This is a genomic window from Gimesia sp., assembly GCF_048262075.1.
Lineage (GTDB): Bacteria > Planctomycetota > Planctomycetia > Planctomycetales > Planctomycetaceae > Gimesia.
Genome location: NZ_JBLXFK010000002.1, coordinates 1 through 115,343, shown reverse-complemented (window position 1 = coordinate 115,343; position 115,343 = coordinate 1). Strand labels below are relative to the sequence as shown.

Sequence of the window (115,343 nt, the reverse complement as noted above, 5' to 3'; positions counted from 1 at the left end):
CAGCGGCACCGATATTCTTCCCTGCCTGCAACACTGTTTTGACTCTGCAGGTCAATGGCAGAATACCCGATTGCCGACACGTTATCCTGGCACTATCAAACTGGCAGGCAGTCGGTCCCGGTTACCGGGGGCGCTCTATTACTGGCCGACTGCTCGTAGTTTCACCGGGCAGCCTCTGGCAGAATTTCATACCATCAGTTCGCCTCCACTGCTGGAGTCAGCCATCGAAAATCTGGCAGCGCACGGTGCCCGGATGGCGCGACCCGGCGAGTTTACGCTGCGTGCATTTCTGGCGGGACGAGTGGACCTGGTTCAGGCAGAGGCCGTGCTGGGAGTGATCGATGCGTACGATCATGAAGAACTGGATCTGGCACTCAGTCAACTGGCAGGAGGCGTCTCCACCAGGATCGGCGCCGCACGGGTGGAACTGCTGGAATTGCTGTCCGAGCTGGAAGCGGGGCTGGATTTTGTGGAAGAAGATATTGAATTTATTGATCGTGAAACGCTGGTCAACCGATTGCATAAGATTCGCGAGTTCTGTGAGCAACTGTATCTTGACTCCTCGGAACGGATGGAATCAACGGGCAGTCTGTCAATCGTACTGGCTGGTCTGCCGAATGCGGGCAAGAGCACTCTGTATAACGCGCTGGTCGGAGACAAACAGGCGGCGCTTGTATCCGACGTGGAAGGGACCACCCGTGATTATCTGGTGACCTCCCTCAACTGGAGTGGACAGCCGGTTCAACTGATCGATACCGCGGGACTGGAAGCGGGCGTGCATGAAATTTCAGTCTCGGCCCAACAGTTTCGCCAGCAGAAGATGGCACAGGCAGACCTGGTCATCTGGTGCACCGCTGCTGACTTGCGTCCCGAATTAAGAAGTGTTGATCAGTCGCAGCGCGCGCAACTTGCGGAATCACAGAATGTAATCACCGTACTGACGAAAAGCGATCTCTCCCCTGCTCTGAATGAAGACCATATATATGATGTGGCGTTGAGCGTGGCGGAAGAAACAGGACTGGATGATCTCAAGAATGCGGTACTCTCACGGTTGAATGAATCCCGACGAGGCAGTCGCCAGTTGATCGGTTCAACGGCCTCCCGCTGTCGGGATAGTCTGCGTCAGGCGGGACTGGCATTGCAGGCGGCTGAAGAAGCAGCGCAGTTACAGGTGGGTGAAGAACTGGTCGCCATCGAGATTCGCGAAGCCCTGCAGCATCTGGGGCAGATCGTCGGTCAGGTTTATACGGATGATATTCTGGATCGCATCTTCAGCAAATTCTGCATCGGCAAATAATCAATTGCTTCAGGGTTAATCCTGATGAACCCATTCGGGAACGGTGCCAAACTCGATCCCCAGTTGGGGCACAAAATAGAACCACATGAATGCGGTCAGCAGAAAGACCCCTATCAGGTTGAGGATGATACCGTATTTGAGCATGTCCGACATTTTGATTTTTCCCGACGCGAACACAATGGCATTGGGAGGCGTGGCAATCGGCATTGTGAAAGCGCAACTCGCTGAAATCGCAGCGGGAATCATGATCAGTCGCGGGTCGATGCCAAGACTGACTGCCGTTGCCGCCATAATGGGCAGTACCGTATTCACGGTGGCAATATTGGATGTGAATTCGGTCAGAAATGTCAGCATCAGGCATGCGGCAAATATGAGTGCCCAGGGAGGCCAGCCTGCGATGAATTGTGAAAATACCTGTCCAACCCAGTCGGAAAGTTCGGTGCTGCTAAACGCACTGGCGATCGCGAATCCGCCCCCAATCAGCAGCAGCACTCCCCAGGGAAGCCGTTCTGCAGTCTCCCAGTCCATCAGGTATTGGGTTTCCCCCTGCTCCGATCTCTGAGCCGGGATCGCAAACATAAGTAAGGCCATTCCCATTGCCACTGTGGAGTCGTGTACCCAGCCTGATGCGGAATCTACGGAAACACCCCACTTGGTCAGGAAATGAATTGGCAGTGTTTCCCAGCCAGACAGCAGAACGAAATCTTCTCCAAAAGTGAGTGGTTTCCGAGTAATCCATAACACGGCTGTGATAACAAAAACCAGCAACATCAGGATTTCCGGTCGGGTCGGCTTTCCCAGTTTTCTGACATGATCGTTGATAATCGCCTTGGATGATTCTTTTGAACTCGCCAACTTTGGCATATTCCAGCAGAGTACAATCCAGGTCAACAGCAGAAAGGTAATCCCAAACGGGACGACCATGATCATCCATTCCCCGGCTGACAATTGAGGGCCAGCAGGGAACTGGGAAGTCCAGATCGACTGAAACGCGATATTCGTTGGCGTTCCGATGAGTGTTGTCACTCCGCCAATACTTGCGGAATAAGCAATGCCCAGCAGCAAGGCGACGGAGAAGTGACGAATCGCTTTTGAGGAGTCTTCCTCGGATTCAAACATGGCCAACTCGGAAATTGAACCGATAATCGCCATGCCGATTGGCAGCATCAGTAGTGTGGATGCGGTATTGCTGATCCACATCGAAAGAAAAGCGGTTGCAAATAAGAAGCCGAGCACGACACGACGTGGACTACTGCCGATAACACGAATCGTATTTAACGCGATACGCCGATGCACACCCCATTTTTCAATTCCCAGCGCAATGATGAATCCCCCCATATACAGGAAGATGTTTTCATTAATATAGGACTGACTGACTGTTTTCGGATCCTGAATGCCGAAAATGGGAAACGCGACCAGGGGAATCAGGCTGGTCGCGGCGATGGGAATGGCTTGTGTCATCCAAAGAATCGCCATCAAGGCAGTCACCGCGGCCAGACGTTGCGCTGAAGATGTCATGTCTGCAGGCGTAGGCAGATTCAGTATGATCACAAATGCGATCAGGCTGAACAGCTTCCCATAGAATGGAATGCGGCTTTCTGCCGAATGTGATGAGTCGCCAATCACGAATAGAATTATCCCGTTTTATCGCCTACCCCATTGGTAGAGAGCTGAGTCAGAGATCAGGATGCAGACAGATGCGAATGGTTATTCATCTTCAGATATCGGATGAATAAACTGGTGACCTTTGGGGCGAACTGTCAAAACCGGGCAGGATGCCTTGCGAACTACTTTCTCTGCGACACTGCCCAGCAGCAGATGCGCGGTGAAAGAACGGCCGTGTGTGCCCACTACAATGAGATCGATCTCTTCCCGCTTGGAGTATTTCAGGATATCAACGAATGGATTTCCGTGTATCCAGTGAGTTGAGATTTCCAGCCCTGCTTTGTCCTCATCCAGGATCCAGTTATCCAGTCGAGTTTTGGCGAAGTTTTCAAAGTCTTCTTTGGGGGGCAGTGCATAGCTTTCAAACATAGGCATATAGACCACAGGGTCTTCAATGACGTGCAGCAGATGCAACTGGGCACCGAACTTTTTCGCAAGTTCCACTGCATATTGAGTCGCAGCCTGAGAGGTCTCACTGAAGTCTGTTGGAATCAGGATTTTTTTGATGTCGATCATGAGCGTTTCCCTTATGTTTTCCGAGCTGGCATTCTTTGCGTGCTTTGCAAGAAGAGTTCATTATAAGAGGTGTTTGTCTGGAAACAATAGCCGGGGAAACCGCAATCACGGATTCGTGCAACTGTTTCTTTAATTTGTAAAGAAATCAGAGTCCTCGTTTGTGAATCTGCTGGTATCTCCTTATGATGAAAGTGCCTCTGCCCGACCGACGGGGTGGTTACGTCATTGAAAAATGGAACAACAAAAGAATCATAAACGTTCAAATTGTGGAGTCAGAAAATGGAAAAATGGCCTATTGGTGTATTCGCTTCGGTTGATGCAGGATTAGGAGTGCATTTTGACGTGGTTCAGGAATTGGGAATTCCCACCATTCAGATCCATGCACCTCACAAACAGACGAGAACCCCCGAGGTGGCTCAGGAATTCCTGGAACGCTGCAATGCCGCCGGGATCAAGCTGACCTGCGTCTTTGGCGGATTCGATGGCGAAAGCTATGCCGATATCCCCACCACAAAACAGACGGTTGGACTCGTTCCCGCAGAAACACGGGCCGCCCGTGTTGAGGAAATGAAAGAGATCTCCGATTTTACCAGATTACTCGGATGCGATACCGTCGCGCTGCATATTGGCTTTGTCCCAGAAGATCGTGAGTCAGAAGATTATAAAGAGCTGGTCAAGGTCACACAGGGTCTGCTGGATCATGTGAAAGTGAATGGACAGAACCTGAATCTGGAAACGGGACAGGAATCAGCAGACCACCTGCTCGATTTTATCAGTGATGTAGGTCGAGATAATCTGAAGATCAATTTCGACCCGGCTAACATGATCCTGTATGGAACAGGTGATCCAATCGCTGCCCTGAAACGAGTTGGACATCTGGTGGGCAGTGTCCATTGTAAAGATGCGACCTGGGCAGCCGAGGGCAAACGCGGAATTGACTGGGGAGCGGAAGTACCTCTTGGAGAAGGCGATGTCGGCATGGGAACCTACCTGCGGACTCTGGATGACATTGGATATACCGGGCCGCTGACAATTGAACGAGAAATCCCCGAAGATCGCGAACAGCAGAAAGCAGATATTGGTAAAGCTGTTTCGTTGTTAACAGAACTGAAAGAGCAACTCAGCTAATCTGAGGAGACAGCACTTTGAATTCAGCAAAGTGAACGTTGCGGAGACCGTTTGTGAATACACTGATTAAAGATGTGACTTGTGCCGGATGTTATTGCGCATGCGATGATATTCAGGTGACGAGTGACGGTCAGCAGATTCAGGAAGTTCAAACCACCTGCTCTCAGGGGCGGGGCTGGTTTGAACGCGCAGCGACTACAGATCAACTGACTCCACAGATTCATGGAATGCCTGTTTCTCAAAACGAGGCCATCGGACGGGCTGTCGAACTGATTCAACAGGCACAGGCACCACTTGTCACCGGTTTATCTCAGTCCTCTACCGATGCCCAGCGCGCTGCTGTTGCCTTGGCAGATCAAATCGGAGCCACCATTGATACTGGTGCATCGGCGGTGACGAGAGCTCTGCAACAGGTGGGAGAGGCTACCTGCACTCTCGGCGAAGTGCGCAGCCGGGCTGATCTGATTATTTACTGGGGAGCTGCAGATCTCCTGTCCAATACGCATCACAGACAGAGCCTGGTTGCAAATTCCCCGGATATCCCTCGTAAAATCATCGTGATGGGGGAAGAATGCTCGCGCGAAGCTGAGTTGGCAGATGAGTATGTCAAAATCGAACCACAACGGGAGATCGAAGTCATCTGGCAACTGCGTGCGCTAATGCAAGGTACGGACCTTGCCGGAAAAGAAGCAGTGGGGATTACGGAGTCGAAACTGAAATCATTGGTTTCACAACTAACACGAAGTAAGTACATCGTTTTTTTTACCGGGCCGGAATTTAAACAGGGCCCCTTGGCGCATCGTAAACTGGAGGCGCTTTCGCTGCTGATCAAAGAAATTCAGAGCGAACGTCGCTGTCATGCTCTCACCGTACCCGATGCCAACGAGACCAAGGGGGCAGAGCATGTTCTGGCCTGGCAGACCGGGTACGCGGCTGCTGTTAATTTTTCCACCGGATTTCCCCGCTATTCACCCGGCGAGTATCTCGCCAGCCGCTTGCTGGAGCAGTCGGAAGTGGATTTGTGCATTCTAGCGGGAGGGAACCCACTGGCAGGATTATCAGAGCAGGCAATCAAGTGTCTGGATGATCTCCCTGCGATCCAGATCGGTCCCGCTTTGATTCAGGACTTTCAGCCTGAGGTATTCCTTCCAACAGGTATCACCGGGATCCATTTTCCCGGTTCGATGTACCGCTACGATGGAACGCCACTCCCCTTGCGTGGCTTTCTGCCCACTGTTCAAAATAGTGAAGCAGAAGTGCTGAAACAGCTCAGTAAAACACGCTAGTTTCTTAGATACTATTCTGCGTCAGAGAAACCCCTCCTTTAGATATTACCTGATCGGTATATTGGAAGTAACCGGCACATTCCGTATCAGAATTTTGTATCGCAAATCCCTCCTCAACGATGTTTTCGTGTTTTTCAAACTAGGCTTACAGTGAGTAATATCTTTACAAGAGATTAAGTGTTCTATTGATAATCCGCTGTTTTGAATCGGCAATTGTGTTAGTTCCGATCGCCTCATCAGGTTGTGAAAATGACTACAGAAATAAAAGAACAAACAGATCTGTCCGATGAATCTCAGATCGATCTTCAGGATACCGTATCCATACGCGTCGAAGATCTGATCGTGGGTCGTAGAATTAATCATCCGATCTATGATCAGAACGGCGTGTTGCTGCTGGCTGCTGATTCAGTGGTAAATTCACGGTTCAAGCAGTTATTGCGTGAGCGGAAAATGCCTCAGGTTGAGATTCACAGTGACGATGCCGCCTCTGTCAGCCTGGGAGGACTGGCTGCAGATTCCATGCTGGAGGAAGGAAACCAGGGAATCTTTTCAACGGAATTGACCCAGAAACTGGACCGGTTAATTGAATCGGGTTCAATGTTCGTCGCCAACACTGGGCCGGCAGTCCGGGATTCAATGGTGATGCATGGATGTAAGGGGTACGATGCCGCTCACCGCGAAAAGTTATTTGAACAGCAGCAGCAATTTGGTGAGTCCCTGGATGGAATGATGCGTGGTGCCCTCACTGGTAAACCTCCCAGTGGAGCAGAAATTACCGGGATGGCGGCCAGCTATCTGACACAGCTGACTTCTGATGCAGACAGTGTGATCTCGGCCGCGGCCGAAGCTGGTAAAGACGAATCACTCTCGCAGCATTGTCTGCAGATGTCATTACTGGGAATGGCCATTGGCACCGAACTCAATCTTGATGAGAACAATGTTCGCAACATTGGTTTATGTGGTCTGGTCCATGACTGGGGGATGGTTCGAGTTCAGGAGAAAATCGGCAAAGGACGTCGCCAACTGAGTCCCCTGGAGCGTATGGAGATGCAGAAACATCCGATTTTCTCACTGGAAATGCTGGAAAATGTCGCAGGAATTCCCAGTATTGTGCCGGTCGTCTGTTACCAGGTGCACGAGCAGCCTAATGGTCTGGGTTATCCACGACAGCGATCAAATAAAATGATTCACATGTTTGCCCGCATTCTGAATGTCGCGCATTCCTATGTTTCTCTTACGAGCTCAAGGGAAGACCGCCCTGCCCTGATGCCTTATGCGGCTATGGAATATCTGTTGCGACTGACAAATGATAAAACGATTGACCAGGCCCCCATGCGAGCGCTGTTGAATTTACTCTCACTGTTCCCCGTTGGTAGTTTTGTGATTCTCACCGATAGAAGTGCCGCCCGTGTCATTCGCCGAAATAAAGACTTTTATACCAGCCCGATTGTTCAAGTGATTCAGACTTCCGATGGAAAAAAAGTAGATCCCATGAATCCGGACAGTATTATCGATCTGAATGAAAGTGACTTGGAAATCGATCAGGCCTTGCCCACCCCCGGAAAAGATGAGATCGATTTGTCATCAGATGTGTTTGATGGTCAGATCTAAGCGGTTTTGATCGTTATAACAGACAGATTCCGCACAGCTTAAACAGTGGATTTACCAGTATTTGCAGCAGAACAGAGCAGGAAACAGGAAAACTCATGAATCCTGACGAGGAAGTGGTGGTTTTGCTTGAAACTCAGAGGGGAATGGCTTATATTTCCATCTCGCTTCCATTAAGCAATGATTGCATAGGGGGTTAACGCCTTATCTCTCATACGGAAACGAAGGGCATGTAGCTCAGTTGGTAGAGCACAGGACTGAAAATCCTGGTGTCGGCGGTTCGATCCCGCCCGTGCCCACTTTTAACTCATAAAACTATGTCAGGCGGGAATATCAGTTGATGTTCCCGCCTGTCTCTTTTAAAGGGGTTTTCTTTTTGCGTAGACCCATATTCCCTGGGAATTCCCGCGGAACGCCTTTGCTTCAGGTCGCATCTGCCGTTCCGTATCCCTAATAGTCAACGATTCAAAATCGTTTAGGGTATGTAGTCTTCAATCTCGTCACCATAATCAGGATCATCTGGGACAATTTCGATAAAGTGGGGACGTCGTGTCAGTGCCGCTGATCGTATCCCGTTTCGACCAGGCCTGGGAATCAACTGATAATCGATGACTCTACCAGAGTGATCGGTATGGGCGTCAGCATAGCCGTACTGGTAGCAGTGCTGTTTCCAGTGCCTCAATTCCTGACTGGATAGTGTAGATTGGATCGCCTGAATAATAATCACGGCGATGAATGCAACGGTGGTGACTTTCATTAGAAATTCCCCTATTGCGTGCCCGCTCTGCTTAAAGTAACAACATCAGTGCGGTGATTCCAGACGAATTTCATTTTACCTGTAATATCCTGTTTTCTGTGCTATTCCTTTGGCCAGATATTGAGTCATCCACTTTATCTGATTGACAGTCAGGGATGGTTGAGTATTCTGCATAATGATTGAGGTTTCCAGGACGTGTATTCTGAGTTATAGCCAGGGGGAAAATTGTTATGAGAATTTGGTTAGCTGTCTTAATTCTGTTAAGTTGTTCAATCGTGGAAGCTGCTGAGCAACCATCGATTACCGTATCGGCGAAGAGCGAGATTCAAGTGGTACCCGATGAAGTTGTTCTCTATCTGTCAGCCCATACGCGTGACAAACATCTTTCAATTGCCAAACGCGATAATGACGAGATCACCACAGCCGTAATGCAGGTGTTTCCCCGCTATATGATTCCGGCTGAGGATGTAAAACTCACTGATCTGAAAGTCGATCCGGATTACGGCCAGTATGATAATCGATCAGAAACCCCTCTCGCTTATGAATTTGTCCGTTCGATCCGAGTGCGTTTGACCAACTTCAAATACATCGAACCATTGATATCAGATGTCATTGAAGCGGGCTTGAATGATGTAAGCCGTTTACATTTTCGCGTGAGTAATCAGCGGAAGTATCAGTTCGAAGCACGCAAACTGGCGATGACCTATGCCCGCGAAAAGGCAGTCCATCTGACCGAATTAACGAATATGAAACTGGGATCCCCCTTGCGAATCGAAGAGGGCATTGAATCAAACTGGAACGCCGTCGGGTTTGGTGGCGCAATGGTCAAAATGGAGCAGTTGCAACCTCAGCCCGATCAGAAACCTGCTCAGCCGGTTGAACCAAAGTTAATGCTGGTCAAGCTGCAGAAAGAAAAAGGAAAGAATAAAAAAACGCTCCAGATTCTCTCGTCACCCGGTCAAATTACGATTTCTGCAGAGGTGACGGTGGAGTTCGCAATGTCACCTGAGTAACAGTGGCCATTCCGGAAAACCGAGATCCATTCAACAGATTGACAGTCCGGTATTGTCTGCTACTATCAGGTGTACTCAAGGTCCCAACTGCTGAATTTCAAAGTAGTGCCCTGCTCTGCTTTGTGAATTCAATAAACTCAGAAAGGTTTCCCATGATCAGTACCGCTGAAATCAGTATGTATCCGTTTCTGGAAAATTATAAGGAACTGATCAAAGCCTTTATTGCCAAATTGAGCTATTACCCGGATCTACAGGTGATTCCGGGACCGACTTCGACAGTGGTGATCGGCGAGTACGAGCAGCTGATGTCGTGTCTGACCGAAATGTTTCGCTGGAGTCACGAAGAACATGGCAAAGCGGTCTTCGTTGTCAAAATCATGCCCGGGTATGAACCCTCATGATTCGCGATGCGCAGCCGATGCGAGTCTTATCCCTGATACTTTTATTACTTTTGATGGGGTGCACTTCTGACCGGCCACCGCTGGAGCCATCGGGTGCCAAACTGCCGAAAGAAGCAGCGGCTGTATTACAGGAAGCACCTGAGTGGGAACTGTTTTCACTCGATCCCGGTATAGAAGAGAATCTCGATAACACAAGCAGATTTCATGGCTGGAAGATTCTGGGGTCCACACAGATCACTGATGTAACGACCAGGGAAAATCTGCTGCAGTCACTTGAAGCCAGTATAGCGGCCAATCCGGGTATGGCTGCTCTCTGTTTTGCACCACGTCATGGCATTCGGGTCAAATATAAAGAACAGCAACATGATTTCGTGATCTGCTTTGAATGTTACCGGGCAATCAGGTACTCGGACAACGAACAACGAGAGGGATTCAACCCGACCGATGCACCGGTTGCTGCATTCAATCGCGTATTGACTGAAGCGAAGGTCCCTCTGCCTGAGCCACCTGCTTCTTAATTTGTGAACATGTTTCGCTGATGCATTAACACAGTTCAAACATCATTAAATTATCGAATAGGTGGGGCAATCATGGAACAACTGGAAACCATCGAACTGAAAGCCTTTGTGCCTGCGAAAGACTTTGCACTTTCCCAGCGTTTCTACCAAGATCTCGGCTTTCAGATCCCCTGGACGTCGGAGGAACTGGCCTATCTCCATTTTGGGGACTGCACATTTCTGTTACAGAATTTCTATGAAAAATCGCTGGCGGAAAATTTCATGATGCACCTCTCAGCCAAAAGTGTGGGTCCCTGGTGGGAACACGTGCAGAAACAAAAGATCGCAGAGAAGTACAACGTGAAAGTGACCGAACCGGAGCAGCGCCCCTGGAAAATGCGGGATTTCATTCTGATCGATCCATCAGGCGTCTTGTGGCGGATTTCTGAAAATACCGATTGAGTCTGACGCGAAACTGATGATTTCCACTTACGATTCTCGCAGCAGCAACCAGAGAAGGAGCGAGAACAGGCCGAGCAGCCCCAGCCCGATATGCAGGGCCGAAACACTGACGATGCCTGCCAGTGTATTGCCGGTAACGAATGGCCAGAACGGATGCATGTCGTCATGCATCAGACTGTCGAGAAAAACATGAGAGACTCCCCCAAGGAATCCCGCCAGCAGCGACTGATTGAGCAGCCGGGTCTTTGGTGTCTGCTCCAATCGTGCTTTCCAGCGTGAACCCGCGGGTATCAGTCGGGCGACGATCAGTACAATGCACCACATGATCAGGCCAGCACTGAGCCCGGCCATGCTGCCGCCCAGATAAGTATGCAGGTATCGATGGAGCGGCGGTTCATCCCTGCTCAGATAATACAACACTTCCACGTCGATCAGGACGTTCGCGGCCATGAAGGACGTTAGCCAGAACGAACGAGGTCCAAAGACTTTGGTCAGCAGTCCGGGGCTGAAATGAAAAGGGGTGAGTGGAATGGGTTGTTCTCCTTGAGCAAAACGATGCGCTGTGGATCATAGCCTGATGTAACAGTGAATGTCTATTTTAACTGGGAAGCACACCGTCATTGCAGATCTCAACAAATGCTTGATTTCAAATATCGGGGACTTATGATGGCTTGTAATCTATTATTTTAAGTTAGGACTCTCATGATCGCTGCTTTTTTACGATCCAGTTATTTCGGCTGCATCAGTCTGCTGATCTTGTTTCCCGTTCTGAATATCGGACTGTTGTTCTTTCTGGCATTCGCGGAGTGGCCGGCTCTGCAAGAGAGATCAAATCAGGATACCGCTTAATTGTTACACTGTTCACGGTTACTGTCTGATTTGGAAGCATGATGGTTGTATTAAACGCCCTTTTTCTGCTTGTGTTATTCATGGGGACATTTGCCGTGATCGCGGCAATTGTGTTTGGGGGCTTGTACCTGGCAGGAGTTCGACACAAACGGCGATGGCTGATCGGCTCATTTGCCATGTATTGCCTTTGTCTGGTCATGTTTCATTTTATACTGTCACGTCCTGTGGCTGTTTTTGAACGCACTTTCGGCTTTGATCCGGCTGCAGAGGTCATGGAACTGGAGTCATCGGTCTGGATTTTGGGGGATGGAGGCAAAATTACCATTGCTTTTATAGGCGATCGCGAAACTGTTGACCGGATATTGCAACGCGGTCTGCAGAGACAAGCGGATGTGGGGAGGTCCGAGCACTATCGGCGCCTTTTTTCCATGTCCTTTGGGTGGGAGTCGGAAGATCTCTATTTCAATCCAGAGACGGGCCGCGTGAGATATTACTGGAGTGGTATTGATTAGCGAAGCATTCGAGTTTCCTACTTCAAGATCGATGACTGCATAGAGCAAACTGATTCACGAGTGGGGGGAATCCTGTCATTGAACTGCAAAATTGTGATGCGTTTTAGAACGTATCATAATTTAAGGATAGCGTCTCTCAATCTAATATCCTCGGGCCAGACTGCCCTGGAGCCGCTAAAGTAAAGCTGAAGATAGTTTAGCTGCTTTGTATGGCGTCGGTAAACAGTTCATCCATCAGCTTCTGCAGGGTATTTTGATCGAATGGTTTGGTAATAAACCGATAGCCTTCTGCCGCGAGGTTGACGTGTTTAAGCTCTGGAGTGCTGTCTCCTGTGCAAAACAGAACAGGAGGCGGCGTTCCCATTTTACAGATAATGTCGTATGCTTCGGAACCCGTCATCGTAGGCATCGAAATATCAAAAACCAACCCCTGGATGTTATGTCGTTCCCGCCGGTACATTTCTACAGCTTCACGCCCATTGTGCACTGAGATCACCTGGTATCCCAGATTTTGCAGCATGCGAACTGTGACCAGCATCACGATGGAATCGTCTTCGGCAACCAGAATTGTTTTGCTGTTTTCAGACTTATCTTTTTCAAGTGATAAATCAGTGTCATTCGTATTCTGATCCTGGTTCGAATCGGTTTTCTGAAAAAACTGGGGAATCACTATTTCGAACCGGGTTCCATTGCCAATCGTTGTTTCGAATTCAACCTGACCATCATGTTCATCAGCGGCAGAGTACACCATGGAAAGTCCCAACCCGGTTCCCTGCCCGACTTCTTTTGTCGTAAAAAAAGGATCGAAAACACGGTCTTGAATATCTTCTGGTATTCCGGTCCCCGTATCGATGACATAAAAGCCGATTTTACAACTGTCATTATCTGAAGTGATCAATCGTGTTCCGACCGTAATAGTGCCCCCTGCCGGCATGGCATCACGAGCATTCATACACAAATTCAACAATGCCTGCCCCAGGATTACCGGATTGGCCAAGATCGGTGGTAAAGAGCTGGCTAACTCAAATTTCAGTTTGATATGATCCGGCAATAATGGTCGGAGTAAAATCTGTAAGTCTTCAATCACATTTTGAGGTTCGCATTTTTCTTTCGTGATATCATCGATACGACTGAAGCGTAATAATTGCTGAGTTAGCTGTACTGCTCGATCGATGGCAATGAGACTCTCTGAAAGATCGGAATACGCGGCTGATTGAGGTGTTACCTCATCTTGTGCGAAACAGACATAACCGCGAATTGCTTGCAATAAATTGTTGAATTCATGAGCCCCTCCCCCTGCCAGTTCTCCAACCGCCTGCATCCGTCCACGACGACGCAGTTCCAGTTCTTTCAGACGCAGGGATTCACGTGCCATTTCCAGTTCTGTGATGTCAATGGAGACTTCGAGTATACCAGTCTCATCATCATGCAGCTGAAGTGGCACCTTGTTCGTGTCCAGGATTTTCTGATCACCACTAGCCGAGTCCCGGGTTTCGATCTGGTGCATCAATGGGTTTCCGGTCGCTATGACTTTGAGTTCATCTTTAAGTTGTTGTTCACCGTGATGGGTGGAAGGTTTCAGCTCAGCGTCCGTTTTTCCCAAAATGAGTTTGGGATGGTTATATCCAGAAAACTCCAGGAAATTATCATTACAACCAAGAAAGCGTAAGTCAGAGTCTTTCCAGGAAACAGAAAAGGGAATGACATTTAAAATCGTACGCAAGAGGGTGTTTTGAGAATCGAGAAGTTGCTGGGTTCGCTTCTGCCGGGAGATATCAAGGTGTACTCCTACCACCCGTGTCGGGTTACCAACTCCATCCCGCGCAACAACCTGCCCCCGCGCCATCGTCCAGCGATACTGATCGTGGTCGCATAAAATACGATGCTCCGAAATAAAATAATCCAGCTTGTCAATTGTGACCGCTGCCAGTTGCTGTGTAAACTGATTGACATCTTCAGGATGTATACGTTTTACCCAGGACTCCAGATTATGCTCGAGGGTTTCAAATTCTGCTCCTACCAGATTTCCCCAGCTTTTATCGAAAACAAGCTTATCTTCGGCAGGACTCCAGTCCCAACTTCCAACCTGACCACCCGCAAATGCGAGTAAGAGACGCTCCGAGTTTTCGATGGCCCGGTTATTGGCTTCAATCAATTTGTTCTGAAATTCCACACTTGATGTCACATCAGTCAGAATCGCCATATAGCCGGTCAGGATTTCGTTCTCGTAGAGCGGCTGACATTCAATATAGTTCCAATACTTCTGGCCGGTTTTTGTATAATTTAATACGGCTTTTGAGAATGGTTCATTGCTGGCAATGGCCTTTCTCATACTGTCTACGTCTTCCTGGTCTGTTTCCGGACCTTGTAGCAAACGACCAGGATGTTTACCTTGAACCTCGGCAAAACTGTAACCAGTCGTTCGCTCAAAGCTTTGATTTACCCAGGTGATCTGACAGTTGACGTCAGTAATGACAACCGCATTGACCGTTTTTTCAATCACCTGGGTGAGGGTGTTGATATTAATCGAATTATTTGTGAATGTACTCATACCGGTTGTTGATCACTCTGCTGGAGTTGATTAACGATTGCTTCCAGTTCGCTGGGTTCCAGGGGAGGCGTTCGTAGAATATCAGTCATCTGGTTTGTTTTTTCGATGGCAGTCAGAAATACGTCTTGCGCTTCCATTCTGCTTTTCTGATAATATTCTGCCAGCAGATTATTCAATTTAAGAATCCGCTGTGGGACAGGTTGGTCACACATCTCGGCAAATGCTTCCGCAAGGCGCATACAGCGTACCAGGCCCTGCGACATAATCGGCAACTTAATATCATCATCCTGAAGATGATGAGCATAGACGGGTTGTACGATCGAAAAGGGAAATCCCCAGGATTGCAAGACAGCCGCAGATACCATTCCATGGTCTGTGTTTGTGACCAGATTTTCCGAAGTCGTAAATTGCAAAGTCGGTATTTTTCGCACTCGTTTAATGACTCTCTCAAAGTAGACTTCTCCATAATGTTCAGCCTGCACGAGAATCCCAATGTCCTGTATAATTCCCAGTAAATATGCCGTTTCGGGCGGGACATTTTCGTAAAAGCGTGCAATCGACTCTGCAGTTGCTGCGATGAGTGAAGTCCTTTTCAAATACCAGTTTCGAAAGTCGTCTGCCCAAGGCATCATCAGTTTTGAACGCACTGTTCTTAATCCTAACGAGAGGCAGATGGAAATTGCCTGTCGAGGCCCCAGTAGAGTAATGATCCCTTTGAGATCTTTCTGTTTGGAGGTTGACGCGACTTGAGATGAGTTAGCGACCTTAATAAGTTCGGAAGTGAGACGCGGATCAGTCTCAATCTCACTCACAAGCTGGGGGATCGAAATGTCAAGCGTCGATTGTGTCGCGTGTTCTGCAAGCCTGGTAAGAACGTGTGGAATAGGAGGTACATCACTAAACTCAGTCACCAGCCTGCGGGCTGCAGGATCGATTACCAGGCAATGTTGAGATAAGCGAGATAGATAGGCGTACGCCATATTCAGGAGATCTTTTTCATCAGTATCGAGCTCCATTAATTTCTCAACTCCCTCACACTCTTCGATATTCAGTCGGTTGAGTGCTGCTTTATCTCCTCGTAAGAATGCGGGTATATTAATTAAATCTGAGTGAAGCCGTTCTACGATTTGATTCCCTCGCAGAAAACCGGATATTTCCTGATCGACAATCAGCAGATCGATTCTTTTTTCGTTTACAATTTCCAGCAAGTGGTCTGTACTGAGGGCAATGATGACATTGAGTGGGCTACCGGCGGCTGCCAGTGATACGTTGCGGCAGAAGGTCGTATCCGGACTGAGAATCACGACGTTATTTTTGGAACTGGATGAGGCTGTTGAAGGGGGTGAGGACGGAGTCTCTACAGCCGTTTCCTGTGGAGCGGCATCTGATTTTTCTTTCAGGAAACGCAGCATGTCCTGAGAAAACGTTTTGTAATCAATTGGTTTATGGTAGAGATGCGTAATCCCCCGTTTCTTCAGGTCTTGTTCAATGCGGGGTTCTGCGATACCAGTCAGCACACAAATCAGTGGTGTTTTCTTCTGATTGCCCAGTAGTTGAATACAGAAGGCATGCCCATTCGTTTCTGGCATTTTTAGATCTGTGATGACCAGGTCGTAATCATGTTGTTCACAGAAAAGCAGCGCTGACGCACCATCTTCAGCGGTATCACAGTGAAAGCCAACTTGCGTTAAAGCACGCGCCAGGAGTTGTCTTAAAGACGGTTCATCATCTACGATGAGCGCATGGTGTATAAATGACTTAATGTGAACATTCTCCTTGAATGTCTGTGGTGAAGATAACAATTATCGCACTAAAAAACTTCATCGTCATTCGTTAAGGGGACGGCACATTTCAAGACAAATTCAATACGAATAAGTCAAAAATAGGAGACACTAAATCTAATTATGATGATTTAAACTTCTTCTCGATTACCTCTAGAATGAAGTTTTGGAGGCGATGCAGAATGGACGCGGGAAACACCTGTAATTGTTTAATCTGAAATGAGGGAATTGCCTTGTTGAAGTGTAGGGTTTTTCTCCTACGACATGTTGTCTGGTATCATCCATATCCTGTTTTAAATGTTAACTGTTTCTCTTTCCAAACCATGATTCACTTCAGGCGGAAACTTTCTGAGATGCCAACTATTCGAAATTACGTTGCGAGATTAACCATCGACACTTGTGAGATCGAGGCACATCAAGTTTTGATAGGTTTTTTTATACCATGCATGGTATTTCGATCAGACTGAGAACAACCTGTTTCAGAACTGATCTTACTGAAGGCATTGATCACTTTAGAAGTAACAGGGAATGCGGCTGTCCCGAGTCATTCTCATTATTTAATTGACAGGTTGAATGAGTCTGGTATCTTGATGATATGTTCAGGTTTCGGGTCTGGCGGGCATCACGTTTAACCATAACGTCTCTCAAATATGTGATACTTGGTCGAAAAAAAACTCCAGGAGACGCGACAGTCAAACTGAACACAGTCTGGTGTTGATATTCTTGATAATTCCAGCTTGTAATGAGAGTGATTTCATGAAAATGAAGATCAATAAAAGCCAGGGGAAGTGGGAAAACGGGAAAACCGTTCCCCTGATTCTGATCGGAATCGTTGTGGTTCAAAGCACTCTGGCATTTCTCATTTCGTATATTTTTCAGATCCGCTTTGGTGATGGAATTATCTATTCAGGAATCATAATTGGCTATCCCTGTTTTTTCTGGTTTCTGATCTCCTGGATCAGGTCACTCAGGGACTGTGGATCGACACTGCTTGATTTTGGGCGACCACGAGTCGAGCCTGCTTCGATCTTGCTGGCGATACTGTTGTTACCAGCTGCTGTGCTGAGTCTCTTTGACATGTCTGAAAATGGTCGGGGAACAATCATGGGAGTATTCCTCCTCTTCATTCCCGTGACGACTTTCATCATTTCATCAGGCCGGTTGCAAATCGTTGAAAACGGAATCTGGCATCATGCCACTCTGTTGAAGTGGAAAGATATTACCGGTTACTGCTGGACGGGTACTGAGAATACACAATTGATGCTGCAGTCCGGGAAAACGTTTTTCAAGGGGGCGGGGATTCCCCTGCCCGTACCACCGGAGCAGAAAGCAGTGGTCAACGAATTGCTGCAGAAACATCTCCCTGCTGGAAGCTGAATTCTTTTTCGAAGGATCAATGCGATGAATCGAACACGTGCTTTAAAGTTCTCACTTATTTTGTGGATCGGATTAAGTCTTTCGCTTTCTTCCACAACTGCACAAGCGGAAACAAAAGCGGCTGGTAAAAAAAGTCTTGGTGGCTCCGGTGAAATGATTCAACTGAATCTGCCTGCCGAACAGCGGGAGCTAAGTGGGATTCGCATTCATGGCTCGCGTTATGGCACGGCAAAACCCCCGCAGGAACGTTTTCTGATCTACGTTCTGAATCAGGACCTGACCGAGGTCGTCGCCACAGAGATGGCTCCGTATGCGCTGTTTGAACGGGGAGCCGAGCAATGGGTGGAGATCAAATTCCCGAAACCGGTTACCGTGCCCGCAGATGCCTGGATCGCCGTCGATTTTCGCGCGGGACGAACGAAAGGCGTCTATGTCAGCTATGATGACAGCACCGAGGGAAGTCGTTCCCGTATTGGTCTGCCCGGGATCAGACCCAAGCCAACCGGCTTTTCCGGAAACTGGATGATTGAACCAATCCTCGTACCCTAATATGATAACGACTTCGAAGTTGTCGTTGTTTAAAGGTCGAAGGATTTACCGCGCTCATGGAAGCTGTTCCGGATGTCGTGCGGCATCTGATTCATTACTCGTGTCACCTGCTCATCCCCTTTCTGATTGCGCGCCTGTTCTGGAAGGAACACTGGGTGCAGGCGGGGTTGATTATGCTGGCGACGATGCTGATCGACGTCGATCACCTGCTGGCTGATCCGATCTTCGATCCGCACCGCTGCAGCCTGGGGTTTCATCCGCTGCATACCTGGTGGGCGGCGGCCGTCTATGCGGCACTACTCTGTATTCCCTCCTGGCGCTGGCGGGCGGTCGCGGTGGGCTGTCTGTGGCATCTGGCGACGGACGGGATCGACTGTCTGCTGGGCGGGCATTGTCTGTTTTGTTGATCGGATTTGTTCCAGATACTCTCTACGGAGGACTGACTATGTATGAGCAGATCGCGCGTGAGAGTTCTTCAACGGAAGCGGCTCTCGAGAAGCTGCAACGCGCGGGAGCGGGGCCAATTGAGGCGATCAAGGCTCTGCGCGCCGGGCGGGGACTCTCGCTGGCAGAAGCCAAGGAGCGACTGCATCAGTCCCCTGCCTGGAGCACAGAGGCCCGGAATGCCGAGTTATTGCATGAGGCTTTATGGAAGGCTCTGGGGGATCAGGACCAGCAGGATACAGGGGGAGATGAGGATTGAACCAGGTTTCGATTTCTCAAGAACCTTAAGCATGGTGTTGCTTCGTTCGGCGTCCGACGGTAAACCATAAGGATTGTTTACTCCTGCTCAAACTGATCCTGCAAATCTGGTCTGCCATCATGAATATTTTCTGCCAGCGACAATGTATTATTCTGTCGATCCTGAGTCTGGTCGCCTTTTCCGGAACAAATACTGCTGTTGCACAGCCTGAAACAGTGGAAGCGGATGTCTGTATTTACGGGGCGACTCCCTCGGGGATTCTGGCGGCGGTCGCGGTGCAGCGTGCGGGGCGGTCGGCTGTGATTGTGGAGCCGAGCCGCTGGGTGGGGGGCATTCTGGGATCGGGGCTCAAGCCGATGCAGGACTGTCCCAACTATGCGGCGACCGGGGGGATGACCCGGGGGCTGTTGAAAAGCCTGGGGCAGCCGAACTGGACTGGAGATCGAACTGAGAACCGCCGCGTGCTGGCGGAGATCAGCCCGAAGAGAATTCGCGAAGATTTTCAGAAACTGCTCGCGGAGCACAAAATCAGGGTGATCTTCAATCATCGTATAGCCGGTTGTACGCAGCAGGCGGGAGACAAAACAGCGATTCAAGCGGCTCTGTTTGACCGAGCTCCCTTTGACGAACTGGGGACGCCTGTCGTGGAACCCGAAGCCCGCGAGGCGTTACGTGTCGCAGCGAGGGTCTATATTGATGCCAGTTACGAAGGGGATCTGCTGGCGAAAGCGGGCGTCTCGTATCGCGTCGGACGGGAATCGGTGGAAGAGTTTGGCGAGGAATTCGCCGGTGTGCAGCCCCCAGTGGGGTTGACTCCCGTGGATCCGTTTCAGACGCCCGGCGATCCGAATAGCGGCCTGCTCTGTGGCGTGGAAAAAGATCATGGGAAGCCGTTGGGGGCGGCGGACGATTACACGCAGGCGTACAATTTTCGGTATTACACGACCAGCGATCCCGCACATCGGGCTCCGTTTGGTGTGCCTAAGGATTACCGGGCGGAAGATTATGAACTCGTCGGCCGATATGTGGAATATCTGAAACAGCAGCATCCCCGGGAGAAGGACCTGCGGCAACGGCTGATCGGGATCTTTCCGGGCTGGAAGAATTCGGGCGAGTGGAATTATCAGCGGAGCTCGCTGATTTCGATGTCGCCGGTGGGCATCAGCCGGTTTTATGCCGACGGTGATGTCGCGGCACACGTAAAGATCTGGCAGGCGCACCGGGACTATTTGAGCGGCTTGCATCATTTCATGAGTTCCGATGCCCGTGTGCCTGAGTTTTATCGTCAGGAAGTGGCCGAACTTGGACTGGATAAACGCCCTCACCCAGAGACGGCCGGCTGGCCGCATCAGTTGTATGTGCGTGTGTCAAGACGCCTGGCGGGGCGATACACTGTGACGGCACACGATGTCTATAACAAGACAGAGATCGAGGACCCGATCTGTCTGGCACAGTATGGGATTGACGTGTACCCGGTTCGGCGGATCTGGTTGCAGGAGAAGGGGCAAACCATGGTCGGACTGGAAGGCAAGATGTTTGTCGGCGGTTCCAAGGGGCCGACGAATCAGCCCTACCCGATTGCTTATCGGGCGATCACGCCGAAGCAGGAAGAATGCACGAACCTGCTGGTACCGGTCTGTTTTTCGGCGACGCACCTGGGGTACGCTTCGGCCAGGATGGAGCCGGTATTTATGATCTGCGGCGAGTCGGCGGGGATCGCGGCTTGCCAGGCTCTGGCGGAAAACTGTGCCGTGCAGGACATCGATGCGAAAGCCTATCGACAGGCCCTGGAGCGGGCCGGGCAGAAACTGGTATGGGATCCCGCGATGGATCGGCCTGATTCGGGGATGGGGAAGGCAGCAGATCGCTATTCGATGGCGGGGCTGCTCCGGGAATGTGATACGGATAACAACGGTACGGTATCCCAGACTGAATGGAGTGAGAAAAAATCGCCTTATGAGTGGCTGTTCGAGATCATTGATACCAGCAAGGATGGCCAGATTGTTGCCAGCGAATACCAGGCGTTTCAGGAGTATAAAGCGAAGCATTCGGACTGGCAGAAACGGATTAAAACCGCAGGCCTGAAGTGATTTCACGGGAGGCCTGCGGATCGCGTTCAGGTTTTGTCTTGAATGTGTGTGTGGATGACTTAATTTGTTTTTTGATTGTTCAACCACTCAAAAAACAGCAAGGTCATCACGAGTCCTAACACAGTAAAGTTATCAGACCAGTCTTTGCCGTCGTTTATCTGAATCAGATATTTTCCCCATGGGGTGTCCTCAGCAGAGAATAAAATCTCTGAGAAGGATATAAAAGCCCAAGGTGTGATAACTCCGGCAACCATCGTGCGATAGTAGAACCTTGGGTTTTTGAAGAATACAGTGAGAAAAACGACAACCAATACTAATAATGCAATTTTAAAAACCGGATGTGGAACATAGAAGATGGCGAACGTAGCGGCAGCGCCCAAAATGCTGATGCCGAAACTGATGATTCCCCATTTTATTGTGGGGTCGATTTCTGCTTTTTTCTTTTGGGGTCTCAGTCCGATGGTAACTGCACTGACAAAGAAAAAGAAAACCATGCCCGCGCAGATGCTGATCGTACTGTTTAAGATCAACGGTTGAAGCATAAGGAATTCTCTCAGTGAAGTGAAAGAAGGGAAGCTGATTACAAAAGCAGGTTTCAGGGCTGAAGTCAGAAAAATAAAAGCAAAGATCGAGATCGCACAAAAAAAGACATACCATTTCCGGCTTTTCTTTTTTTCTTCGACTTTTAAATTCTTCCCCTTTGAATCGACATAGACATAACCGGTTAAAGCACCGATGGCTCCCGCGGCCTGGATGAATGATTGCAGACGCGATGAATCTGTAACGGCAGGAATCAGAAAAACAACCGTCGCAAAGGCAACAAGATAAAGGATAAAATGCATCTATTGCTTCTCGAACTATTCTTGCAATAAAAATCAGCTAGTAAGATTTAATTCTTTAACTCGACATAGGCAGGCGCACTTGTGGAGACAAGTTTTTTTTCTCCTTCAACAATTGAAAGAAGAAGAGACCTTTGGATTTTATATCTATTAAAATCCGAGTTGACGGAATACTTAGTTTCCCTGGAAACTTTAACTGGCTCGATATTTAGTTTCTGATTCAATGACTTATCCGCTGGTATCTCCCAGAGAATTCCAAGTCCGTTCTTCTCTTTATTCTCTGTACCAGAAACTTGTATCTGATATTGGTTGAAATCTTTTCCCAATACTTCAAACGTGTATTTCACGCCGTTTCCTTTTATATCTCCAATTTCGGATTTCACACCAATGTTGAATGAAAGTGGTTCATTGTTTTGGCGCATTACGGTACCGCGTAGAATTGTAATTAAAGGACGAGGTCTTTCTGCAACTTCCGTTTCTGGTGGTTTGGATCGATAGGCAGTGATCTTTTCTTTAAATTCATCTTTGTTTACACCATAGGACAGCTGGGAATTCATTCGATGTATTTTGTCTTCGGAGAGTTTGATACTTTCCACCCAGGTACACGACTTGTTTGCTTGGTTACAGGCGGAGAGGTCAACATTCAAAAATATTTCATTGTCATCTTCCCACTTAACCGGTGATAAAACTCCCCCCGGAGAGTTCCGCACTCGGTAGATTCGACAGCCATTTCCTACTCCAGACTGGTATTGAATCTGGTAACCACCCTGGTTCGTTTTACCAATCTGCGTTAAATCCTGCAGTTTGCATTCACTGTCTGAGGGGACACCCATCAATACGAGGGTTGCCAGGGTTGTGAGAATCGGAGACATGAAAATTTCCTCCCATAAAGTCATGGCAAAAAGAGATGGCATGAATTTGCTAACAGTGTTAGTTTTCTGGTGGTGGACATTATGTACCATTCTAGTCAGAATAAATTTTGGTAGACAAGTAGTAACGTAAACAAATAGTGTTTTTATCACGAAATGAATCATAAGCCTGGAATGCTATGATTAGGGAACCTAGCCAGTGTCCAGGTTTTCTTTAGCGACTCCAAGGCCATTTGGTCCGAGTATATTAGATTGAAACACGCTATTGTAAAATGTGACGCGCTTTAGTTGTGATCTATTTCAACAGGGCATCGATATCGGCAAGTTTCACGCGGAAGACTTCGGTCTGCAGCTTGTTGCGTGAGAAGGCAATATAAAGGTAACCGTCATGCTCGATGACGTGCGGGTATTGCAGACTGGCGATGCCGGCACTGAATTTCTTCTTCAGCGAGGCAATTTCTGCGGGGAGTTCGGCCGGTGAGGGAATCTCCAGCTTCGCCAGGCGGGTGAAGGTTTTGTTGTCGGGACTGACTGCGAGGTGGAGTTCGCGGCGGTTGACCTGGGGATTTGCATTGAGGACGAGTACGCGATAGCCGTGGCTGGTGGCCAGCGAAAACAGTTTGCTTTTGGCGTTGGGGAAATTGGAGATGACCGGGGTGTCCCAGGTGCGACCTTCGTCTTTGGAAGTCGAGAAGAAGAGCCGCTGCGATTTGCCGTTATCGCGGAAGAGTGCATACAGACTATTGTCGGGCAGGACCCAGAAGATCGGTTCGTCGGGACGGAAACCAGAGACCTGTTTGACACCCACGACGGGAAAGGACTGCCAGTCGTTGAGGGCTTTGACGCCGCCGATCAGCACGCTGACATTGAACCGCGAATCGCGGCGGGTCAGAATCCAGTTGTCGGAAGGCAGCTTCTGCGGGGGGAAGTTGTTGATGGCATTGTCGTAGAGCTGGCCCTCATAGACCCACTTGTCCTGCTGGGGGGCCCAGCGGTAGGCAACCAGTTCCAGGTGCTTTTTGTCCGGGGGGCCGAAGGCACCGTGTCCCTGGTATTTTGCTGCTAATGTCAGCAGCTGACCATCGCGGAGCCAGAGTCCGCGGGCGATGAAGGCGTGGGGCTTTTCGGGAGTGCCGGTGACTGATTTTGCTTTGCTCCAGTGCAGTCCATCGACACTGGTGGCATATTTGATTTCCTGAGTCGGTTCGTCTTCGATGCGGGGGCCGTCGCTCCAGATGCACCAGAACTTGCCGTCATGATAGATAAGGTAGTTATGCAGGTTCAGCCGCAGGTCGCGGAGGTCGATTTTGTCTGATTTCCGGGGATAAGGCCCTGGGGCCGCCGGGTTAATGATGGCGTGTTCGCCTTTCAGTCTCGGGAGACTTTGATAATCAATAGCCGCGGGATCGGTGCCGGAACCGGGGAGATTCAATACCGGGACCGGTGTATCTGGTTGCTCTTCTGCAGCGGCAGGAACGAGAGCAGCGGTGGTCGAGGCCAGAAGGGTGAGCGTATAAATCAGTTGTTTCATGACTGGGGTTCCCTGGTGGAAGCGTGGTTGAGTTCAGTTTGATGTTTCAGGATCTGACCATCGCTGGCCAGTTGCTGTTGCAGTTCGTGAATCGGAATATTACGGGGCGTACACTGTTGCTGAATCGCCAGATGGGCGGCAACGCCGGCGGCCTGACCGAGGGCCATCCAGGTTGGTTCCATTCGAATCGAAGAAAAGGCGACGTGCGTGGTTGAGGCTGCCACCGGGACGAGGAGTCCGTCGATGGTCCTCGGTACCATGATCCGATAGGGGATCTCATAGGGGCGGGTAATCTGGTCCAGCATACCCAGGTAACCTTCGAGGACGATGGTATCGTCTGGTTGTCTGGGCTGGCAGGGGAAACTGTCGATAGGGAATTCGCCGACAGCGATGGTATCGGCGAAGGTTTCGATTTCTGCCTGGTCGATCCCCTGCTCCGGCTGATGAGTGATGTGCCGTTCTGTGAGGGTGAATTCTCCCTGGAGGCGACGGCCCTCGCGGATGTAGAGCTGCCAGGGGAAATGTCGGTTGTCGGTGAATTCATCTAGCGGGAGATGATATTGTCGGGCAATCTCGCGCTGTTCTGCCGGTATCTGTTTGTCGTGTTGCAGGAACCAAAGCAGACCGAGGGTGTGATTGCGGATGCGGGTGGAGATAGCGGTGCGGGTGGCGGAATCTCCGGTGATATAACCGCGGTTCAGTTCCGGAAAGGGGAAGCCGAGCGGACGCGGGTTGATGTTGACGTCGGTTTTGTGATTGGGGAGTGGTGTGACGCTGAGGGCGCGGACCAGCGTGTTAAAGTGTGCCGGTTCGTAACCCCGGCCCGGTTTGAGCTGCCGCGGACCGGCCAGACGTCCTGCGGCCAGATCGTCGAAGTAGCCGAGGTAGTGGCGGCGGTCGTAGTCAGCAGGCGGCTCTGTCAGAGGGACTGCGTTCGCGGGATCGGTGGTCAGGCAGAGACGGTACGTGTAGGCGGGGAGTCGGTCGTCGCCCTCTCCGGTGCTGCCGGGAAGAAACTGTTGTCGCTGGTAGTCGAAGTAAATCTGACCGGCGTGGGGTTCGTCGAATTCGTCGCGGGCTTCGCGTCCCAGTCGAAAGTCGGCACCAGCGGCGGCGAAGAGATCGCCTTCATACGTGGCGTCGAGGAAGACCTGCGCGCGGACGGTGATGCGTTCTCCCATCGGGCTGAGAATGTCGATTGCCGTCAGTCGATTTTCGCTGGTGGTGGCGGAGTCGAGAGAGTGAGTGGTGAGGATGGTGATCTGCGGTTGTGCTTTGAGCATGTCGTGGAAAACGGTTTCGGCGACGGAGGGCTCAAAGTAGTAACCGTTCTGACAGAGTGTGATGTCTTCGGAATCGGGGGCGTAGCGATTGAGGTAGTACTGGTGGATGCGCTGTGTGAACTCCTGAAACAGGCCGCCGATCAGGTGGCGGCGTTCGACGTCGCTTTTGCCCAGGCCGCTGGTGGACATGCCGCCGAGGTGGGCCTTGGGTTCGATCAATAGAACACTTCGTCCGAGTCGGGCAGCAGCGATGGCGGCGGCAATGCCGCCGGGGGTGCCTCCCAGGATGGCGATCTCGGTCTGCAGGGGTGTGCTCATGGCTGTTGCTCCTGCGTCCAGACGGTCAGGCCGGTGAGATCACGGGGGTTGGGACCGCGGAAGAGGCTGATCAGCAGGGCCAGCGAAATGAAGGCCAGATTGACGAACAGGCCGACCCAGTAGGTGTGCATGTGAAGCGACCACTGCTCGGGCAGCCAGCCGCCGGTGCTCAGGCCGAGATAGAGGTTGACCAGAATCGCTCCGAGCAGACCAATGACGGCGGCAGTATTATCAACGCGGCGGGTGAAAAAGCCGAGCATGAACAGGCCGAGCAGACAGCCGCCAAAGACGGAAGCGATGATCCAACTGAGGTCATTCATACTTTCTTTCTCGACGGAACTGAAGAAGACGGCACCGCCGATCATGGCGGCTGAGGCCAGGACGGCGATCAGGCGAGCGAACTGCAGGTAAAAGCGGTCATCTTTGCCCGGGGCGAGCCAGGGTTTGAGCAGATCAACCGTGGTGACGGTGGCGATGGAGTTGATCGAGGAGTCGAGGCTGGACATGGCAGCCGCGAGCACTCCCGATATAACGAGCCCGGCCAGACCCGCGGGGACCTGCGTGAGGATGAACCAGGGAAAGACTTCATCGGCCTGGAGGTTGGCGACTGCGGATTCTGGAAAGATGCGATAGAAAACGAAAACGCAGGTGCCGACGAGGAAGAAGAAGGACCAGGTCAACACGGCCAGGACAGAGTAAATAGTGGTCGCTTTGCGGGCTTCGCGGAGGCTACGGGAGGCGATGAAACGCTGGACGACGTTCTGATCGCTGGAGTAAATCGTCAGCCAGTTGAGCAGACCCAGCAGAGAGACGGTCCAGAAGGTGCGTTCGGTCAGGTTGAAGTCAAACGACCCGATGCCGAACTTGCCTTGAGCGGAGCCGACTTCGAAGACCTGGGCCAGTCCGCCGGGCAGACGCGTGACGATGATCGTGAAACAGAGGATGCCCCCCAGCCAGAGGACGATGGTCTGAATGACGTCGGTCCAGATGACGGCTTCGATCCCGCCGGCGATGGTGTAGAAGGAGATGAAAATGCCGACGCCAACGATCACGAGACGGATATCCCAGCCGGTGAGCAGGCTGACCGGAATCGATACCAGGAAGAGGACTTTTCCGAGTCGGATCAGCTGAAGCAGAATGAAACTGAGGGTGCCGTAGAGACGGGGGATGGTACCGTAACGGTCGCCGAGGTATTCGAAAGCACTGGTGGTGTTCCCACGACGAAAGAAGGGAATGAAGACGATAATGGCCAGTACCGCGACGAAAGGTAAGGTGAGGTTCGAGATCAACTGTCGCCAGTCGAGTGCGAAGGCGGCCGCCGGGAAGGCGAGGAACGTGACCGAGCTGATCGAAGTACCCAGCATGGAGAGGCCGATGGCCCAGCCAGGAAAATTGCGATCGCCGAGGAAGTAGTGTTCGGTCGACTGATTCCGCCGGGAAAACCAGATCCCCATCCCCGCCATGAGCGTGAGATAGACGACAATCACCGCCAGATCGAGCGGGCGAAAGTGAACCGAATTGGCGAGGGGCACTGATAACATAATCGGCCATCCTACTGTTGACGATCCCGCTGCGGAATAGGAGAATCGGTTATTTATATGTCAAAAATGATCATGGGGACGTGGCTGTGATGGGAAGTTCTTTTCAGTATATTGCGAGCAGCCGGGTACGGTTTCACCAGGAACTGCATCTGCGGCCCCGACGGGTTTCGCATTACCGGTTTCTGTATGTGGAGGCGGGCTGCGGTGAATTTACCATTGCCGATGAGTCGTTTGAAGTCTCCTCAGGCTGGCTGGGGTTGTTGGCACCTGGAGTACGGGAGAACCGGTATTCCGGGCGGGAGCCGGTCTCGTATCTGTTCGTCGAATTTCAGGCGGCGGCACGGCTGACTGAAGAACGAGCGGTCCCCTTCCCTGGCCAGGAGCCACAGCGGTCGGCGCTGATTGGTTTGTTGAAAACGATCCAGGCGGAGCAGGCAGATGCGGGGGGCTGTCTGCTGGCGGCAGCGGTACGGCTGATGTTTCCACAGGCCGACAGAGAGACGCAACGACGGTTGGATGATCGGCTGCGGAAGGTGGTGCGGCTGATTGAAGCGGCTCCGGATCAGAATCATCGGATCAGCGATCTGGCGGAGACCGCCGGTCTTTCGGAGCCGCATCTGAGGCGGTTGTTTCGCGAGCAAATGGAAGAGAGTCCCAAACAGTTTTTGAGACGAACTCGCATGGAATTCGCCCGGCGGCTGATGCAGCAGGAGGGGCTGCGCGTGGGAGAAGTCGCGCACCTGCTGGGATTTGCGAGTGTCTTTCAGTTCTCGGCCCAATATCGACAGGTGCTGGGGCATCCGCCTTCGGCGGATCGGGGGATGTGAAAAGTACATTGTACAGAAAATGCTTGCAGTCATAGGTCTTGAGTGCTACTTTGAAGCTGGCACTATTCTCGATCGATGCATGACAATTTCGCAGTTTTTATGACTGTGTTACAAGGGGAATCTGTCTGATCCGTAATCACGGTTCTCATTTTGTTTGCTGGCACACTCGCTGTGATTTCGTGTCGTCTTTTCTCATGTATGCAAATGGAATCTACAGGAGTCGCGAAATGATCGTTCCTGATACAGACTATGAAGTCTTAAGTCAGTCCCAGACGGTGCGCGAGTTGTTAAGTCGCCTGTCGCACTTTGTCGAGGCACCGTGATCCTGACTAAGTTTCTGAAAACAATGTAGTTTCTAATATCACACTGAAGGGGAAATCATGATAGGCCGTTTGGAAGATAAAACGGATCCGTTCATTGAGGCGGTCACAGCTGACCCGCGGTGGGTACTGGAAGACGAACTGATGGTGCAGGTGCTGGGTTTTACACTATATGGTTATGCGTTCGGTCTGGGCCGGATCGTCAATTTAATGGATGTGGAAGACATCAATGCCAGTGTGGCGGGACAACTGGCGGCACTGGGAGTGGGACCCCAATATGCCCAGGGGCTGGCCGAGGCTGCATTCGAATGTTTCACCAACGAAGCAGATCAGTCGGTGCATTCACAGCTGGTGAATATCGGGCATTCGCATATTGCTTCCGAAGATTTAAGCGAGTGCGTGGAATCAATTTTTCAGAACACGGAAACCCTGCGAGAGCAGGTACAATAGTCCTGCTGGTTCGGAACAGACACGGAATCTCTGTTTTTCGTAGATTAATTCTGAATGCTTCTGAAATTGTTTTTGGACCGATGATCAGTGTGGTATAAGTGTCAGAATCTGTGCTGGTGTGAGAATAGTTCATACGGCGAGACTTCAGTGCAATCTTAATGGTCTAGACCGTGAGCAAAGCCTGTGCAGAACGATTTACCGAAGATGACTTTGCAGAGGCTTCCCTGGAATGGGAATAGGTGGTGTTGATCTTATCTGATTGTGTTTCAGGAGCAATTAATGAAATCTTCTCAGACCATCATCGAAGTCCCGGCGACGCCGGAATATGTGCTGTTGGTGCTGCTGGATCAGTCGCGTCAGTATTGGAGCAAAAGCTCACTTTTTTCCGAGGAAGAAGAAATCCCGGTGACGCTCGATTCTCCACTGGAAACGCTCTGGGACGCCTGCCAGCTCTATGACTCAGGGTTTATATGTTTTTTTACAAAAGACTGGCTGGGGTTGAGTGAGTCAGACTGGACGCAGGCGGTAGCTGGTCCTCAAATGAACACAGTCCGCGATTTTTGTGAACGGATCGCCGCGCGAATGACAATGCCGGTTATTTCCCTGGAGTCTTTTATAGGACGTACCTGTCGACCTGCGTCTGCTTTTCTGGCGGTTCGTTCGCTGTTGCAGGAGGCAGGTGTTGATGTTACGGAAGTTGCTCCCTCGACGTCCATATCGAAAATGACACGGCGGCATCTGGATCTGTTTCTGGGGCCGATCACCAAACTGGCACCCGGGGTTTTGCCTGCAGTGCAGGTGAAAAGACCGGTGTGGGATACGAACTGGATTGGAACAGCGGCTATATTATATTTTCTCATCCTCTGCCCTCTGAGTGTAGGATATGGGACTGCAGCTTATCTGTTGTGTATGTTTGTGTTGGCATGCCTGGTGATTGCTGCCTATGGTACTAAGGAACGTGACCCGGTACTGGTAGAATTCGGGAACCTGCGAACCTTCAGGGATTTGTCAGAACTGATTGCGCAACGTGCTGCGTTTCAAGCGTGAAATCCTGCAGGAATGGGCTAAAAGGGATTCAAAACATTTCGGGAACTGTCAGCTTGATTCGGCTCTGATTTTGTTGCTGATTCTGTTAAGGTTGTAACAGTATCGATGGGGATGGCAGAACGCTGTCTAAAAACTGGCTTGAGAGGATCTGATGAAAAAAGAAGAAGTCGCTTATATTGGCTGTCGGCTGGTCGGGTTGTTTTATGCAATCAAGGCGCTGGAGACTGTGGCATCCTTTGTCATGACGTTTGTGGCGTGGAAGACGGCTTCGGCCCAGTTTTCTACATCGGTGTCCGGCATGTTTTATCTGCAGCTGATGCCTCTGACTTTTTATACGATTACCGCCTGCCTGCTCTGGTTCGGATCGGCGACGATTGTGAAATACCTAATCCCTGACAGTGAAATAAAGCACGCTTCGAAAAGTGTCACCGCGGAACAGGTGCAGTCTGTGGCGTTTTCCGCAGTGGGACTGCTGGTCCTGACGTGGGGGATTGTTGATTTGAGCAACGTGCTGTTTCAACTGTTTCAGTTAAAGAAATCGAGCAATTTTGCCCACATTCCTTTAACTCTGCAGGCAGCGGGGGTGGCGGTTGCCTGTCGTCTCCTGCTGGGATTTTGCCTGGTCTTCGGTTCTCGTGGGCTGAGTGGCTTTTTTTCAAGGTTGCGTCAACCTGAATTACGATGACGACGCGCCCTGTTACTTCGGTGCAGAATGAAACTGAAATACCTGTTACTGATGCTATCTCTTTTTCTTGCCGGCGAAACTGCCGCCATCGCTCAGGTTCCCACGGAATTCAAAGACTGGAAGATGAATTCCGAACAGATGCCTCATCTGCATGAAATCGAGCCAAATACTACTTCGGAGTTGATGTTTCGACTGGGGCATGTGATTTTTGCTTATGAACCCAATGACTGGAAACGCAGAGGCCTGGGTCAGAAACCCGTGAAACTGGAGTCCATGGTACGGGTTGGTAAAGCAGTCACTGCATCGGAACCAGATGCCGCCTTTCAGGCACTGGTCAATCAGCAGTCAGGTCAGAAACAGACCTTTCAGTTTCAAAAGGCATGGCTGGCGCAGTGGGGTGACTCGGGAGATGAGGATCAAGGGGCTTTGTATCAGTGGGTGGTGATCTGGAAAATGTTCCCGGTCTATGGAGGTCTGGCGGAAGGCCCGGAACAGATCTCGGTGCTGGTCGATGCGCAAGGTGCTCTGATTCCGCATGATCGTTATCTGATTGACACGGTTCCGTTACTCTTACCGAAACCTGAGTTTGATCCCGAACAGAATCCCCGCTACCGGAAAACCGAGAGGCCCCGGATCTGGCCCTGTGCGAAACTGAAACTGGAGGCAGCAGACGTAAAGCCAGCGAAGAAGCTGAGTCCATCCGAAATCGAGAAACGTGCGCGGCAGGCCTTTGATAAAATGGTCGAAAGGCTGCATGGGATCTACAAAGCCGAATCGTTTGAGTTTCGGTTTGTGAAGCTGCAGAGAGCGCACTTTAAAGTGATTACCTCCCTGCTGCTGGGGCTATGCTTTATTCATTCTCACGGTTTTGGGCAGTCTGATCGTCTGGCTCCGCGAGCGTACGCTGATTTGATAATCCTGTGAGGAAAAAACCTCGTTTAGCAGGAGTGATGGGGCTCAGCTCAATTGCTAAATAAAACACAGAAAATACTGCTCTCGTAATTTGTTTAAAACAATTTAGACTGTGTCCAGTTTTATTGTAGCGTTTTCAAAGCTGTTTGGCCTGAGTAGATCAGATTGAGAGACGCTCTAGTTAAATGGAATGCGCTCTAGAATTGCTATGATGAGTCTGATATTTTACTATTGAGCATCCGTTAATCAGGGATAATCTAAACAGGCCAGACTGAACACGAAAATGCTTTTTTGTTCGTAGATTTTCTATTAATAAGTAATGGGAAACATCCAGATGAATGATGACGGTATCGAGGTTCTTGCAGAACAAAAGACCTTAAAAGTATTACCTGACATCAAAATTATTCTGGAACTGATCAGCAAAGGGGTATCTCTCAAAGATACCCTGAATACCCTGGTTGACTATATCGAAACAAACAGCAAGGAAATGATTTGTTCCATTCTATTGCTGGATGACGAAAATCAGCTCAGGCATGGTGCCGCCCCAAATTTGCCAGAAGACTATATACGTAATATCGATGGTACAAAAATCGGACCGAACCAGGGGTCATGTGGGGCAGCCGCCTTTAGAAATCAACAGATTGTCGTTGCGGATATCGAAAATGATCCTTTGTGGGAAGAGTTTAAGGAACTGGCGTTAATCTATGATCTGCGCGCCTGCTGGTCCTCCCCGATCCGCTCCTCAACGGGAGCCGTTCTGGGTACCTTCGCCATTTACTACCATAAACCCTGTAAACCAAGTCAATTTCATCTGCAGCTCATTGAGCAGGCTGTGTATCTGGCAGCGATTGCAATTGAACATGCAAAGGTTGAAGAGAACCTGTTGAAAAGCGAACAGGAATCGCATCGACTGCGTGTCCAGTTAACAGAAGCGATTGAATCTCTGACGGAAGGATTCGCGTTGTATGATGCCGATGACCGGCTGGTCATGTGTAATACCAAGTACCGCGAATTCTATCAGGAAAGCGCAGACCTTTTGACTCCCGGTCAACGATTTGAGGATCATATCCGAATCTCGGCTCATCGAGGCCAGATTGCAGATGCGGTGGGGAGAGAAGAAGAGTGGGTTCAGGAACGAGTAAAACAGCATCAGAATCCAAAGGGAAGCCATCGGCAAAAATTAGGAGACGGACGCTGGTTACTGATCTCGGAACAAAAAACAGCAGGAGGAGGGATTGCCGGTGTTCGAACTGATATTACCCGGCAGGTTTTATACGAAGAGGAATTGCGCAGCTCATTTCATTTGATTGAATCCATTCGAAACCTGCTTGAGCATTACATTGTCGATTCAGAGTCCGACCAGGTATTTGAAGACCTGTTACTGACGTTATTGAGTACTTCAGAGAGCGAGTTCGGATTCATTGCTGAAGTCCAGAAATCAGAATCCGGTTCCCCCTGTTTGAATATCCGGGCCAACAAGCGACTGTCTCCCCACATCGAATTGTCGGAACATCACACCATCACACTTTCAACTAAGCAGGAATCCGAATCTCTGAAAGCGTTATTTGACCAGATTATGCGAACTAGAGAAGCGGTGATTTTCAGTCAGCCCACTGAAGAATCGCAACTCGGCAGCCTGGCGCATGAACTGTTTGAAGAGAGGGTGAGTTCTTGTCTCAGCCTGCCGATTTACTCACAGGGAGATTTGACGGGAGTGGTGGTTATTGCAAACCGACCGTCCGGGTACAATGATGAATTTATCGAATTTATTAAACCTCTGTTAGTTACCGGTGGGACTTTATTAAGAGCGCATCGGAATGAGATCATTCGTAAAAAAAACGAAAACGCTTTACAAATATCTGAAGAACGGTTTTCAAAAATATTTCATCTGAATCCGCTGGGAAAGGTGATCATTAATTTCGATACAGAACAATTGAGTGATGTAAATGAGTCTTTTTTAAAGACGTCACAGTATGCACGTGAGGAAGTTATTGGAAAAACAATTCATGAACTCAATTTATTTTCTGACAAAGCACACTGGGAGGAAATTGTCAGGATTGCGCGACAGGAAGGGATGGGGTATGATCAGGAATCAATACTTCAGATCAAAAGCGGTGAAAAACGATCTATCCAATGCTATGCCTGTTTGATTCAGACTGCCGGGGAACCCTTACTGTTAGTCATGTTTAAAGACCTTACCGAGCAGAAAAACGCCGGGGAATTAAACAGGCAACTGCAGATTCAACTGCAGCATGGCCAGAAAATGAAAGCCATCGGTCAATTAGCGGCTGAAGTGGCCCACGAGTTCAATAATATTCTCGTGGGGATTAATATGAATGCAGAGCTGCTGTTGCTGACACCAGAAAATGAATTACCTGCAGAGTATCGAGGACCCTTGCAGGAAATTAAAAATTCCGGTGAGCGAGCTACCGACCTGATAAAGCAGATGCTGGCTTTTGGCCGAAAGAAAGAGCCGAATATCTCGTGGATTAATCTAAACACGATGATCACCGGTAATCAGAATATGTTCCAGCGGATTCTGGGTGAAGCAATTGTTCTCAAGTTGAACCTGGACCCGAATACGAAGCCTGCCTGGGCAGACGAAGCAGAAATCGAACAGGCCTTGATGAATCTGGTTGTGAATGCGCGTGATGCGATGCCTGCAGGGGGAACTCTGATCATCAGTACTAAGAATGTTCTCTTTACTGAAGATCAGATTTCTCGTGAATATGGCACACTTCCCGGATCTTATTCACGGTTTTCAGTGATTGATAATGGTTGCGGGATGTCCGCAGAAACAGTAGAGCAGGTTTTTGAACCATTCTTCACCACCAAACCTGCAGAGATGGGGACCGGACTCGGTCTTTCCACAGTATTCAGAGATATTTCTAACAACGGTGGATTTATTTCGGTGGAGAGTCAACTGGGAGCAGGAACAGAATTCAGAATCTATCTCCCACAGGATCAAGGAAAAACAATAGACGCGCAAAGTGTCGCTCCCCCTGCTTCCCAGGATCCGATTACAGGCGGTACCGAAACGCTCCTGGTCTGTGACGATGAGGAACCAGTGCTGACTGTTGTTTCTGCGTTACTGGAAAAATTAGGATACTCCGTCATCAAGGCGTTGGGGCCCCGTAAGGCAATCCAGGCTGCCAGATCCCATATGGGCAAAATCTCACTGTTATTGACTGACTTTAACATGCCGGATATGAATGGGCAGCAACTGGCAAAACAGTTAACGCAGCAGGATCCTGAATTGAAAGTCCTCTATTTGTCCGGGATGACGGGAAAAGTTCTACAAGATATCGACGATTATGAATTGATCCAAAAACCGGCCAAGATCGGTCTATTGGCTCAGAAAATTCGAAATGTTCTGGGGGATATCAAATGAACCGGTATCTGAATTCAGCATGGTGACCAGTCCGTGATGAAACGGTGGGAATTGGAATTTTATATTATTAAAGGTATTTCCTTCCGCATTCGACTCCGGCTGTAAGCGAACCTGCCATCCATAATCGTTGTCCTGTTGATGTTACGGGAAATAACAAACTGAGGGATCAGAGTTTGTATATATCAACGGCGGCTGAAGGGACCAGGGAATGCCTGTCTGGGATGCGGATCAGTATTTGAAATTTCAGCGGGAGCGTACTCAACCTGCGATTGATCTGGCGGCACGGGTGCGGTTGGAGACCCCAGAACGGATTGTGGATGTGGGCTGTGGTCCGGGGAACAGTACAGCAGTGCTGGCCAACCGTTTTCCGCAGGCGGAACTCAGCGGGCTCGACAGTTCGATAGAGATGCTGAAGACTGCGCGGCAGTCCCATCCCGAGATTCACTGGTTCCAGGCGGATCTCGCCAGCTGGAAACCGGAGGAGAAGTATGATCTGCTCTTTTCGAACGCTGTGCTGCAGTGGGTGCCTGACCATAAGGCAATCTTTCCCCGTCTGATGAGCTTTCTGAAGCCTCATGGCGCGCTGGCAGTGCAGTTGCCCGCGCATTATGACTCTCCCCTGCACCGCTGTGTGGTCGAGGTCTCTCAGCTTCCAGGCTGGCACGATCAGACTGCAGAGGCCCGACAGGCGCTGGGCTGTGAATCGTGTTCTTTTTATTATGACTTACTTTCACCACTGTCTGAGGAAATCGATCTCTGGGAAACCAAATACATCCACATCATGGAGAGTGTAGAATCGATTCTGGAATGGTTCCGCGGGACGGGGCTCAGACCTTATCTGGAAGCGTTACCCGATGATCGTGAGCGCGCCCGTTTTGAAGCAGAGTTACTGGAACGCTACCAGGCCGCCTATCCGATTCAGGAAAATGGCAAGGTACTGTTTCCGTTTCGGCGGTTATTTATTGTGGCGTATCAGACTGCTTAACTCAATTTCATGAAGATGGTGAATCCGATGTCTTATTTGATACTGTTCTTTCTGTGCCTGCTCTGGGCTATTGGTAATCAGTGTTTCAGTCGCCTGGGAATGAAACGGGGAATTATTAGTTTGACGGGAGTGACGTATCTGAGTTTTCTGACCAGTTATCTCGCAGGCCTGTTATATAATTATAGCCTGGATCATACGAATCGATTTTCCATGACGATTCTGATATCGTATCTACTCGTAGCGACCATGATCAGCTTTTTCATGGTGACGTTATCGTTAATCACGGTTTACCTGATTCCACAAGAAGCTTCACGGACCGAATTTGTAAATGAATGCCAGACTGGATGCGGACGGCTTTGAATTGCTGCACCGGGCGATGAGTTCCGAACCGTTGGTGGAGTTACAGTCGGTTCTGGAAGCAGCCCCGCAAACTGCATTTCGCCAGCGAAGAAACGGCTCTACGTATGCAATCCGGAATGTGCACCTGGAGTTGCCTGATCTGCGTCCCCTGCTGGAACGGGGCTTTCTTATTTCATTGGCGAATGAAATCCTTAAGTCGCCAACCACTCTGGTGAGTGCGACGCTGTTCGATAAACAGCCGGGAGCGAACTGGTTTGTGCCGCCGCATCAGGATCTGTTCGTGCCGATTGCCGGTACAACAGATGATCCCCGCTGGACCAACTGGTCAACCAAAGCGGGAGTACGATATGTCGAGCCGCCAGTCGAAGTGCAACGGGAACTGCTGGCGGTTCGATTACATCTGGATGCCTGCCCGGGCGTGAATGGGGCACTGGAAGTGGTGCCCGGCAGCCATCGTAAACGCTTGAGTGAAGATGCGGTGGCAGAGTTCAATGAAGAGGCGTTTGAAGTCTGCCCTGCTGGTCCCGGGGAGGTACTGCTGATGCGGCCTCTACTGGTGCACCGTTCCCATGCAGCGAAACTTCCAGAGCGCCGCCGGGTGCTGCACGTGGTTTATTCTGCAGCGGTGCTGCCCAAAGGGCTGGAGTGGACTTAAGTCTTTAGGACGCACCTGGTTTTTAGTGAAGTCTGTTGAATAACACTAAATCAACTCTTGTGCTGTTCATATGATTCTATTCAAATGTTGTGATGACAGGTGACGCGATTTGCAGCAAATTGATTCATTGAAAACAGTCAGGGAAACAGAGTGAAAGCCCAATACAATCTGGATGATGCAACTCATGATGCGAAGCAGGCTTCCATCGCTGCCTTTATCTCAGCGGCTATGAGTGTATTAGTCATCGTAGCTGCGATGGCCTCTTCTGCTGAAGGCGCATTCGGACCATTTGCTGATCCGGTTAACTTCATCGATGTTGCCCTGGTGGTGGCGTGCGGGGTGGGTCTCCGATTCTATTCCAGAACTGCCGCAGTCACCCTCGTTATTTATTTTATTTTGGCAAAAATCTTTATAATGCTGGAGAACGGGCGACCTTCGGGGCTTCTGTTTACCATGATCTGGCTCTACTTCTACTGGAAGGGCATCCGAGGCACCTTTGCCTACCACCGTTTAAGAAAAGAGGCGGATTCCAGTTATCGGTCCACACCTGTCTCGTTTTACTATTTTGTGATTCCTGTCGGGGGGATTGTTCTGAGTTTAATCATACTGGGAGTAAGCTTGTTCGGACTTGGAATGCTGGCTGAAAGTGGAGCCTTCGTCTCTTCTGAAGTGACAGCAGGAGACAAGCTGTCAAAAAGCGACTTACAGTTGCTTCTGGATGAAGGAATCATCAGGCCGGATGAAACCGTGCTTTATTTTTATTCGACGGGGCTGACTTCCATTTCAGACGACGGGAATCTGCTGACTGATAAACGTGTCATTTCGTATGAGAGAATCGAGGGAGTATTAGAGGTCTACGCAGCGAAGTATGAAGATGTGGCAGAGATCGTTATTGTTGAAGCAGGAAATTTTATTGATGATACGATCGTCGAAATCAATACGACGGATGACGATGTATTTCTCCTGTTCCTTTCTCCCCTGGAAGAAGGTGATCAAACCTTTATTAATGAACTCCGCCGCAGAGTTCAGTCGAAGCCGGTCAAGGCGAAACTGCCAACACTGTAAAGAACACAACAAATCTGAAGCATTGATTCTCATTAAGATTCTGGCTTTATTTCAGGTTAATTATGACAGATGACGAGCGACAACTGGAAACAAAAACAAAACGGGAACCTGGCTTAGAAGTACCGGTGAGCTGGCGACGCTGATGCCGAGCCTTTCCTATATATTGATCATTTTTGGGTTTCATCTGGTCTGTGCAGCGGTGGCCGGTCATTTGTGCAAGGGAATCGGTTGGGGGGGGGCCGAAAAAACACGAGCAGCCCTGCTGGAAACTCTAAGTTTGCTCATATAAGAAAGTAACAGACATGGGAAGTTGGGGAGCCGGGCTCTACTCGAATGATATTGCACTCGATCTCAAAAGTGCTGTTGCTGCAATTGTGAAACTCCCCTTCGAGTCAGAGCAATTAATCAAAATGCTGGCGGAAGCGTTTCCTGAAGAAGCCGGCCGGGAAACGAATGAAGAGTATACTACGTTCTGGCTGGTTCTCGCGGACCAGTTTCATAAGCGGGGCATTGACTGTCCGGATGTGGTTTCTCGATCGCTTAAAATTATCGATTCCCATTCAGATTTGCAGATGCAGGAATCGCTGGGGATGGATGCGAAAGAGCTAAAGAAGCGAGAGAAATATCTACAGAAATTACGAAGTAAACTGTGTCAGCCGGTCATTGAAAAGCCCCGTAAAACTCTGAAAAAGCCACAACCGCTACTCATGAAGCAGGGAGATGTGATCCTGTTTCCCGTGTCCTCAGATGGGAAATCGATTAATAGTTATTATACGGAGAGTGAGTTTCAGAAACTTAACTGGAATCAATCTAACTGGGGGGCTGCAGTAATTGTCGATTGTGGGCATGTGTTTGAGTATCTCGCTTATTATTGTCCCATAATCCAGATGCGGTGTCTGGAAGATAACAGGAAACCGACTCTGGATATGTTAGAGGGAGCAGTGGGATGGCGCCTCGCCCCGGCAGTGACATGTAACAAAATCCATTTTCGACGGATGAAGATCGATATTCTCGCGAACATCAAGTTGGATGAGAAAAAATTACAGAAACAGTTTCCGACGATCCCCAACGGTATTTATGCCGCAGTTAATGATATTTCAATTTGTAATGAACTCAATATCTATGCGGGACCCTGGTGGAAAGATCCTGCTCAGATCGAGTTTTTGAAAGAGATCGTTGCCAACTGATAAGATCCCAATTGGTTAAGCGTTCTTAAACCAACTAAAAATAATGTGGACGGGATGGTGTGATTTTAAACCGTCGCCTCCACTTCCAGTGTGACCCGTGTGGATTTGAAACCGGGGGTTTTGGAGAGCGGATCGACGGTGTGTGGAACCAGGATATTCGCTTCAGGATAATACATCAGGGCGTTGCCCGCGCGGACGTCGAATTCGCGGACCAGGATGTAAGGCATCTCCCCTGCTTCGCTCTTTACCTTGACCCGCTGATCGGGTTTGAGCCCCAGGCGCTCGATGTCGGCCCGGTTCATCAGGATCACGTCGCGGCGTTCCTGGCCACGGTAGATGTCTTCGTCATCATAGACGACGCTGTTGAACTGGCCTTCCGAGCGGACCGTCATCAGCCTTAACTGATTGTCATCCACGGGGATCTCGGGCAGCGGGATGGCGTGGAACTTTGCTTTGCCGCTTTCCGTGGGGAATTGGTATTCTGTGACCGCACGGCCGGTGACGTGGAATTCCTTGTTGGATTCAATCGTCTGATGCATGTTTTCGTAGCCGGGAATCAGGTCGGCAATCAGTTCGCGGATGGCGGAATGGCTTTCCAGTTTCTTCCAGTCGATGCGGTTATCGCCGGCAAACAGTTTCTGGCCGATGGCAGCGAGGATGGAGACTTCGCTGCGGGGGCCTTCATACCGGGATTTCCCGCCGTCACTCATGCGGACGTAGCTGAACATCGACTCCTGCGTGGTCGACTGCGGCTCTTCATCGCGCGGCAGGACGGGGAGAATCAGTGTCTCTTCGCCGGTGCCCCAGACATGACCCGTATTGAGTGTTGTCGAAAGATACAGGATCGTTTTAATGCGGCTCATTGCTTCGAGTGCGTATTTCGTATCGGGGTTACTGCCGAAGAGGTTCCCTCCCAGGCAGAATGCAAAGTCGATCTCGCCGCGATGGGAGGCTTCCATACAGGCCATCGTGTCATAGCCGGGTGTCGTGGGAACCTGAATGCCGAGTCGACTCTCCAGGCGCTCGAGCATGGCCTGTTTCAGACCTGGTGTCACGCCGACCGACCCGAGACCCTGCACGTTGCTATGCCCGCGGATCGGCATCAGACCCGCCTGGCGGCGACCGACCATGCCTCGCAGCAGAGAGACATTCGCAATCGTCTGCACACTATTTGTGCCATGCAGATGATGCGTAATGCCCATACACCAGCCGATGACGACGTTTTTGGCGGAGATATACTGGTCGGCGATCTGTTGAATGGTTTCGCGGTCGACGCCGCTCTGGGCGATGATGTCGTCCCAGCTGGTCTGGATCACCTGTTCCTGAAAGGCTTCAAAGTTCTCGGTATGAGCAGCGATGAAGCTGCTGTCGTGAGCGTTTTGTTCGAGAACGATTTTGGCGATACCGGTGAGTAAAGCCAGGTCCCCGCCGACATGCGGCTGCACGTACATGGAAGCGATGCTGGAACCGAACAGCAGACTGCGGACATCACTGGGAACTTTGAAGTTGACCAGCCCCAGTTCTTTAACCGGATTGATGACGATGACTTTACCACCCCGCCGCCGGATTTCCATGAAGGCTTTCATCAGTCGCGGATGATTGGAGGACGGGTTGGCGCCGATCAGGATATACAGATCGGTGTGTTCCAGGTCTTCAAGTTTGATCGTACCCGCTCCAGTGCCGATGCTGGAGCCTAAGCCGACACCGCTGGCCTGATGACAATAGTAGGAGCAGTTGTTGACATAATTCGTGCCCATCAGGCGTGACATCATCTGGAACAGGAAGCCGGCCTCATTGGAGGAACGACCACTGGCGTAGTAAAACGCCCGCTCGGGGCCAGCTGCTTTCAGGCGGTCGACAACCAGGTCCAGGGCCGCATCCCAGGAAATGGGTTTGTAATGTTTTTCTCCGGGAGAAAGCAGCAGTGGTTCGGTCAGTCGGCCGCTGTATTCGAGTTTGCGGGAGTTGAAGGAACGTAACTGGTCGAGATTGTGTTTGGCGAAGAAGTCGGATGCGACTGCGGGCTGCATGTCGGAAGCCATTGCCTGAAATGATTTCTTGCAGACTTCGGGGAACAGTCCTGCTTCGTTAACCATGCCCCCTTTTTGTCCGCCCATCCCAACAGCGCAGGTTTTGCAGGCATTTTTGGAACGCATGGACTTCCAGAGTTTCCACCAGCCCACCCGGTTTGCCAGAGTCAGACTGTATTTAATCGCTTTCCAGCCGCCGCCGCTTCGTGGAGCTTTCACTTTACGCCTTCCTTTGTCGTTTTTCAGGAGCACACTGCAGTGAACCGTTTCAAATTCAGCTGAACTCAATTTTCACACTTTTGTCAAAATCTGAAACCAATTCAAGTTAGGTCGAGTATATCCAAATGAATTTATGCAATCAACGAGACGGGCTTCATTTCCGTACAGTGGGTCTTGCGGGGGTTTCCTGCCTGTTGATACAATACAACTCCTGTCTATATCCACTACAGGAGGAAGGATCGCTCTATGTTACATCGCTGTTTTAGCTTTTCCGTTATTCTGTTTCTGGTTTGCGGAAGTTCTCTCTGGGGGGATAAACCATCTACCACTGCTTCCTCCGCTGATTTGACATTTCGTCTGCCCACTACTTCCGGTGAGACTGTTGAACTCAAGAAACAGCCCGATCAAAAAGTGACGGTGGTCTGTTTTCTGGGAGCGGAATGTCCGCTGGCACGGCTGTATGGACCCAGGTTAAATGAACTGCAGGAGTCCTATCGATCTCGAGGCGTACGCTTGATTGGTGTGAATAGTAACCAGCAGGACTCGCTGGAAGACGTGCAGGCATACGTCAAAAAATACCAGATCCAGTTTCCGATGGCGAAGGATTATGGGAATGAAATTGCCGATCGCTATCAGGCGGTGCGGACTCCGGAAGTCTTTGTACTGGATGAAAATCTGGCGATTCAATATCGAGGACGGATCGACAACCAGTATCTACCAGGGATTTCCCGCGCCGAAACGACTTCGAATGATCTGAAGAACGCGTTGGATCAGGTCCTGTCGGGAAAACCAGTCAAACTGGCGGTGACAGAACCGAACGGCTGTTTCATCGGACGCGTCAAAAAAACGGAAGTGACGACCAGTTTGACGTTCTGTAACGAAGTGGTGCGGGTTTTGAATCAACATTGTGTGGAATGCCATCGCAAAGGTGAGATCGCGCCCTTCAGTCTCACCGACTATGATGAAGTGAGAGGCTGGGCAGATACGATGCTGGAAACCATTGATGACGGACGCATGCCTCCCTGGCACGCGAGTCCGAAATATGGTCATTATGCCAATGCCCGTTTCATGTCGGATCAAGAGAAACAGGTATTGCGCGACTGGGTTGCTGGTGGCATGCCATATGGTGATGTGAAAAACATGCCGCAACTCCCCGAGTTCCGTGAAGGCTGGCATCTGCCGGAAATTCCGGAAGTCGTCCTGGAAATGCGGAAGCGGCCTTTTCAGGTTCCCGCAGAAGGTGTGGTCGAATATCAGTACTTTGTCGTCGATCCCGGGTTTAAAGAAGATAAATGGGTGACCGGGGCGCAGGTACTGCCGGGCAATCGCTCTATCGTGCATCACGCGATTGTTTTTATTCGTCCGCCGGATGGCGCAGATTTTCGAGGTATCGGCTGGTTGACCGCGTATGTGCCGGGTCAGCGGATCAAAAAACTGCCTGAAGGGCGGGCCCGCCGGGTTCCCGCTGGTTCGAAGCTGGTATTCCAGATGCATTACACGCCGAACGGGTCAGAGGCGGAAGATATTTCCAAAGTGGGTCTCCTGTTTGGCAAAGAGGAAGAGATCACGCACGAAGTCTTCACGCTGATTGGCATTGATCAGGAGTTTGAAATTCCGCCGCACGCCAATGATTTTCCCGTGACTGCAAAAGTGCGACGTATTCCCGCGGAAGCAGAGTTGCTGGCGATTGCGCCACATATGCATTTGCGGGGGAAATCGTTTCGGCTGTTTATGAAGCAGAAGGACGAATCGGAAATTCTGCTGGATGTGCCAAACTACGATTTCAACTGGCAGCATATTTACGAGCTGAGTCAGCCCATGAAACTGGATGATGTGGACTCGCTGGAATTTACTGTGAAATTTGATAATTCCAAAGAGAATCCGTTCAATCCCGATCCGAGTGAATATGTGACCTGGGGAGATCAGACCTGGGAAGAAATGGCGATTGCCTTTTTTGAAGTTGCTGAACCCCGGAAAAAGAAGAAGGTTGAAAAGCCGAAGCCTCAGAAGAAAATAAGTGACGCGGAATTAAAAAAGAGGAAAGCTGAAATGAAACGTGACTTCGACAGACAGGCCGCTGAATTTTTCCAGCGTTATGATAAAAACGGTGACGGTCACGTCATGCTGGATGAAGTACCTCTGGCCGTTCAGCGATATGGTCACATCCGAGATCATGATGATGATGGGGAGATTCAACTCGATGAACTGGAATTTCCTGTCCGAAAAAACAGATGAGCCTTGTCGGAACGATTGTGTTCGCTCTGTTCTATTTTCTACATTATTTGATTACCACAACTGATAGAAAGAGAATCGAGAGTGTTTCGCGCGTTTAATCGATGTTCTGTCTGGATGGCCGACCATCCTGTCATGGTCACGCTGTTTATTCTGCTGCTGAGTGGAATTGCGCTGCTGGGCTATACGATGCCCGAAGAGGTGCGCGACTGGTTTAAGCCGGCTCCGGTACAACAGGTACAGCAGCAGAAACCGGAAAAACCGCGAAAAGTACGGGAAGCGCCGCCAGATGTTGATCCGATCAGTCTGACCGATGCCGATACCATTCTGGTGATTGATTCGGATGACTTTTTCACCCCGGAGCGAATTAAAGCACTCCGTGAAATTGTGGAGCAGATAGAATCACTGGACTATGTGCGTAGCGTCTTCTGGCTGGAAGATATTCCGAATCTGAATATCTTCGGCTTGCGGGAACCCTTGATTCCCAACGAACGGGCTTCACAGAAACGACTGGATGCTGCTAAAGAAAAAACGGTCGCCCATCCACTGGTGGGCGGGCAACTGCTGTCAGTGGATGGTAAGACGCTGTTGCTGATGATCAAGTTCGACTGGCTTCGCGTGACGGATGATGACGCCTGTACGATCGGATTAAAGGATGTGGCGCGCGAGGTTGCTGCCAAATATCCGGGAGCCGATTTCTCTTTCCTGACGACCGGACGCGTGCCGATTTACCTGACCGCAGTGCGAACTCACAACGCAAACAAGGTGAAATATCAGGTCATCGGTTACGGCATGATCCTGTTCATGGCGATTATTCTGTTTCGAGGAATCTCTGCCGTGATCATCGTTGCGCTGGCACCGATGTTCGGCGTGTTTCTGACGATGGGGTTCATTCAGTTTCTGGATTTTCAGGACAATCCGTTTAATGACGTTGTGCTGCCGGTTTTGTTGAGTCTGGTGGGACTGACGGATGGCGTACATCTGATGGTGCAGATCAGAAAACACCGGGCCGCCGGGTTGAGTGGTCGAGATGCGGCCCGGCGAGGCGTGCAGGAAGTCGGACTGGCCTGCCTGTTGACCTCGGTGACGACGGCCATTGGCTTTGGTTCGCTGTCATTGGCCCATCATGAAACCGTGCGCGAATTTGGTTACAGTTGTGTGGTCGGGGTGCTGCTGACTTTCATCGCGGTGATCACCGTAATCCCCCTGGCCTGTCGTACCTGGCTGGGACGCTCCATTCATGTCGGTTATGGGAAAGGAATCATCGACCGACATCTGGGTCGCATCAGTGTGATTATTGAGATGGTTCTCAAGCGGACGCGACTGATCAGTTCGCTGGGGATCGGTGTGACTGCTGTTCTGATTTTGATCTCACTCACACTGCGTCCGGATGAACGACGGGCAAATATGCTGCCTGATGGCTCGGAGGCGGCGGTGGCGCTGAATCATATGGACCGGGCGATGGGAGGGCTGGAGCATTCTCGGGTGCATGTCACCTGGGACGATGATGTGCCCTCCGATTCTCCGGAAGTGCTGGTTGCCATCAGTGAAGTCGATGATTTACTGCTACAGGAAGATCTGATCGGCCATCCGATTTCGATTCGCAATATCCTGGGAGCGTTGCCCGGAGAAGGCAAACCGGAAGAGCGGATGTCGATGATGGACCTGCTGCCTCCTCCGCTGAAACGTGCCTTTTATACACCGGAACGGAATCAGGCCGAAGTCAGTTTTCACGTGCAGGACCTGGGCATCGCCCGTTATGGACCCACCTTCACGCGGATTGAAGAGGGATTGAAAACGATTAGTGCCGCACATCCCCATTTTCAATTTGAACTGACAGGTTCTGCGGTCTGGCGCTGGCGGAACCTGTACCAGATTGTCGTGGATCTCGCCGCGAGCCTGGGGAGTGCCGCAATTATCATTCTGGTTGTTCTGGCGTTTGCCTTCCGTTCGCTGCGACTGGGCTTGATTTCGATTATCCCGAATATGTTTCCGCTGGCTGTCACCGGAACGTTTCTGGTATTTACAGGACAGTCCCTGGAGATTGTCAGCGTGTGTGCCTTCACGGTCTGTCTGGGGATAGCCGTTGATGATACGATTCACTTTCTGACCCGGTTCCGGGAAGAACAGCTGCTGGTCGACAGCGATGAAGAGGCGATCCGCCGCGCTTTTACCGGCGTAGGGACGGCATTAATTATGACGACGGTGATTCTGGTGGCCGGCTTTTCGACGGTGATCTTCAGCGATATGCGCGATCAGCGGATCTTCGCGATCATGAGCGGTTTGACGATTTCGTCTGCTCTGTTTGGAGATCTGGTCTTTTTACCCGCATTGCTGGCACGGTATGCAAAACGTTCCCAGGTCCCTGCGATGGAAGAGCCGGAAGAATTGCCTGACCCGGTGGTGGAACAGACCCTGGTGCGAGAATAATCAGATTCTGTTTGCTGTAACTCATGTGAGTTTCAGTGATTTTGCCCCCTTCTCGTCTGCAGCTCATAATTTCGTCTTTCGTGGCTGATTTCGGAAAGCGGTAAGTAAAGTTAAATAATTTGACTTTACAGCCGATAAACGTTATAAAAGATTCCCACCACTGTAGTTATATTCGTTGAGTTCAGCGAAATGACTCCCGCCCAAAAGATGTTCCCCGACATGAAGGAACAACGCTTTGTTTTACCGAGTGAATGCACTATTGCTGCCCGGCTTGATCTCTCTGTTTGCGTGGAGCCCCTCTGCTGGCGCTTCGGATGACCAACTGACATTTGAAAAAGATATCCGCCCCATTTTCAAGGCCTATTGCTTTCACTGTCACGGGGAAGAAAAAGAGCTTTCCGGCGCACTTGACCTGCGGTTAAAGCGTTTGATTTTGAAAGGCGGGGATTCGGGAGAGTCGATTACTCCCGGCAATCATGCTGACAGCCTGCTGTTTCAATATGTGGAATCAGGCGACATGCCTCCTGATGAGAAACTGCGTTTGAAACCCGAAGAGGTGTCCGTGATTGCCAGATGGATCGACCAGGGAGCCGCTGCGGGACCGGAGCCAGCAGGCGAAGTGAAACCCGGTGATTTTCTGATGACAGAAGCCGAACGTTCTCACTGGGCATTTCAACCCATTCAAAAAACGAAGCAGCCAGAAGTGGCACGTCTTTCCAAAGAAGTAAAAACGTCGACCGTAAATCCGGTTGATGCTTTCGTCGCCCGTAAGCTCTCGGAAAATGGGCTCTGGTTTTCTGAGGAAGCAGATCGACTGACGTTGATCCGGCGGGCCGCCTTTGATTTAACGGGCCTCCCCCCTGCTCCGGAAGATGTGAAAACATACCTGGCAGACAAGTCGCCCGAAGCGTATGAGAAAATGGTGGATCGTCTGCTGGCGTCTCCGCATTATGGCGAGCGCTGGGCGCGGCACTGGCTGGATGTGGCTGGCTATGCTGATTCGGAAGGCTACAACGATAAAGATGTGATTCGCCCGGATGCCTGGCATTATCGCGATTATGTGATTCGCGCTTTGAATGCAGATAAGCCGTGGGATGAGTTTATTCAAGAGCAACTGGCAGGTGATGAACTGGTCAAAGCCACGCATGCCACAGCGCAGAAACTGGTAGACCAGGATCCGGCTGTGTGTGACAAGCTGACAGCGACCGGGTTTTTACGATTGGCTCCGGATGGAACGGGATCGAGTCCGATGGACCCCGCTCTGGCGCAGAATCAGGTGATTACGGAAACCGTGAAGATTATGTCTTCCTCATTATTGGGGATGACCGTCGGTTGTGCGGAATGTCACCATCACCGGTTTGATCCAATTCCCCAGGAAGACTTTTATCGGTTGCGCGCTGTAATTGCCCCCGTGTATGATGCCGACAAGTGGCGGAAACCAGCCAGTCGCCGTGCGGCTTTGATGTCAAAGGAAGAAAAAACGAAAGCGGCAGAACTGTCTGCGCAAGTGAAAAAACTGGACGTGCAGCATAATCAGATCAAGGCAGAAGTGACGCAGTTAATCGCGGACCGGGTTTTGAAGGAAGTTCCTGAAGCAGATCGTGAACGAGCCAAAACCGCTTATGAAACCACAGTTAAGGAACGAACTACCGAACAGGTGGATTTCCTTAAGAAAAAATATCCGATGCTGGATCTGCTGGTCCCCGGGCGTCTGCATTTGTTTCTGGCACGCTATAAAGATGGCAAGGAACTGGCAAAACGTTATGAAGATGTAAAAGCGGAGGCGGACAAACTAAGAAAGCAGATTCCTCAACCTGAATATATCAGGGTTGCGACCGAAGACACTCAGCATCTGCCTGAAACGTTTGTCTTTTATCGAGGGGACATGTCCTCACCCGAAGCAGAAAAGATTGCGCCGGGCGGACTGACAGTTGTTGGCTCCAAAACCGAAAATACTTTTCCCGTCAATGATCCTGCAGTGCCAACGTCGGGGCGCCGACTGGCGTTTGCCCGTTATCTGACCACTGGCCAGCATCCGTTGGTGGCCCGCGTGTTAATGAATCGGTTCTGGATGCATCATTTCGGGCAGGCGATTGTTGATTCCACGGGAGATTTTGGCTCACGCTCCGCAACTCCCACGCATCCCGAACTGCTCGACTGGCTGGCAGCCGACTTCATGGAACATGGCTGGGAATTGAAACGGATTCATCGTTTGATCATGACATCGCGGACGTATCGTCAGACCTCGACTTCTCATTCCGAGAAAGCAATGGCGGTTGACGCGGATAACAGACTGCTCTGGCGGATGAATCTGAGGCGGCTGGAAGCGGAATCGATTCGCGATGCGATTCTGACCGTCAGTGGCGAACTGAATCGAGACCAGTTTGGCGCACCGATCCCGGTCTCCCTGGCTGACAGTGGAATCATTACTGTGGGTGCGGGCAAGGTTTCTCCCGATCGACGTGAATTAAAGCGTTCTATTTATATCCAGGTGAGGCGGACTCAACCGGTCACGATGCTGAATGCCTTTGATGCGCCGAGTATGGAGCCGAACTGCGAGCGGCGGGTCTCTTCCACCGTGGCGACGCAATCATTGGCGTTGTTGAACAGCGAGTTCATGCGGGAGCAGTCTGTCGCGTTCGCAAAACGGGTGCTGGCAGCAGCGGGAAAATCTGCTGAGGCAACAAAACTGGTGCAGACCGCCTGGGAACTGGCGTTGAGTCATGAACCGTCTGCAGCAGAAATGCAGGCGTTGGAGAAGCATTATCAGTTGCAGTTACAGGAATACCAGGCGAAAAAAGTCAAAAATCCAGAACAGGAAGCTTTGACTTCACTGTGCCATGTCCTGTTTGGTACCAATCAGTTTTTGTATGTCGAATAAATGGTTTAAGTTCAGACGTCAATCAGATGTCTGTCTAATGAGAACCTCTCCGAAGGGTGTGCATTGTGTTTCAGAACAGTCATGATTATTCAAACGGTTCCCGCCGCCATTTTCTGGCGCAGAGTGCATTTGGTGTTTCTTCGCTGGCATTGGCGACATTGTTAAAAGACGACCAGTTGCTGGGGGCACCGGAAAAACCGGCGCTGGAAGAGATTACGTATGATCTGAAACCGAAAAAAACGAGTCATCCTGCCCGGGCCAAATCGATGATTTCGATTTTCTGCGGGGGCGGTCCCAGTCATCTGGATCTGTTTGACCGGAAACCGACGCTGGATGAATATGCGGGCAAACGCTTCCCCGGCGATGGCATTAAATATGACAATGCCGGCCAGGCGACTTCCATTATCATGCCGGCCCCTGACACATTTGAAAAATGCGGCGAATCGGGAATGGAAATCAACACGGCCCTGCTGCCTCACTTCGGCGAGATTGTCGATGATGTAACGCTGATTCGCTCTATGCAACTGCCTAACATCCGGAACCATGTGGCGGGGATGCGGGCAATGACAACGGGCCGCGGGCGTGAAGGCTGGCCTTCCCTGGGGAGTTGGGTGACCTATGGTCTGGGAGCCGAGACACAGAATCTGCCGGCATTCGTGGCGATTACGATTCCCCGCAATCCGGTTGGTTCTCCTTACTGGGACAGCCGCCAGTTACCATCACTTTACCAGGGAACCGTCGTCAGTAAATCAGAACCACGGATCGCCAATCTGAATCCGATTTCACAACTCCGCGGAAAGCCGCAGAGTAATCAGTTGGATCTGCTCAAGGAGCTGAACCAGATTCATTTGGACCGACATCCCGGAGAAGACGATCTCTCCGCTCGAATTGCGAGTTACGAGTTGGCAGCCCGGATGCAGACCGCTGCGACCGAAGCGTTGGATCTGACCAAAGAGACGCAAGCAACCCACCAGATGTATGGAGCCGATGATCCGGTAACCAAAGAGTTCGCGGATGCCTGTATGCTGGCCCGTCGATTTGTGGAACGTGGTGTACGATTTGTGCAGATCTGGAATTATGCCTGGGACATGCACGAGAATATTTTTGCGGCACTGGAAGCCCGTTGTAAAACCTGTGATAAACCATGTGCAGCCCTGGTGACTGACCTGAAACAGCGTGGTTTGCTGGATTCGACAATGGTACAATGGGGCGGTGAAATGGGGCGTCTGCCCGTCGTGCAGGATCGTGGGGCGGGCAAAAAACCGGGCCGCGATCACAATACGGAAGGCTTCAGTATCTGGATGGCCGGTGGGGGAGTCAAAGAGGGACACATTCATGGAGCGACGGATGATTTTGGTCACCGGGCTGTCGAAGATGTTGTCACTCAACATGATTTTCATGCGACATTGCTGCACCAGTTTGGTCTGAAGGCGGACGAATTACATTTTGAGCATAATGCACAGCCGGTGGCTCTAGTGGAACCGGGACAAGGTAAAGTTGCTGAGGGAATTCTGAAATAATCCAGCCGGGGAGAAACGATGACGAGACTGTGCTGCTTCATTCTGTTGTCGATGTTTCTTATCGTTTCTGAAGCCTCAGCTGAGGATCTGGCGGTCTCCTCTGATTTTCCGGGAGGCTCTGCGGAAGTCATAGAAATCGACCAGAAGCAGCGCACGATTCTGGTTCGTCCCGCCGGTGATCCTCAATTTGGCTGGCCCTGCTGGTGGTACTTCCAGGTAACGGGGGTGATGCCAGGAGAAGAGCTCACGGTGACCGTCGATGCCAGTCAACTGAAACAGGCGAACGGTCAGAAGTTGTCTGCATCATGGGCGCTACCTGAGCGAGCAGCATTCAGTACTGATCAACGTCGCTGGTCACAGACTTCACCGGGTAAAAAGCAGGGAGAGTCCTGCAAGTGGAAAGTGAAACCGGATGCAAAAGTCGCCTGGTTTGCCTGGGGGCCACCTTTCGTTCCCACTGATGCAGAACAACTGGTCAAAAGACTGAGCCAGAAATATGCAAATGTGACGGAATTTGAGTTGTGTAAGACTCGCGCGGGGCGCCGTGTGCCTGCTTTAGTTGTTTCTCCGTCTGGTGAGAAAGATGAATCGCGGATGGTTGTCTGGGTTCAGGCGCGGCAGCATGCCTGGGAATCCGGTGGTAGTTGGGTAGGCCGCGGTTTTATCGAATGGGCCGTCAGCGATCATCCACAGGCGGTTGCTCTCAGAAAACAGGCTGATATTTACTTTGTGCCGATCATGGACATCGATAATGTAGCGACCGGCAATGGTGGTAAAAATCAGGTGCCGCACGATCATAACCGAGACTGGTCGGAGCATCCGCGCTGGAATGCGGTTCAGGCCGCGATAAAATCACTAAAGCAGCTCGATCAGCAGAACCGGCTGGTGATGTTTGTGGACCTGCATAATCCAGGAGCGAACTCGAAGCAGCCTTACTTTTATATTGCTCCGCCGGAGCTCGATACGGAGCGCCGTATGGCTCTTCAGGATGCGTTTATATCTGTTTGCCGCGAGGAGATGCGAGAGCCCTTGAAACTGGATCGGAGTACGCCCTCGACCGGTCCCAAATATGACAAACGCTGGAAGGAGATTTCCAGTAACTGGGTACGGAGTGAGACGCGTGAGCATGTGGTAGGTATTACGCTGGAAACCTGCTGGAATACGCCGCACAGCAACCCACAGGGATATATGACAGTGGGACGTCAGTTGGGCCGGGGAATCGCCCGTTATCTGCAAGAGGATCCGCGTCTGTCCCCCGCTTCGAAATGAGATCGCTCTGCTGATTCCCATTTAATTTCGATGAAGAATCAGTAAATAAAGTTAGTCAAAATGAGACAGGCACCGGCCATTGATCCACTGATTGATCCACAGATACTACATATACAGTCCCAGAGGAGACTTGTTCCCGCAGCAGTTACTGACGTGCGGTCCAGACATCACTGCGCCGGTTGGATTGAAACCGTGTGGAAGGTCCTGTTACTTTCTCCTGGAACGAAACTGTTTTGGTTCATTATTGGAGAGGGGCATGACGCGATCTATTTTAACTGGTGTGATGTGTTGTCTTTCAATCTTTCTACTGACGGAAAGCGCAAATGCATCGCCCGTCGAATATTTGCAAAAGACCAGTGATCAGCCCGGACCGGTAGTAGCTGTGATGGGGGTCTCTGCTGATGTCGGTGATGCCGGGGTGCGGGCGGCGCAACAGGTTGCGCACTGGAAGATTACCCGCGGCTCTCTGGTAGTGATCCTGGATGTGAATGCAAGACCCGGGCTGCTTCAGCAGAAGCAAGATCGACTGGGGCAGCAGAGCCAGTGGGGAGAGAGTGTCGAACAGGTGCTGCAGCAGGTCAAACCGGACTGGGTGGTGGAGTTGACGGAGTCATTTGATGCGCATTCCCTGATTCCCGAGGCAGAGGGATCGCGGGTTCTCGGCGCCGGGGATACGAAAAGAATGCCTCCACTGCTGGTCTCGATGGCGGCAGCAGCCCAAACAGCGGCAACCGACGAGGAGCCCCACTGGGAATCTCTGCTGGTAGCGAAACAGGCAGCCGATGAACCTTCGAGACTCGTGGTCGTCACGTCAGCCAAGGATCCTGGTGAGCGACGGGTATGGTATCGTACCCGGCAGCAGCGTGCTGCGGTGCATGCCTTGCTGACTGAATTACAGATGCGTCCTGTGGCTAGTTCTCTGGATGAGATGATGCCTGCTGAGCGTGAGGCAGGACGGATTCGGGTGGCCATCTACCAGGGGCCAGGAGCGGTGAGCAGCAGTGGTCATGATCCGGTGTGGATTCAAAGGACACTGGAGGCATTACCCGATTTTCAGACGGCGTTGATTGGCCCGACTGAGATCCAGGCCGGTGCGCTGTCCCGCTATGATGTCCTGCTGGTGGGGGGCGGACTTTCGAATCGTCAGTCGCGGGGACTGGGACAGAATGGCCGAGCGGCGATTGTCCGGTTTGTGGAATCCGGTGGAGGCTATGTGGGAATCTGTGCGGGAATGTTTCTGGCCAGTTCGGACAGCGATTCAAAATTGCATCTGTTGCCAATTGATGTGGCGGGGTCATCTGGTGTCGGGAAGGTTAAACTGGACTTTCAGGCGCACGATGAAATCAGGGTGAAAGGGCTGTATCCTGCGAAATTCTCAGGAGGACCGGTCAAAGTTCGCAAACAGAAAGAAGCTGATGAGAACATCAAGATACTGGCGTGGTTCCGATCAGAGCCCAAAGAAAAGAAGACAAGCAGCACCCTGACGGACACGCCGGCAATTGTATCAGGCCGACATGGTCAGGGGCGCGTGTTTCTGTTCAGCCCGCATTGTGAGCGTTATCCCGGTCCACGGTCCGCATTCCAGAATGCACTCCGCTGGGCTGTGTGGGATGAAATCAGTAGTGATTAAGCGGTTTCGTCCAGTTTTTCGAAAACGGCTTTCATCAGTAGAGGCAGGACCACGGTCGCATCGGAATAAACTTCCGCGAAGCGTCCTCCCTCTTGTGGAGAGATGAATTTCCCCCAGCTGACCCCTTCCGAGTAGGTACAGCCTGACAGGCCTCCCCAATGAACCGGTTCCGGGCAGATGCGAATGCCGTATTTGAACCGGGGTTCCTTCCATTCCGTGCCCAGACGGTAGTTGGCAATTTCGTAGTAGGGAGCCACCTGTTGCGCCCAGTTGCGGGGGACACCGCCACCTACAGTGAAGATGCCCAGTGTCACCGCGTCTCGCATCAGGCCGGCATATTCCTGGAGATCGATGAATGGATTGAAGCTGGGAAGTGCCGTCAGAATTTCCGCCTGGTCGAGTTGCTCTGCCGATTTACCCGACTGTGTGATGTGTTCTGACATCGCCCAGGTGGCAACATCGAGTCCAATTTCGCTGTCAGTGAAGGCGGGGATGAAAACGGGCACTTTCTGTTCATAGGCGCTGCGGAGAATGCCTCGGCCTTCGTCAACTTCGGAGAGTCGCTGTCCAAGAGCGCGACACAGGCGAGCGGATGACCAGACCCCGTCTTCCGGTTTGGATTCCCTGAGTACGGACCGGACGAGCCGTTCAACGTTATTCAGATTGGATTCCATCTCGAGCGTATCATAGATACGGTTGTAACCTTTTTTGTAGAGTGTTTCGTCTGAATCGTTGGGGTTGTACTGGTAATGGACCAGTCCGATCGATTCCGTCAGTCCGTGTGCAATCAGAGCACCGGTGGCGACAACCGCATGGACCAGGCCACGATCGATCATGTCGCAGATGATACTACCCTGCTTGGCAACGGTCATGGCGCCAGAAAGGGTCAGGACGACTTTGCAATTTGTATCTTTGGACATTTCCAGCAGGATGTCATAAGCCACGCCCAGCTTTCGACCCGAAAAGGCGGTTTCGGACATTGCCTGCAACAACTCGGCGAACGAGTTGACGCTGGAAAGATCCAGGCTTTTTAAAGGTTTTAATCCGTCACCTCGACCGTCGTGGAACTCACGTTCTCCACTCATGTTCTGCTTTCCCTGATAGAACTTAATAGTATGGACGTACTCTCCCCGTCATAACGCAAGGCAAGTGCGCTCGTTGATTGTAATTGGAGCACACTTGCCTGAATGCAGTACTTATGACAAGAATTCAACAACAGTTTTAATCTACCACGTCCTGTCTGAGAACTGTAGGCAGTTCCAGTGGTTTCCCGGTAGAGCGTAGAAATGTTGAGAATTTATAGAGCGACGACCTGGTCAGCTTCACAAGGGTAGCTGGCCGCTTCCTGTAAGGCAGGTTTCCCATTGGGGATGGGGAAGCGGGGCATCTCCAGAATGCTGACATCACCGAGGTCGATTTCTTCCCGAATATAACGTAATACGTCATTTGGGTCGGTCTCGCCACAGGTGAAGACGTCCAGAGCGATTAAGCCGAGGTCGGCATAGCAGTGTGCTGAGCAGTGGCTTTCATCAAGAAGGCACATAGCGGTGAAGCCCGGTGCTGAATTATGACCGAAGTGATATCTAACCTGTGAAATCACAGTTGCACCAGCGCGGGTAGCACCACGCGCCATGGCTTCAAGAACCAGTTGGTCGTTTAGACAAATGTCCCGCGAGACATTACGACAATCAATGAGAAGATGTCTTCCTTTATGCAACTCATAAACCCTCCACTAGAGGTGCCTGAAAAAAACAGGCATCCGATTTTGATGAAATGTTCGAGACTATTTCGAATCGTAATGCCTATATCGGTACGCAATTTTTAAAGTGCGAGATTATTATGTCATTAAGGAATAAAATACAAGAAATAAACTGACGAAATTGCGCGGAATTTACAAAAATCGAAAAACAGTTTCCCGGCCCCGGGGTCGAAGTAGCAACTACTGGCAGGCTTTTGGGTTCCGCAGGAAGCTCGCTACCCTGGATTCGAGTGCTTAGAGTGACTGGGAACGTACCCGTCATGCGCAGGAACTACCCGAAGAAATGGGTCGGATTCCGTGCTGGTTTCAACAGGTCAGTGGGGAGGCAGGAAAGCGATAAGTGTTTTCTTCAGGGCCTTTTAAGAAATCGCCCCGCAGCCGAAGAACGGTTGCGAGGCTGATTTCCTGTTGCTGACCAGAGATTTCGTCTCCCTGTAGATCGCATCTTGAGTACGATGATACCTGGTCCCAATAGCACTGGAGACGCTACAGTAAAACGGAACACATTCTAGAATTCACCGATGACATTTCCATCATTGATCGTTCCCAGATACCGGAAGGTGTCATAGTTCATGTTCTCACTCAGAAAACGGACGGCGCCGTCCCCCAGCAGGAAATGAGCTCCCCCTACGTGCTTGCTGGAGAAGTTGGCGATATGGTTAGTGGTGTTGGGCGGGTGGTGCATCGTCATCATTCCCCCCTGCCCGACGTGTCCCAGAATGAGGGATGCAGGGCCTTCGGTCATGGAGGCCATGGACATGCCTGCGGGGCGCGTGGCATTGGGAATAGCTGCATACCAGGTCGTATCGGCCTGGATAACCGATGTCGCTCCGACGAACTGGTGCTGATGTGACCGCTCGCCGACGACAATGGTATTCGAGGAGCCGTCAGTGATATCACGCATTTTCACATTACTGTTACGAAACAGGATCCCTTTATCATCCGGATTTCCCGGGGAAGATGTCAAATTCCCATAACCAAAGATTCCGGCATAGTTTGCAGAAGAAAGGTCGTACGTATTGGAACCATCGGAAACCGTAAACACTCCCTGGTTGGTATCACTGGGACAGCGAAAGATCGGGATTGCTGACGTGGCAAGACCAATATTCGGGCTGACGGTGCAATCCAGATTGAGGTTAAGTTGATTATAAAGTGGAGACTGATCCAGAAAGGGGAGCAACATTACTCCCCAGGCAAAACCAGTGCCGGTCTCAGTGGTGCTGTCAACAGTACTTGTGACATTTCTGGCAATGTAACCAGGGGGAAAGGACTGGTGCGAGTCGTGGTAATTATGTAAGGCGACCCCAATCTGTTTCAGGCTGTTTTTGCAGGTCGATCGCCTGGCTGCTTCGCGGGCCTGCTGGACAGCGGGGAGCAGGAGCGCAATCAGGATTGCGATAATGGCAATGACAACCAGGAGTTCGATCAGGGTAAAGCCGTGAGGCGCGCGACGAGAGGGGGATGTTTGATGTTTCATTTCAAGAATACCTGTTCTGTATCAGGGGTGGTGGCCGGGAAATTCGGGCGGCACCGATAGTCTGGACGAGAAAGTTTGCAGGCACGGCGATTCAGGATTAATGAAAATCGACTTCGCGCTGCCAACATGCAAGAGGTGGAACAGGTTCAGACGCGAGGAGGTGGAGTATCCGGGGTGAATACCCTTGAAACAGCAGGAACATCACTGAAAGTCAGAATGGTCTGTAAGCCATTTGAGTTCAAAAGTGTGGGACGAGAATTCAGGTTTCGGGGGAATGTTACGGAAAGTGCGTTATCGGATGAATCGCCACAACCACAGGACCGTGAAAGCTGCAGGTGTTTCGACTCCTGCTGGTTTCTGGGCGCTGTTTTCTTTTTCACTCCACAGCAACTGCCGGGTTTCTGCCTGCGGGTCGTACAACAAGCACCCTCTGATTGGGAATCTCTGGAGGAAGATTTGTTGATGCAGCAACAGTCATTACTGGATTTTTTCTGTTCAGCACAGCGACAGCCTTTACCCTGCTGTAATCCCGGCAGCATCCCCGTGTTGGTGACCAGGTACAGGAGGCAGAACAAAGTAACACCGGCAGTACGACGGAGAGCGTCGAATTGCCTGATACCTTTGATGCCAGTCTGTGAGGAGACACGGTGGGAAGACACGGGGATGACTCAATTCATTAAGTATTTGTTTTGCTTCTGTTTATGATGTTTGCGTGCTTTATTCTATTGTTTCCGATCCAGAGAGCAAAGAAAAGCATCCAATTCGTTTTTTTGGATGATCCTGTTAAATTAATTGGAAGGACGATTCGCGTCTTTCTGCAGCGTATGTTGACTGATAAAGTTAACGACCTGCTCGGGATGCGGATGCGTGAAGTGGTGCCCTTTTGATTTTTCGGTCCCTGTTTTTACCGAAATGATTTTGAAATTATCCTTTCGAAATTGTTCCGGAACACGGCTGAACATCAAACGTGTATTTTCGGCGGGCGGGACAACCTGATCATTTTCCGAAATGATGTGCAGTACAGGAATCCCGGCTTCGGCGATGACCTGGATGCGATCAACCGGATTGAGTTTATAGTCGAGGGCTTCCGCTTCTGTCATACCGTAGGCTTTCAAACAGGCTTGCCAGCGAGATTTGGAGCCAGCACTGGCTCCTTTACCGCCCGGCCAGCTTTTGAAATCGCAAACAGGAGTATCCGCGTAGATACAACTGACCTTTTGCGGATTCGCGAGAGCCCAGTTATAAATGAACAACCCGCCCCGACTCACTCCTTCCAGAGCGACCTTGGCCTGAAATCCATGTTTATGCGTCAGGTCGTCATAGAATTTGTTCCCGTATGAGATTGCCTGGGGCGATCCAAACAGATCGGCGACATCGAGGTAAGCGATGTGAAATCCCTGTTTGAGCAGTTCAACATCCATTTCATAGTGGAAGTCAGGAAATCGAGCGCGCCAGACCCAGGGCTTACCAGGAGCGACCTTTTGAGGAATGACTACATAACACTTGCGGCCTTCAATCTGAAAATGGTTTCGCTGAAATCCATGCCATGTATCCTGTCTGCCTGACCACTCGGATTTCCCTGCCGGATTTGTGGAGGCAAATGCTTCAAAGGTTGGTTGACATAAAAGCAGTCCAATAAAGGAGATGAAAAAAATACAAAAAAAAGAAAATCGAGGTTTCATAGATGATTCTTTCGTCGCCTGAAGGCAGGTATTGGGGAAGTTTGCTTTCGCTGCTAATATAAAGGGCAATTGATGAGATCAGTTGCTGATCCGGGTCTGCTCAGTCAGCGTGGACCAAAGCCGATCGTATTGATTTTAACAACTGTGAGAGCTAGTGCCTAATGAGAGCCCTGTTTCAGAAATAATCGCTTCCAGCGGGCTGGTAATTCTGACATATAGTTTAAGAACTCAATATCAAATTTGAATATGTTCTGGAGTTTAGAAACGGGGCTGAGGGTCAGTTCCTGCTTCTGAGAAGAGCTTTCTTCAGATACAACTGTTTGTAAAAGACGGGTTCAGTTATGTCATTTATTCCTGCAACACATACGACAGAGACATTGACCAGGCGGTTTTCAGATCCGGTCATAAATTCTGTGATTGATGTATTTAAATATTTTGTCGGCACAACAGCCGAGCTGGAAAAGATTGTTGAAGTCGATGAAGCGCCGCGCTTTGATAAGAGCTCAGCGATCGAAGTCAATGGTCCCGGGAAAGGGATCGTGGTGGTGAATGTCCCCCGTGGACTGGTTTCGCAGGCAGTCTCTCTCTTGATTGACGAGGAACTGGCTGACGATGAGCACGTCCTGACCGATTTTGCCTGCGAGTTATCCAACATGATTGCAGGCCAGGCAAAAAAAGCCGTAGATCATATGGGATTCCAACTCGGGCACCCCACCGTGATTGAAACAGACCAGATTGATACACTTTATCCCCCGGAAGCGGGTTCCCGCTGCGGGATCTTTCAGACTGGTATCGGGCGTCTGGCGGTCTATTTTGGCTTTGTAGGCCAGTTGGGGGAGATTATTGATTTTGAACACGAAACTGGTGACAGGAAACGTGTGATTGTCATTGATCAGGACGAAATGAATCGTGCATTGTTTAAAGGGCTGTTACACGAACGATATTGCGTACAAACAGCAGCTTCGATTGAAGAAGCATTTATTGACGCCGCCTTGAATACGCCTGATCTGATTTTACTCGATCTGGATGGGGCTGATGGAAATCATGCGGAATCTGTCAAATTCATCAAGGAATCGCCTCTCACACGAGGTGTAGAAGTGCTGGTGATGACCTCGAATCGTTCCACCACATCAATCATTCAGGCGTTTAACCATGGAGCGAGTGATTATATTCTGAAATCTGACTTCACAAAGCAGATCCTGGTTGGCAAAATTGAACGGGCGTTCGGAAGAACCCCGGTTGTCAAGGAAGTTGTTTCAGCTATAGATTAACGAACCCTCGTCAATAGAGCTCGTTTAAGCCCTGGTTTGATGACTGGGGCTTTTTTTTATTCCTGTTTCCCTGGGAGGGAGTTGACGTTGAATCTGGAAGGCAAAGTCGCAGTGATTACAGGATCTGCGGTACGAATCGGTCGGGCAATGGCACTGGCTTTAGCGGACGCCGGGGTAGATGTCTGTATTCATTATCACCGTTCGCGAGAGGAAGCCGAGCTGACATGCAAGGAGGTTCGTGAGCGGGGACGTAATGCGACTCGTGTCTCAGCGAATCTCTCGGACCCCGGGACAGCAGCGGCAGTCATCTTCGAAGCGGCGATTGCCGAGTTCGGAAAAGTCGACATTCTGATTAACAGTGCATCCGTCTTCGAAAATAAAAGTCTTACAGATTCCACCGAGTCAGACTGGGATTCCCATCTGAACATTAATCTGAAGTCTCCTTTTTTTCTCTGCCAGCGGTTTGCGAAACTACTCCCGCCCAGGCAGGCCGGTCAGATTGTGAATATTGTGGACTGGCGCGCCCAACGGGCCGGGAAAGGACATCTGGCCTACCGGATCTCTAAAGCGGGATTGGTCACGCTTACGGAATGTCTGGCATTGGAGTTGGCACCTGCGATTCAGGTCAATGCCATCGCCCCGGGTGCCATCCTGCCTCCGCCGGGAGAAGACCAGTCTTATCTGGACAAGCGGGCGCAGAAAGTGCCTCTGAAACGGGCAGGAAGTACCGATGAAATCTGTAATGCCCTGCTCTACCTCTTGCGGTCTGATTTCGTGACAGGTGAAGTGCTGACGGTCGCCGGTGGAGAGCAACTCACGGCCGGGCTGGAATAATTTCACACTGCTGATATCAGATCAGGATGAATGCGCTTTCAGGACGGCCTGCTTCAGAGTCTGCATGGTTTTCTGCTGTCGTTTGTGAATCGACTGCATGACTGCTTTCAACTTGTCGTCTGTCTGGGCATTTTGTTTATAAATCTGAATGACACGCTCGGCAATCTGCTGTTGGTTGACCTCGTCGATTTCAAAAGTCCAGTCTTTTAATCCGATGTCGTACCACATCTGACCTTTGATCGTATCAGTAGGCTGTCTGACATAGAGCCCGGGAGTACCAAACGCACAGGCAATGATGGGAGAGTGGCATTCCATACTCACGACAGCGGCAGCATCGCGATACAATGAACCGGCTTCATCAGGCAGCCAGTATTCATCGTGGGCTACGACTTTCGATTTGACATCCGCTGGCAGCGGATCAATGACCAGGGGTTGAATAATTTCTGTCTGATAAGTCATTTCGGGACAGACGACAGCTTTCTGTCCGCTGGTGCGAACCCACTCGATAATCGCAGCCCGCAGCTTGGCGTGATCCTGCTCCTGATACTGTTTATTAATCGATTCCACTTCCTCGATCTTTTCTTTGGACCAGCGACTGGATTTATGGATTTTGTGGTAGGGGGTATAGCGTAAACGCGGGACAGCACACAGGTAGTTACCCGGTTCCAGTTGATGTTTCTGTTGAAAAGCGGATGCTTTGGTGTCATCCGTCAGGTCAATGGCAAAGGTTGCATCGGGGGCAAAGTCCTGATGCGCTGAAGTCACTTTCGCCTCTTTGAGGTTTTTGAGCGAATGTGTTTCACGGGTGAAAATGAAATCGGCGCCCGAGAGCAGTTCATGTAGTTCCGGATTGATCTCGGAAACGGTGACGCCGTAGATGCCGTACGGTTTACCGGTCTGTTTTTTCCAGAATGCCAGTTCCCGGCGTGAAACCACACTGGGGCCGGAGCCGTGCAGAAAGAAATCAGCTTGATCAAACGCCTGCTGTAACTCTTGGGAGTCCAGTTTTCCGTTACGGTTTAACCGACCTTTGACAATTTTCAGTTTGGGAAAACGTTTTTGCAGCATCGGTTCCACGCCGCGATCGACACTGTTGGGCCAGAGAATGATTTCAAACTCGGGGGCATATATTTCCAGAAGTTTTAAGATGCCGGGGGAATGTCCGATATCGCCGATATTGACGGTTTGCCAGCCTGACCTGAGTAAGATTACCGGCGGATGCTCCGGTGATTTTGTGGGGGCTGCGATCGCGGAAGGCATCTGCAACTGGCCGAGGGCAGCGAGCCCCATTGATTGAATCAGGGTCTGTTTCAGCCAGTGTCGTCTTGATACGGGAGCATGGTTGATTTCGTTACTCATTGTATTGGCAATCCCACGGTGGAGGTTCGTGCTGTCAATCGATGTGTTCCTGCCAGTAGTCAGGAATTCTTCGCTGTGCAATCGGGTGGATAGTGACTATAGTATTTTAAACATTGTAGCCGGTCTGCATCATAAGTCTGCCCTATTTTAAACTACTCTCAATAAAATGCCCGATCAAATTCATATTTCCGACTTACTGTTACGTACGATTATCGGTATCAACGATGAAGAGAGAGAAAAAAAACAGGATGTGCTGATCAATATCACCATGCAGGTGGACTTGAAAACAGCAGGTCGGTCAGATGATATCAACGATGCCGTGAATTATCGAACGATCACTAAAGAGATCATTGAACTGGTTGAAAATTCACATTATCAACTGGTGGAGAAAATGGCGGACGAAGTGGCGCGGATCTGCTTGCAGGACCACAAGGTTCAGTCAGCAAGGGTACAGATTGAGAAACCAGGTGCGCTGCGATTTGCCCGGTCGGTTGGAGTGACCGTCTTCAGAACACGTGAGGATGTTTCAGGAGTCTGAAATGAATCAGGTGTATCTCGCTTTAGGCAGTAATATTCGTGCTGAGTCCAATCTTCCCCAGGCGGTGAGGCTGCTGGAAAGCTGTGGTAAAATCATCCAGAAATCTTCCGTCTGGCAGAGTCGGCCGGTGGGTGATGAAAATCAGGCAGATTTTTTAAATGCAGCTGTGCTGTTAGAGACCGAATGTGATGCGCAGCGAATCTGGGATGAAGTCATTCCGGGAATTGAGGCCCGGTTGTTTCGTGTGCGTGACCCCCTGAATAAAAATGGTCCACGTACGATTGATATCGACCTGGTGCTCTTTAACGAAGCGCAGTTGCAGATTGCCCATCGTATCGTCCCAGATCCAGAGATCAGCAGTCGGATCTTTCTGGCAGTGCCGCTGGCTGAAGTGGCTCCGGAGTATTGTGTGCCTGGTCTGGGAAGAGCAATATCAGATATTGCAGCTGAACTCCAGGCGAACAATGTTTCTGAATTCTTCCGGCGGGACGATGTGCCGCTTTAATTTTCCAGCAGAGTTAATGCATCACCGGGCAGGCAGGCCATCTTGAAAAAGAGCCCTTGCTCTTCACATTGGGACTTATAGGTTTCAGGCATTTTCTGTTCTGTTTCAGCATCCCATTCAAGAATATAGGTTCGTTCAGAAACCTTCTTACCACGCACTTCGACGACCATACCCGTCCAGCCTTCGCAGCAGATTTCCGGAAACTCGGGGACACAGATCCCTTCTTTCACCTGGATGTTTGAGCCTGCCTTGATCGTTGACGATGCCTTTTTACCCATAATTTATTTCTGCCAAAACATATCTTGTTTTATTGATTTCATGTAACCAGCTGGCACGACTGCAGACAGTGTATCGCTAATGCAACATGAATTTCAATTGAAGGGCCTTGATATCAGTCTCTCAGACACAAGAAATTAACAAATAACACGATTACAGCCCAATTAATGATGTTTTTTTTCTGCAGGGCTCGAAGGGCTGCTGCTGCATTATGGGAACCTGTTGATATTTATCAACACCAAAAGTATTCCGGGATTTTGTGAAAAAAGACCTGCAGCAGACAAATTCTGAGCTATTGTTTTAATGGACGATACCAGCCCCTCTTGAAGATAGTTCTCCCGGCACACTGCACGTCAGCAGATTTAGACAGATATGACCATGGAGGGACATACATAACTTTTTCAAGAGCAGAAATATGTTAAAGCGGCACCGCCGAATGGCATTCAATCAAAAATCGGAAAAAGCACGTTCCGGTGCCACATTAGTGGAACTGGCATTCGTGACCCCGGTTTTTCTTGTATTCGTGTACGCCATTTTTGAATTTGGCTATGCCTACATGATTTCCAATATTATCCAGGAAGCGACACAGGAAGGCGCGAAACTGGGGCGTTGTGAAGCAGTGACGACCGCGCAAGTCGAAACCAAAGTGAAAAATCTGCTGAATACCGTCTTCGATGCCAGCCTGGCTGACGTAATGGTCAAAGATGCCAGTCAGTTTGATACCCCCGGCGTCGATGTATCGCAAATTAATTACAAGACGCTGCCTGATCTCGAATTATCCAACGCGAATAAAGCCCAGTTATTCCTGGTTCGCGTTGAAGTACCCTATAAAGATGTACGATTACTGAGCTCGTTTTTTGTTGATCCGGTCAAAGCCGCAGAGGCTGCCGAAAAAGAAAAGAGCATGGTCTTATCCGGACATTCCGTCAGACGGCACGAGTAATCAGAGAGAAATTAATATTACTTATTTCGGCAAGCAACCGCCTGCAGGAGCAAACTTATGCAAGTCATGCAAAAACAGAGAAGTCAGTCAGTCATTTCCAGGCAAAACCGTCGCGGAGTCGCAGCGGTTGAATTTGCATTAATTGCGCCGGTATTTCTGGCGTTACTACTGGGTATGGTAGCGGTGCGAAAGGCCGTTCACACCACGACCGTTATGGACGCTGCCCTGGCCCAGGCAGGCCGCCTGGCGTCGATGGATGCCGGCTTAAAACTTCCTGCTGGCAAGACTCTGAATGATAAAATCATTCTGGATGTCCGCAATTTCCTGCGTGCCTCCGGAATCGAAAATGATGAAACCAATCTGGTGGTCACAATTACCCATGCGGATGATGAAAATGGAGTTCCTCTAGACCCCATGCCAAATCCCCCCAGCTCTGGAAATAATTTTGATTTAAGCAATTCCAGCAACCGAAACCGGTTATTTCGAATAGGGATCGAGATTCCTGAGGGGGCCTCCAATTCCAAGTTATCAGATATCATGGACCTGGAAGGTTCGATGGCCGAACCAATGAGTGGTAATCCTGTATGGGATCTGATTTTGAATAATGGTACGACCAAGATTGTCAACTAGAAATGCACAATTTACTTAAGTGTCTATGACTCTATTTCAGAGTACAAGAGGGGGAAACATGAGACAACTGCAACAATTGAAAGGTGAGGAAACCAGTTCCCCGCACGACCAGAGTCGTCGCGGTGCGTTCATGGTAATGGCAGCGCCATTCCTCGTCGCAACCATGGGGTTCATGGCGTTCGGTATCGACATCGCTGTGATAACAATGACCAAGACAAGAATGAGAAATGCGGTCGAAGCGGCAGCATTGGCAGCGGCTCAGCAGATTACCGATGCCGTCCAGACGACGGCTGATGGTATCGGTGGCAGCGACAATGTCAGTGGCGATGTGCAGGATGCGAATTCGATTGCCGTCGAAACTGCCAGAGCTGTTGCTGAAAAGGTGGCGCGGCTGAACGGGGTCTATATTGATCCTCAGACCGATGTCGAATTCGGTAAACGATACCAGGACAGCGCGGGAACCTTTCATATGGTCTGGGGTGAAAGCGCCAAACCTTATAACGTGGTGAAAGTCACTGCCCGTAAAGATAATGCCACTGAGGGACAGCCCGACTCGCGTCTACCGCTGTTCTTTGCTGGATTCATGAGTGAAAAAACAGCCGCTGTGACGACTTCCGCAATCGCATTTATTGAAGCCCGCGATATCGTACTCGTACTCGACTATTCAGGTTCGATGAGTTACGACAGTGAATTTGATGCGATGTCCTCTTATCGTCTGGGGAAATCGGCTGTCGAAGCCAACCTGGATGAAATCTGGGATACCCTGGTCGCTTCCGGGGCGACTTACTCCGACACAGGAAAACTGAAATTTCCGGCATCGGGTTATGGAAAAATCGATTCCGCAAATGGAAAATATATCAGTTCTACAAACGATGACTATATCTTCAAGTCATTGGATCTCGATGAAGTGGACTCCAGTGGTAATTTGAAATACCCCTTCCCTCAGGAAGGTAAGAATTACTATGGAAGTCTGAATGGCGAGCCTTCTGGCAATACGAATAAGAACCTCTGGAAAAAATATATCAAATGGGTTCGTTCAGACGGCACTGTCAAGAGTTATGGGTACCGCAAAAAATATGGGTACCGTACTTTGATGGGGTTCCTGATTGAGCAACGCAAGCTGAACAGCCAGTCTGAAGATCTGTGGCGGGCTCCCATTTATCCGTTCCATGCGATGAAAGAGGGGGTGACGCTGTTTACCCAGTTCCTCAGCGGTCTGGAGTTTGGCGATCACATTGGACTGGTTACTTATGATGATACATCACGTGTTCAGTCTGTTTTAAATGAAGAGGGTCTTTCTGAGTCTGTAGATCTGGGAGATGAACTCATCACGAATCGATATTCGGATGTTGATATGATCCAGAGACACAAGCAGGCTTCTCACTATGCTCCTTACACTGGTATGGGTTATGGGATTAAAGATGCAAGAGAATTACTGCAGTCCCATGGCCGTGCTGGTGCTCGTCCTACCATCCTGGTAATGACCGACGGTAATGCGAACCGCTCGCCATCGGGCTGGTCACTGCCGGGAAGTTGGAACTGGGATGAAGTGACCGATTTCGATGATGATGGTCAGTCTGACTATTCCACAAATGATCGGGATAAACAGTATGCATTCTGGCAGGCTGTGGAAGCAGCTAACCTGGGGTATACGGTTCACACCATGACTGTAGGACAAGGAGCGGATCGCAATTTAATGCAGGCCATGGCTAAAGCGTGCAATGGGATCTGTATTGATGCCCCTGGTGGCGCTACGATTGAAGACATGAAGTCACAGTTACTGACTGCCTTCGGTAAGATTGCCGCCAACGTTCCACCAGCAAAATTACTGGCGGACCCGGAAAGCGATTACTAGGAGAACGAATTCGTTAAGATTCGTGCCTGCTTGGGTTGATTTTCTACCTGAGTGAGGGGGTGGCTGGAAACAGCCACCCCTTTTTTTATGTGGGGAATCAGTTCATAAACAATCTTATGAAAAGTCACAGAAGGCGGAAGGCTGGTTGGAAATCTTCTAAAAAATTATGAAAAACATGAAATTCTCATCGACGAGGAATTAGGATGTATTCATAATGGTAGATATCAAAGCAGTCGAATATTAAGTTACTGACTGAGGAACAGTCAGAGTAAAACTTATCCTTCCACTACTCTCACCCTGGTTGATTTTCGCTCTGAAATAATGAGCCCTCTCAAAATCAATAAGGGGCAATGAGAAGAAATTGTCTTCTCATCACCAGAGTTATTTTAACTTAGGTTTGCCACAAGGGGGTTGAGGTTCATGTCCTGCGACAAGATCCGTACCGTTATTTTTTTCACGGCCGCATTCTGCGCCAGTACTGTTTCCAGCTTGATGACTGCGAATGTTTCTGCTGCTGATAAAGGAATCAGTTTTTATCAGCAGATCAGGCCTATCCTGCAGTCACAGTGTGCTGGTTGCCACCATCCGCGAAATCCTGAAGGGGAATATGTCGTTACCGAGTTCTCCCATTTTCTTAAAGGAGGAGAAAGCGAGACCAAAGCGATCGTACCGGGGAAGCCAGACGAAAGTTATCTGGTCAAACTGATCACGCCGGCCGGCAATGAAGCAGAAATGCCGAAAGCAAAAACGCCTTTGTCCCAGGATCAGATCAATCTGGTGCGTTTATGGATTCAGCAGGGGGCTAAAAATGATTCACCGGCAAAAGTGGAATATCGTTTTAACCAGGAGCACCCTCCCACCTATTCCTCACCCCCGGTCATTTCTGCACTGGATTATTCACCCGATGGCAAAATTCTGGCGGTTGCCGGGTTTCATGAAGTGATCTTACACGCTGCTGAAGGTGATCAGATTCTGGCCCGTTTGATTGGAAAGTCACAACGCATCGAATCAGTCCAGTTTTCACCGGATGGGAAATTACTGGCAGTGACAGGCGGAACTCCTGCGGAACGGGGAGAGATTCAGATCTGGGACGTGGCGACCAAAACGCTCAAGCAATCCATTCCCCTCACGTACGATACCTTGTACGGCGCTAGTTGGTCTCCCGATGGAAAACTTCTGGCTTTTGGCTGTAGTGACAATACCGTCCGTGTGATCGAGGTGGAAACAGGAAAAGAAGTCCTGTACCAGAATGCCCACTACGACTGGGTTCTGGATACTGTATTTTCCAACGATGGCAGCCATCTGATTTCTGTCAGTCGCGATCGTACAACAAAACTGACAGAACTGAAAACACAGCGTTTCATAGATAACATTACTTCGATTACCCCTAAAGCGCTTACGGGGGGATTAGCCACCATTGATCGTCATCCAACCCAGGATACTGTAGTGGTTGGTGGAGCGGATGGTGTGCCGAAACTGTATCACGTTTTTCGGCAGTCAAAACGGGTGATTGGAGATGATGCAAACCTGGTACGCCAGTTCCCTGCTCTGAAGGGACGGATCTTCGGTGTCGATATTCATCCGGGTGGAAAGCAGCTGGTCGCTGTCAGCAGTCTGAACCATACCGGTGAACTGAAAGTGTTTGATTTTGATATCGCGTCCAAATTCCCGGATGATCTGGTCAAAATTCTTTCTGAGCGCGTGGCATCACGCTCTGCAGAACAGAAAAAGCGGGTCGAGGAGAATCGCAATAAAGGGGTCAAGGTTGTCAGTGAGGTCAAAGTACCGGAATCTGGTTTGTATACAGTCTGTTACCATCCGAAAGGCGAAGTGATTGCCACCGCCGGGCAGGATGGCCAGGTACGCCTGTATGAAGCAAAAACCGGACATTTGAAGAAATCCTTTGTACCTGTTCCTTTGCAGCAGACCGGCCCCCTGGTTGCGGCTAAACCAGCAGAAAAACAGGACGCTACCGGGAAACAGAAGAGACAGCTTGTTGTCGTTGATATCAATCAGAAGAAACTTCCAGAAGAATCGTTCAGCAATGCTGATCCCCTGGTGAAACTGGAAGTCCAGCCTGCAGCAACCACAATCGCACAGAAATACGATACCGTTCAGTTTCTGGTGACCGGCTATACCAAATCCGGTGCTAAAACTGATTTGACTCGTTTAGCTCAGATGTCACTCAAGGGAAAAGAGATTATTAATGTCTCACCCCGTGGACTGGTTAGAGCGTTGAAACCAGGAACTGCAGAAGTTCAGTTCAGTCTGCATGGTCAGCAGGCAACCGCGAAAATTAAAGTGGCAAACTTTCCCGCCAGTTACAGCCCTGACTATTGGCGGGACGTGGCACCGGCGTTCACAAAAATGGGATGCAATTCCGGATTATGTCATGGTGCCAACAAAGGGAAGGATGGCTTTAAGCTCTCTCTAAGGGGAACCGATGATCTGTTTGACCTGCGTGCCTTTACAGACGATCTCAAATCACGACGCGTGAATTTAGCCGCCCCTGAGCAGAGTCTGATCCTGCTGAAAGCAATTGCGGAAGTTCCTCATAAGGGAGGCCAGGTGGCGCTCGCCGGAGATGCACATTACGAAATTGTATCCTCCTGGATTCAAGATGGCACGCCACTCAAACAGGATGCGTCTCGCGTCGCCAGTATCAAAGTTGTACCAGAAAATCCGGTTGTGCCTCGTGCAGGACTGCTCCAGCAGTTTCGGGTTCTGGCAACATACGATAATGGCGAAGTCCGCGATGTAACCTCCGATGCCTTTATTGACTGCAGCAACATTGAAATCGCAAAAATGCATCATGGCGGGATCGCTGAAGTGCTTCGCCGAGGTGAAGCTCCCCTGCTCGCCCGCTATCAGGGGAAGTACGCAGCGACAACGGTCACTGTCATGGGAGATCGCTCTGAGTTTGCCTGGAAACAGCTACCTGTTTTTAACTACATTGACGAGCTGGTAGATCAGAAACTTAAAAAGACGAAGACTCTGCCTTCTGATTTGTGTTCAGATACTGAGTTTATCCGTCGAATCTACATTGATCTGACAGGATTGCCACCCACGATTGAAGATGTGAAAGCGTTTCTTGCCGACAAACGTGAGTCCCGTACTAAACGCAACGAGCTGATTGATCGTTTACTGGGCAGTCCAGAATATGTGGAGCACTGGACGAATAAATGGGCGGACCTGTTACAGGTCAATCGCAAGTATCTGGGGACAGAGGGTTCTCAACTGTTCCACGACTGGATCCGCAAATCAGTAGATGATAATGTGCCTTACGACAAATTTGTCTATAACATTCTGTCCGCTTCGGGTTCCAATAAAGAAGTGCCGGCTGCTTCGTATTTCAAAATACATCGTACTCCTGAAGATACGATGGAAAACACGACACACCTGTTTCTGTCGATTCGCTTTAACTGCAATAAGTGCCACGATCATCCCTTTGAACGCTGGACCCAGGATCAATATTACGAAACGTCCGCTTTCTTTGCCCAGTATGATTTAAAGAATGCACCGGAAAGCAAAGGCCGTACGATTGGCGGAACCGCTGTCGAAGGTCGTAAGCCTTTGTTTGAAGTTGTATATGATAAAAAAGAGGGGGAAATGATTCACGAACGAACCGGGGCTAAAACACCTCCGGAATTCCCCTATCCTGCCGAGTTCCAGGCAGCTGGTAAAGAAAAAGAGGAGCTGACACGTCGTGAAAAACTGGCGCGCTGGATTACGTCACGGGACAATCAGTATTTTGCCAAAGCTTATGCCAACCGCATCTGGGGGTATCTGACGGGAACTGGTCTGATCGAACCGATTGATGATATCCGGGCGGGCAATCCGCCTTCGAATCCGGAACTGCTGGATCGATTAACGGCTGATTTTCTTAAGCATGACTTTGATATTCGACACATGATGCGGGTCATCTGTCAGTCGCGGACTTATCAGTTATCTATCGAATCCAACCAGTGGAATGAAGATGACAGTATCAATTTCTCCCACGCAAAAGCTCGGCGTCTGCCTGCAGAAGTTTTGTATGATGCCTTGTGCCGAGTGACAGGTTCGCAGTCAAATATCCCCGGTGTTCCTGCCGGGACCCGTGCTGCCGAACTGCCCGATGTCGGTTTCGAGTTGAAAAGTGACTTTCTGGCAAAGTTCGGACGTGCACAACGCGAGAGCCCCTGCGAGTGTGAGCGGTCTTCCAGTGTGGAACTCGGTCCGGTAATGGCTTTGATCAGTGGTCCCACCGTTGGCAATGCCATCAGTGATCCCAAAAACGCCATCAATCAACTGGTGCAGACCGAAAAAGACGACCAGGTCCTGGTTAACTCTATCTTTTTACGGGTGTTGAATCGCCCTGCATCTCCCGAGGAAACGCAGGCTGGAGTTAACCTGATTCAGCAACAGATTGAGAGTGAACATGTCGCTCTCAAAAAACAACTGGCTGCCTATGAAAAAGATCTGAAGCCGGAAGTCATTCAGCAGGAAAACCAGCGTGTGCAGAACATCCAGGCGGCCCAACAGAAAGTGTCCACATTTGAGAAAGCGATTGCTCCCCGGGAGGCGTTCCTCAACAAAGAGCAACATGAACGCATTGCGAAGCTGCAGAAAGCATTGACCGCCTATCAGAGTTCGATTCAGGGTAAGGTTGCGGCCTGGGAAAAACAGGAAGCGAAAGGGACTAACTGGAATCCCGTTAAGCCGACAACAGCTAAAGCGACGAATGAAGCAACTCTGGAGCTACAGAAAGATCTGTCTCTGCTGGCGAAGGGGAAAAATGGGAAAGGTAATTATGAAATCGTTACAGAAACCAGTCTGAAAAATCTTTCGGCAGTCCGGCTGGAAGTGCTGACGGATGATTCGTTTCCCAGGAAAGGTCCCGGTCGTTCGGCTGATGGGAATTTTGTATTGACGGAATTCGAAGTCTATGCAGCTCCGAAATTAAAACCGGATCAGAAAACAAAACTCACATTGTTTAATGCTCAGGCTGATTTCAGTCAGAATGGCTATGCGATTGCCACGGCCATTGATGGAAAACTTGCTCCGCAGGGAAATGGCTGGGCGGTTTCACCACAGATTGGAAAACGACATGTGGCCAGCTTCGATATTCAGTCGAAGGTCCCCGCAGATGCAGAGGGGACCATTTTGACGTTTGTCATGAAACAGGAATTCAATAGCAATACGCATTCGATTGGCCGTTTCCGTCTGTCTGTGGCGGACAGCATTGGACCGACAACCCTCGATCAGCATCCCAAGGATATTCAGAATATCCTGGCGAAGGCGGTAGATAAACGAAATGCTGCCGAGAAAAAGAAACTGCAGGAATATTACAGCAAAGCCGACAGCCAGTTGCAGTCGATGTTAAAAGCAGTTGCCGATAGTAAACAGCCGCGCGCGACTGACCCGGTTCTGGTACAATATCGTAAGGATCTGCAGGCAATGCTGGAAGTGCGACCGGTCGATCGAAAACTGACACGCCTGCGCAGCGATGTGAAATTAAGTGCCGAACAGCTCAAACATCATCGGCTGATTGCCGCTCAGGACCTGACATGGGCTTTGATTAACAGTCCTGCGTTTTTGTTTAATCATTAAGTACGATTCGAAAGATCATATTTATATATAGAATACAAAACTGAAACTGCTCTCAAACCGAAGTGAGGAGATACTGAAATGCTGATCATTCCCGGTCAACCAGGCAAGGAAGTATGTGAGTCTCGAAATCAAATTTCACGGCGCGATCTGTTACGGGTTGGTAGTTCCGGCATGATGGGGATGGGACTGGGTTCCATGCTGCAACTGCAGGAAGCGGCTGCCAACAACAATGAGGGAGGCGGTCCGGGTTGGGCCAAAGCCAAAAGTGTGATTCTGATCTTTCTGCAAGGGGGCCCCAGCCACATTGATTTGTGGGACCCTAAAGAAAATGTGCCTGACAACGTACGCAGCGTGTTCAACCCCATCTCCACAAAACTGCCTGGGGTGCAGTTTACCGAGTTGCTTCCGAATCTGGCTCAGAATAATGACAAGTTTACGATGATCCGCTCGATGAGCTACACACCGAAAGGGCTCTTCAATCACACGGCAGCCATCTACCAGATGCTGACTGGTTACACCACCGATAAAGTCAGTCCGTCAGGCCAGCTGGAACCACCCACACCCAAGGACTTCCCGAACTTCGGTTCCAATATTATCCGACTGCAGCCTCCCCAGGTTTCCATGTTGCCATTCGTGATGCTGCCTCGTCCTCTGCAGGAAAGTAATGTGATCGGCAAAGCGGGTACCGCAGGTTTTCTGGGTCGCGCTTACGATCCTTACTATCTGTATCCACCCGGAGACGATATGGATATGAATAAGATGGATAAGATCAGTGTGGATGACCTGAAACTGCGTCCGGACGTCTATACATCCCGTCTGCAGCGTCGTGCAAGCCTGCGTGATACGATCAACAAGGGCATGCCTCAGCTCAACAAAGCGGTCGAAGACTACAAACTCGATAAGTATTATACACGTGCCCTGGATCTGGTCATTTCCGGGCGTGCCCGTGATGCATTTTCACTGGATCAGGAATCCGATGCTGTCCGTGATCAATATGGTCGCAATACGTTCGGGCAGAGTCTGTTGCTCGCAAGACGTCTGGTGGAAGCGGGAACCCGCGTGGTGGAAGTGGTCTGGCCAAAAGTTGCCAATTCCAACAACCATTCCTGGGACGTCCATAGCGGTCTGACCAATCGTCTGAAAAACCAGTCGGCTCCGATGTTTGACCAGGGACTGGCCAGTCTGATTTCTGATTTATACGATCGTGGAACTCTGGATGAGACTCTGGTCGTGGCTGTAGGTGAATTTGGTCGTAGCCCGCAACGCGGTGTCAGTACTTCAGGAAATTCCAACAGTGATGATGGCCGTGATCACTGGCCTTACTGTTACACTTCCCTGCTCGCTGGAGCAGGGATTAAACGAGGCTACGTGCATGGCGAATCGGACAAAACCGGTTCCAGCCCGCGGAAAGATCCCGTTCATCCCCGCGAACTGCTGGCCACAATTTACCATTCGTTCGGTATTAATCCGGAAACGATTGTGTATAACCATCTGAATCAGCCACGCGAACTGGTAAAAGCCCAGGCAGTCACAAAACTGATGGGATAACCAGACCCGCAACACCATTTCTCTCAGGCCCACCTGCCCTCTGCGACAGGTGGGCCTGTTTTGTTTGTAGAGAGGCATCGAAAAGAGTACGATAGGCGGCGACTTTTCTGTCCGTAAGTATGCCTGTTATGTATAACCAGAACTGAAATACAATATTCATGCCTGAACCGCTTAAAGACCGCTATGATGCAGTCTATCTCAATCGTCTGATTGAGGAACTGGCCCGCCACTCGTCCCGCTTTCCCCGAAAGCGTATGCTGCAGTTTGTGTTTGACGATGAATGGGAGCAGCGCGAACTCAAGCAGCGGATGCGCCACATTACGCATGCATTACACGAGTTTCTACCACAAGATTACGGAGCGGCACTTACAGTATTAGAACGGGCAGCTCCCGCTTTCGGCGGTTTTGAAGCGATGTTCTTCCCCGATTTTGTCGAAGTCTATGGTTTGGGAAACTGGGATCGTTCCCTCAAGGCACTGGAGCATTTTACAAAATATTCCAGTAGTGAATTTGCCGTCCGGCCGTTTATTGTGCAGGATCAGCAACGTATGGTCCGCCAGTTGAAACTCTGGGCAGCATCACCGAATCATCATGTCCGCAGACTGGCTTCTGAAGGGAGTCGCCCCCGTTTGCCCTGGGCGATGGCTTTACCTGCCTTTAAACAGAATCCCACACCCGTGCTGCCGATCTTAAAACAGTTGAAAGCAGATTCCAGTGAATATGTCAGGCGGAGTGTCGCCAATCATCTGAATGACATTTCCAAAGATCATCCCGATGTCGTGCTCTCGCTGGCTGAGCAGTGGCTCGCGGGAAAACCGGAAATACGCTGGATTGTGAAACACGGCTGTCGGACATTATTAAAACTGGGTGATCCGCAGACGCTGGCTCTGTTCGGGTATCGCAAGCCGGAGGGCCTGAAAATCAGGAACTTTCAACTCCGACCCTCAGTCATCAGGATGGGAGAACAGGTGGTGTTTGAGTTTGAACTGGTCTCGCGTAAAACGGAACTGGGGCAAATCCGTATGGAATATGCGATTGAGTTTGTGAGGCAGAATGGAAAGACAACCCGTAAAGTATTCAAGATATCGGAAGGCGTGTATTCAGAGCACTTCAGGCTGTATCGATCCCGGCATTCATTCAAACCCATTTCCACTCGTAATTATTACCCCGGCACCCATCGTCTGGCGATTATCGTCAATGGTCAACAGTTGGATCAGAGGGATTTTGAATTGCAGGATGACTGAGCAGGCAGATGATTCTGAAATCGAAAAGTTGTTAAAAAAACGAAAAGCATCAAAATAGTCCTTGAAAAACTGAATAGTCTTTAGTGTACAATGATGACATGGTTTGTTGCTCGCTGAGACGAGGGAGAGAGAAACCAGAAATACAACGAATAATTTAAAAACCGGGAACTCCTGTCACCCCACAACCATCCTGGTTATGTTCTTACAGATCGCGCCAATACAATTAATATCAACAAGCAAGCAGGCCATTCGTCGGCTAAGGATGGGTAATGTTATCTATGGGTGCGCACTTGAAACACTTCAATCTGAAATCAGCCTGGACTCAATGCATTGTCTGGTCGGGAGTGTGTTTTCTCTTCTGCCAGCAAGATCAGGCTGAAGCACAACAGGTCATTATGTTGAATGGTGCAGTGGTCGTTCAGGATGCGATGGCGGCTAACAGTACTTCTCCCCACAAAATGCCGGGGTTCAGTATCTCGGTTGATGAGAAAAAGTTAAATCTGCTGGAAGACTACGAACGTTATATCCGCCATCGGATGTGGGAAAAAGCGCTGGCATCGTTAAAGGAACTCTCCGAAACCAAATCCACCTCGCGATTACTGCCTACGAAAGACGGTTTTCTTGTGGATGCAGAAGATCGGGTATTCCAGGCGTTAACTGCTTTGCCTCCCGAAGGACGTGAAGCGTTTCGGCTGTTCTTTGACGGCAAAGCTCAAAAACAGTTTGAAGAACTCACTGTGTCGGGAAGACTGGCAACTCCCCAGGCGGTTGCCGAAGCCAGAAAAATATTCTCCCAGTATTTTTTAACTTCCATCGGCGATGATGTCGCTGACCTGCTGGGAAATGATGCTTTTGAGCAAGGCGAATTTCAGCAGGCGGCTCGCTACTGGCGTGCTGTGCTGGATCATCATCCTGATTCCAATCTTTCCGAAATTGACCTGAATGTCAAATACGCGCTCGCTCTGATACGTAACAGGCAAACCGATCAGGCGGCAGCGACGATTCAACTGATATCGCAGCAGTATTCAGATCAGAAAGTGACATTAGGAGGCAATTCTGTTGATCCTGTTTTGTATCTCAAAAATCTGCTGCCTGCTGAATCCGAAAAAAGTATCAACAACTCTGATGCGACAACCGTGTTTTCGAATCGAATTTCTGAGCCACTTAAGATGTCAGCCAAACAGATTCAACCCCGCTGGCAGGTCACCTATCTGGATCAGACGGCGGAACAGGCGATTGTTAATTCCCAATCAGACTACTATGGGCGAGCGAAATCGTATCAGACATTTGTGCCTCCGATGACCGTGGATGATCAACGGGCGTATTTTAATTTTTACGGGATCTGTTTCGCAGTCGATCTGCAGACCGGGAAACTCGTGTGGCGGAACGCGAAATTCAAGGACCTCGGCACAAATTTCAATAATTACAGCTTTCATCAGTCATCGAATCTGAAGCAGTACCATATTTCGGTGGAGGGTGATTATGTTCTGGCAACGTTAATTCCACAGAAGGAGATGAACCGCTATCGTGCCGCCTATCGACTGATTGCCTATCAGCGTGATTCAGGGAAGCAGCTTTGGATATACAGTCAGGCAACTGAGAGCTTTATTTCGAAACCGCTCGTCGACGGCGAACATATTTATGTTGTCTCACATAAGCAGAATAATAAATTGCTGACCTTGAATTGCCTGCAGTTAAAAACCGGGAAGAAAGAATGGTCGATTCCCCTGGGCAGTGTGGTCGCCGGAAACTCATCGAACGGAATGACCATCATGCCGATCCCGATTCTACAAAAGACGGGAGACAGCCTGTTAATATTAACGAATAACGGCGCCCTGTTTGAAATCAGCATACCAGCCAAAACGATCACCTGGGCATTTCGATATCCTTACAAAGTAGATCAGTCCAATACCAATTATTACTACGCAGCGCTTGATGAAGCGGTGCAGTTACATTCCGAAGGCCAGATGCTGCGGGATCAGAATCAGGTTTATTTCAAGGAAGCGGGTATGGATGAAGTCTATGCTCTGGATCTGGCTGCTAAAAAATTACTCTGGAAACGACCGATCAAAAAATCAGCTCAGCTGGTGGGCATTGATCAGCAGAATGTCTATCTCCTGTCTCGGGAACTGGAAGCAATCGACCGCAAATCGCATGAATTGAACTGGGCAGTCAAGTTACCGGTTGCTGCAGGAGGCATGAGTGCCCTGGTTGACCCGGATCAGCTCTGGGTTTTTACCAGTCGGGGAATTTTCGAAATTTCGAAGACAAATGGGGACATTCTCGAGATCTATCGAGGGCATGATCTGACTTCTCTGGGTGGTTCGATTGATTTCAGGCAGGGACTGGTACTGTGTGTCTCGAATCAGGCAGTGACTGCCTACCCGGTGACTGACCCCGGTTCACCAGTCGACTCAACGGATCAGAAATCAAAACCAAAAAAACAATAAGAAACTTTTAACGCTAAAAATACGGAATCTAATATGAGTGGTCTGTCCCGATTAATACAACGAAGTTCCCTGTTTTCACTGACGCTACTTTTCTGCTGGGGAGTCATGAACAGCCCGGCTTTCGCGGGCGAAAGCGAAGGGATCACGGTGATTGGACTGGGCAGTGTTGATGCGAAGCCCGACGTTGTAGAGTTAACAGGCGTCATCATCGGACAGGGACAACTGGCGGGTGATGCGGTCACCAAATTTCATGGGAATCGCAGACGAGCGGAAGCGGCCTTCAAAAATCTGAAGGTCCCCGGACTGGAAGTCATGGCAGAAGGCATGTCCCTTTACTCTTCTTTGAATGCGAGCCAGATTCAGGCGATGATGCGGGGTATGGCAGTCAATAATGCCGGCTCCCAGGAGTTGTCTGTCTCCGAAACACTCAAACTCCGTGTGACGGGGATTGATAAACTAAGCTCCCAGGAACTGCTGGAAACCATCGTGAGAATTGTAGATTCCGGCAAAGATGCGGGAGTGATTATCGGCAATGACACTACACCTGCAGTACCGGGTTCCTATAACGCATCCAAAGCCCGCAACACCATGGCGACATTCAAAGTGACGAAGGTGAAAGAACTGAAAGAAGCCGCCTTCGAAGCGGCGATTAAGAATGCACGTGAACAGGCCGAGAAACTCGCAAAACTGACAGGGGTCAAGCTGGGGAAGGTAACTTCAATTGATGGAGCGGGTCATGCCCAGGTAGGTACCGCTGCGATTTACAGGCAACTCGTTACCCGAAATGTGTCTGCATCCGGGTTTAATCATAGTGAAGAACAGGGGTCAGACTTGATGAAAGAAATCCCGATTGCCGTAACGGTTCGAGTGACATATTCCATCGAATAACAGACAGTGAATTTCAGGACGGGCGTCTCATGAAAAATAATCAACTGTTAACAGGCTGTATGCTGTGTCTGATGTTAATCATCAGGCCAGCCGTCATGCGGGGTGAAGAAATTCTGCCTAAGCATATGACACCTGCTGCGGTCAAGTCGATTGAACGCGGCTTAGCCTACCTGGCGAAACAGCAGACCGCTGGAGGCAGTTTTCAAACGACCCAGGATGGCAGCACGTATCCGGTTTCCATGACCTCACTGGCGGGCATTGCCTTTCTGGCCAATGGGAATACATCCAGTCGTGGTCCTTATGCCGATCAGGTTCGTAAAGCGACTGAATATGTTTTGAGCCAGGCGCAGGAAAGTGGATTGATTGCCGCGGGGGCAGAAAATGGTCGCCCGATGTATGGACATGGTTTCTCACTCCTGTTCCTATCCAGCGTGTATGGCATGGAAACGGACGCGAAAGTGCGTGACCGGATTGCCAAAGTAGTCAAAGACGGGATTCAGCTGACGGCTTCCGGTCAGAGTGTCAGGGGAGGCTGGATTTATACACCCGGTGGTGGTGATGAAGGAAGTGTTACAGTCACCCAGATGCAGGGACTGCGTGCGGCACATAATGCCGGGTTTACCGTGCCCAAAAGTACCATCCAGAATGCAGTTCGCTACCTGGAACTCTGTCAGACTCCCGAAGGGGGGATTCGTTACTCTTATAGTTCAGGCAACGATACCCGACTGCCTATCTCTGCTGCTGCGATTACCTGCCTGTATTCCGCCGGGGAATATGAGTCCCCGCTGGCAGAAGAATGCATGGAATACGTCTATGGCCAGTTTAAGAACCGGAAAAACGGTTTTCAGTCGGGACATTATTTTTATTTGAACCTTTACGCCGCCCAGGCGTTTTATCAGGCAGGCGATGAGTTCTGGAATTCCTACTTTCCCGGACAACGGGACAGTCTGATCAAGTCACAGACCTCCAATGGCAGCTGGAATGGAGACGGAGTCGGTCCTGTTTTCGGTACCAGTGTGGCTCTGATTGTCCTGCAGTTGCCTTACAAATACTTACCGATTTATCAACGATGATTTTCTAGATCGTATCACATTTAACCATAGCGTCGTTCAATCTAATATACTCGTCTCAAATGGCCTTGAAGACGCTACAGTAAAACTGGACACAGTCTAACGAATATAACCGGTCGTTTCCGACTGGTAGAACAGGGAGTGAATCTTGTCAGAGATTAAAACAGCACCAGACATGGTCGCATTGGAAAAACTGAGACTGGCCCAGGAACGAATCCGCGAACAGATTCGTACGGTCGTGATCGGTCAGGACGATGTGGTAGAACAATTACTGGTCAGTATTCTGGCTGGCGGACATTGTATTCTGGAAGGTGTTCCCGGCCTGGCAAAAACGCTGCTGGTCTCAACCCTTGCCAAAAGCCTGTCGCTGGATTTCGGACGGATTCAGTTTACTCCCGACCTGATGCCCGCCGATATTACCGGAACTGATGTGATCTATGAAGATCGTGAAAGCGGAACCCGGGAATTCAAATTCATTGAAGGCCCGATCTTCACGAATCTGCTGCTGGCGGACGAAATCAACCGTACCCCGCCCAAAACGCAGGCAGCCTTGCTCCAGGGGATGCAGGAAAAGAACATTTCCGCGGGAACCAAGCATTACCAGCTCCCCCGCCCGTTTTTTGTACTGGCGACGCAGAACCCGATTGAACAGGAAGGGACGTATCCCCTGCCTGAAGCGCAGTTGGACCGCTTCCTGATGAAAATCATAGTCAAGTATCCGACGCGTGACGAAGAACGGCAGATTTATAAAGCGGTGACAGGCGATGATCAGGTGGAACCGGAATCCACGTTGACCGGGGAAGAAGTACTGGAACTGCAGCACCTGGTGCGCCGTGTGCCGATCAGTGATTTTCTGGTCGATTACACAATGGACCTGATCCGGGCCACGCGTCGAGACGGTGATGATGCACCAGAGTTTATCAATCGCTGGGTCCTGTGGGGCGCCGGACCGCGAGGCGGCCAGTCGCTGATCCTGGCGGCGAAAGCGCGTGCGGCCCTTTATGGTCGCCCTGAAGTTACAGTGGAAGACCTGCAGGCTGTCGCTAAGGCAGTGTTAAGGCATCGTATTGTGTTGTCTTACAATGCCGAGTCCGAAGGACAGTCTCCAGATACCGTAATCGAAAAACTGATTGCAGAAACGCCGTTACAACAGAACGCAGCCGGAAAGGATGGACAGTATGAAAGAATACTTAAATCCTGAGGTTATCGGTCGGATCGCGGGAATTGGATTCAAGACAAAGCAACCCGTTGAAGGTTCGATTGCCGGCCTGCATCGCAGTCCTCTACATGGGCTGTCACCTGAGTTTGCCGACTACCGCAGTTACACCCCCGGCGATGATCTGAAAAATCTGGACTGGAAAGCCTACGCGCGTTCAGACCGTTTCTATATCAAACGGTTCGAAGAAGAATCAAACCTGCGTGCGGTGTTCATCGTCGATTCGTCTTCTTCGATGGCTTACGGCGGACCTGAATATTCCAAATACGATTGTGCTGCCACGATTGCTGTATCCGTGTCGGCAGTATTGTTGAAACAGCGGGATGCGGTCGGCCTGGCGATTCTGAATGATCATGTACAGGAAGATCTGCGAACCGGAAGTACGCCTTCCCATCTCTCGAAGTTCATGGATGTGCTGCAACAGGTCGAACTGGCGGGAGAAACCGACATCGGTCCTGCGGTCTCCCAGGTCGCCGACCAGATTCACCGCCGCGGCGTGGTATTTGTACTCTCAGATCTGTTGACACCTCTGGATCGGTTTTATGAATCGCTGGGGAAACTCCAGCACGCCGGGCATGAAGTGATTGTGGTGCACATCCTGCATCGAGATGAAGTAGAGATGCCGTTTAAGGATTCCGTGATTTTTAAAGACATCGAAGGTGAAGAAGAGATCTTTGCCGAACCCTGGGCGTTTCACAAAGCCTACCAGTCCGCCATGGAACAGTTCATTCAGGAAACCCGTCAGCGCTGTCAATATTGTGGCATTGATTATCTGCAGGTGTTGACGGATGAAAATCTGGGAATTGTGTTGAGCAGTTATTTGCACAATCGTCAGTTTGCGGGGGCTAAAACACATCGTGGCAGAATGTCGGCATCAGGTGGATCGTCGCGCGATGAATCACAGGCAGAATCCGGTTCGAACTCCCCTGCCCCTGATGTAGAGCAACGTTCCTGACAGAAAGAGAAATTCGAAAGACACTATGCAGTTTCTGGCACCCTTATTACTAGCGGGAACGGTTCTGGCAACCGCCCCCATTATTATCCACCTGTTAAACCGGCGACGGTTTATTCGCGTGGACTGGGCGCCCATGGAATATCTCAAACTGACACTCAAGACCAACAAGCGTCGCTTAAAACTGGAACAGTGGCTGCTGCTGGCGATCCGCACGTTAGCAGTGCTGGCCCTGTTTCTGGCGGTCGCTCGTCCCATCAGTTCCGGAACGAATCTGGCAGGTTTTCTGTCTGTTGAGGGGCGTGCCAGTCGTGTGATCGTCATTGATGACTCGTTGAGCATGGCCTATCAGAAAACGGATCAAAGCGCCTTTGAACGGGCCCAGAATGCCACGCGTCAGGTGCTGAACCAGTTGGGACCACAGGATTCCGTATCCGTCGTGCTGGCCTCGAATCCGGCCGCGCCGCTGGTGCGAATGTCACACCTGGATGAGAGTGAACGGAAAAAACTGGTCAGTCGCGTGAATGAACTGCCTCACACGCAAATGGGCAGCCATTGGATGTCGACCCTGGAAGACATTGACCGTCAACTGCAGGAAGCAACATTTCCGGTTAAGGAAGTTATTATTATCACGGATCTCTGGCAGGCAGGCTGGACGGATGAAGTGCGTGATCTGTTTGATCGCTGGTCTCAGGAACAGGTGACGGTCCGCTTTATCGATATTGGTGACGAGCCGGCCGGCAATCGCGTATTACGTTCTCTGGAACTGGATAGTCGGATCGCGCTGGTTGACCAGGAAGTGAAGCTGACTGCAGTGATTGAAAATGCCGGCGAGGAGCCTTTGAAATCGGGACAGGCTTTGTTGACCGTAGATGGAAATGTCACACCGGTGACGTTGCCTGAAATTCCGGCTGAGAAAACAGTGAGTGTGCCGGTCAGTGTGCGTTTTGACCAGGCAGGCCAGCATACTGTAACCTTAAGTATTCCCGCAGACAAATTACTGGATGACAACGTTCAGCGGAAGATTATTAATGTTCGCCAGATGGTAGACGTCGTACTCGTCGATGGGGAGCCGGGACTGAATCCGTTTGAAAGTGAGACTGATTTTCTGGCGCTGGCACTCTCGGCCGGGAATTCCAACTGGCAGGTGACCCAGGCGGAAAGCTCGACCTGGAAAACGCAGCTGTTGACGGCTCCCGATTTGATTGTGCTGGCAAATGTCGATCAATTATCCAAGGAGCGAATCAAAGAGCTGGAAGAGCTGGTCTCACTGGGAACCGGCCTGATGATCTTTGCCGGCGATCAGTGTGATTTGCAGCTTTACAATGAGGGATTGTACAAAGGGGGGAACGGACTACTGCCGGCACGACTGCAGCAGGTACGCGATCTCTCCTCCCAGGGACTGGTGATCGAACCGATTGCAGATTCTCCCATCGAATTACTGAAAGGATTAACTCCCGAACTGTTAAGCCGTATCCGACCGCGGCGTTTCGTCGATGTGACTCTGGATGAAGGAGCCGATTCACAGCAGACGCGTGTGCTGGCACGCTGGAACGATGCGCAGCAGTCGCCCGCGGTTCTGGAAAAGCGGTTTGGTGAAGGACGCGTTCTGTTATGGACCATCACTGCGGATAAGAAGTGGAGTGACTGGCCGGCAGAACCGAGTTTTGTACTGGCGATGCGTGTGGCGGCACAGCAGATCGCCGCTGAAATTCAACGGGGAGAGAATCTGACAGCAGGTGAGCCCATCCATTTTGAGCTGGAAACGGTCACCGCTCCACAGTCGGGCGAGTTGATCTGGCTGGATCAGGAACAGAACCCCCTGGAACTCGTATTTGCCAGCAACGCCGAGGGCAAAACCACACTCAGTTCTCCCCCGGTTCGCTTTGCTGGAGTCGTGGAGGCGGAGTGGCAGGATACACAGCTCGGAAAACAGACACAAAACTTTGCGATCAATCCCGACGTGGATGACTCATTACAAAAGAAACTGGATGAACCGGCGTTGCAGCAGTTTTTGGGGAAAATGCCTTTAAAACTGATCCGGTACCAGGGAAAAGAAATGGACCTTGCCACCGAAGGGACCGAGTTATGGCGTTATCTGGCAGTCCTGCTACTGGGCTGTCTGATCTCGGAAAGTATGCTGGCGACCTATATTGGTCGTCGGCGGTAAACAGAAAGAAGTGACTTTGAACGGTTTTCTGGAATTCCTGTTTGGCATCAAAGCTTCGGCCTGGACCGAAGGAGGCCACTGGTCTGCGCAGTGGGTGGGACTGCCGGGGGGAGACTGGCGACTGGTGCTGATTGTGGGCATTGTCGTTTTGATCGGCGGCGGCTGGTGGCTCTACAAACGTGATGCACAGCAGGTCCCTTTCATACGTCGCTGTCTGCTGTATACGATCCGGATCTCCATCGTGCTCCTGGTGATTGCCATGCTGCTGGAGCCGATTCTGGTGCTCAGTAAAGAAGAGAAAATACCCTCGCATCTGCTGGTTCTTATGGACAATTCCCTTTCGATGTCGTTAAAAGATGCCTGGAAGGATGAAGACAAAGCGAACAAGGTTTCCCGTCAGTTGGGTATGTCGGCTGATACGGCTGCTTTACGACAGATGAATCGGATGCAGCTGGCTCAGAAACTGGTGAATGAATCGTTTCTGAAAAAACTGTCCGCAGACGGAGCACGCACTGTCCATCTTCATAGTTTCTCTGACAAATTTAATCCCGAGGCGCTGTCGCTTGCGGAAGCATGGCAGCCTGGTGGAACAGGAACCGCGATTGCCAGTTCGCTGAGACAGGCATTACTGTCCTATTCGGGAATGCCTTTATCCGGCGTGTTACTTATCAGTGATGGTCAGTCGACGGCGGGAGAAGCCCCGGAAGAAGTTCTGCAGATGCTCTCAGATGAGGGCGTGCCCCTGGTGACAGTCGGAGTGGGAACAACTGATGGGCCGCGGAATGTCGCAATCACTCAACTGGAAGCCAGCCCGGTTGTCTTTGTGCAGGATCCGAATCAGATCACCGTGCATATTGAATCGCGGGGTATGCAAGCCGAATCGGCAACTCTTGTGATTGAACAGCGCAGAAATGGCGGACCCTGGCAGGAATTTATCCGTGAAGATATCGTACTCAATCTGGAAGGAGCTTTGCAGCCCAAGACCTATGAATTCAGCGAGACCAAGACCGGGAAGCTGGAGTTCCGGGCCAAAATTGTCGATGCGGGACCGGAAATCTCACAGGATGATAATCTGGCGTCAGCAGAAGTCCGAGTGATTCGCCAGCGGCTGAATGTGTTGTTCATCGCCGGTTCGACCTTCCCTGAAGTGCAGTTTCTACGGAACACGTTTCTGCGGGATCGACAGATTAATCTCTCCTCGTGGCTGATGGCGGCTGATAAAACATACGAACATCCGGGGGATCTGCCGATTCGCCGTTTGCCTGTGACGCAGGAGGAGATGAATGACTATGACTGCGTGATCCTGTATGACCCCGATCCGACACAGTGGCCGATCAACTTTCCGGAGCTGCTGACGTCTTTCGTCACCAAAGCGGGGGGTGGCCTTGTCTATATTGCCGGTGAAATGCAGACCGCACGGATGTTTGATCGCCAGTCAGATCCTTCGCTCGGTTGGCTGAATCTGCTACCCGTGATTCGGGAACCAGGCCTGTTTCGATCGCAGGTACAGATCCGCCTGAGTGCCCGTTCTCCCTGGAAACTGGATGTGACGGATCCGGGATACCAGGACCCGATCTTCACATTTTCCACGGATCGCCAGGCCAACGAGCAGATTTTAGATAATCTGCCCGGGATGTTCTGGCATTTCCCTGTCACCAAAGCCAAGCCAGGTGCGACAGTTCTGGCGGTGCACGCCGATCCCCGGATGCGTAACGAATATGGTCAGGAAGTCCTGATTGCATCACAACGTGTGGGACCCGGCTGGTCGATCTTTATCGGCTTTGACAGTACTTATCGCTGGCGTTATCTGGATGAGCAGTTCTTCGATGGCTTCTGGGCGCGTGTTGTGGATCGCGCGGGGCGCAGTAAACAGTTGGGGGGGAATTATCCATTTCGCCTGTCGACACCCCAGGCCACTTATCAGCCTGGAAGTCAGGCAAAAATCATAGCCCGCTTTCTGGATGAGTCGCAGATGGAGCCAGGATTACAACGTCTGTACGGTGATGTCGAACGCGGCGATGATCAACCGATTCCTTTGACATTGACAGCTGGCAATAAAGCGGGCGAGTTTTCCACGTCATTTCCGGTTTCGCAACCTGGGACCTATTTCGTCCGGGTCTGGCTGGGTGACGAAGCGGCTGGAGCGACAGTCAAAGCGGCGACGCTGCCTATTAAAGTCGAGTTTCCGAACAAGGAACTGGAAAACCCGACTTTAGATGAAGCATTCCTGCAGACCATGGCTGTTTCTACGGGAGGGCGGGTATTTGATCTCGCGGAGTCAGACGGAATCGTGAATGCATTTAAGATCAAGCAGGTATCCCGCCTGCTGGAAGAACGTCAGGAAATCTGGGATGCGCCCCTGTTTTATATACTGATTTTTGGTTTGCTGGTGACAGAATGGATTTTGAGAAAATGGTGTCGACTGATTTAACAATATGCTTACAGAACAGAAGGAGTCCGTAGTAGATGTCCCCCACGCCACGATCTGAAGAATTCGAGGCGCTGCAGCAGACGATTTCCGGGAAACTGGAACGCGTCGGGGTCTCCTTGCGCCGGCATACTGTGCTGGAGGCAACGGTGCGGATACTGGCTGCGCTGCTGGGACTGGCGAGTCTGTCACTGCTGTTCGACTGGTGGCTGGGACTGAGTCAGGTGGCCCGCATGCTGTATCTGCTGGTCTGTCTGGTTGTGATCGGTTATCTGATCTATCGGTTTATCTATCTGCCTCTGCGGGTTTCGCTATCGCCTATTGAAATCGCAAATCTGATTGACCGTTCGAAAAAGGTGATTCCTCAGCAGGCGCTGGCGCCACGTGTCGCGAGTGTACTGCAGTTGCCGAGTCATCTGACCCAGTCCGAACAGTCGCAGCCGATGATTGAACAGGCGGTGCAGTCGAATTATCAGTCACTCAGCCAATATCCCTTTCAGGAGGTAATTGATTCTCGACATACCCGGAATTGCCTGTTGATCTTGCTGGCGGTGGTCCTGATTCCCCTTGGTTTTGGAATTGCAGTTCCCGAAGCGAGCCGGTTATGGAGTCAGCGATGGTTCGCGGGCTCGAACGCGCCCTGGCCTCGGAATACAAGTTTGACGGTGGTGGGACTGCAGGACGGACAATGGATCATTCCGCGCGGGGAGTCGGCAGCGTTGCAGGTGGTCGTCGAAGACCAGGAAGAGCCGACGGAAAGTGTGTGGCTGTATCTGACGGGGGAAGATGGTCACAGTGAAACGATTACAATGAACCGTTTTCAGGAGGGGGATTTTCGTTATGAAGTGCCCTCGCTTCAGTTGCCGGTTCAAGCTTATGCCTGGGGCGGAGATGGAGAATCGGAGCCGTTTGAGATTGTACCCATTGATCGGCCCCGTATTACCGATTTGAAAATCCAGGCGACGCATCCCCGGTTCTCAGAACCATTTGTGTCACATTTCTCAGCCAGTGAGGGGAATGTGAGATTATTGCCTCAGTCGAAGGTGCTGCTGGAATTGACGACAAATGTCAAAGTCCGTGAGATTGACGTTGATTCTGAGGACGTTTCGTTACAATGGAAGAGTACAGATGGTAAGCACTTTCAGGCAGAATGGACGCATGAGAAGCCTGTGAATTTCCGATTGACGTTACACTCGGCAGAGTATGAGATTCATTCGCATCCACGACCAGTCTCGATTGGTGTGCAACCGGATCGTGGTCCCCGATTGAGTTTCCGGTATTCAGGAGTACGACAGCGGATTACGGCAGATGCCACAATCCCCTTCTCGATTATCGCACGTGACGATTATGGTATCAGGTGGGTTGGCATGGATTCGAATTTACCACTCGCTGAAACAGAGTCTAAAAAGAGTCAGAACGTAACGGAAGCGGCTCTGAATCAGGTGTTCGGAAACCCTGAAGACGAAAAGAAAAAGCAGGCGGTTACCAAAAAAGATTATCCCATCTACGGACCTGCAGACCCGGCGGTGGAAAATGTGATTGAAGATGAAAAACGTGTGTCGATCTCTGAATTGAAATTAAGTCCCGGTGCGGTGGTGACGTTTCAAAGTCATGCAGAGGATAACTGTTATACCGGCGTCCAGAAGACCAGTTCCCGTCAACTGGTCTTTCGCGTCGTCAAACCGGAAGAACTGTTTCGGGAAATTCTGTTAAGACAACAGCAACTCCGATCGCGATTACGCAAAGCCCGGGATCAGGCGGAACAATTAAGAGACCAGTTTAAACTGGCGCAAAGTCTGGATCAGGCAGCCGACTGGATGCGTCAGCATCAACTGATCAGACGGGAGGTAGGACAGGTCAGCCACGCGTTGAACGGTTCCGTCGAGGAAATGAAGCTGAACCAGTTGGGAGGGGAAGAGACTTACCAGTTAATTTCACAGACAGTGCTCAAGCCTCTGGAGAATCTGCATGATCGCGACATGGAATTACAGCGACAGTCGCTGGAAACCTTACGCGGAGAGACCCCTGACCCGCTGGAACAGATTAATGCGCGGCAGGATGAGGTTTTGAAATCACTGGATCAGATTTTGAATAGTATGGCGCAATGGGACAGTTTTATTGATGTCGTCAACCAGTTGAATGCAGTGATCAAACTGGAACAGCTGGTGAAAGAAAAAACTGAAGAACTCAAGAAAAAACAGGTCAACTCGATTTTCGATAATTGAAGTCAGAAACATATTTCAAGGCCCCCCTGTAATGGAGGTGAGGGAAATGCAGAACAGAAAGACAATAATGGCAGCGGGACTGGTGTGGCTGTTGATCAGTTCGCAGATGATGGGCTCGATTGATGCCGCGGAGAAAGTTGCTGCAGATGCAACCAAGACTGTTGATGACGGTAAGCAAATTGCGCCGCAGGCACGAATTCAGTTTGAACAGGATAAAGCGAAAGCGCATATGCAGGAGCTGGAAGAGCGGATGTTTCGGCTTTCCAAGCTGATTCGTGATTCACAGCCGGACGATGCGGCGCGACTGCTGCTGGGATTACGCAAAGCCCGGGAGCAGTTGATCCTGGATCGCATGGGCGAAGCCTCCAAAATGCTGGATGATCTCAAACTGGATAAGGCCAGCCAGGAACAGAAAGAAATTCTCGTTCTGCTGGAAGAACTCAAAAAACTGTTACTGACTGCCGACATCGGACTGGAACTGAAGCTGGAACAGTTACGTAAGCTGATTGATTCGCGTGAAACGCTGAATAAGCTTCTCAAGAAAGAGGAATTGCAGCTGTCGAACACTCTGGACCAGCAGAAAAAAAGTGGCAATAAAAAAGATTTGAAAGCGCTGGAAACCAGCGAACAGCGAAACAAGAAGTCCGCAGAGAATCTGGAGCAAATGCTGCGTGAATACGGACCGGCCTCGCAGAGTATCTGCAAGTCACTCTCCGGTGCAGGAAAATGTATGGGGGGCGCCTGCAAAAAGCTGGGAGCCTCTCAACCCAAACCCGCTTCTGAAGAACAGAAAAAAGCGATTAAACAGTTGAGCTCGGCACAGCAGGATACGAAAAAGCTGGAAGACAAATTGCGGAAAGAAGTCGAATCAATGGTACGTCAGCGGGTGATGGATCAGTTGCAGGATATGATCGCGCAGCAGAAACAGATTCGCGAAGTGACGACCAAACTGCAGGATCGTGTGGCACAGAAGCAGAAACAGGCCCTGGCTGCCGTCAGACGACTGGCGACTTCTGAAGAAAAAATTATCAGCGTCTGTTCCGAGTCGATCGAGCTTTGTGAACTGACACAGTTCAGCCTGGTACTACCCGTTGCGCTGGGCGCAGTACGGGAACAGATGGAGTTGGTCGATGAAGGTCTGTTGCTGGGGCAAGCCGACAAAGAAATGGTCGATGATCAGAAACAGATCGAGGCCGATCTGCAGGCGCTGCTGGATGCGATGATTGATGCTTCCCGTCCCTCCAATAAAAATGGAGGTGGCCAGTGTAAAGGCTGTAAAGGGAATCGCAACAAACTGCTGGCGGAAGTCAAAATGTTACGCTGGATGCAGCAGTCGGTGCATACGCGAACAGATCAGCTGGATCGCCAGATCGAGAAGAAGAAAATCACGGAAACGTCACGTCAGGAACGGATTGATCTGCTTTCGGTTCGCCAGAAGGAAATTGATTTAATCACCGGACGATTACACAGTATGACCTGTCCCCATTGTCTGGCAGGAGATTGATGATGAAACGCAACAAAACCACTCAAACACACTTAAGATTCCTGCTGTCATTGACGATTTGTGCCCCGCTGCTTTTTGCTGCCAGTTTGCAGAGTGCCTTCGCAGATGCGGTCGAAGCGGCAAAGCCAGAGGCAGAGCCGATTAAAGTACCGCTGATTATTCCACCGGAACCGAAAGACAATCTGTCGAAGCTGAAGGATGACGCCTGGCTGAAAGATCCTTTCAAAAATATCCAGACCGATGTGAAGTCAGTCATTACTGATTTTGATAAGGGACAGACAACCCAGCCTGCGAAAACCACGCAGCCGCGGATTATCAGTCGGCTGGATATGCTGGTAGAAATGCTGGAAAAGTCGTGTAAAAAAGGGGGCGGAGCGGCAGGCGCGAATCCTTCACGTCCGGCTAACTCTTCGACTTTAGGAAAAGGTCCCGGCGGACAGGGGGAACTGAAAGCTCCTGAGAAAAAGGGCCGAAACTGGGCAGATCTGACCCCGAAACAGCGTGAGAAGATTCTGCAGTCGCGCACGGAAGGTTTTCCACCGGGTTACGAAGACATCCTGGCAGATTATTTTCGCCGACTTGCCCGAAATCAGGCTGTCGATAAATCAAAAACGACTCCTGAAAAACAAGATTAGAGAGTTTGCTGCAGATGATATTACAGACGAAATTCCGAAAAATGTGTGGCTCAGTGCTGGCGGGCATGGTCTGTCTGGTGGGAATTATCTTTTCCACACTGGCGTTTGCCGACGAAGTGCTGCTGTATGACGGGAAGAAGGTCACGGGCATAATCCGCTCGGTCGATTCCAAAATATTGAAGATCGAAGCAGGCACGGACCTTAAGGAAATCAGCCTGTTCGATGTGACATCATACAAATTTCTGGAACCGCCGCTGCCGCAGAATGTGAGTCAACTACTGATTGATGGAGAGAAGCCGAGTTACGCTGCCGGTCCCCGTACTGCCAAAGTCAAGCTTCGCAAAGGTCTGCATCGCTTTACCCTGCCTTATTATCATTCGGTCGGCCTGGCAAAGCTGGAAATCCAGGTGTCAGGTCCGGGAATGAAAAAGGCAGAAGTTCCCAAAGAACAGCTGTTTCGCGTCAATACAGAAGTGCGTGAGATTGCCTCTAAGGAATTCAAAGTCGATAAAGAGGGATATAGGCTGCCCATAAAGATTGAGAAACCGGAGAAATATATTGCCTATCGACTGATGGAATGGAGCCATCCGGTGAAAGTCAATTCGGTGCACGATCTGAAAGCAGTTCCTGTTAAAAAATATGGAGCCAGTCCGCGACTGGCTTTGCTCACCCGTCGTAGTGCCATCAATTTTGGAATCGTTTATGAAGGGCTGATCCAGGTTCCCCAGGACGGCGAATACACGTTTGCTGTAGAAACCGATAAAAACAGCAAGGCGAAACTCTATATTGGTGCGTATCCCAGTGAACTCTACAAACAGGCCAAAAGAAAAAAGAGTTCGGGCTGGAAGGTGACCATTGCTCAATCAGGGTTACTTTCGGGCACATTAGAGGAATGGAACAAAACGGGGATTCACTTTCAGGTTCCCGTGGCTGAGAAAGAGATCGATGTTACCTTAAAGCCGGGCGCTGTACACGAGCTCTGGAAGATTCAGGAAGACAAGAAGCAGTCGAAGACGGCGGATCGCAACGGAGAATCAAAGACAGAAGACTCAGCGTATGTCACTACGCAGGATGGTAATATCCACCGCGTGTCTGGTGAAGTTGTGGGGATCAACGAGGAGAGTCTGTTGTTTCAATATCAGGGTCAGCAACGCGAAGTTAAACTGGACCGGGTCGTGGGGCTGGTATTGCAGAAGAATCGGGTCAAACCTGAGAGTAAGTTGGAACTAGAGAGCTTGATGACGTTGATTGGTAACACTCAGATTCCCGGTGTAGTCAAGTTAGATGGAGGCAACACCGCCAGTATTACGATGCCTTGGGGGGATCAGTTTTCCATCGACAAAGACTATCTGAAATCTGTAAAAACCGTGAATGCGCGTTCGGTTTCGCTGGTGGAAATTCAGCCTGACAGTGTGACTCAGGTTCCCTTTTTTAATCAGCAGTATCCGTATCAGGTCAATAAGTCCCTGACCGGTCAGCCATTAAAGATCGGAACGCAGTCCTTTTCTAATGGACTGTGTGTGCATGCCCGGACCGTACTGGTTTACCAGTTGGGGAAGAATTTTGAAAAATTCCAGGCGACCGTTGGTCTGCAGGCAGTGACTGGGAAGCTGGGAAATGTGGCGGTTAAGGTAATCGCCGATGGCAAAACCCTGTTTGAAAATCCGGAATATACGACCGCCACGAAACTGAAATCACTCGATCTGGATGTGACAGGCTGTGAGACTTTATCGCTGGTTGTCGACTTTGGAAAAGATCAGGATGTGGGGGACCGCTTTGTCTGGGGGGATCCAAAACTGATCCGGGCGGTACCCAAAGAACTGGCGGCGAACCAGAAGTAACTGAACACGAATCCCAATACAGCGATCTACCATGAAACAGTATTTAGAATCAAAAAAACAAACCAATAATCGCTTTCGCGTTTCAGGCCGACGGAAGCAGGTGTCGGCTTTCGCAGGGGTGTTGCTGTGTGTCGTTGGACTGTTGTGTGCGTGTGAAACAGCCTGGGCCGGCGAGCCACAGACTTCACCCTCGTCAAAACTGATCGTCCGAGATGTCAGTGTGTTTCTGGTCTCGGCCCATGGTAAGAAACTGAATGACGCGACGCTGTTCCGATCCACGACCCCCGGTTATATGCAGTCCCGCCGGTTGAGCGCCGATGCCAGTGAGAGCGATAAACCGGCGCCACTGGGATTGATCACCTTTGCAGGACCGGCAACCAAAGATATTGATGTGCTGCTGGAATTTCCCTCCGGTCGATTTTTAACGCATTGGCCGACCGCTCGAATTCAGTCGAAACGCATCTACTGGCGTTCACAGAATCTGCTTAAAGAGAGTCCACTCAGCATGCAGTTGTCTGAATCCCACTGGCTGAGACCGCTACAACAGGCGGATCGCCTGCATGTCAAAGGCATTGATAAATCTGATCGCTTTATTCTGTATGACGTGGAACTGAATCATAATCCGCGCATTACCTTGACCCCTGCCGAGAATGGCTTTCAGGTTCAGAATGCAGACACCTATCCTCTAAAGGATTTGACAGTCATACAGCCTGCTGAGCAGAAGGATCACTGGAAAGTGGCAGCCATCGAACAGGTACCCGGGATAAAAAAAGAAGAAAAGAAGCCTGGGACAAAATCAGATCAACCAAAGGCAGCAAAACCGGTAGACCCTTTATCAGAAGAATCGCTGAAACAGAAAGAAAAAGAAGCAAAAGCCAAAACGCTGGCAGTTCTGGGGAAACAGTTACAGGCTGTGGGTGCATTACCGAAGCTCGCAGAAGCAGCTATGAAACCAACAGATAAAAAAGAGGCTCAGGCAGCGAGTACGAATAAAAAAACACCTGCTGTTTTAGTCCCTTATATTGAATCTGCTGCGCTGACACAGGCAGAGACGCTGGAGGTCTGGAGGAAACAACTGACTGATCTGGGTCTGGGCACACCAGAAGTTGAGCATGTCCTGCGGATTCTGAGTGAACACGCACTGCGAAGCGATCAGGCAACTGTTGTGTACTGTCTCGATGAAAGTTATCTCGATAAAATCTTGCCGCTGGAAATCACGCCGTTTCCCGATGTGGTGCGACGCACGGGAATTGTCATCCTGCTGGATGCCGACCCGGCTTTGCTGAAACGCATCGACGCCTTGATTGCTCAACTGGGTAACCAGAGCTGGGCGAAACGTGAAGCGGCACAAAAGACCCTGGAAGGGTACGGCAAAGCCGCACAGGCACAACTGCAGAAAGCCACCAGTAATAAGGATCTGGAAATTGCCTATCGCGCTGAATTGATCTTGAGCAAGATTAAATAGCAGTATCCCCGGTCCTGAATTCAGCGGGACTGATTCGACGTATCAATATACGATGATCGGCGTCACGGTAAAACCGATGATGAAAAACGCGAGTGTCAGCCAGCCCAGGATGATCCGTGGAGCTCCCAGGGGGACTGTATCATCGGCTGTGGGGGGATGGGTAACGCCAAACAGAAACAGCAGGATAAAAATGGGCGCGTATCCAAAGTTACCGGTGTAAAACATATAGGCCACTACCAGCAGCATCAAACCGCGCGCAATCAGATTGGCAGTTTTTCCTAACAGTGTATAAAGAATGTGCCCCCCATCCAATTGACCAATGGGAATCAGATTCAAAGCGGTGATGAAGATGCCCACCCAACCGGCAAACAGCAGCGGGTTCAAGACAACTTCCTGATTTTCCGCCAGAGGTCCATGAACCAGGTTTACCATCCACTGCAGAATCAGCGGTTCCCCAAAACTGTAAGTGCCAGGCTGTTTGGAGGTGATGATGACCGTCGACTTGAGAACCCCCCAGTAAGCAACAGGCAAGGCGAAGACCAGCCCTGCGAGCGGACCGGAAATCGCGATATCAAACATTTGTTTGCGGTTGGCGATCCCACCTTTTTGCAGGATCACGGCGCCCATGGTGCCAAAGGGACTGATGGGCATCGGGATGAACAGCGGTCGGGTGGCAGGAATATGGTACCGCCGCGACTGCAGGTAATGCCCCATTTCATGTGAGAGCAGAATCAGCATTAAAGGTCCCGCATAAGATATCCCATCGGTCAGAAAAGTTGACCAGCCATATAGTTGGATTTGAGCGTACACCCGTGCAAATTCTCTGGGAACAGGCACAAACGAAGCGTGATGAGTTGCGCCAACGATGAACGTACTGAGACACGTCAGAACAAACAGGATCAATGGGAGTTTACTGCGTGGCGGACGGACCGTGTTTCTAAAAGCAGGCCGTGATGAGGAAAAATCTTTGACCTCTGTCTGGTAATCCTGCGGTTGAACGATGATGACAGGATCAGGGGGAGGTAAAGGGTGATTTTCGTCAGGCATAAGGCTGTGTCTAATTAAATGAAAGTCAGTTGTCCGGTTGCTGATATTTTATACGGAGAGGAGACGAGAAGTTCAAGATTTTGAAATTGAATTCCCGCGTCAGACTGACTCTTCCGTATTCAAAGATCAGAAAACGTTTATGACAATGGCTTAGTACGCAGAATTCTTGAGGCTCGGAACACATAATCGACACCGCTGTACAGGGTGATAAGTGCCGCTGACCAGACTGAAATGTCGCGAAGCAGAAAAAATGCGGAACTGTCAAAGGGGGCTTCCGGGCTGAGTGACAGCAGACAGAGAACCACCGCGACACATTGGACCCCCATCTTGATTTTGCCACTCCAGCTGGCGGAAAAATCACGTCCATGCTGTTCCAGGTAACCTCGGAGGCTGGTGATGAACATCTCGCGACCGATAATGATCAGCACAAACCAGGCATTGATTCCCGAAGAAGGGCCGCGTTCCAACAGAAAAATGAAGGCACCACAGATGATGATTTTATCAACAAACGGGTCCAGTATCCGTCCCAGTGTGGTGACCTGATTGTATTTACGGGCGAAATACCCGTCCAGGAAATCCGTTGCAGCAGCAAGAATGAATAAGGCGGCAGAGGTCTTCCACCAGCCTTCCAGATAAATGATGACAAACAAAATCAGCGAGAGTACCAGTCGGCTGACGGTAATCAGGTTCGGCAGATTCCAGATTTCCGGGCCTAAAAGCTCAGTCCCGGTTTGAGGGTTTTCAGACTGTTTTTCCGCTGGTGAATTCATACTGTATAATTGTTTTCTTTAGATAACGGGAGAATTCAGTATCAGCGCTCAGGACATCAGATCGAAAAACAGAAGTGTACATCAGGATCAATCAGAATCATCTCCTGAGGGCTCGGTCTGCATTTTATCGAGTTAGTCGTGAAGTTTACAGGTCAGCCTGTTTGCTTTTATGGGGAATCGGCAATCGATTCTTCAATGGGGAGTTCACAGGCAACGAGTTTTGTGTTACTGCGGGCATAAACTCGTGTTTCTGCGTAAGCGGGGTGAGCCCAGGTTTCGCCGATCAGGCTGGTGCGGGCCAGTTCCTGATAGCCGGCGGGAGTCATTTCCGCGAGGATCAAAGCACCTTCCGAATTCAGAATCAATGTGCGCGAGGAATCGTTGAGCCAGACCAGTGTTGCCTGCGGGTTGCGGCTGTTGCCGGGTGTCATCTGATTGTCATCATCCCAGATTTTCTTCCCGGTGGCGTACTCAAAGCAGGTCAGCCCGAACTGTTTGTCCAGCAGGTAGGCGTAGCCGTCCCGGTACAATGGCTGTGACATCAGGCCCCTCAAGGTACGGCGGTCTTCCCATTTGAGTTCCGCCTGCTCTGGCTTCTCTCCCAACTGGATGGCTTTGGAACCTTCCCAGTAACCGGCGACTAAAATCATTCCCTCCTGTTCGATGGGACTGGCAATTGCCACGCCGTAGGTGACTTTATAAGGAACCGACCAGAAATGTGCGCCGGTTTGAGGGGCGACACTATGAATATGATTCGGCGACCAGACAATCAGCTGGTCCTGCTGTTTGCGATGGATCAGGAGCGGAGTCGCATAGCCGGCTTCATCTTTCAGTGACCGCCAGCGTTCTTTTCCCGTATTATGATCAAGGGCTACGATTGCGGTTCCCTGTTCTGTTCCGCCTGGCATAAGAATCACCAGCTCACCAATCACATAGGGAGCGGCAGCATAACCCCATTGTGGGATTTTTCCACCGAAGTCTTTGACGAGATGTTTATTCCAGATGACGTTTCCCGTATTCGCATCGAGACAGAAGACATCCCCCATCGTGCCCAGTGTATAGACACGATTATTGATCACAGTGGGAGCACACCGAGGGCCATTGCCGTAATCCAGTTTGTCATAAACAGCCGGGTAAGAATGTGACCAGAGCTGTTTGCCGGTGATCGCATCAAAACAGAGTACGCGCTCGATGTTCTGACGGTCTGCCCGATGTCCGTGAATGCCTTGGGCTTTTTTCTGTTCTTCAGATGAGGTGACCGGACGATCCATGAGGTAAAGTTTGCGTTTCGAGACAGAGATACCTCCATAGCCTCCGCCGATATCATGCTCCCAGAGTTTCTTCAGGCCGCTTTCAGGCCAACTGGTTTTAATCGGCGGTCCCTGCCACGTACCATCACCGCGCGGTCCGCGCCATTGAGGCCATTCTTCATATCGTATTTTGTCAGCGTTGTTGCCAGTGCCGGGAGTTTCTGCCAATACGACGACAGGCATGATGATTAAACTGATGAAGAGAAATAATAAACTGCGCATCAGAGTCTCTTACTGGTGGGAACAGGTGGGTGGGAAAAATGCGATACTGCATTCTATTTTCGCGGATAGGAGAACAAAGCTCAAGGGGTTACCAGCCAAAAAGCATGTGCTGGCTCTCAGATGAGTACCGGATCCGGGAAGTGATCGGGAATGACAGCAGGGTCCAGGAATGTCTGAAACCAGAGTTCCAGTACCAGCAGCGACCAGAGCCGCGCGCTGTGATCCCATTGCAGATTCAGGTGCTCGCTGATTAACTGCTCGACGGCTTGCGGATCAAAAATCTGCCGATCAAGGGCCCGTTGATCTAACAGCACATCAAACAGCAGTGGTTTGAGTTCGTTACGGAACCAGTGATTGAGGGGCACACCAAATCCCATTTTTTTACGGGTTTGAATGGATTCAGGTAACAGATCAGAAAACGTATCAGTCAGAATCTGTTTGCCGCGGCCTTTGTGCATTTTATATTTCAAAGGCATCGCCGCCGCGAGTTCGGCGACGTGGTGATCCAGGAACGGGCTGCGGCATTCCAGGCTGTGTGCCATGCTGGCAATGTCAACTTTGGTCAGAATGTCACAGGGGAGATAGGTCTGCACATCGGTGGCTGTGGTACGGGTGACAAAGTCACGATCCGGGCAGAGTTGGTAGGCGTCGAGCAGAAACTGATCGGCGTCAAAATTGGTGAGTTGTTCCCGGAAGCCGGGGGCATACATTTCGTGACGTCGTTCGGTATCAAAAATCCCAACCCATTTCAGATAGCGGCGCTCGGGGGAGACTGACAGCCCGGCAAGAAAACGTTTGACGCGACGACGAAATGATTTCTGCTCTACCGATGCGGGCAATTTCTGCCAGATTGAAGCGGTCATCATTTTGCGAGCGAATGCAGGCAGACGATCAAACCATTGAGAAAGAGCGACCGCGCGGTAGCGATCATAGCCGGCAAACAGTTCATCGCCGCCATCCCCGGACAGGGAGACGGTTACTTCCTGGCGGGTGACCTGAGAGAGATACATGGTCGGTATCGCGCTACTGTCCGCGAATGGCTCATCATAATGCCAGGCCAGGCGCGGCAGCATTTCCAGGGCGGCAGGTTCGACGACATATTCGTGATGATCGGTTCCCAGCATTTTAGCTGCTTCGCGGGCGTAGCTGCGTTCGTCAAACTGTTTGACCGGGAAACCAATCGAGAAGGTGTGCACTGGTCGATCTGACATGCTCTGCATCAGGCCGGCAATGATCGTGGAATCGATGCCTCCCGAGAGAAACGCGCCCAGGGGAACATCGCTGCGCATGCGGATTCGGACGGATTCAGTCAGTGTCTCACGCAAAGCGGCTGACCACTGGTCAACAGTTTGAAACGGAAACTGTGAATTGCTTTCGGGATGTTGGTAGGGGGGTGTCCAATAGCGTTCGACCTGCAGTTGACCGTTTTCATAGATGGCCCGGTGCGCAGGGGGCAATTTGTGATACCCTTTCAGGATCGACCAGGGATGAGGCACATACTGATAGGCGAGAAACAGGTCAATCGCGTGGGGATCGACGGTTCTGTCGGCACCGGGGATCTGTAGCAGCGATTTCAGCTCACTGGCAAAACTCACTCGGCCTGCTTCCTCGCGATAAAAGAGTGGCTTCTGCCCCAGGCGATCGCGGGCGATAAACAGTCGCTGGCGGCGTTCATCCCAGATCGCGAATGCGAACATGCCTCGCAGGCGTTCGACGCAGGCGGTCCCCTGCTCTTCGTACAAGTGGACGATGACCTCGGTATCGGTTTCGGTTTTGAACTGGTGCCCCTGCTGAATCAGTTCTCTGCGCAGTTCCTGGTAGTTATAGATTTCTCCGTTGAAGGCAATCCAGACGGAACCATCTTCGTTACTGAGCGGCTGGTGACCGGTTCCCAGGTCGATAATCGAGAGACGTCGATGGCCTAGTGCTGCACCAATGTTGGAATGGGGCTGGAAATCAGCGAATGGCTTCCCGGCGGAAAATAGAATCGATTTTCCTGGCATATCCGTATGATAGCCACCCGAGTCATCCGGGCCTCGATGCGCCAGCACGCTGGTCATGCGCTGGAGCACGTCGGGCGAGATATTTTTGTCTCGCGAGGTCCACGAGGTACCGGTAATTCCACACATGGTAAACGGGTTCTACTCTTCGACTGAAAGAAATGTCTGGTTGAGTGAGGCAATAATTTAAGCGAGCACTTCGCGGTAGAGGGCCGCGTAGCCTGCTGTCATTTTAGCAATACTGAAGTCCTGCTGCATCTTTTTTCGGGCGGCTGTGCCGAGATCTGAGGCGAGTTGCGGGTCTGCGAGGATGCGTTCAGCATATTGTGCATATCCCGTACAATCCCCGACCGACGTTAAAAAACCGGTTTCACCATGCACGACCAGTTCCCGATTAGGGGGAATATCACTGGCAATCACAGGAATTCCATAGGACATGGCTTCCATCACGCTGTTGGACTGCCCTTCAAAATCACTGGCCAGCAGGAACAGGTCGAATAGAGGAAACAACTCTTTCACGTCCGGGCGGTGTCCCAGAAACCGCACATTGGGGGTGACGGTATATTTATGTGCCAGCTGTTCCAGCTTGGCCCGTTCGGGGCCTTCGCCGATCAGCAGCAGGATGATTTTTTCGTTCATCTGTCGCAGGAGTTGCAATGTCCAGAGCAGGTCTTCAATTCGTTTCTGCCGTGCCAGGCGCCCGACGAACGCCATCAGTTGTGCATCGGCGGGGATATCGTATTGTTGAAAGAGCTCCTTGCGTGTGGTTTCCGTGTTGGCGATCGCGGGGATGGGAATCCCGTTTGGGACCACACGCAAAATCGATTGCGGGACACCCTGCTCCTGATAAAAGTCGACGACACTTTGAGAATTGCCGACCAGCAGTGATGTCTGCGGCAGCAGTCTACGGTCCACATTATGCTGCCATTTGCTCTTCCAGGAATCAACACACCGTTCGGAGACAATGACTTTCGGTGTTTTCCGGGTTTTAGACAGTCGCTTGACGGCCATTCTGCCATACGAGTTAGCAGCGAACAACCAGGTATGCAGGATATCGGGTTGTTGCTGTTGAATCGTTTTCTTGAGTGCGCGGTATGCGAGTGGATCAAACTTGAAGCGTTTTTTCAGGATCGTCACCGGGATATTGTGTTCGCGGAGTAGTGTTTCATAAGGGCCGCCGCGCGTGAGGGCGATGACCTGAACTTCGAATTCCTCTTTAGGCAGAGAGGTGGCGAGAAGAGATAACTGTTTTTCTGCACCGGACTGATCCAGAGTCGGAATGAGGAGGCTGACTTTTATCACGGTGGACTGATTCGCAATCATTGCTGGAATTGTTGACAAGTTCACTCTTTGATCCGCGCCTATGGTATTTTATACTGGCTATCTGGATCAATGTCTGATCTTAGCGAATTGTCATTTCGAATCATAGATTGAGAGCCCATGATCGTACAGTTTGGATCTGCCCTGATTGAGCTGGTTCGGGGGGATATTACTTCACAAGAGGTGGATGCGATTGTGAATGCGGCCAATTCCTACCTGGCAGGTGGAGGCGGTGTTGATGGCGCGATACACGATGCCGCGGGGCCTGAAATTATGCAAGAACTGGAGCGTCGTTATCCGGATGGCTGTCCCACCGGGAGTGCCGTCGCGACATCAGCCGGGCAACTGTCTGCCAGGTATCTCTTTCATGCGGTTGGTCCTGTCTGGCAGGGTGGTGGAAAAAAGGAGAGTCAGTTGTTGCAGTCCGCCTACGAGACCTGTCTCAATCTGGCGGAAGAATATGATTGCCGGTCTGTGGCCTTCCCTGCGATCAGCACAGGCGTTTATCGCTATCCGGTTGATCTGGCCGGCGAGATCGCATTACGGACGGTGGCGACCAGGCTGGAGTCGACGCAGCAGATCAAACTGGTCCGGTTTGTGTTATTTGACCAGGGGACCTTCGGCTGTTATTCACGAATTCTGGAAACCATGCTGGTATGAATGGATGATCGAAGCAGCCATAGAAGAATTCATAAGCTCTGATGGTTATCATCTACAGGGCCGTGTGTGGCATCCGGATCATCAGCGCGTCCGGGTGACTGTGGTGATGCTGCATGGGATTCAGAGCCATTCCGGCTGGTATGAAGCCTCGTGCCGGCAACTGAGTGAGCAAGGCGCGCAGGTTTTCTTTTTTGATCGCAGAGGCTCGGGACTCAATACGCGAGATCGTGGAAATGCAGCAGACTGGCGGCGGCTGGTTCAAGATGTGGTGCAGGTGTTATCTCAGATCCGATTTCATCAGGAACAGTCAGGACAACCAGCGCCAATCGTTTTGCAAGGGATGAGCTGGGGAGCAAAACTGGCAGCAGTGGTGGCAGCAGAGCGGCCTGAATTAATAGACGCTGTGGCGTTACTATATCCGGGGATTAAAGCCCTGGTCAAAGCGACTGCATTCCAGCAGCTACAGCTGTCGTTGGCCGAGCGATTGGGAATCAGGGACAAACGGGTGCCGATTCCTTTGAGTGATCCGACATTGTTTACGGCTGACACGGACTGGCAGAAGTGGATCCAGGCAGACCCTCTGGCATTGCATGAAGTGAGTGTGTCCTTTCTACTGGCGAACCGGGAATTGGATCGCCGGGTAGATAGAGCAGTGGAGCAGATCAACTGTCCGGTGTTCTGTCAGCTTGCGGGACAGGATCAGATTATTGATAATCTGGCGACGGAAGCCTGTTTTTCACGCATCAGGTTTGATCGGAAAACGCTGATCACTTACCCGGAGGCACGGCATACACTGGAATTTGAGCCAGATCGCGAACAGATGACCGCCGATTATATCAACTGGCTGAACGAATTCAGTTCTTCCGGTAAGATCTGCTAATTCCCCTTGAATCAGTACAGACTTTTGCAGGGAAGAACATAGAATAATAATATATCACAGACGGGCCCCTCGGCCTTTTACCCTGATGGATGGAATTATGAACCGACAGAACGTTGCCGCGTTAACCTTGTTCGCATTTTTACTGATTTGCAGTCCCCCGTTAACGGCGGCTGATCCTGTTAAAGAAAAACCGGTAACTGCTGCCGATTCGAAGTCCGCGGAAGCGAAATCAAAAGACAAGGATAGTCCGGTCGCTTTGAACAAGCAGAAAACCGTTCTGCTGGATCTGGCGAACAAAAAACTCTTGTTGAAAACGCATGTCTGCCTGCAGGAAGGCGTGCTGGAAATGCTGCTGTGTAAAAAACAGACGAAAGAGCATGAATCGATTCTGTCGATTGAATCTCCGGCGACCGCCATTCATGCCGGCCTGCTGGCGATTGGCGCCAAAGTAGGGACGCCTGTTAAATTCACGCCTGAGTTTCAGCCCCCCCAGGGACAGAAACTGGATATCGTGCTGGTATGGAAAGACAAAGATGGAAAAGAGCAGCGTGAAGTCGCTCAGCATTGGGTCAGAACTGCGACCAATCGTTATTTCACTACGAAGCTGGATCGGTTACCTGACGGGGTCACCATCGATAAAAAAAGCGAACTGCGGTATGACGAGAAATACAAGGAATTGATCTGGTTTGGTCAGATGTCTAAAGAAAGCCGTGATCAGTTTCTGGCGCAGTCCAAGGACAAAGCATTTCAGGCTGCGATCAAAAAGTTCTACGATGAAACCCAGCCCCGATTAATGAAATTTGACTGGATCTTTGCGGGCAGTGGTTTTGCTCTCGATGAAATGACGGGGGAAAAATACTACTATGCAGAAAGTGGCGATCTGATCTGCGTCGCAAACTTTCCTACTGCGATCATTGATGTGAATATCGTCAGTTCGGCGTCCGGAGAAGAAAATCTGCTGTTCGAGGCGAACAAGGAGAAGATACCCCCGCGAGGTACGCCGGTGACGATTGAAATCACACTGGCTAAAGATAAGAAAAAGTAGTCTGACTCCACTTATTGAATTAGCGCGACGGCTTTCTTCATCGCGGTTGCAGTCGCGGCTACTGCCTGATCAGCTGGCATTTTTCTTAAGGCGGCGTTAAAAGGTTCTGCACGAACAGGTCCATCGTAGTTGAGCTGGTTCAGTGTATTCAGAAATGTTGCCAGATCAATTACTCCGGTCGCCAGGGGGAGTTCGCGTTTCTGGTCAATCTGCTGATCGATTTCCAGGCCAGCGGGCGCATCGTTTAAATCGACGGCGACAATATCGGTATTCGTCAGAGTCAGCAGATCTTCTTTGGTTTCGTGCGCAGTGTACCAGTGCCAACTATCCAGAATCAGACCCACCCCCTGGACGTCTATGGCCGCGATCAGTTCGCGGGCTTCCGGCAGCGAGTGAATGAAGGGATACATTTTACTGGACCAGAGTGTTTTGGGGCCGACATATTCCAGCCCGAACCGCAGACCGTGGTCAGCCAGGACCTGGGAGATCTGTTTGAGTCGGCGCGTGTGCTGCTTGAAGTTGGCGTTGTAAGTCAGCTGATCATGTGTGGGCATGAGCCAGGTGCCTGTACGGGTCACCCCTGCTCTTTGTAGTGCAGCCGCATTTTTCGGGAGTGTTGCCAGGCTCTGCTTGAAGATATCATCTGTTTTGCGAAAATCGACTGGCATGCCGGCGGCGCTGAATACCAGGTTTTTGTCCTGCATTTCTGCTTTGAGTTCGGTTAACTGGCTGTCAGAAAGCTTTCCCAGATAGCCTGCATCCGGGACAACTGCTTCGAAGCCATACTGATGGGCATAGTTAATCGCCTGCCGCTGATCTGCTTTCACTCCAATGCGACCACAGGACAAATCCAGTTTCATGGATCGTTTCCCGGCTGCTTTTGAGGGAGACGCCGTAAGCGAACCGATCAGAGTGCCTGTGAACAGAGCGGCAGTAGAAGATTGAAGGAATGAGCGCCGATTCAAATTCATGGTGCAGACCTTTTTGCAAAGGGGGGAGAAGATATCAAAATGAGATTATGTATTGTATTTCAGCTAAATCATTGTAAATGAATGCCTTAGTAAAATAAAACCTGGTCCGAAAAAAAAGAGATGCATTCTGAGTTCCCATTCACAGTTGCAGGAAAACAGACACATGCGGGAATGGGTAGTTTGTGGAAAGATTGTGGGTTTCATCTGTTCTGAACCCCGCTTGTATTGAGAGTGATCTGATTAAAAAACGGGCATCAGTTTTTCTAATACTCGACTAGGAAAAATGACGAATTTTTAGTCATAGCCACCCCGAAATAATGAAATTAACGGTTTGACAGTGAGGTTGAATCGGAATTTGGAGATGCACGAATCGGGAAATACGCAGTGAGCGTATTGTTCTCCGTTTTTGAAGATAGAGCCGCCAATGGGTCAGGTGAGTTCTATGTTCAGATTGATGAGAGCATTTATTATGAAATCAAACATCTGTCAGACGCACTCAGGGATTGTCGTGTGCTGGCCACATCATATCACGACGGGCAAGCCCGGTTTACGTCTTTTCACGGATGAGTGGATTCCTTTACGGGAATTTAATTCAGACAAGACGGTGCCTTGCATTTTCTTACCGAAAAGGAATGGTACCGCATGATGCGCATGCTAAGAATCAGATCAGAACATCATTTTTCAAATGTCATGGCGTCGGCCATCATCTCTGCTGCAATTGGAATATTATATTTCAGTTTTGACCCGGCTCCCGCAGATGCTGATCCGAATGATATGGCGCTCGTTGCATCCAAGCCTGTTCCCATTCCGGTGATCGCATATAAACCTGTTGTCAACTCAGAAACCAGTCAGGCAGAGAAGTCGGGCGAGGCAAAGCAGCAGTCACAACAGAGTAACGGTATGCTGACAGGTCGTATGGCGATCCTGATGAATCAACTGTTGTTGGAAAAAGGTTGCCGCTATCTCGAAAGCATTTCCGATTACACCGCTACCTTTTCCAAGCAGGAATATGTGGGAGGCGAACTGTCTGAGAACCAGGTCATCAACCTGAAATGCCGCCACAAACCATTTAGTGTCTACATGAAGTGGATCGTGGGCGATAAGGGGCAGGAACTGCTCTATGTTGATGGTGAAAATGAAGAAAAAATGCTGGTTAAAATGGGTGGATTAAAGGGCCGTCTGGTTCCCACTCTCAAACTGGATCCGCTTGGCTCCCTGGCGATGCAGGAATCTCGGTATCCCATTACCAAGGCAGGAATCAAGGCGTTGGCGGAAACGATTATCGAATACCGGAAGAAAGATCTGGAGGAAAATCTGAATACGGAATGTGTGATGATTCCCAAACAGAAATATGACGGGAAAGACTGTTACTGTTTCATCGCTCATTTTGCGAATCGGAAAGAGTCGGAAAACTATCGTAAATCAGTCATCTATATTGATGAGAAGACTTGCCTGCCAATTTTTGTTCGCGGCTTTGGCTGGCCTGCACAGGACCTGGCGACTGCTTCTCCAGAAGAACTGGATGAAAAGACCCTGATCGAATCCTACTCATTTACCGATATCAATCTGAAATCAGAACTGGCTACGACGGAATTTGACCAGACCAACAGCAATTACCGCTTTCGTCGCTAAACCGAACTATTGATATTGATGGAAGGCCTGCATCGCCTGTCTCGAACTCATCAGAGTTTGAGATGGGCGATTGCTTCTTCCGGGGGTACGATATAGCTCAGATAGAACGGCCCGAACTCTGCATACTTGGCAGACGCTTTATCAAACCGCATCGTATATACGATTTCTTTGATCGGTTCCGGAGCACGTCCCCAGAGAGTCACTCCCCATTCCCAGTCATCAAAGCCGGTGGAAGCGGTAATGACCTGTACGACACGACCGGCGAACTTCATGCCGCTCATTCCGTGTTCGGCCATCATGCTGTAACGATTGCTGAACTGTTCCATGTACCAGTTGGCACCGGGAACACGTGATTTGTTCATCGGGTAAAACGTGCAGACCGGAAAATCAGGGAATTCGGGATAGATCCGCTGCTGGTTCATCGCAGGCAGGCGGCTTTCATAGGCTTTGATTTTCGCTTGGAACGCGGGGCCTTCGGGATCGGTCCCTTCCCGCTTGAGCTTGGCTGCAAACTGTTCGAGTGTGGGAACGTATTCTGAAATTTCGGTAATCGAAACGAACGAATACGTGGGGATCAACGCTGGTCCCAGTCCACAGCTGCGAATGGCCTGCTTGATACCATCGATTTTGATCGGGTCCGGGTCCATGACGAGCACCTGCAGATCGGCTTTATGGCCGGATACAATTGAGGTCTGCATGCGAATGGGGGCATCTTCGGCTTCCGCATCCAGAATAGCTGCCAACTGCTTGCGCCCCTCTGCCCGGGTACTCTGATCGAGTTGGTTCAGTGCTCCCTGATCAACACGATAATACAGATGCAGGCAATGCCAGCCTTCGGTCATGTTCGTAGTGGGGTCGGGAAGTGCTGCTGCTGTATGGGGAGGACGGTTCACGTCGAAGTACCTTGTCTATGAGAAAAAAGAGCGTCTATGCGATAATCGGGCAGAAACATCGGCGGTTGATGATCTGTGCTGCCGGTGACTCTAATCCGATTATAACGGCGCAGCGGAAATGAGCAAACAGAGCGAAGAGACTGGTTTGAAACTCGCTGCGATTTCTCTGCGTCATTTCTGAATCTGGAGCCGACTTTGATCCCAGCCCAGCTTTTTGCTGACCTCAGCGGGATATTTCCAGTCCTCTGGTTTTGCTTTGGTTAAGACCACTGGACTGCGTGTTGCCGCCATGGCGAGCGTCTGAGGCAGATCCAGGTAGCGCAGCACATTCAATAACGCCGGTCCCTGCTGATGTGAAACAGGCAGTCCTTCCAGTTCCAGCGCCGCAATCCCGGTTTCGAAGAGTGAGGCATACAGGCACAAAACTGCTGCCTCACCGCTGGCTTGCAAAGTCAATTGCGCACCAGAACTGTCGGTTAGTGATTTCAGAGTCTGAATGGCACGACGAATATCCCAGACCTGCATACCTTCCAGGGATTGTCCCAGCAGATAGAAACGCCGGCGGATCTGAACCTGTTTCTTCTTATTCTGATTCCATTCACTCAAGCCAATACCCCGTGGGGCAAAGTAGGCGATGGGGGCTCCGCTTTCCAGAATTTGTTTGCGAAATTCCTGGAACCGTTTTTTACTTTCAGGGGAAGACGCATTCCCAACCTGCATCCCTGGAAAAAAGGGAACGATGTGTTTGAAATCACGTTCCCAGTCCGCCTGATTCAGCACGACCAGATTGATATTGTCGATTTTCGTGGCATCGATGTCTGCCGGCAAGACGACGAACAGGTCGAGTGGTACATGATTCTGGCTGTCGAAAGAGATCGTCTGCAGAACCACACCGTCTTTCGGAATCGATTTTATTTCAGGTTTGCTGGCGGTCACTTTTTCAGGCCAGGCACGGAAAGACTTCTGCAGCAACTGCTGTTTCCAGTGTTCGGTCTGCTGTTCCCACTCTTGCGTGTCTGCCGGAACCGGCGCGGGGTCTGCCAGCTTGACAAAGGATTCCTGAATTTTGGCATTCTTCTGGTCTGCGGGGAGTGTCTGGAAGACTTTCAGTTCTTCGGGTGTATGGAACTTCGTGGCTGCCATTTCGATCAGGCTGTCATCCCCTTTGAGGAAATGATTGAACCAGCGGAAGGCGTGAATACGTAGTTCCTGTGTATCCTTATGCGGTCCTTCGGTGATCTGCAGGCCCAGGTTCTGGGGTACGCCGTACAAGTCATAGATCTGCATTGTACTGCGGTAGACGTCGACCACGCCGTCGAGTGGAAAGATACTGTCCTTGTCGGTATTCGAGATCAACAACGGTCGTGGCGCGACGAGGGCAGCGACCTGGGCGTAATCCCATTGATACGTATTGACCATAAACATACAGTCACAGTGTCCTTCAATCACGCCGTCGATCACATGATTTTTCAACGTCGTGATCCCGGCGACCGGCACGGCAGCATTGATGCGTTCATCCAGCGCCGCGATCCACCAGCTATAAGCTCCCCCGCCGGAACGACCGGTGACACCCAGTTTTTCGCCATCCACTTCAGGACGTGACTGCAGATAGTCGAGCGCCCGAATGCAGTTCCAGGCTTCGACACCCGCGGGTGTGTAACCGCGCGAGAGCCATTCCCACATCCCTTCACGGTAGGTCCCGTGATGCAGACCTTCGATCTCGCCCAGTTGCAGCGTATCAATCGTCAGGCAGACATATCCATTGCGGGCAAACCATTCGCCATGATGCTGGTAGTGCACCTTATTACCATAAATGATGCCGTTTTTCTTAACGCCGCCATGACCACAGACATACAGGATGGCAGGGATCTTGCCTTCCTGTTTTGCAGGTCGATACAGGTTGCCGGTGACATACAGGCCGGGTCGGGATTGAAACGTGATATTTTCGACGATGAAGCCATCGCTTTCGATCGTACCTGTGATTTCCGGCTTCAGATCGGTTTTCGCAGGCAGTGGTGCGAGCCCCAGCATTTCAAACAGTTGTTTACGGTAGGTAACGCGTTTCTTTTTCCAGTCTTCGAGATCGGTGATGTTTTTGAGACTGTTGTTGGCCAACTGCATGGTCTGGTCATGAAAGTAATCGCTCAGGTTCTGATCGGCGGTGCTGGGGCCAATCACCTTGCGGGGATCGGCTGCCTGAGAAGCAGTTGTGGAAACAAGGAGAGCCAGAAAGGTCAGCCAGAGAAACGGAGAACGGAGTGGTTTCAGAGCCATGATCATTCCTGTTGTCAGCAGAGGCGGGGAACGGGAGAGTGTGAGATTCATTAACAAGGGTAATTATTGTACCACTGCGAAGCCCATCTGTCAGTAAAGCGGCAAAAAAACTGATAATCGTAGACTGTTTAGAGAAAAATCTCTTTCTCATGGATTCTACTGTGGGGAACGAAGCCGGTCCGTTGGGCTTCTTCAACCAGTTCTGCCCCTGCGCCGCGATAGGCAAATAGCGCCTCACCTGGACTGACATGCTGGTTCCAGCGTGACTGGAAGATGGCGACCAGACGTTTGTTGCGTGCCAGTGCCGCCGGTACTGCGTGAACCATCGCCAGTTCCTGTTCCGTCTTGCGAAAAAAACGTCCCAGCAGATCGGGCAGCAAACGCGAGATCCAGGTGTCTTCGATCTGATGGATGTGCCGAGGAATGACATAGCGGGCGCCCTGCAGAGGGCCGAACACCTGGTTGACAGCGGAGAGGAACAGGTCACAATCTGCTTCGGAAGCACGGTCCAGAAAGACGCGAATATAGTTCCCGGAGCGGGCACCGATCTGCAGCGAAGATTCTTGCGAGAGCTGTCCCGCTTCCTGCAGTGACCCCAGAACCGCGCGGCTGACGGCTTTCGTCAACGATTCCGCCGACCAGGGAGAACGCAGACCCTGAAACGGCATAAATCCCCAGCCGGCGCCGTCGCGACTCGCACTGTTGATCTCAATCGTTTTCAACGGGATGCCCTGGTAGGGTTCGCCGATCTTCCAGAGCTGGCGGGATTCGGCGCGCTTCGTGGAACGGGTCAGCATATCGCTGTTGAGTAACTGGACCGATTCTTCCAGCCCCTCTGGTTTGAGTTCGGTAAACGCGGCGTGGACGTGCCCTACCCCTTTTTCGATCAGGCCGTCATCGGTGACGCCAAACAGGCGACAATGTTTTTTATTGAAACGTTCGTAGTCGTCCAGCCCTTTCGTAAATTCGGGAGCAATGCAGACCACGTCCCAGTTATTGGCAACTTTTTCCGGCTGATCCGGATCGAGACGGAATGAACGCCCCCGCAGCTGATTGACGGTCATCGAAGTGGTGACGGTCGTCAGATCGATGAGTACGTTGATCTTGTTCGCATCCCAGCCTTCCCCCAGCAGACCCCGCGTACCTACCAGGCAGCGGGTGACGCCTGCCTGGAACAGGTCGGTAATCATTTCCACATAGACCCGCGGTGACCATTGCGAACCACTGCCGTTAAGCAGGTCAAAGCCGTCAAAGGGTTCGCGACTGAGCGTGACATCAATGTCGCGTGCACGCAGCCACTCTTCCGCCCTGCTCTGTAACTGATCGGCAATGTCGTCGTCAACCAGTACACTGGAGCCGGTCAGCAGCACCGGATTCAGCCAGTCGGTCGGCGGATTGTTGACCAGTTGTTTGAAGGCGGCAATCGCACCGCCCGCTTCCTCATCGAGCAGATGTTCCACCTCGGCGGATGTGGCCGACGTTTTTTCGAAATCGGCGATCACCACCGCACGGATATTCTCACGCAGGTTCTCAATCTCCTGGCTGAGAATCGGCACCAGCGCTTTGATTTTATTTCGCGAGTAGGCAATCACTCGACCGACGGGGGACGCACACGCCTGACAGCCGGTTTCGGTGATCTGCAAGCCCAGCAGGCGAAGCTGGTCGACAGCCTGTTGCGCTAATTCCTGATCTGCTTGAGACGGAGACCGCCTGAGGCGATGCCGAATGTAACGATCGAGCACGGGAGCCCAGTAGTTCAAGCGGGGAATGTCTTCTTCCATCAGATCAACAGAGAGCGGAGGCACATGGGTAGGGAGTTCAATGTCACGGTGTTGCAAAAACAGACGCGAGGCATCTGCCAGGGAAGGATCACGTCGTTCAAACGTCGTCCAGTCTTCCACCACCTGACCTGAAGGAAGCTCCAGTTTCGTCAGTAGATGCAGCAACCAGTCCTGCAGCGGTTCAGCGCGTTCGACAGACGACGGTTCCTCTGTTTCTGAATCAGGTGAATTTTCCGGCTGTGATACCGTTTCGCTGACGCGGGCAGTACACAGGGTTTCCATAATCAGTTGCAGTTGGTCGTCGGTATTGGCGACGTACGATAATTCCTCCGGAGACGGACGCACGAAATACGCCAGATCCTGATAGGGAGCGAGATAGCCGTCTTTGACGACCGCGGGAATCGGAACTTCGTAATCGATGGGTCCGAAGAAGTCGTTGTAGCGGTCGATGTCTTCCGGGCGTTTCCCTTTTTCATCGGGAGGGGTCGCCGTCAGACCGATGATCACGGGCTGATCCAGGTAGTCGTGCGCGTCGGCCAGCACCCTGCCCCAGTGTCCCATCAGGTGATGGCATTCATCGAGGATGATCAAGCCGACGCCCTGTTGTTTGAAGGTTTCCAGCGTCTGCTGCGAGGAATCATGCAGCATCTCTAGCGCGTTCCCCTTGAGAATGGCATCATCGCGAACCGCTTTGCGATAGACGCGCATCCGCTTTTCATAGTAATCGGGGTTATGTACTTTGAGGTCGTTAATCCAGATTTCCGCTTCCGCCGGATCCTGTGCCTGCTCCTTATAGATGAGTACATCAATCCAGAAATCGAGCGCATCGGCTTCCAGATCGGCATCTCCCCTGCGCGGCAGTGTGACGGACTGGTAGGTGAGCGAGGTCAATAACGCACTGCCGCCGGTTTCCGTTGAGACCAGTTGTTTCGGAGTAAGCGTGGATTGAAACAGATCGGTGCGGGCCGCCCACTGGGACTGAATCGCAGAATTGGGTGAGAGCACCAGCGCCGGTCTGCGGATGTGATGCGTCCAGAGAAACAGGCCTAACACCGTTTTTCCGGAACCGGGGGGCGCGACGACGTGCAGGCGTTTCTGACCCGCCGCCAGTTGCTGCTCGACGGCGGCAATCGCCTCGGCTTGAGAGGGGCGGAGTTGTCCCTGAAACCGGATTTCAGGAAAACCGTCGTTCACGCCTGCTCTCCGGAATCGCCGGGAGAAGTGGTCGGGCCCTGACCCTGATAACCGTCGGGATGTTTCTGAAACCAGTTCCACGCCGATTCAATAATCTCGGTCAACGAAGTATGGCGTGGCGACCAGCCCAGCTCCCGGGTGATTTTTTCGTGCGAGGCGGAGAGCACCGGGGGATCGCCGGGACGACGTGCCTGATATTCAACCGGAATTTTACAGCCGGTCACCTGCTCTGTCGTTTTGACGACATCGAGCACGGAAAACCCGCTGCCCAGACCGACGTTATAGAACCGGTTTGCCTGGGGCGTGAGCGCGTTCAACGCCAGCAGATGCGCCCGGCAGATATCTTCGACGTGAATATAATCACGGATACAGGTCCCGTCCGCCGTGGGGTAGTCATTCCCCAGGATGGTCACATGCGACTGTTTTCCGAGGGCCGTATTCAGGCAGTTGGGAATCAGGTGTGTTTCGGGACTGTGATCTTCGCCCAGTGAACCGTTGATGGCGCAACCGGCGACGTTGAAGTACCGCAGTCCGATAAAGCCGAAGTTGGGATAACTGCTGGCACAGTCGGTCAGAATCTGTTCGATGAAGAGTTTCGACCAGCCATAAGGATTGATGGGAGTTTGTGCGCTTTCCTCGGTGACGGGAATCTGTTCCGGAATCCCATAAGTGGCGCAGGTGGAACTGAACACAATCTGGCTGACGCGCGACTGTCGCATCGCCTGCAGCAGTGACAGCGTGCCCGCCGTATTATTTGCGTAGTAAGGCAGCGGATTTTCAACCGATTCGCCGACATACGCGAGTGCCGCGAAGTGGATCACTTTTTCAATCCGCTGCGACTTCATGACGTCGATCAGCTCATCGGTCTCGCTCAGATCGAGTTGAAAAAACGAGGCCTGGGAAGGAACCGCTTCCCGGTGTCCGCGGGACAGGTTGTCGATGACACATACTTTCTGCCCGGCGGCGAGCAGTTGCTGAACACAATGTGAGCCGATATAGCCTGCGCCACCGGTAACAAGGATCGTCATGAGGTCTTCTTAAAGTGAAAGTCAGTCGAGGTTGATTGAAAGATGATTTACGTTGCAAACCAAAAAGGGTACGATATTAGTAGCCATCGGTCTCAGAATCGATCATGCTGAGTGATTCCTGCCATACATTAGCTGTTTTTCAGTCATCGGTAAATCAGATGTCGCAAAATAATCCCAATTCCGACTCGCAAAACTCCGAAACCATCCCGCTGCAGCAGACGCCGGGCGTGGAAGTCTCTGCCGAGGTTGAACCGGCCAAGGTGGTGACGGAGAAAGATGTGAGCCTGAAAGAAAAGAAAAAGCCGGAAACGAACCAGCGGCTGGTCTCACTGGACGCCTATCGCGGCTTTGTGATGCTGGCGATGGCGTCAGGCGGGCTGGCGATAGCCAGCGTCGTGCGGAATTCTCCTGAAGTGCTGGACCAGTATAACGGGACTCAGTGGGAGTCCTCGTGGAAAACGCTCTGGCAGACCCTCTCGTACCAGTTGAGTCACGTCGAATGGACGGGGACCGCCTTCTGGGACCTGATTCAACCCTCGTTCATGTTCATGGTTGGCGTCTCGATGCCCTTCTCCGTTCGCAAACGCAGACAGAAGGGAGATTCCACGTTCAAGATCTGGATGCATGCGATCTTTCGTGCCGTCCTGCTGGTGGCGCTGGGGGTCTTTCTTTCTTCGCAGTCCGGGCCACAAACGAATTTCACGTTCGCGAATGTCTTGTGTCAGATCGGCCTGGGCTACCTGGTGGTTTTCTTTTATGTGAATCGGTCGTTTGTGACGCAGATGATTGGTGTGGTCACGATTCTGGGGGGCTACTGGTTCTTTTTCTATCAGTACATGCCCCCCGAAGACGAACTGGCGGCCGTCAAAACCTATCTTAAGGAAGTCCAGCATAAGGACGAAGCGGAATGGTCGCAGTTCTCCGGGATCGGCAGTGCCTGGAACAAACATACCAACGCAGCGGCCGCCGTCGATCGTCAGCTACTGAATATGTTTCCGCGGTACGATAACCCCAAAGACGACCCCGACCAGGGAGACACGTTCTGGGTGAATAAGGGTGGCTACCAGACATTAAATTTCATCCCGTCGATTGCCACGATGCTGTTCGGCCTGATGGCGGGACAGTTGCTGATCTCCAACCGGCTTGAGAAAATGAAGATCAAGTGGCTGCTGCAGGCGGGGCTGATCTGCTTTGGAATATCCATGCTGCTGGATACGTCGATCTGGCCCGTGAATATCAATAACTGGGAATGGCATCTGGTGCCGATTGTGAAACGCATCTGGTCGCCTGGCTGGGCGCTCTTCAGCGCGGGCTGGGCCTTCTGGTTCCTGGCGGTTTTCTACTGGATTATTGATGTTAAAGGTTACAAAAAATGGGCCTTCCCGTTTGTGGTGGTTGGTATGAACTCGATTGCCATGTACTGCATGGCCCAGTTGCTGCGGCCCTGGATCACAAAATCGCTCAAGATTCATCTGAACACACTGGATCAGGCGACCGGCTGGTCGGTGCACGGTTCGCTGTTCAGCGCCGACTGTCCGTATGCTCCCATCGCGGTTTCGGCGACCGTGCTGTTCGTGTTGTGGCTGATCTGTCTCTGGATGTATCTGCAGCGGATCTTCATCAAGATTTGAGCGGAATTGCCTGAAAACAGGCTGGCTTTGCTTGCACACGCTGCGGAATGCCTATAGAACACGTTCACCTTTAATACAGATTCATTTTGAAACAGAAACAGACGATCATGAGCGATAACGAAGCCTCCCGCGAACTGCTGGAAACATTTGAAAACCCCCACCCCCACCGCGACTATATAATGGAAACCGTGTGCCCGGAATTCACGTCGGTCTGCCCCAAAACCGGCCAGCCCGATTTTGGTACGCTGATGATCGCCTACATTCCGGACAAGGTCTGCTTCGAACTCAAGTCATTGAAAATGTATCTGCAGAGTTACCGCAACGTCGGTGCGTTTTATGAAGACGTGACCAATCGCATTCTGGATGACCTGGTCGCTGCCACCGATCCCCGCTGGATCGAACTGCGGGCCGAGTTCACTCCCCGCGGAGGCATCAGCAGTACGGTTACGGTTTCGCATCACAAAGAAGACTAGTGCTTAATCAAGCAGAAATTTGAGGGTTGGGGGTAGTGTTTACGTGCTCTGTTGTCGCACTCTCGTTATATCTACCAAGCCTAAACTTAAAAATGACACTCTACTCGATACTGTTTCTTAATTCGAATTTGTCTTTGCATATGTGAAAGAACCGGGGCTAAGGCCTAATGGCACTTACTTTAAAGTAAGTTGGTCACCCCTGCCGTTTGGCATGGGATTTGCGCAGGATTCTATTCTTGAAAATAGACTGCCAATTTGCCAGGAGTAACCACGCAGTGAAACAATCACCGGAACAGATTCTTGAATTCGATCGTGCCTTCGAACAACTTAAAGATTTGGT

General features: G+C 50.8%; 88 protein-coding genes and 1 tRNA gene (1 of these 89 running past the window's edge). 60 read left to right on the top strand and 29 right to left on the bottom strand.

Annotated features, from left to right (window positions below; genetic code table 11):
- A protein-coding gene (locus ACN0YH_RS04170; protein WP_417378300.1) for a tRNA modification GTPase crosses the window boundary here: on the top strand, positions 1–1,297 show its 3' portion. It extends 77 nt beyond the left edge of the window; the window shows 1,297 of its 1,374 coding nt (coding positions 78–1,374); the start codon falls outside the window, past its left edge; it ends in the stop codon at positions 1,295–1,297.
- A 15-nt stretch (positions 1,298–1,312) separates the two neighbouring features.
- Here the strand turns inward: ACN0YH_RS04170 and ACN0YH_RS04165 are convergent, their stop codons facing one another.
- Both ACN0YH_RS04165 and ACN0YH_RS04160 read right to left on the bottom strand, forming a co-directional pair.
- Positions 1,313–2,923, bottom strand: a complete 1,611-nt coding sequence (locus tag ACN0YH_RS04165) for an SLC13 family permease (protein ID WP_417378299.1) — start codon at positions 2,921–2,923, stop codon at positions 1,313–1,315.
- A gap of 81 nt (positions 2,924–3,004) precedes the next feature.
- On the bottom strand, positions 3,005–3,478 hold the full coding sequence (locus ACN0YH_RS04160; RefSeq protein WP_417378298.1) for a universal stress protein: 474 nt from the start codon (positions 3,476–3,478) through the stop codon (positions 3,005–3,007).
- 279 nt (positions 3,479–3,757) lie between these two features.
- Here ACN0YH_RS04160 and ACN0YH_RS04155 point away from each other — a divergent pair, with 279 nt between their 5' ends.
- From ACN0YH_RS04155 to ACN0YH_RS04140, 4 genes are all read left to right on the top strand, one after another.
- Complete coding sequence (locus ACN0YH_RS04155; protein ID WP_417378297.1) at positions 3,758–4,606, top strand: sugar phosphate isomerase/epimerase family protein; 849 nt, start codon at positions 3,758–3,760, stop codon at positions 4,604–4,606.
- 53 nt (positions 4,607–4,659) lie between these two features.
- On the top strand, positions 4,660–5,892 hold the full coding sequence (locus ACN0YH_RS04150) for a hypothetical protein (RefSeq protein WP_417378296.1): 1,233 nt from the start codon (positions 4,660–4,662) through the stop codon (positions 5,890–5,892).
- A gap of 249 nt (positions 5,893–6,141) precedes the next feature.
- Positions 6,142–7,503, top strand: a complete 1,362-nt coding sequence (locus ACN0YH_RS04145; protein WP_417378295.1) for an HD-GYP domain-containing protein — start codon at positions 6,142–6,144, stop codon at positions 7,501–7,503.
- Positions 7,504–7,726: 223 nt separating this feature from the next.
- Positions 7,727–7,799 (top strand) — tRNA-Phe (locus tag ACN0YH_RS04140).
- Between the two features lie 176 nt (positions 7,800–7,975).
- On the opposite strand, the gene ACN0YH_RS04135 is transcribed toward ACN0YH_RS04140, so the two are convergent.
- Positions 7,976–8,257, bottom strand: coding sequence for a hypothetical protein (locus ACN0YH_RS04135; RefSeq protein ID WP_417378294.1), 282 nt, complete (start codon positions 8,255–8,257; stop codon positions 7,976–7,978).
- Between the two features lie 230 nt (positions 8,258–8,487).
- Between ACN0YH_RS04135 and ACN0YH_RS04130 the strand changes: the two genes are divergently transcribed.
- From ACN0YH_RS04130 to ACN0YH_RS04115, 4 genes are all read left to right on the top strand, one after another.
- A complete protein-coding gene (locus ACN0YH_RS04130; RefSeq protein WP_417378293.1) occupies positions 8,488–9,270 on the top strand; it encodes an SIMPL domain-containing protein in 783 nt (260 codons plus the stop codon).
- Between the two features lie 152 nt (positions 9,271–9,422).
- Positions 9,423–9,671 carry a histidine kinase gene (locus tag ACN0YH_RS04125; protein WP_417378292.1) on the top strand — a complete coding sequence of 83 codons (249 nt, stop codon included), beginning with the start codon at positions 9,423–9,425 and terminating at the stop codon, positions 9,669–9,671.
- Entirely contained in the window at positions 9,668–10,189 is a 522-nt protein-coding gene (locus ACN0YH_RS04120) for a hypothetical protein (RefSeq protein ID WP_417378291.1), read from the top strand. The genes ACN0YH_RS04125 and ACN0YH_RS04120 overlap by 4 nt, the downstream gene beginning before the upstream one ends.
- 72 nt (positions 10,190–10,261) lie before the next feature.
- Positions 10,262–10,630: a VOC family protein gene (locus ACN0YH_RS04115; protein WP_417378290.1), complete on the top strand. Its 369-nt coding sequence runs from the start codon at positions 10,262–10,264 to the stop codon at positions 10,628–10,630.
- A 27-nt stretch (positions 10,631–10,657) separates the two neighbouring features.
- Here the strand turns inward: ACN0YH_RS04115 and ACN0YH_RS04110 are convergent, their stop codons facing one another.
- Positions 10,658–11,125, bottom strand: coding sequence for a DUF4184 family protein (locus ACN0YH_RS04110; protein ID WP_417378925.1), 468 nt, complete (start codon positions 11,123–11,125; stop codon positions 10,658–10,660).
- Positions 11,126–11,517: 392 nt separating this feature from the next.
- Between ACN0YH_RS04110 and ACN0YH_RS04105 the strand changes: the two genes are divergently transcribed.
- Positions 11,518–11,991: a hypothetical protein gene (locus tag ACN0YH_RS04105; protein ID WP_417378289.1), complete on the top strand. Its 474-nt coding sequence runs from the start codon at positions 11,518–11,520 to the stop codon at positions 11,989–11,991.
- Positions 11,992–12,187: 196 nt separating this feature from the next.
- On the opposite strand, the gene ACN0YH_RS04100 is transcribed toward ACN0YH_RS04105, so the two are convergent.
- Positions 12,188–14,542, bottom strand: coding sequence for a PAS domain S-box protein (locus ACN0YH_RS04100; RefSeq protein WP_417378288.1), 2,355 nt, complete (start codon positions 14,540–14,542; stop codon positions 12,188–12,190).
- On the bottom strand, positions 14,539–16,344 hold the full coding sequence (locus ACN0YH_RS04095) for an HDOD domain-containing protein (RefSeq protein ID WP_417378287.1): 1,806 nt from the start codon (positions 16,342–16,344) through the stop codon (positions 14,539–14,541). Before ACN0YH_RS04095 ends, ACN0YH_RS04100 begins: the two co-directional genes overlap by 4 nt.
- 735 nt (positions 16,345–17,079) lie before the next feature.
- Between ACN0YH_RS04095 and ACN0YH_RS04090 the strand changes: the two genes are divergently transcribed.
- The 5 genes from ACN0YH_RS04090 (at position 17,080) to ACN0YH_RS04070 (ending at position 21,042) form a co-directional block, all read left to right on the top strand.
- The gene (locus ACN0YH_RS04090; protein ID WP_417378286.1) at positions 17,080–17,700 is read left to right on the top strand and encodes a DUF5673 domain-containing protein; all 621 of its coding nucleotides are present in this window, start codon (positions 17,080–17,082) and stop codon (positions 17,698–17,700) included.
- 24 nt (positions 17,701–17,724) lie between these two features.
- Entirely contained in the window at positions 17,725–18,249 is a 525-nt protein-coding gene (locus tag ACN0YH_RS04085) for a hypothetical protein (RefSeq protein ID WP_417378285.1), read from the top strand.
- Positions 18,250–18,305: 56 nt separating this feature from the next.
- Positions 18,306–18,656, top strand: coding sequence for a DUF6122 family protein (locus ACN0YH_RS04080; RefSeq protein WP_417378284.1), 351 nt, complete (start codon positions 18,306–18,308; stop codon positions 18,654–18,656).
- A gap of 38 nt (positions 18,657–18,694) precedes the next feature.
- Positions 18,695–18,952, top strand: coding sequence for a hypothetical protein (locus tag ACN0YH_RS04075; protein WP_417378283.1), 258 nt, complete (start codon positions 18,695–18,697; stop codon positions 18,950–18,952).
- Positions 18,953–19,071: 119 nt separating this feature from the next.
- Positions 19,072–21,042, top strand: a complete 1,971-nt coding sequence (locus ACN0YH_RS04070; RefSeq protein ID WP_417378282.1) for an FAD-dependent oxidoreductase — start codon at positions 19,072–19,074, stop codon at positions 21,040–21,042.
- 59 nt (positions 21,043–21,101) lie between these two features.
- Here the strand turns inward: ACN0YH_RS04070 and ACN0YH_RS04065 are convergent, their stop codons facing one another.
- From ACN0YH_RS04065 to ACN0YH_RS04045, 5 genes are all read right to left on the bottom strand, one after another.
- Positions 21,102–21,884, bottom strand: a complete 783-nt coding sequence (locus tag ACN0YH_RS04065; protein WP_417378281.1) for a hypothetical protein — start codon at positions 21,882–21,884, stop codon at positions 21,102–21,104.
- 47 nt (positions 21,885–21,931) lie between these two features.
- Complete coding sequence (locus tag ACN0YH_RS04060; RefSeq protein ID WP_417378280.1) at positions 21,932–22,753, bottom strand: hypothetical protein; 822 nt, start codon at positions 22,751–22,753, stop codon at positions 21,932–21,934.
- 292 nt (positions 22,754–23,045) lie between these two features.
- Positions 23,046–24,281, bottom strand: a complete 1,236-nt coding sequence (locus ACN0YH_RS04055; protein ID WP_417378279.1) for an exo-alpha-sialidase — start codon at positions 24,279–24,281, stop codon at positions 23,046–23,048.
- A complete protein-coding gene (locus ACN0YH_RS04050; protein WP_417378278.1) occupies positions 24,278–25,882 on the bottom strand; it encodes an FAD-dependent oxidoreductase in 1,605 nt (534 codons plus the stop codon). The genes ACN0YH_RS04055 and ACN0YH_RS04050 overlap by 4 nt, the downstream gene beginning before the upstream one ends.
- Positions 25,879–27,423 carry a sodium:solute symporter gene (locus ACN0YH_RS04045; protein ID WP_417378277.1) on the bottom strand — a complete coding sequence of 515 codons (1,545 nt, stop codon included), beginning with the start codon at positions 27,421–27,423 and terminating at the stop codon, positions 25,879–25,881. The genes ACN0YH_RS04050 and ACN0YH_RS04045 overlap by 4 nt, the downstream gene beginning before the upstream one ends.
- Before the next feature lie 89 nt (positions 27,424–27,512).
- On the opposite strand from ACN0YH_RS04045, the gene ACN0YH_RS04040 reads away from it, so the two are divergent.
- From ACN0YH_RS04040 to ACN0YH_RS03990, 11 genes are all read left to right on the top strand, one after another.
- The gene (locus ACN0YH_RS04040; RefSeq protein WP_417378276.1) at positions 27,513–28,250 is read left to right on the top strand and encodes a helix-turn-helix domain-containing protein; all 738 of its coding nucleotides are present in this window, start codon (positions 27,513–27,515) and stop codon (positions 28,248–28,250) included.
- Positions 28,251–28,630: 380 nt separating this feature from the next.
- Positions 28,631–29,020, top strand: coding sequence for a hypothetical protein (locus ACN0YH_RS04035; protein ID WP_417378275.1), 390 nt, complete (start codon positions 28,631–28,633; stop codon positions 29,018–29,020).
- A 279-nt stretch (positions 29,021–29,299) separates the two neighbouring features.
- Entirely contained in the window at positions 29,300–30,067 is a 768-nt protein-coding gene (locus ACN0YH_RS04030) for a hypothetical protein (RefSeq protein ID WP_417378274.1), read from the top strand.
- A gap of 151 nt (positions 30,068–30,218) precedes the next feature.
- Positions 30,219–30,752 (top strand): hypothetical protein, encoded by a 534-nt coding sequence (locus ACN0YH_RS04025; RefSeq protein WP_417378273.1) that lies wholly within the window; start codon positions 30,219–30,221, stop codon positions 30,750–30,752.
- Between the two features lie 51 nt (positions 30,753–30,803).
- Positions 30,804–31,676 (top strand): hypothetical protein, encoded by an 873-nt coding sequence (locus ACN0YH_RS04020; protein ID WP_417378272.1) that lies wholly within the window; start codon positions 30,804–30,806, stop codon positions 31,674–31,676.
- Between the two features lie 322 nt (positions 31,677–31,998).
- On the top strand, positions 31,999–35,055 hold the full coding sequence (locus ACN0YH_RS04015; RefSeq protein ID WP_417378271.1) for a GAF domain-containing protein: 3,057 nt from the start codon (positions 31,999–32,001) through the stop codon (positions 35,053–35,055).
- 208 nt (positions 35,056–35,263) lie between these two features.
- On the top strand, positions 35,264–36,040 hold the full coding sequence (gene tam, locus ACN0YH_RS04010; protein ID WP_417378270.1) for a trans-aconitate 2-methyltransferase: 777 nt from the start codon (positions 35,264–35,266) through the stop codon (positions 36,038–36,040).
- A 27-nt stretch (positions 36,041–36,067) separates the two neighbouring features.
- Entirely contained in the window at positions 36,068–36,400 is a 333-nt protein-coding gene (locus tag ACN0YH_RS04005; protein WP_417378269.1) for a hypothetical protein, read from the top strand.
- On the top strand, positions 36,369–37,055 hold the full coding sequence (locus tag ACN0YH_RS04000; RefSeq protein ID WP_417378268.1) for a phytanoyl-CoA dioxygenase family protein: 687 nt from the start codon (positions 36,369–36,371) through the stop codon (positions 37,053–37,055). The genes ACN0YH_RS04005 and ACN0YH_RS04000 overlap by 32 nt, the downstream gene beginning before the upstream one ends.
- A 150-nt stretch (positions 37,056–37,205) precedes the next feature.
- Positions 37,206–38,120, top strand: a complete 915-nt coding sequence (locus ACN0YH_RS03995) for a hypothetical protein (RefSeq protein WP_417378267.1) — start codon at positions 37,206–37,208, stop codon at positions 38,118–38,120.
- Positions 38,121–38,422: 302 nt separating this feature from the next.
- Positions 38,423–39,307 (top strand): hypothetical protein, encoded by an 885-nt coding sequence (locus ACN0YH_RS03990; RefSeq protein ID WP_417378266.1) that lies wholly within the window; start codon positions 38,423–38,425, stop codon positions 39,305–39,307.
- Between the two features lie 65 nt (positions 39,308–39,372).
- On the opposite strand, the gene ACN0YH_RS03985 is transcribed toward ACN0YH_RS03990, so the two are convergent.
- On the bottom strand, positions 39,373–41,556 hold the full coding sequence (locus tag ACN0YH_RS03985) for an FdhF/YdeP family oxidoreductase (RefSeq protein WP_417378265.1): 2,184 nt from the start codon (positions 41,554–41,556) through the stop codon (positions 39,373–39,375).
- Positions 41,557–41,802: 246 nt separating this feature from the next.
- On the opposite strand from ACN0YH_RS03985, the gene ACN0YH_RS03980 reads away from it, so the two are divergent.
- The 6 genes from ACN0YH_RS03980 (at position 41,803) to ACN0YH_RS03955 (ending at position 53,518) form a co-directional block, all read left to right on the top strand.
- The gene (locus ACN0YH_RS03980) at positions 41,803–43,791 is read left to right on the top strand and encodes a redoxin domain-containing protein (protein ID WP_417378264.1); all 1,989 of its coding nucleotides are present in this window, start codon (positions 41,803–41,805) and stop codon (positions 43,789–43,791) included.
- A gap of 81 nt (positions 43,792–43,872) precedes the next feature.
- A complete protein-coding gene (locus ACN0YH_RS03975; protein ID WP_417378263.1) occupies positions 43,873–46,218 on the top strand; it encodes an efflux RND transporter permease subunit in 2,346 nt (781 codons plus the stop codon).
- 235 nt (positions 46,219–46,453) lie between these two features.
- Positions 46,454–49,099: a PSD1 and planctomycete cytochrome C domain-containing protein gene (locus tag ACN0YH_RS03970; RefSeq protein ID WP_417378262.1), complete on the top strand. Its 2,646-nt coding sequence runs from the start codon at positions 46,454–46,456 to the stop codon at positions 49,097–49,099.
- Positions 49,100–49,164: 65 nt separating this feature from the next.
- Positions 49,165–50,619 (top strand): DUF1501 domain-containing protein, encoded by a 1,455-nt coding sequence (locus ACN0YH_RS03965; protein ID WP_417378261.1) that lies wholly within the window; start codon positions 49,165–49,167, stop codon positions 50,617–50,619.
- 18 nt (positions 50,620–50,637) lie between these two features.
- The gene (locus ACN0YH_RS03960; RefSeq protein ID WP_417378260.1) at positions 50,638–51,888 is read left to right on the top strand and encodes a M14-type cytosolic carboxypeptidase; all 1,251 of its coding nucleotides are present in this window, start codon (positions 50,638–50,640) and stop codon (positions 51,886–51,888) included.
- 256 nt (positions 51,889–52,144) lie between these two features.
- On the top strand, positions 52,145–53,518 hold the full coding sequence (locus ACN0YH_RS03955) for a BPL-N domain-containing protein (protein WP_417378259.1): 1,374 nt from the start codon (positions 52,145–52,147) through the stop codon (positions 53,516–53,518).
- On the opposite strand, the gene ACN0YH_RS03950 is transcribed toward ACN0YH_RS03955, so the two are convergent.
- The 5 genes from ACN0YH_RS03950 to ACN0YH_RS03930 all read right to left on the bottom strand — a co-directional run bounded on the left by ACN0YH_RS03950 (position 53,515) and on the right by ACN0YH_RS03930 (position 58,436).
- Complete coding sequence (locus ACN0YH_RS03950) at positions 53,515–54,603, bottom strand: deoxyhypusine synthase family protein (protein WP_417378258.1); 1,089 nt, start codon at positions 54,601–54,603, stop codon at positions 53,515–53,517. The genes ACN0YH_RS03955 and ACN0YH_RS03950 overlap by 4 nt on opposite strands.
- Positions 54,604–54,815: 212 nt before the next feature.
- Positions 54,816–55,235, bottom strand: a complete 420-nt coding sequence (speD, locus tag ACN0YH_RS03945) for an adenosylmethionine decarboxylase (protein WP_417378257.1) — start codon at positions 55,233–55,235, stop codon at positions 54,816–54,818.
- A gap of 550 nt (positions 55,236–55,785) precedes the next feature.
- Positions 55,786–56,754, bottom strand: coding sequence for a DUF1559 domain-containing protein (locus ACN0YH_RS03940; protein ID WP_417378256.1), 969 nt, complete (start codon positions 56,752–56,754; stop codon positions 55,786–55,788).
- A 146-nt stretch (positions 56,755–56,900) separates the two neighbouring features.
- Entirely contained in the window at positions 56,901–57,413 is a 513-nt protein-coding gene (locus ACN0YH_RS03935; RefSeq protein WP_417378255.1) for a hypothetical protein, read from the bottom strand.
- Positions 57,414–57,542: 129 nt separating this feature from the next.
- On the bottom strand, positions 57,543–58,436 hold the full coding sequence (locus ACN0YH_RS03930; RefSeq protein ID WP_417378254.1) for an alpha/beta hydrolase family protein: 894 nt from the start codon (positions 58,434–58,436) through the stop codon (positions 57,543–57,545).
- Between the two features lie 341 nt (positions 58,437–58,777).
- Here ACN0YH_RS03930 and ACN0YH_RS03925 point away from each other — a divergent pair, with 341 nt between their 5' ends.
- Together ACN0YH_RS03925 and ACN0YH_RS03920 are read left to right on the top strand one after the other, a co-directional pair.
- Complete coding sequence (locus tag ACN0YH_RS03925) at positions 58,778–59,707, top strand: chemotaxis protein CheX (RefSeq protein ID WP_417378253.1); 930 nt, start codon at positions 58,778–58,780, stop codon at positions 59,705–59,707.
- Between the two features lie 87 nt (positions 59,708–59,794).
- Positions 59,795–60,541 (top strand): SDR family oxidoreductase, encoded by a 747-nt coding sequence (locus ACN0YH_RS03920; protein WP_417378252.1) that lies wholly within the window; start codon positions 59,795–59,797, stop codon positions 60,539–60,541.
- 21 nt (positions 60,542–60,562) lie between these two features.
- Here ACN0YH_RS03920 and ACN0YH_RS03915 read toward each other — a convergent pair whose 3' ends face one another.
- Positions 60,563–61,900, bottom strand: coding sequence for a polysaccharide pyruvyl transferase family protein (locus ACN0YH_RS03915; protein ID WP_417378251.1), 1,338 nt, complete (start codon positions 61,898–61,900; stop codon positions 60,563–60,565).
- 166 nt (positions 61,901–62,066) lie between these two features.
- Between ACN0YH_RS03915 and folB the strand changes: the two genes are divergently transcribed.
- Positions 62,067–62,438, top strand: coding sequence for a dihydroneopterin aldolase (gene folB / locus ACN0YH_RS03910; protein WP_417378250.1), 372 nt, complete (start codon positions 62,067–62,069; stop codon positions 62,436–62,438).
- A 1-nt stretch (position 62,439) separates the two neighbouring features.
- Complete coding sequence (folK, locus tag ACN0YH_RS03905) at positions 62,440–62,943, top strand: 2-amino-4-hydroxy-6-hydroxymethyldihydropteridine diphosphokinase (RefSeq protein WP_417378249.1); 504 nt, start codon at positions 62,440–62,442, stop codon at positions 62,941–62,943.
- On the opposite strand, the gene ACN0YH_RS03900 is transcribed toward folK, so the two are convergent.
- The gene (locus ACN0YH_RS03900; RefSeq protein ID WP_417378248.1) at positions 62,940–63,221 is read right to left on the bottom strand and encodes a hypothetical protein; all 282 of its coding nucleotides are present in this window, start codon (positions 63,219–63,221) and stop codon (positions 62,940–62,942) included. The genes folK and ACN0YH_RS03900 overlap by 4 nt on opposite strands.
- A 413-nt stretch (positions 63,222–63,634) precedes the next feature.
- On the opposite strand from ACN0YH_RS03900, the gene ACN0YH_RS03895 reads away from it, so the two are divergent.
- From ACN0YH_RS03895 to ACN0YH_RS03810, 18 genes are all read left to right on the top strand, one after another.
- Positions 63,635–64,162 (top strand): TadE/TadG family type IV pilus assembly protein, encoded by a 528-nt coding sequence (locus ACN0YH_RS03895; protein WP_417378247.1) that lies wholly within the window; start codon positions 63,635–63,637, stop codon positions 64,160–64,162.
- A 57-nt stretch (positions 64,163–64,219) separates the two neighbouring features.
- Positions 64,220–64,792: a TadE/TadG family type IV pilus assembly protein gene (locus tag ACN0YH_RS03890; protein WP_417378246.1), complete on the top strand. Its 573-nt coding sequence runs from the start codon at positions 64,220–64,222 to the stop codon at positions 64,790–64,792.
- A 58-nt stretch (positions 64,793–64,850) separates the two neighbouring features.
- Complete coding sequence (locus ACN0YH_RS03885; protein WP_417378245.1) at positions 64,851–66,647, top strand: pilus assembly protein TadG-related protein; 1,797 nt, start codon at positions 64,851–64,853, stop codon at positions 66,645–66,647.
- A 420-nt stretch (positions 66,648–67,067) separates the two neighbouring features.
- On the top strand, positions 67,068–72,236 hold the full coding sequence (locus ACN0YH_RS03880) for a DUF1549 domain-containing protein (RefSeq protein ID WP_417378244.1): 5,169 nt from the start codon (positions 67,068–67,070) through the stop codon (positions 72,234–72,236).
- Positions 72,237–72,314: 78 nt separating this feature from the next.
- Entirely contained in the window at positions 72,315–73,784 is a 1,470-nt protein-coding gene (locus ACN0YH_RS03875; RefSeq protein WP_417378243.1) for a DUF1501 domain-containing protein, read from the top strand.
- 158 nt (positions 73,785–73,942) lie between these two features.
- Complete coding sequence (locus ACN0YH_RS03870) at positions 73,943–75,028, top strand: DNA alkylation repair protein (RefSeq protein ID WP_417378242.1); 1,086 nt, start codon at positions 73,943–73,945, stop codon at positions 75,026–75,028.
- A 269-nt stretch (positions 75,029–75,297) separates the two neighbouring features.
- On the top strand, positions 75,298–77,478 hold the full coding sequence (locus tag ACN0YH_RS03865) for a PQQ-binding-like beta-propeller repeat protein (RefSeq protein WP_417378241.1): 2,181 nt from the start codon (positions 75,298–75,300) through the stop codon (positions 77,476–77,478).
- Positions 77,479–77,511: 33 nt separating this feature from the next.
- Positions 77,512–78,366, top strand: a complete 855-nt coding sequence (locus ACN0YH_RS03860; protein WP_417378240.1) for an SIMPL domain-containing protein — start codon at positions 77,512–77,514, stop codon at positions 78,364–78,366.
- A 29-nt stretch (positions 78,367–78,395) separates the two neighbouring features.
- Positions 78,396–79,439, top strand: coding sequence for a prenyltransferase/squalene oxidase repeat-containing protein (locus ACN0YH_RS03855; RefSeq protein WP_417378239.1), 1,044 nt, complete (start codon positions 78,396–78,398; stop codon positions 79,437–79,439).
- Positions 79,440–79,611: 172 nt separating this feature from the next.
- Positions 79,612–80,637 (top strand): AAA family ATPase, encoded by a 1,026-nt coding sequence (locus ACN0YH_RS03850; RefSeq protein WP_417378924.1) that lies wholly within the window; start codon positions 79,612–79,614, stop codon positions 80,635–80,637.
- A complete protein-coding gene (locus ACN0YH_RS03845; RefSeq protein ID WP_417378238.1) occupies positions 80,615–81,607 on the top strand; it encodes a DUF58 domain-containing protein in 993 nt (330 codons plus the stop codon). Before ACN0YH_RS03850 ends, ACN0YH_RS03845 begins: the two co-directional genes overlap by 23 nt.
- A gap of 25 nt (positions 81,608–81,632) precedes the next feature.
- Entirely contained in the window at positions 81,633–83,774 is a 2,142-nt protein-coding gene (locus tag ACN0YH_RS03840) for a BatA domain-containing protein (protein WP_417378237.1), read from the top strand.
- A complete protein-coding gene (locus tag ACN0YH_RS03835) occupies positions 83,758–86,205 on the top strand; it encodes a hypothetical protein (protein ID WP_417378236.1) in 2,448 nt (815 codons plus the stop codon). The genes ACN0YH_RS03840 and ACN0YH_RS03835 overlap by 17 nt, the downstream gene beginning before the upstream one ends.
- 35 nt (positions 86,206–86,240) lie before the next feature.
- Complete coding sequence (locus tag ACN0YH_RS03830) at positions 86,241–88,427, top strand: hypothetical protein (RefSeq protein WP_417378235.1); 2,187 nt, start codon at positions 86,241–86,243, stop codon at positions 88,425–88,427.
- 46 nt (positions 88,428–88,473) lie between these two features.
- Positions 88,474–89,931 (top strand): hypothetical protein, encoded by a 1,458-nt coding sequence (locus tag ACN0YH_RS03825; protein WP_417378234.1) that lies wholly within the window; start codon positions 88,474–88,476, stop codon positions 89,929–89,931.
- Positions 89,931–90,566, top strand: a complete 636-nt coding sequence (locus tag ACN0YH_RS03820) for a hypothetical protein (RefSeq protein ID WP_417378233.1) — start codon at positions 89,931–89,933, stop codon at positions 90,564–90,566. The genes ACN0YH_RS03825 and ACN0YH_RS03820 overlap by 1 nt, the downstream gene beginning before the upstream one ends.
- Before the next feature lie 41 nt (positions 90,567–90,607).
- Positions 90,608–92,407 (top strand): NPCBM/NEW2 domain-containing protein, encoded by a 1,800-nt coding sequence (locus ACN0YH_RS03815; protein WP_417378232.1) that lies wholly within the window; start codon positions 90,608–90,610, stop codon positions 92,405–92,407.
- A 31-nt stretch (positions 92,408–92,438) separates the two neighbouring features.
- On the top strand, positions 92,439–93,872 hold the full coding sequence (locus tag ACN0YH_RS03810; protein ID WP_417378231.1) for a hypothetical protein: 1,434 nt from the start codon (positions 92,439–92,441) through the stop codon (positions 93,870–93,872).
- 42 nt (positions 93,873–93,914) lie between these two features.
- On the opposite strand, the gene ACN0YH_RS03805 is transcribed toward ACN0YH_RS03810, so the two are convergent.
- The 5 genes from ACN0YH_RS03805 to ACN0YH_RS03785 all read right to left on the bottom strand — a co-directional run bounded on the left by ACN0YH_RS03805 (position 93,915) and on the right by ACN0YH_RS03785 (position 100,562).
- Positions 93,915–94,919 (bottom strand): site-2 protease family protein, encoded by a 1,005-nt coding sequence (locus ACN0YH_RS03805; RefSeq protein WP_417378230.1) that lies wholly within the window; start codon positions 94,917–94,919, stop codon positions 93,915–93,917.
- A gap of 137 nt (positions 94,920–95,056) precedes the next feature.
- Positions 95,057–95,689, bottom strand: a complete 633-nt coding sequence (gene pgsA / locus ACN0YH_RS03800) for a CDP-diacylglycerol--glycerol-3-phosphate 3-phosphatidyltransferase (protein ID WP_417378229.1) — start codon at positions 95,687–95,689, stop codon at positions 95,057–95,059.
- A 167-nt stretch (positions 95,690–95,856) separates the two neighbouring features.
- Entirely contained in the window at positions 95,857–97,221 is a 1,365-nt protein-coding gene (locus ACN0YH_RS03795) for a PQQ-binding-like beta-propeller repeat protein (protein WP_417378228.1), read from the bottom strand.
- Positions 97,222–97,337: 116 nt separating this feature from the next.
- Complete coding sequence (asnB, locus tag ACN0YH_RS03790; protein WP_417378227.1) at positions 97,338–99,350, bottom strand: asparagine synthase (glutamine-hydrolyzing); 2,013 nt, start codon at positions 99,348–99,350, stop codon at positions 97,338–97,340.
- Between the two features lie 57 nt (positions 99,351–99,407).
- Positions 99,408–100,562 carry a glycosyltransferase gene (locus tag ACN0YH_RS03785; RefSeq protein ID WP_417378226.1) on the bottom strand — a complete coding sequence of 385 codons (1,155 nt, stop codon included), beginning with the start codon at positions 100,560–100,562 and terminating at the stop codon, positions 99,408–99,410.
- Positions 100,563–100,661: 99 nt separating this feature from the next.
- On the opposite strand from ACN0YH_RS03785, the gene ACN0YH_RS03780 reads away from it, so the two are divergent.
- The 3 genes from ACN0YH_RS03780 (at position 100,662) to ACN0YH_RS03770 (ending at position 103,126) form a co-directional block, all read left to right on the top strand.
- Positions 100,662–101,201, top strand: a complete 540-nt coding sequence (locus ACN0YH_RS03780) for an O-acetyl-ADP-ribose deacetylase (protein ID WP_417378225.1) — start codon at positions 100,662–100,664, stop codon at positions 101,199–101,201.
- A gap of 4 nt (positions 101,202–101,205) precedes the next feature.
- Positions 101,206–102,081 carry an alpha/beta hydrolase gene (locus ACN0YH_RS03775; protein WP_417378224.1) on the top strand — a complete coding sequence of 292 codons (876 nt, stop codon included), beginning with the start codon at positions 101,206–101,208 and terminating at the stop codon, positions 102,079–102,081.
- A gap of 97 nt (positions 102,082–102,178) precedes the next feature.
- Positions 102,179–103,126: a YdjY domain-containing protein gene (locus ACN0YH_RS03770; RefSeq protein WP_417378223.1), complete on the top strand. Its 948-nt coding sequence runs from the start codon at positions 102,179–102,181 to the stop codon at positions 103,124–103,126.
- An 11-nt stretch (positions 103,127–103,137) separates the two neighbouring features.
- Here ACN0YH_RS03770 and ACN0YH_RS03765 read toward each other — a convergent pair whose 3' ends face one another.
- The gene (locus ACN0YH_RS03765) at positions 103,138–103,986 is read right to left on the bottom strand and encodes a sugar phosphate isomerase/epimerase family protein (protein ID WP_417378222.1); all 849 of its coding nucleotides are present in this window, start codon (positions 103,984–103,986) and stop codon (positions 103,138–103,140) included.
- A gap of 753 nt (positions 103,987–104,739) precedes the next feature.
- On the opposite strand from ACN0YH_RS03765, the gene ACN0YH_RS03760 reads away from it, so the two are divergent.
- A complete protein-coding gene (locus tag ACN0YH_RS03760) occupies positions 104,740–105,729 on the top strand; it encodes a DUF1571 domain-containing protein (protein WP_417378221.1) in 990 nt (329 codons plus the stop codon).
- Between the two features lie 50 nt (positions 105,730–105,779).
- Here the strand turns inward: ACN0YH_RS03760 and hemQ are convergent, their stop codons facing one another.
- The 4 genes from hemQ to galE all read right to left on the bottom strand — a co-directional run bounded on the left by hemQ (position 105,780) and on the right by galE (position 112,899).
- Positions 105,780–106,622, bottom strand: a complete 843-nt coding sequence (gene hemQ, locus ACN0YH_RS03755) for a hydrogen peroxide-dependent heme synthase (RefSeq protein WP_417378220.1) — start codon at positions 106,620–106,622, stop codon at positions 105,780–105,782.
- 171 nt (positions 106,623–106,793) lie between these two features.
- On the bottom strand, positions 106,794–108,896 hold the full coding sequence (locus ACN0YH_RS03750) for an alpha/beta hydrolase family protein (protein ID WP_417378219.1): 2,103 nt from the start codon (positions 108,894–108,896) through the stop codon (positions 106,794–106,796).
- 128 nt (positions 108,897–109,024) lie between these two features.
- Positions 109,025–111,871 (bottom strand): DEAD/DEAH box helicase, encoded by a 2,847-nt coding sequence (locus tag ACN0YH_RS03745; RefSeq protein ID WP_417378218.1) that lies wholly within the window; start codon positions 111,869–111,871, stop codon positions 109,025–109,027.
- Positions 111,868–112,899 carry a UDP-glucose 4-epimerase GalE gene (gene galE, locus ACN0YH_RS03740; RefSeq protein WP_417378217.1) on the bottom strand — a complete coding sequence of 344 codons (1,032 nt, stop codon included), beginning with the start codon at positions 112,897–112,899 and terminating at the stop codon, positions 111,868–111,870. The genes ACN0YH_RS03745 and galE overlap by 4 nt, the downstream gene beginning before the upstream one ends.
- 158 nt (positions 112,900–113,057) lie before the next feature.
- Here galE and ACN0YH_RS03735 point away from each other — a divergent pair, with 158 nt between their 5' ends.
- Both ACN0YH_RS03735 and queF read left to right on the top strand, forming a co-directional pair.
- A complete protein-coding gene (locus ACN0YH_RS03735; protein WP_417378216.1) occupies positions 113,058–114,530 on the top strand; it encodes an acyltransferase family protein in 1,473 nt (490 codons plus the stop codon).
- A 107-nt stretch (positions 114,531–114,637) separates the two neighbouring features.
- Positions 114,638–115,003: a preQ(1) synthase gene (gene queF, locus ACN0YH_RS03730; RefSeq protein ID WP_417378215.1), complete on the top strand. Its 366-nt coding sequence runs from the start codon at positions 114,638–114,640 to the stop codon at positions 115,001–115,003.
- Positions 115,004–115,343 lie beyond the last annotated feature (340 nt).

Excerpts from the sequence above, each read along its gene's own strand:
- ACN0YH_RS04160 (WP_417378298.1), bottom strand. The coding sequence starts at position 3,478 with ATGATCGACATCAAAAAAATCCTGATTCCAACAGACTTCAGTGAGACC.
- ACN0YH_RS04155 (WP_417378297.1), top strand. The coding sequence starts at position 3,758 with ATGGAAAAATGGCCTATTGGTGTATTCGCTTCGGTTGATGCAGGATTA.
- ACN0YH_RS04145 (WP_417378295.1), top strand. The coding sequence starts at position 6,142 with ATGACTACAGAAATAAAAGAACAAACAGATCTGTCCGATGAATCTCAG.
- ACN0YH_RS04135 (WP_417378294.1), bottom strand. The coding sequence starts at position 8,257 with ATGAAAGTCACCACCGTTGCATTCATCGCCGTGATTATTATTCAGGCG.
- ACN0YH_RS04130 (WP_417378293.1), top strand. The coding sequence starts at position 8,488 with ATGAGAATTTGGTTAGCTGTCTTAATTCTGTTAAGTTGTTCAATCGTG.
- ACN0YH_RS04125 (WP_417378292.1), top strand. The coding sequence starts at position 9,423 with ATGATCAGTACCGCTGAAATCAGTATGTATCCGTTTCTGGAAAATTAT.
- ACN0YH_RS04120 (WP_417378291.1), top strand. The coding sequence starts at position 9,668 with ATGATTCGCGATGCGCAGCCGATGCGAGTCTTATCCCTGATACTTTTA.
- ACN0YH_RS04115 (WP_417378290.1), top strand. The coding sequence starts at position 10,262 with ATGGAACAACTGGAAACCATCGAACTGAAAGCCTTTGTGCCTGCGAAA.
- ACN0YH_RS04105 (WP_417378289.1), top strand. The coding sequence starts at position 11,518 with ATGATGGTTGTATTAAACGCCCTTTTTCTGCTTGTGTTATTCATGGGG.
- ACN0YH_RS04100 (WP_417378288.1), bottom strand. The coding sequence starts at position 14,542 with ATGAGTACATTCACAAATAATTCGATTAATATCAACACCCTCACCCAG.
- ACN0YH_RS04090 (WP_417378286.1), top strand. The coding sequence starts at position 17,080 with ATGAAAATGAAGATCAATAAAAGCCAGGGGAAGTGGGAAAACGGGAAA.
- ACN0YH_RS04085 (WP_417378285.1), top strand. The coding sequence starts at position 17,725 with ATGAATCGAACACGTGCTTTAAAGTTCTCACTTATTTTGTGGATCGGA.
- ACN0YH_RS04080 (WP_417378284.1), top strand. The coding sequence starts at position 18,306 with ATGGAAGCTGTTCCGGATGTCGTGCGGCATCTGATTCATTACTCGTGT.
- ACN0YH_RS04075 (WP_417378283.1), top strand. The coding sequence starts at position 18,695 with ATGTATGAGCAGATCGCGCGTGAGAGTTCTTCAACGGAAGCGGCTCTC.
- ACN0YH_RS04070 (WP_417378282.1), top strand. The coding sequence starts at position 19,072 with ATGAATATTTTCTGCCAGCGACAATGTATTATTCTGTCGATCCTGAGT.
- ACN0YH_RS04065 (WP_417378281.1), bottom strand. The coding sequence starts at position 21,884 with ATGCATTTTATCCTTTATCTTGTTGCCTTTGCGACGGTTGTTTTTCTG.
- ACN0YH_RS04060 (WP_417378280.1), bottom strand. The coding sequence starts at position 22,753 with ATGTCTCCGATTCTCACAACCCTGGCAACCCTCGTATTGATGGGTGTC.
- ACN0YH_RS04055 (WP_417378279.1), bottom strand. The coding sequence starts at position 24,281 with ATGAAACAACTGATTTATACGCTCACCCTTCTGGCCTCGACCACCGCT.
- ACN0YH_RS04050 (WP_417378278.1), bottom strand. The coding sequence starts at position 25,882 with ATGAGCACACCCCTGCAGACCGAGATCGCCATCCTGGGAGGCACCCCC.
- ACN0YH_RS04045 (WP_417378277.1), bottom strand. The coding sequence starts at position 27,423 with ATGTTATCAGTGCCCCTCGCCAATTCGGTTCACTTTCGCCCGCTCGAT.
- ACN0YH_RS04040 (WP_417378276.1), top strand. The coding sequence starts at position 27,513 with ATGGGAAGTTCTTTTCAGTATATTGCGAGCAGCCGGGTACGGTTTCAC.
- ACN0YH_RS04035 (WP_417378275.1), top strand. The coding sequence starts at position 28,631 with ATGATAGGCCGTTTGGAAGATAAAACGGATCCGTTCATTGAGGCGGTC.
- ACN0YH_RS04030 (WP_417378274.1), top strand. The coding sequence starts at position 29,300 with ATGAAATCTTCTCAGACCATCATCGAAGTCCCGGCGACGCCGGAATAT.
- ACN0YH_RS04025 (WP_417378273.1), top strand. The coding sequence starts at position 30,219 with ATGAAAAAAGAAGAAGTCGCTTATATTGGCTGTCGGCTGGTCGGGTTG.
- ACN0YH_RS04020 (WP_417378272.1), top strand. The coding sequence starts at position 30,804 with ATGCTATCTCTTTTTCTTGCCGGCGAAACTGCCGCCATCGCTCAGGTT.
- ACN0YH_RS04015 (WP_417378271.1), top strand. The coding sequence starts at position 31,999 with ATGAATGATGACGGTATCGAGGTTCTTGCAGAACAAAAGACCTTAAAA.
- tam (WP_417378270.1), top strand. The coding sequence starts at position 35,264 with ATGCCTGTCTGGGATGCGGATCAGTATTTGAAATTTCAGCGGGAGCGT.
- ACN0YH_RS04005 (WP_417378269.1), top strand. The coding sequence starts at position 36,068 with ATGTCTTATTTGATACTGTTCTTTCTGTGCCTGCTCTGGGCTATTGGT.
- ACN0YH_RS04000 (WP_417378268.1), top strand. The coding sequence starts at position 36,369 with ATGAATGCCAGACTGGATGCGGACGGCTTTGAATTGCTGCACCGGGCG.
- ACN0YH_RS03990 (WP_417378266.1), top strand. The coding sequence starts at position 38,423 with ATGGGAAGTTGGGGAGCCGGGCTCTACTCGAATGATATTGCACTCGAT.
- ACN0YH_RS03980 (WP_417378264.1), top strand. The coding sequence starts at position 41,803 with ATGTTACATCGCTGTTTTAGCTTTTCCGTTATTCTGTTTCTGGTTTGC.
- ACN0YH_RS03960 (WP_417378260.1), top strand. The coding sequence starts at position 50,638 with ATGACGAGACTGTGCTGCTTCATTCTGTTGTCGATGTTTCTTATCGTT.
- ACN0YH_RS03955 (WP_417378259.1), top strand. The coding sequence starts at position 52,145 with ATGACGCGATCTATTTTAACTGGTGTGATGTGTTGTCTTTCAATCTTT.
- ACN0YH_RS03950 (WP_417378258.1), bottom strand. The coding sequence starts at position 54,603 with ATGAGTGGAGAACGTGAGTTCCACGACGGTCGAGGTGACGGATTAAAA.
- ACN0YH_RS03940 (WP_417378256.1), bottom strand. The coding sequence starts at position 56,754 with ATGAAACATCAAACATCCCCCTCTCGTCGCGCGCCTCACGGCTTTACC.
- ACN0YH_RS03930 (WP_417378254.1), bottom strand. The coding sequence starts at position 58,436 with ATGAAACCTCGATTTTCTTTTTTTTGTATTTTTTTCATCTCCTTTATT.
- ACN0YH_RS03925 (WP_417378253.1), top strand. The coding sequence starts at position 58,778 with ATGTCATTTATTCCTGCAACACATACGACAGAGACATTGACCAGGCGG.
- ACN0YH_RS03915 (WP_417378251.1), bottom strand. The coding sequence starts at position 61,900 with ATGAGTAACGAAATCAACCATGCTCCCGTATCAAGACGACACTGGCTG.
- folB (WP_417378250.1), top strand. The coding sequence starts at position 62,067 with ATGCCCGATCAAATTCATATTTCCGACTTACTGTTACGTACGATTATC.
- folK (WP_417378249.1), top strand. The coding sequence starts at position 62,440 with ATGAATCAGGTGTATCTCGCTTTAGGCAGTAATATTCGTGCTGAGTCC.
- ACN0YH_RS03900 (WP_417378248.1), bottom strand. The coding sequence starts at position 63,221 with ATGGGTAAAAAGGCATCGTCAACGATCAAGGCAGGCTCAAACATCCAG.
- ACN0YH_RS03895 (WP_417378247.1), top strand. The coding sequence starts at position 63,635 with ATGTTAAAGCGGCACCGCCGAATGGCATTCAATCAAAAATCGGAAAAA.
- ACN0YH_RS03890 (WP_417378246.1), top strand. The coding sequence starts at position 64,220 with ATGCAAGTCATGCAAAAACAGAGAAGTCAGTCAGTCATTTCCAGGCAA.
- ACN0YH_RS03885 (WP_417378245.1), top strand. The coding sequence starts at position 64,851 with ATGAGACAACTGCAACAATTGAAAGGTGAGGAAACCAGTTCCCCGCAC.
- ACN0YH_RS03880 (WP_417378244.1), top strand. The coding sequence starts at position 67,068 with ATGTCCTGCGACAAGATCCGTACCGTTATTTTTTTCACGGCCGCATTC.
- ACN0YH_RS03875 (WP_417378243.1), top strand. The coding sequence starts at position 72,315 with ATGCTGATCATTCCCGGTCAACCAGGCAAGGAAGTATGTGAGTCTCGA.
- ACN0YH_RS03870 (WP_417378242.1), top strand. The coding sequence starts at position 73,943 with ATGCCTGAACCGCTTAAAGACCGCTATGATGCAGTCTATCTCAATCGT.
- ACN0YH_RS03865 (WP_417378241.1), top strand. The coding sequence starts at position 75,298 with ATGTTATCTATGGGTGCGCACTTGAAACACTTCAATCTGAAATCAGCC.
- ACN0YH_RS03860 (WP_417378240.1), top strand. The coding sequence starts at position 77,512 with ATGAGTGGTCTGTCCCGATTAATACAACGAAGTTCCCTGTTTTCACTG.
- ACN0YH_RS03855 (WP_417378239.1), top strand. The coding sequence starts at position 78,396 with ATGAAAAATAATCAACTGTTAACAGGCTGTATGCTGTGTCTGATGTTA.
- ACN0YH_RS03850 (WP_417378924.1), top strand. The coding sequence starts at position 79,612 with ATGGTCGCATTGGAAAAACTGAGACTGGCCCAGGAACGAATCCGCGAA.
- ACN0YH_RS03845 (WP_417378238.1), top strand. The coding sequence starts at position 80,615 with ATGAAAGAATACTTAAATCCTGAGGTTATCGGTCGGATCGCGGGAATT.
- ACN0YH_RS03840 (WP_417378237.1), top strand. The coding sequence starts at position 81,633 with ATGCAGTTTCTGGCACCCTTATTACTAGCGGGAACGGTTCTGGCAACC.
- ACN0YH_RS03830 (WP_417378235.1), top strand. The coding sequence starts at position 86,241 with ATGTCCCCCACGCCACGATCTGAAGAATTCGAGGCGCTGCAGCAGACG.
- ACN0YH_RS03825 (WP_417378234.1), top strand. The coding sequence starts at position 88,474 with ATGCAGAACAGAAAGACAATAATGGCAGCGGGACTGGTGTGGCTGTTG.
- ACN0YH_RS03820 (WP_417378233.1), top strand. The coding sequence starts at position 89,931 with ATGATGAAACGCAACAAAACCACTCAAACACACTTAAGATTCCTGCTG.
- ACN0YH_RS03815 (WP_417378232.1), top strand. The coding sequence starts at position 90,608 with ATGTGTGGCTCAGTGCTGGCGGGCATGGTCTGTCTGGTGGGAATTATC.
- ACN0YH_RS03810 (WP_417378231.1), top strand. The coding sequence starts at position 92,439 with ATGAAACAGTATTTAGAATCAAAAAAACAAACCAATAATCGCTTTCGC.
- ACN0YH_RS03805 (WP_417378230.1), bottom strand. The coding sequence starts at position 94,919 with ATGCCTGACGAAAATCACCCTTTACCTCCCCCTGATCCTGTCATCATC.
- pgsA (WP_417378229.1), bottom strand. The coding sequence starts at position 95,689 with ATGAATTCACCAGCGGAAAAACAGTCTGAAAACCCTCAAACCGGGACT.
- ACN0YH_RS03795 (WP_417378228.1), bottom strand. The coding sequence starts at position 97,221 with ATGCGCAGTTTATTATTTCTCTTCATCAGTTTAATCATCATGCCTGTC.
- asnB (WP_417378227.1), bottom strand. The coding sequence starts at position 99,350 with ATGTGTGGAATTACCGGTACCTCGTGGACCTCGCGAGACAAAAATATC.
- ACN0YH_RS03780 (WP_417378225.1), top strand. The coding sequence starts at position 100,662 with ATGATCGTACAGTTTGGATCTGCCCTGATTGAGCTGGTTCGGGGGGAT.
- ACN0YH_RS03775 (WP_417378224.1), top strand. The coding sequence starts at position 101,206 with ATGATCGAAGCAGCCATAGAAGAATTCATAAGCTCTGATGGTTATCAT.
- ACN0YH_RS03770 (WP_417378223.1), top strand. The coding sequence starts at position 102,179 with ATGAACCGACAGAACGTTGCCGCGTTAACCTTGTTCGCATTTTTACTG.
- ACN0YH_RS03765 (WP_417378222.1), bottom strand. The coding sequence starts at position 103,986 with ATGAAACTGGATTTGTCCTGTGGTCGCATTGGAGTGAAAGCAGATCAG.
- ACN0YH_RS03760 (WP_417378221.1), top strand. The coding sequence starts at position 104,740 with ATGATGCGCATGCTAAGAATCAGATCAGAACATCATTTTTCAAATGTC.
- ACN0YH_RS03750 (WP_417378219.1), bottom strand. The coding sequence starts at position 108,896 with ATGGCTCTGAAACCACTCCGTTCTCCGTTTCTCTGGCTGACCTTTCTG.
- galE (WP_417378217.1), bottom strand. The coding sequence starts at position 112,899 with ATGACGATCCTTGTTACCGGTGGCGCAGGCTATATCGGCTCACATTGT.
- ACN0YH_RS03735 (WP_417378216.1), top strand. The coding sequence starts at position 113,058 with ATGTCGCAAAATAATCCCAATTCCGACTCGCAAAACTCCGAAACCATC.
- queF (WP_417378215.1), top strand. The coding sequence starts at position 114,638 with ATGAGCGATAACGAAGCCTCCCGCGAACTGCTGGAAACATTTGAAAAC.